Below are 115,343 nucleotides of genomic sequence, written 5' to 3'. Positions count from 1 at the left end.
TTAAACGGTAACCATGTTTTGATAAACATGGTGTAAAAATCTAATTCAGACTTTTTAATCCAATTCTCTAAATATATATTTGCCATAAGCGTTCTATAATAGTTTTTGATTATTTGCTGTTATATATGCCATTGCAATCTCCTCATTTTCTTCGATGGCTATTTCTACGGCTCGCTTGGCTATATCGAGCAACTGTTCGCTTTGTTGTTTAAGGCTAAAACTTTCTTGTACCCAAGTTGCAATTTGGGTTTGAGTTTGTGTGTCGAGTATGGGAATGATTACTTCTGCGATTTCAGAAGGCTTCCAATGTTGAATGATTGAACCACCTGCATCTCTCTCTGCTTGTAGTTGTACAAGTTTTGAGTTTAAAACCAAGGTTAAATAATCTGCATTTACTTTTGGGTTATCAACTGTTAAATGTAAAATAGCACTTGAAGTAATACTTTGCAAATCTTCTGACACTTTATAAGCAATACCAACTGAACCATCTTTTGATAGTAAAATAGTATCTTTTTTAGGCTTAATTACTTCCGAAAATTCATTCTTATCTAAATGAATTTCTGGATTTGAAATGCCATATTTTGATAAATTTGAAACTCTTATAAATGGTATTCCTTCTACTTGATATGACGAAGAACCTGGTTCTATAGACTTTTTAATAGTAACCAATTGACTAATTTGTAAATAATCTGACTTTTTTATTTTCTCAATAATTTCCTCATACTTTGGTTGATAATATTCTGCATCGAGGCGACCGCTTTGCAAAAAGCTTTCTTTAAATGTTTTTACGTTTACGGCTTCTTGGCTGGGTTCAAAATTTTGCAATCCTACAGCCTCTAATAACATTTGCTCTGCTTGTGCGTAGGTTTGTTGGGATTGGTCACGTAAATTTTCTGAACGTTTTACAATTGTTTCAATTAAAGTCTCAAAAATTTTAGACAATAATGGGACTTTCAAACTTTTTATCAACGACATATTAATGTTCGGCTGACCTGTTATGGTTTTTAATCTGTTTATTTGATTTTGACCATGTTTACTATTTAAAAATGTTGAAATGAAATAAGCATTGTTATCTTCTTTTACTACTAATTTTGCAATGGCTTGGTTTGAACTACTAACAAAATTTTTATCATAAACAGCAACCCTTCCTAAATATTCACCAGCCATTGTTACTAATACCATTCCTTTGCTGCTATGTGATTTATAGAGCATTTTATGACTTTCATCATCAACGTACTTTTGAATATTCCAGTTAATATAATTATGTCTTATATTTTCTGTCATCAAAAAAGGTACTCCAGTTTCTGTAAAATTAATATAGTTAGTCAATGAATAAGCTCCAAAATTTTGAACCGAATTTGTTAGGTTTTCAATCGAATTCGAGTTTAAGTTTATTAATATTTGTTCTGTTCTTAAGTAATCTTTTTTATAAGTATTAGCATCAATTCTAAAATCAATAATATTTTTAACCGCACTCAAATTAAGAACACTTACTTCTAGCCCTTCCAACAAAGCCTTATATTTGGCTTCGTTAAAAGGGCTACCTAAAAAAAACTTAGCTGTTCTTTTTTGGCAAATTCTATAAAGGCTTCGGCTATGCCGTCTTGTGTAAGTCCGTCATGGTTAAAAAGGTCGTGGTGTACATATTTGTGTCCGTGTTTGTCTAAGGCATCTTGTCCGTAGGCATCTTTTACATATATCTTATCGCCACTGCTGTCTTTACTAGGCGATTGCATGGTAGCAAAAAATATGGGGTAATCTTCTTTCTTCGGACACAATGCTCCGGCTTGTGGGTCATCGTTCCATTTTTGAGCCAATATAACCGAGGTTTTGGTACCGGTATGCGGTTTAAAAAAATTGCCATGAAAACCTACCACACCCAATATACGGCAACGCTCGGCTATGTACTCACGTATGGCTTTGTCACTACTATTGTTAAAGCGTCCTTGTGGCAGCACAATAGCTAATCTGCCTCCGGGTTTTAAAAAATCGAGGTTGCGTTCTATAAACAATATATCTCTGCCTACTGCTGTTTGATATTTACCGTTTGGCTTTTTGCCCAGTTCGTATTTGGTCAATATTCTACTTTCTTTTATATCACCTGCAAAAGGTGGATTAGCCATGAGTATATCAAACTCAAAATCACGATTTACGTAGCTTTGGTTTTCTTTGGTTTCGCTTTTTATTTTGCGATACCTGCGTATGTTTTTCCAACCCGTTCCATAGGTGTCTATCCAGTCTTCATCTTTGGTTTTTTCGTTCCAGCGTTCGTAGTCTAGCGTATTGAGGTGTAGTACATTGGTTTGTCCGTCACCAGCTATCAGGTTTAGGCAACGAGCCACACGTACTGCTTTTTCGTCAAAATCTATGGCAAATACATTGTTTTGCACATAGTCCAAAACCCTTGGTATGGGTGGTTTGGTGGTCATCATCTCATCATCTACAATGCCTTCTTCTTTGTGTATTTGATTTTTGACATAAAAAAAAGTATGTACCGGAAAACCGCAACTTCCTGAAGCAGTGTCTATCATACTTTCGCTCTCTTTTGGGTTTAGCATTCGTACACACATATCTATGCCATAGCGAGGTGTGAAATATTGACCTTTTTCGCCTTTACTGCTTTTGTTTATGAGGTATTCAAAGGCTTCATCTACGACATCAAGATTACTATTGAATAATTTTACTTTCTCTAAAGATGCTATGCAAATGCTTAAATGCGATGGTGAGAGTTGTATTCTGGTTTCATTAGAAAATACGCCTTGCCACTTATCATTGGCTCGATTAAATAATTTTTGGATTTTTTCTTTTAGCTCTGCTTCGGTATCGCCATTATTTCTAAACTCAAGGTAACGGTTCTTGTTGCGTCCGCTTTCCATTTCGTCAAATAATTTGGTAAAAATTAATTTAAACAATTCTTCAAAAACATCTACTCCCGCATTGGCTAACACTTCGTCCTCCATTTCTAAAATCAAATCTTTCAACGATTTTTTTTCGTTTACGAGTTTATCTTTTTTGATGAGGTCTTCTAAAGTCCAAGGTTCGTTTAAGATTTCAGAAAGCTTTTGTCCTGATCTTGGAATTGCAGGAATATCTTCAAAATAATTTGGGTCTTTGCGATGATAGTAGGAAATACTCTCACCATTGCTCCAAATACCTATCGGTGCACCTGTAGCGTTGCAATAAGAGTGCAATTGTTCTTTACCGTCTTTTAGTTTCGGTTTTTTTATCTCCACCATGATGTAAACAGCACGGCTATCTACCTTGTCGAAAACCACTATGTCTGCACGTTTTTTCTCTCTACCAAAAGTTACGGCATACTCCAGTTCCATACGCTCGTAGGCATAATCATATTCCTGATGCAGTTTCAATAAGTATAACTGACGAACGGCTTCTTCGGGTTTCAGTACAATTTCTTTTCTGCGTACAAGACAAGTAGTGTATGGTATATTGTTTCCTTTTTTGTCTTGTTTGAAGATTATTTCTCTTTCCAAAGTTTTTATCTGTTCTTCAGAAAATTGAGAAATTTTATAATTGGTTTCTTTTAGTATCTGTTGTAAAATGCTCATAATATTATCGGGTTGAGTGCAACAATTCTTTGATGTCGATTTTTAACAATTGGGCTATTTGGGTCATTGTGTCCAACGTGGGTTGCACTTCGTTGGTACACCATCTTGACACGGTTACTTCGCTTTTACCCAACTGCTCTGCCAACCATTTACTGGTTTTATCTTTTTCTGCCAATACAATTTTTAATCTATTGATTTTCATTTGATGTTATTAAATTAACATTTGGTGTTAAATATAAGCAATTATTTTGAGTGGATGAATAATTGTATATAATGAAAATGATGAGCACATATTTTCTATAACCAATTTATACAAATCAGTCCAAGCTAATCTCAATCCGTAAAAATGGTTATCAAAACCGTAATCGGTATCACAGAAAAACTTTCTATTTGCCGGAACTTGTATCAACAGAAAAGAAAGAGATGAAACATCTAAAGTATCAATAATAGCATTAATTACCGTTGCATCTGGCGCAAATATCAATGCTCAAACTACAAATAACAATCAAACAAAGTCCAAAAAATGGAAGCTATAAAAATAATAAACCGTAATAATCTTTTCGGATTGGTTTACGATGATACCATTACAGAAAATAGATATGCTGACTTAGCGTGGAGTTAGAGTTAAGAACAAAAACTTAAATTTGGCGGATGAAAGAATGTCGTAAAAAATAACTATGCATAAAATGTAGCTTAACTTTTACTCTACTTTTTGTTTGCATATCCAGTGTTAAGTGAGCCTATTAATATACTTCCCATAAAGCAAGAGAAAGAGGGTATGCCCCCCACTTCGTGTATCGCCCTGTTTACAAGCTTTTCTGTATTTTCAAATAAAATGGTAACGATTTGGTAACTAAATTACTGTCATCATTAGGCAGTTGTTGTCACATTTCTGACTTAAAACAACTCAGTCCAAATATAATAATATTATTAGATCAAAGCTACTCATTGATACCTTTCTGATCCATTCGAGCAAGAACATGCATTAAACTATGGCAGACCTAGTTTGTCAAGAGTAGGAAAATTTTCAGATGTGATAAATAAAAAGCTAAAAAAATATAAAAATGCAGCTTAACTATTTCTCCAGTTTTTGTTTGCATATCAAGACTGCACTGATTACAAATCCGCGCCACCGGAAATAACTCTAATAATCATCTATAATCTTATACGCCGCTATATATACATTTTTAGATTCCATGATTAAATGAAACTGCTCTGTTTCATTTGATTTTACAATTTTAACACTAAAATTGTCGTTGTAAATCTTAATTTTTGATTTGATTCTAATGGAATCTATGACTCCTTTATTTTCTACAATTTCCCAATGTGCTGACTTATCACTTTCAAAAAAATATGAAGCATGAAACCACGCTGACTTATCATTACAATGAAGACTGAATGTATTGACATATAAATATGGTGCGAAATTTTTCTGATTAACAGTCATTTCTTTTATTGACCATGTTCCACACAATGCTTTCGATTGATTTTGTTTACAGCCAACAAATAAGAAAACTGTTGAAACTATACCTAATCTAATACGCTTATTTTGCAATCTTTTTATCATCTATTATCTTGATTGTTTTTTTCTCCCCCGGTAGCGCGGATTTACAATCCGTGCTCACTAAATCACATATCCTTAAAAACAAAACTACAACTTTTTAGGGTTGTAGTTTTTAGTTTTAATGGCACGATGGATATGCTAACTTAGCGTGGAGTTAGCATATCCACAACGCCAGCTATATCCGCCCCAATTGGTTTTATGTTGTGTTTACCCTTCAAAATAAGAGCAGTCACAACTGACTGTTGGGGGTTCCCTTGACCTTTCAGGTTGTGTTTACCCTTCAAAATAAGAGCAGTCACAACTGAAGCAATTACAGCTAACACAGCTGCAACGTTGTGTTTACCCTTCAAAATAAGAGCAGTCACAACCTTTAAAACTCGTAAATAAATCACATGAAGGTTGTGTTTACCCTTCAAAATAAGAGCAGTCACAACAAAATGCCTCATTGCAACAGCAATTGACAGGTTGTGTTTACCCTTCAAAATAAGAGCAGTCACAACATTTTGATAGTTTTAAGATTAATAATCATTGTTGTGTTTACCCTTCAAAATAAGAGCAGTCACAACATTTTGATAGTTTTAAGATTAATAATCATTGTTGTGTTTACCCTTCAAAATAAGAGCAGTCACAACGAACCGGCTGTAAATTATCATGCGCTTTCAGTTGTGTTTACCCTTCAAAATAAGAGCAGTCACAACAAATTAATAACAACTAAAATTATCGAAGCAGTTGTGTTTACCCTTCAAAATAAGAGCAGTCACAACGATAAAGACAGACAAAGACCATGTAGAGTAGTTGTGTTTACCCTTCAAAATAAGAGCAGTCACAACCTCATATTGTAAAAGCCTTATCATTAAAGGGAAAAATACATATTTTATAAATGTAAAATTTGAATATTCAAACATTAACAGTCTTGTCAAAGAGCAATTTTTTAATCCTAACCTAATCCCTAAACATTGCTATTACACTTCGGGTGAATTCTAAAATAACACTACTAGCTGTTTTATCATTTGACACCCCCACCCCGTCTGGATAAGTATGCTTTTTTATCAAGCTATAAAAAATACCCTTCGGGAGCTGATTATGTGCAAACTTATTTCGAATTATAATCAAAAGAAATGCTTTTTGTATCGTATCTGTTTTGGTGGTTAATTCAGCTAGTGTCAATTTATCAAATTGTTTTTCGGTACAATCTAATAACCACTGAATCTCATCTTCCGGAGCTAATTTTCTTTTCCTTAAAACACCATTTACGACATAGTGCTTAAATTTAGGATTGTTTTCATACTCTAAATCTGTAGGGTGCTGTTGCCCGTCAAAATTATAGCTCTCGAGTATACTTTTTTCGAATAGCTGGATTTCTTTGAGTAGCTCTTCACGTCGTATGGTTTCGTAAGAGTCCCGTTTAATGGAAAGTTCATCTTCCAGTTCTTGTTTTGTCCAACGTCTATTGGGATCATAACTAAGAATTGTCTTTACTTTTGAATCATTTAAAAAACGTCGAAACTTACCGATGTCTTTTAACTTGATACTTTCGGCATAAACTTGTCCATCCTTAATAGAAATAGTTTTACTCCAGATAAAGTTATCCTTGATAATATTTTCGGAAGTATCATTTTTTTGACGCTCACTTTGCCTACGAGCATTAGCTTCTTTTTCCAAGCGCTCTTCTTGTGTAAGGTAAAAATCCGAAAGCGATAAGGAAGTATCGTGTTCGAATGTCTTGTTATAAATAGCTTCTGCAATTAGTTTAAGAAATAGATCTTGATTTTTTACTTTTTTAATTTTTAAATCTTGTTTTAACTGAAACAATTCTAATTGTTCTGCTTTAGACAAGTTCTTTTTATTCGTACTAAAATATTCATTGGACAATTGATTTTGCTCAAAAAGCAAGTCGCAATTTCGTTCAAGCTCATAAAAACGCTGATACGGGTGCGCTTTATAGGTATAGCGATACCAGTCGGCAAAGGCTTCTGGTTGCTCTGTAGGTTTACTATCTTTTATAAAAGTTGGTTTCTCATCAAAGATACCTCTCGGGAAAACTAGTGGTTTGGCCAACAGTCGTTCTTTTTGTTGATCAATTGGGTTAATCTGAAACAATCTTTTATTGAATACCGTCCATATGTTTTGCTGTTCAATCAGTTTTTTTAACATTTTTGTATTGGAGCTAAATGACCGGACACCTTCATACATAGCCGTTAAAGTATCTTTTCGGTTGTTAAGGTATCTTTCCAATAGCATATCAAAATGTTTACAGGAAATAAAGGCTTTTTGAATACCGCTATTCCAGTTGTAATTGGTGTCTTTGAAATCCCAAACCGATTGTAATAACGAAAAAGCTTCGCGGGTATTCTGATTAAAATATGCAAGGGATTGTTGTAGTTGACTGTGTTGGTAGCCTTTCCAATTTTCGCGGGCATCTTTAGGCATAAAACGGATCAAATCGTCTGTAAGCCATGTAGCTTCACTACCCAGTTCTTTATTGGTAAAAATAAACATCCGTTTATGATGAGGTACTCTTGTATCTTTTCTGTTTTGACTGATAGTTGCTAGTTTTTCGTCACAAATTTTTATTTCTTTTTCAATTGAACGTTGTAACTTTTCAGTGTCGATTTTCTCCGTTACGTCTGATCGTCTTAAATTTTTAGTGATTTGGGATGCCGAAAGTTTATCGGATGGGGCATATTTTTCGATTGTAGAAAAACGATCCATTAGTTTTTGAATCATTGTATTTTCAATGGCTTCTGGAGATACTTTACGAACCAGTAATTCATACAACAATGCCGGTAATTCGTTTAACGAAAGCATGGCTGTTGGAGGACCAATATATATCTTTTCGAAGGTTTGCCCTTTAATGTTGGGATCAATAAGAGTGGTCATTTGTTCTTTGGTATACTTGCTTTCAGCTCTTTGATTGCCATCCTCTTTTTCTACTTTAATCTGCTTACTTTTTATTTGTCCAAATAATTTAGCAGCACCAGGAACTTTACTTTTCTGTAGGTTTATAAATATCGGAATGTTTTCCGATACAAAATTATACGAAGGATTAGGGAAGATTTCCCAACCGGAATCGGTAGCTAATGCTTCATTTTTTTCAAAATAATCTGCTTTTAAATTACCGACTTCTGAAAGGTTACCAAATACATTTATTTTTTCTTTTACGATACGATCTGTTTCAAAACTAGTACCGGCTATATTTTTAATTCGTCTGTCATGTACATAGTTTCCTAAATGAATCTGAAAACGCAACGAGGGAAAACCGGCAAATTCATCGAGATAGCGCAATACGAAATAATTGAACTTATTTTCATAACGCTTTCGAATCACCGGATGTATCACAATAGCATCGTTTAGTCTTTCCGTTTCATTACCTTCTTTTATATATTCGTTAATGTCTTCTACAAATTGTTGTTGTTTTTCAAACGAAAGGTTGTTGTAAACTTCATCGGGAACTTTGCTCAATTCGTCTACTATCTGTATTAACAACGTTTCTTTGTCAAATGCGGTACTTATTTTTTGCCGTATCCCTTTAAAGGCTAAATACGAAAACACCCAATGGGTAGCCATAAAACGGAAGCTATTATTTTTGGCATTAGGAAATTCGGGGTGGTCTTTAACCACCTTGCCTTTAAAACCTTTTATTTGCGATCGTAAATCTTCACCTTCTTTTTTATTCAGAAACATCCCTAATAAGAAAAGGAGTCCGTTTTGAGATATGGAGATTGTATTTTCATAATGTTCCCCATCAAGCAAAGCCGATTTATAAAACGGATTTAACTGATCTTTTTGGTATAGCAGATGAAAGAAAGCATCGTTAAAAACAGCATTATTAATACTTACGGTATCCAGGCTAACTTTTTTTCCTTTCGCCTTTTTATCTTGTAAATCCTTTTTCTTTAAATTGAAAAGTATAGGGTATTCTTCTTTTAGGCTTTGTTTTAAAAATTGTCTGGTATGATCATTTTTTTTCTTCAGACGCTTTACATCTAGTATTACCTGTAAAAAGATTTCATCTACTAATGTAAACAGCTTTTTATCAAACGGTAATGATTTATGATAATAGTGAGTATAAAAATTACGCAAAGAATCAATAGTCTTGACTAACACTTTGAAATTTTCTTTGAAATATAATCTTCTAGCTAAATTTTTGTCTATTTCATTTTTAAAGAGGTCATTTGTTACGGGTAAATCTAAATAACCAACTACTGGAAAATGCAGTTTTAAAAAATCAATACGGTTTATGTAATCCGGTTCAGATAATTTTTTTATATCTAAATTATCAATTACGGAAAAATTATCCTTTTCATTTGCCTTTACACCAAAGCGTACTTTATAAGCCTCAAGTGCCTGGTCTATATTATTCTGTGCTAAATTTAGATAACCTGCGAAAAAGTGTTTGTCTTTAAGTAAAGAGTGATCGAATTCTATTTTATTATTTTTTAGTACAATTCCCTCCATGTTTTACCATTTTTAAATTACAAAAGAGGCAAATTATAAAATAAATTAATTCAATATTCACAAGTTGATAACTTTTAATAAAGTCGATTTAAGCAAAAATAAAATAGTAAAACTGAGGCTTATACTGTTGTTACAAGAAAGATCAAACCATTATTAACAAACTGAATCTTAATCAGGAAATTATTTTCTTTTAAACTAGCTTTTATATAGTAATGTATTTATCAAAAAAATGTTTTTGTACCGTAAGTTTGATTAGACTTAAAGCAATGAAAAATCGCCTTAACACATTACTTCATTAAGGCGCTTTCTTGATTTGGCAGACAAGTGTCTGACTATTAAGCGGAGAGTGAGACTCCAAAACTTTATTTTACAATGCTTTGCAAATGTATTAGTTACAACACCTTTCCCAATCAATGGTAACGATTTTGTAACGATTTAAAAGAACAATTTTTCATTAAATTGTCACCATTTGTCATTACCACGTTTACAAAAGAAAAAGCCCTGAGATTAAAAATCTAAGGGCTACATTTGCGTTTTCTTCATTATTCAGAAGATAGTTGCGGAGAAAGAGGGATTCGAACCCCCGGACCTGTTACAGTCAACAGTTTTCAAGACTGCCGCAATCGACCACTCTGCCATTTCTCCAATACATCGCAACCATTTCCTGATTGCGGTTGCAAATATAGAAAGCTTTTTTATTTCTGCAAATTTTTTATGGCAAAAAAATACGCCAATTGCTCCCTTATAAAACTTCCCTTCTTTTACCGTTTTATAACCAGGTCTATAAAAACAGCTAAAAACGTTACAGTAATCGTAAAACAGAGCATCCCTAAGATATAAGAAGCCGCTGCTTTAAAATAATTTACCGGTCTGACCGGATCAAAAAACTGCCCGATTGCCCAGGAACAGTAAACTAAAAACAACATTCCTGAAATCTGCATTAAACTGATATTCGTTAGACCTTCGGCAATGGCGAAAACAGCAAACAACAACATCCCCATCCCCATCACAAAGCACAACAGGATTAATATCTCAAAAAAATTATAGCGGTATTTGCGGAAGAACAGCTTTACCCAGGCCGCAATAAACACGCCCATGATAATATTGGAATACCCGTAATGATTCTGAATCCAGTCAAAAATAGCAACCAATGCCGAATTCTTTACCTCCTTCAGCTGCACATACCCACCTTCGATATGGAAAAAATGACTGATGATCGAATAAATCAGCGAGCTGACAATAACAAAAAGTATCGGCTTAACAAGCCGGCTTCTGTTATCCGTGATAAACTCCCTGATGTTTTGCCCGGGTCTGATTATCAGCTCCTTTATCGTAAACAATATCCCCTTTTCAAAATGCAGCACGTGTTCGATCTCATGCAGGATATAATGAGCATCTATTCGTTTGAGATTTACCGGCTGTCCGCAATCGGAACAAAAATTCCCGGTCAGCTCACTTTTACAATTTTTACAATTACTCATTTCTTACTTCTTATATCTTACCTAAAACCTATAATTATCCATTAATAATCTTGTACAAAGTACAGAAAGATATTTAATTTGTACCTTACACCTCAGTGTAGTTTTAACGTCCATGGAAAGAAATAAAAAAATACTGTTTTCCGATAAAAATCACATCTCAAGTATTGCGAAAGAAGAATCGTTTCAACTTGAGAATTACCTTGAAGTTGTCAGGTCCTTTTCCCGTTTAACGTATGAAAGTATCTACGTGATCGACTATAAAGACATGGTATTTGAATTCGTTTCGGACAATCCCCTGTTTTTATGCGGCCATACTCCGGCCGAAGTTCAGGAATCCGGTTATGATTTTTACCTGAAAAATGTTCACCCGGACGATCTTGAATTACTCACAGTGATCAACACGGAAGGATTTAACTTTTTTGATAAATTACCCAATAATGAAGACCGGAAAAGCTATACCATCACCTACGACTTCCGCCTGATCAATGAAAAAGGAAAACCGATGCTCATCAGCCATAAGCTCACCCCGGTCTTTCTGACGAATGAAGGAAAAATATGGAAAGCGATCTGTGTGGTTTCCCTTTCAAACAATCAGAAATCCGGAAACATCATCATCTCCAAACAAGGCTCCGGCAGTATCTGGAAACTGGACACCGGCAGCCGCGAGTGGCTGGTGGAACAAAAACAGAAACTATCACCAAAGGAAATCGAGATCCTGAGACTATACACCCAGGGATACAGCATCAACCAGATTGCCGAAATGACTTTTGTAACCTCCGATACCGTTAAATACCACAGGCGTAAAATCTTTGAGAACTTTGGGGTCAGCAACATTACCGAAGCCTTATTCTATGCCATCAACAACAAACTGATTTAAAAGTGTTTTTTGTATCTTTGGTCAGCACCCTGTTATGTAACCGCTATGGACCCTAAAGTTGATTTTTATTTTGATAAAGCCGACACATGGCAGAAAGAACTGGAACAATTGAGAACGATTGTACTGGAATGCGGACTTACCGAAGAATTAAAATGGGGTACTCCCTGCTATACCTTTCAGAAAAACAACATCGTTTTACTACATGTATTTAAAGAATACTGTGCCGTTTTGTTTTTCAAGGGTGCGCTGTTGCACAATACCGATGGTATCCTGATACAACAAACAAAAAAAACACAGGCTACCCGCCAGATCCGGTTTACCAATGTACAGCAAATAACGGAGCAGAAAACCATCCTGAAAGCCTATATCTATGAAGCCATAGAAGTGGAAAACGCCGGATTGGAAGTCCGCTTTAAAAAAACGGATGAATTCACCGTTCCGGACGAATTTCAGCAGAAACTAAACGAAACGCCGGCTCTGAAAACGGCATTTGAAGCCTTAACACCCGGACGACAAAGAGCCTATCTCCTTTATTTTGCCGCACCCAAACAATCCAAAACCCGGGAATCAAGAATTGAGAAATACACCTCACAAATTCTCGAAGGCAAAGGATTAAAAGATTAGTCACATCCAAAAACCAACACATACCTCATACTTCACACTTCTAACCTCATACTTCTAACCTCATACTTCTAACCTCATACCTCAAACTTAAACCATCACCTCCCGGAACAGACTCTTAATCAACTCAATCTCCTTCGCATAGGTCGTATTCTTCCGGTTGGCAAAATAAAGCGTATTTTTCAGCTGCTTATGCCCTTTCCAGACCAGCTTTACCAGTCCGTTTTCAATTTCTTTGCTGCACAGGAAATCCGGTATAACCGCCAGTCCTTTCCCGCTGCTCAGGCATCTGACGATCGAATTAAGATTCGGTACTATATAATTGGGTCTGAAATCGGGATTACTGCCAAAATTAAGCTGCCAGAAACGAAACAGATGCTCCATATCCCCTGTTGTACCGTACCATTTCTGCGCTTTCAGCCATTGCTCCGCTTCGGCATATTTTTTCTGTTTGGTCAATTGCTGAAAAGGAACAGCATCGATATCTTTCCCCGCTACCAGTACAATGGTCTCCGATGAAAATGCCTGATGTTCAATATTACCGGAAGTCCCTTTTTGCGGCGTAATAATTAAATCCAGAATACCCTTATCCAGATTGTCGAGCATTTCGTGATAATCGCCAAAACGGATAATTACATTAAACGGAAGCGTAGAAATATACTGTTCCAGTGTGATCTGGAACGTTTCAAAACACATTCCGATACTAATGGTGGGCGTATGTTTTTCCGTGCTACGCTGGAAATTCTTCTCCGCTTCTTCCAATGAAGCAAGACTTTCCGCAACAGCGTTATACAAAATCTTTCCCCTTTCGGTAGGAACCATTTTCCTGCCGGAACGTTCAAAAAGCTTATAGCCCACATAACTTTCCAGTGAACTCAAATGCAGACTGACACCCGGCTGGGAAATAAACAAAGATTCCGCAGCACCGGTGAGCGTTCCGCTTTGATAGATTGCTTTAAACGTACGATACCATTCCAGATTTACCATAGCCAACTATAATTATTATAATACAAAGGTATAAATCATATTATTTTTATGATACTTATTTACCCTTTAATTTTGTCCTGTCATTTAATAACAAAATACAATGAAAAAAATATTGATCATAAATGCAGGACAAAACTTCGGTCATTCCGGCGGAAGGTTCAACAATACTATAGCAGAAGAAACACTTACTTTTTTCGGCGGTCAGCAAAACATAGCACTACAACAGACCACTATCGCAAACGGGTATAACCCGGACGAGGAAGTAGCCAAATTTGTATGGGCCGACACCATCATCTACCATACCCCGATATGGTGGTTCCAGGTACCGAACGGCTTTAAAAAATACATTGATGAGGTATTCACTGCCGGACATCAGAAAGGCATTTACCACAGCGACGGCCGTTCGGCAGCAAACCCGAAAATCAATTACGGAACCGGCGGTATGCTTCACGGAAGATCCTATATGCTTACCACAAGCTGGAATGCTCCGGAAACCGCATTTACCCTGCCCGGAGAATTCTTTAACGAACATAGTGTCGATGAAGGTCCTCTATTCGGTTTTCACAGAATGAATGCCTTTATCGGTCTGCAACCGCTAAAAAGCTTCCATTTCCATGATGTGGAAAAAAATGCCGACATAGACCGTGACATGGCTATTTACCGGGAACATCTCGCAACCGTATTCAACACCCAATTACACGAAAAAGCCGTACTATGAAAATCCATTTAACAGCCATCATTAAAGCAAAAGCCGAATACCGGGACGACGTGCTGGCGGTATTGCAGCACATGGTCACCGAAACCCGTAAAGAAGAAGCCTGCGAATTGTACAGCCTGCATCAGGGACTGGAAGACAAAAACATTTTTTCCTTTTATGAAATATGGAAAAATAAAGAAGGACTGGAAGCCCATAACCAGCAGCCTTACATTCAGGAATTTGGCGAACTGGTAGCCGAAAAACTACAGGAACAGCCAACCATTTTACGCACAACATTACTATAATACACCACAATATGGAATACAGAAAATTAGGAAATACAGCATTGGAATTATCAGCAATTACCCATGGCGCTTTTGCCATTGGCGGTAATATGTGGGGCGGCAACGAGAAAAAAGATTCCATCGACTCCATTCACGCCTCCTTAGATCACGGAGTAACCTCCATTGATACCGCTCCTTTTTACGGATTCGGTTTAAGCGAGCAAATGATAGGCGAAGCCATTAAAGGAAAAGACCGCTCCAAAATACAGCTTTTAACCAAATTCGGATTGGTCTGGGACGGCAGCAACCAGGGAAAAGGTGAATTTTTCTTTGACGCCGAAGAAAACGGAACCAAAATCCCGGTATACAAATTTGCTTCAAAAGCCAACATTATTAAAGAAGTAGAAGAAAGCCTGAAACGTTTAGGAACAGACTATATCGACCTGTTACAATTGCACTGGCCGGACAGCACAACCTCCATCAGCGAAACGATGGAAGCGTTGGATTTACTGATCCAACAGGGAAAAATCCGCACAGCCGGTGTGAGCAATTATAGTGTAGACCAGTTAAAAGAAGCTTCCGGCACCCTGAAATTAGCAAGCAACCAGGTTTCCTACAGCATGCTTAACCGTGCCATCGAAAACGATTTAGTACCCTACTCTTTAGAAACCAATACCGGGATTATCGTATACAGCCCGATGGAAAGAGGCCTGTTAACCGGTAAATACTTTAAAGAAAGTAAACTGAAAGACAATGACCACCGCAACGGATACTTCTCCCAGTTTGATCTGGATAAAGTAAAATCCTTTTTGGAAGCCATTGAACCGATTGCGCAAAGCAAAGGCGCCACACTTTCCCAGTTGGTGTTACGCTGGACAACCCTTCAGCCGGCCATCAGCGTAGTATTGGCCGGTGCCCGAAACGCTGCACAGGCAATTGCCAACGCACAGGCGATGAACATTACCATCACGCCCGGAGAGCTGCAGCTGATTAACGATGAACTTTCAAAACTGTAATCATGAAAGCTAAAAATCTTTTATCAATCATAAGCCTGGCAGCGATAGCATTATCCGGCGGATTTTCGCTGCAAGCCCAGAACCAGGCAAACAACAGCTGGTATCCGTCGGGATATGGCGCAGCCGATGAAATCGGTGCCGCCAATCTGATCACTCCCGAAGTAGTCATGCAGGCTGTTAAACTGGTAAAAACAGGTAAAACATACCCTTTGGCAGTTCCGGTAGACAAAAACTTACCCGCCTTCCGGCACCGGAGCTTTCACCTGTATAACATCCAGCCCGGAGAACAGGGCGGACAAACATTAGGTCCGAATAAATTCAGTTTTAACGACGAACTGGTAAATGCCTGGACCGGCGTAGGAACCCAGCTTAACGGTATCAGTCATATCGGGATAGACAACATATATTACAACGGCAATAAAGCTGCCGATTTCGTTACCGTTGAAGGAGTCAAAAAACTGGGTATCGAAAAAGTGCCGCCAATCGTAACCCGAGGGGTGGTTCTGGACATGACAGCTCATTACGGAAAAGCCATTGTACCCGGCGGTACCGAGTTTAGCGTAGCCGATATTCAGGCCGTACTTAAAAAGCAGGGATTAACGATCCGTAAAGGCGATGTGGTGCTGTTCAACACCGGATGGCTGGAACTAATCGGAAAAGATAACAAACAATTCCTGGAAGTAGAACCGGGTATCGGTATGGAAGCTGCAAAATGGCTGGCCGACCAGGGCATCGTTGCTTTTGGCGGCGACACCTGGGCTTCGGAAGTATATCCCAATCCGAAAAGCAATGACGAATTTCCCGTTAATCAGTTTATGCTGGCAAAACGCGGCATCTACAATCTGGAATTAATAGACAGCCGGGCATTAGTGAAAGATAAAGTCTGGGAATTCCTGTTTGTTTTGGGACAGCCGTTATATGTAGGCTCCACCCAGGTTAATATAAACCCCGTTGCGATACATTAATTTACCGGCTAACGTTACAATACAGAAGGCTGGTGTAGCACTGCTAAAACAGGACTACACCAGCCTCCTTCTTTTTTAATCTCTTAATTACGAACAAACCAACGGGCAGCAACCATTTGGAGTTCGCCGTAATCCGGTGCCGCATCACAAGTCCAGGCAACAATCCCGTCAGGACGTACCAGTACGGCACTCAATCCCAATTGCTCCTTTGCACTGCCCGAAACATACTGGATTTGCCGGCTATATTCATTTGCTAAACTCTTTAGGGAATCATTATTATTAAAATCAAGCAGTATTCCCTTCCCGTCATGCATCAAGTCGCCAATTGTTGTACCGTCTTCCAACTCAAAATTGGGAACACTGTAACCGGTTAAAGGATGATTGCCACCGAGATGGTAATGCATATGTACACCCCATACCCGTCCTGCAATATAGGTAGCTCCATCGCGGGTGTCGATAAGATCACGGACAATTGCATACAGCGCCCGGGCATCCGGATCCGGTTTCATGATCGCTGCCTGCGCACGCGACCAATCCAAAACACGCGCACCAATCGGGTGCCTTTCGGTAAAATAACTATCCAGTAAACTTTCCGGAGCTGCCGTTTTGATAACCGCAGCAAGCTTCCAGCCCAGGTTCATCGCGTCGCCCAGCCCGAGGTTAAGTCCCTGACCGCCCAACGGTGCGTGAATATGCCCCGCATCACCGGCTAAAAATATCCGTCCGTTACGATAAGCTGTCGCCTGCCGTGCCCGGTCGGTCCAGGTAGTGGCAATATGTAGGGCAGTGATTGTAACATCAGTGTCCGAAATACGGCGCAATACCTCCTGAACATGTTCGGCCGTGACCGGCTCTCCCGAATTATGAAATGCCCCGCCATCAAAATCCTGTATAACCAGAAAACCCGGCTGCGACTGCAGGTACATCCCGGTTGGAGTCACGTTTCGGCCCGGAAGAAGTTTTTCCGGATTGGCCAGGTCAACTTTAGCAGAATAGCCGGTAAACTCCGGTTCCGTACCGGCAAACTCAAAACCGCCCGCCTTGCGAACAATACTACGGCTGCCATCACAACCCACAAGCCATTTGCCGGCAAAAGACTGCGCTCCGGATCGGACTGTCACGCCTGCTTCTGTTTGACAAAAATCTGTTACGGCAAAACCGCGTTTGATGGTTACTCCCAAAGTTACTGCCCGGCGGGTAAACACCGTTTCAAGCTCTTCCATTTCAGATAACAAATTCGTTTCCGTTGCACCGGACAGCCGGTACGGCCACTGCGTGCTGTCAATATTGCCTTGATGGAATGGAATACCGGCAAAGTGTCCTACCTGGCGGCGCGGTCCTGCTACGGCATGGGAATGCGGATTTTTAACGCGTTTGTGTATTTCCAGTTCATGGAGCAGTCCGCGGCGGTAAAGTGCTTCGATAGTCGGTGCCGAAAGTCCGCGTATCCCGAAAGGAAGCTGCTTTAAAGGCGAATGCGGCTGCGCTGCCTTTTCCAGTACCAGCACCGAACATTTTGCCAGAGCCAGTTCACAGGCAAGGAATAAGCCTACCGGTCCGGCGCCGGAAATGATAACATCATAAACCGTAGGCTGCTGTGCAAAATTGTTGCTTTCAATTGTTGTTTTCATAATGATATGATTGAAGCACAAAATTCCGGAATGTTGCTGTGTCTGGCTTGTACAAACACGACAAAATTACGGCTTACAGGCGGTTTCCCTTTTTTGCTTTGCGGGCAAATGCCGCCGGCGTCGTACCGCTGTAGCGCTTGAATTCCCGGCTGAGATGGGATTGATCCGTATAACCGAACTCGTGTGCCAAACCGGCAAGATTCGAATCCGGATAAAGCCATAAGTGGTTTCGCACCTGTTCAAAACGCATCAAACCGGACACGTCTTTAACCGTATATCCGGACGATTGTTTGAATTTCCTTTCCAGCGTACGAACCGTTGCATGAGCCGCTGCCGCTACCTCGCTAACCGGCAGCATCCCGTTGGCACTTCTCATCGCCACTCCTGCTTTGGATAGTAGATTGTTGGCAGTAACCTGCGGCCGTGCCTCCAAAAAATACTGTTTTACCCGGGTCACCGCTTCATCAATCCTGCCGGCATCGATAAACGGATGTAATTCCGACTGAAGCCGGGCGACTGGATGTTCAAACAGGTACACTGCTGTGTTACCGGACGGCAGTCCGAGTAAGTCAAACACTGTCCAGGGAAAACAACGGATACCAATGATTTCCAGGCGGTCTTTTGTGTTTAGAATAACCGGCTGATTGAGCAGCCCCATAATAAACGGTGATGGCAACGGCTGCAGGTTTCCCTCAGAAGAAATGCTGCAGGGACTTCCGAAATGAAAAATTATTTCGGCATAGCCATCGGGCATTACCTCAAAATCTGATTGCAGTCCGCCAAAGTCTATTTGGGTATACCAAAAACATTTTATGATATCCCGCAGTTCCTCCGGTGGTTCAAATTCCTGGTGCAGCATGTTGAAAGATAGCCTGTTTGGGTTATGGAATATATAAACGAAAAACTACCGTATTTCAGCGTGTCTTCCGGAACAGGCCGGAATACGTTTACAGATTCATTAAAAAATTGTTCTATCGTCTAAAAAGCCTTAGACCAACTGATTAAACAAGGAAACAATCCTATTCAAAACTAAGCAATTATTTTAAAGAATGAACAAAAGGACTAACGGGAATTGTTCCCGCCAGTCCTTTTTATGGGCAATAACCCAGCTTTAGACTAACCAGTTATTTTCAACGACTGAATAAGCCCGGCAGCTTGTTCAAAATAATACTTTAAAATTATAGGGCTGCCGGCAAATGTGCCTGAAATTTCGGCTGTCAGCACACCAAAAGTACCGCTTTCGGTATATTTAAGCGGTGTCATTACGGTTTTATAATCTTCGTTTGCTTTCGCAATCCATTGGGCAATTTCACTTCGCCCATTGTAGGTATTGCCTTCATCAATAATGACGGCCGTTTCGGTAAAACAGGCGGCATAAGCAGCCGCGTCATAATTGTCCTGTGCAGCTATTAATGCCGCTATACTATCGGGTAAATTCATCCGGTTCTCTTTTATGGTTATTAAATGGTAGGGATCGTTCCTCCGTCAATCACATACTCGGTTCCTGTTAAATAGTGTGCTCTCGGCGATACTAAAAAGCCCACTAACTCTGCAATTTCTTCCGGTTGTGCCGGTCTGCCAATCGGGATACCGCCCAAAGCATCCATAACGCTTTGCGTTGCCTGCCCGACTGTACTGTTCGAACTTTCGGCTATCCGTTCCATCATTCTTGTTGCCGCTGTGGTCATGATCCAGCCCGGGGAAACGGTCAGCACACGAACCCCTTTGGACGACACTTCATTGGACAGGCTTTTGCTGTAATTGATCAGTCCGGCTTTAGCTGCCGCATACGGTAAGGTAGCATCAAATAACGGCAGCCTTCCCTGTATCGAAGCAATATGAATGATCACGCCGCTTCCTCTGGCAATCATCTGCGGTAATATTCCCCTGTCTAAACGAACAGGCGCCAGTAAATTCGTCTGGATCGTTGCCTCCCAGTCATTATCGGTAAGTGCGGCAAAACCGCCTCCGGGTGTTTCCGAACCGCCCAGATTGTTAATCAGAATATCAAGCCGCCCAAACTGCGACAGTACCCCAGTCACTACAGCCTGCGTTCCTTCGGGCTTGCTCAGGTCGGCAGCGATAAAGTGCAGCCGTCCGTCTTCCTTTTCAGGAGCATTCCGCGCTGTGATAATAACGGTTGCCCCGGCTTTCAGTAATCGGTCGGCAATCGCTTTTCCGGCTCCTTTTGTTCCGCCGGTAACCAATGCGATCTTGCCCGACAATTCATTATTAAAATTAAATTCCTGTTCCATGGTGTTCTTTTTTATTGCAAATTTGGGGCGTATGATCAAGCTGTACAAGTACGGAAAAACGATTCCCATAGGGATAAATTAATCCCCTATTGTACATTTTGAAACATCGGGTTAAATTTGTATTATGTACGAAAGAAAAATTATTCCGAACCTGAACTGCGGCCTGGACCTGATTGGAGAAGTCCTGTACGGCCGGTGGAAAATCCGTTTGCTCTGGTTTATCAATGAAGGATACCTGCGGCCCAGCGAACTGCAACGCAAAATTCCCGATGCCTCCAGAAGGGTTTTGAATATGCAGCTTAAGGAACTGGAAGAACATGAATTGATTGTCAAGGAAATTTATCCCGTTGTACCACCCAAGGTCGAATACCGCTTAACCGCATTTGGTGCAACCTTAATCCCTGTTATTTCCGTTTTAGGGCAATGGGGCGATCAAAATGAGGAGCGCTTAAGAACCGTGATCCTGAAAAGACTTGAAGACATCCGAAATTTAAAATCCTAAAAAATGGCGCTTTCCAACTACTTTGAATCCAATTATAAAATGTTCGGCTATGTCAGAATAGATGACGCTGTGCTGCACAATATCAATGCCGGTCTGTATAAAATGTACATACAGGTATTGTATCTTCCTAAAGGTTATAAACTGACCATTGATTTTAACGACTATACCACGGAAGAGCCCACTTTGTTTTTTGTGAGCAACAACCAATACATTCAAATACTGGAAACCGGCAGCGAGGAAGCACACTTTATTTACTATAACCGTGATTTTTACTGCATACAGATCCATGATGCCGAAGTGGCCTGCGACGGAATACTGTTCAACAACATCTATAACATGCCAATGACCCGCTTATCGGAAGGAGAAGCGGCTATGATTGATCATGTCTATACGCAACTGATAGACGAGCTTACCATAAAGGAATCGTCGCAGGAAGAAATGCTCAGAACCTATCTGAAACAGCTCATCATCAGAGCCACCAGGATATGGAAAAAACAGCAGCTTGGCAGACTAAATGAGGAACCCGCCAAAGAAATCGATTTTTTCAGGGACTTTAGCCGCCTGGTGGAAATACATTTTAAAGACAAACATACCGTGGCAGATTATGCCGATCTTTTAGGCCTGGCTCCCAAAACAATCTCCGCCCGTTTTAACCGCCTGGATCTGGCAGCCCCGAATGATATTATTAAGGACCGGATCATACTGGAAGCAAAACGACTGTTGTGTTATTCTCCATATAGCGTAAAGGAAATCGCGTACAAACTGGGTTATGAAGATCCGGCATATTTTAACCGCCTGTTTTTGAACAAAACGGGTGACACACCTTCCAATTTTAAGAAAAAATACCTTTCAGGGAAAAATATACAATTATAATCAACTTTTACACATTTTTTAAGCTTTCCAACCGAAATATCTTTGCCCTGTTAATAATCTAAACATTAAAAGATATGAAAGTAGCATCCCTGTCAAAAATCAAGATCCTGACCTGCCTGTTAGTATTATCCGGTATTCTCGGAAATGTAACCACAGCCTTAGCACAATCGTCAAAAACAATTAAAAATGTAGTCCTGGTACACGGGGCATTTGTAGACGGTTCCGGCTACAGAGGTTTATACGATATCCTGACCAAAAAGGGCTATAACGTTACTGTAGTGCAAAACCCTTTAAGTTCCCTGGCAGCCGATGCAGATGCGACCACAGCAGCTTTGGACAGACAGGACGGTCCGGCAATTTTAGTGGGCCATTCATATGGCGGAAGCGTAATTACCGAAGCGGGCGATCATCCTAAAGTTGCGGCTTTGGTTTACCTTGCCGCTTTCCAGTTAGATAAAGGCGAATCGGCTTTGGATTGGGCCAAAACAGAACCCGGTTCTCCCAAAAACGGTATTTTACCAGCCGATGAAAAAGGAATACTGTATTATGACAAAGCCAAATTCCATGAAGGATTCTGTGCCGATGTTCCGAAAGAACTGGCAGACTTTATGTATGCTTCACAAGGCCGTTTTGCCGCCGCTGCATTAGCCGCAAAAGTGACCAGAGCCCCTTGGAAAACAAAACCTTCCTATGGTATCGTGGCTACTCAGGACGAAGCAATCCTGCCTTCCATTCAACGTAAAATGTATCAAAAGGCTAAGGCTAAAATAACCGAGATCAAAGGCAGTCACGCTGTGTTTATCTCACATCCGCAGGAAGTGGCCGACGTGATCATCAAAGCTTCAAAAGAAATAAAATAAGTCTTATCCTAATTATAAAAACACTCCGCAAATCCCGGAGTGTTTTTTTTGTATACCCGGAATCTGATTTATACTATCCCTATTGTTTTTACAGGATCGTACTTTGTTCCTCATATCCATTTTTTTGCGGCGGCTACCTCATCACACTAATTAGCAACATTTTAAAACCCTCAATATTCTTTAGTAATACTATGGATTGCCATTCTGAACAACGTTTTATGTTTACATATTCGTTATATTGCGTATGCAATAACTACTAATAAATGATTGTTCAACTGTCCTCTGTTTCTAAAGAGGTGCTTAAAACGCTATTGATATGCCCTGGAATCCCGAATTATACGACCAGTTTAAAGACGTCCGTTACCGTCCTTTTTATGATTTAGCCGCCTTGATTACACCTGAAGAATCGTTTCAGGCAATCGATCTAGGCTGCGGTACAGGAGAGCAGACAGCCATATTGACCCAAAAATTTCCCGGAGCCCATTTTACCGGTGTGGATGCCTCACCGGAAATGTTAGCCAAATCCAAAGCTTTTGAAAACGAACGTTTGCAGTTCCAACTGGCAACAACCGAAGCCATTACCGGTTCCGGCCAGAAATGGGATCTGATTTTCAGCAATGCCGCTTTGCAATGGTCGCCCGATCATGAAACCTTATTCCCGAAAATGCTCTCGCTGTTGCATCCCGGCGGACAATTTGCCGTGCAGATGCCGGTTCAGAAAGAGAACGTGCTGAATAAAATTTTATTTGAACTCATCGAAGAGCAGCCTTTTGCAACTTACCTCAACGGTTATAAAAGAGATTCTCCGGTATTGTCTTTAGACAGCTATGCACAGCTTTTGTTTGATAATGGTATGAAAGACATCCAGCTGTTTCAGAAAGTATACCCCATCATTGCCGCTGATCACGACACGCTGTACAACTTTATCTCCGGAACATCGCTGGTTCCTTATATGGAACGTCTGGACAAGGAACAGCAGGAATATTTTATAGAAGCTTTTAAAGAAAGGATAGCCCGGAATTTCCCTAAACTGCCTGCAATATATGCGTTTAAACGAATCCTGATGTATGGCATCAAAAGATAATCCCTGTAGACTTCCATAAAACAGGCTATTTCAAAGCATTACCAATCCATTTTGATAGTTACAACAAAGTAAAATGATACGCTCAACAAAATACAAAAGAGAATCCCGTTCTAATTTTGCAGTATCAAATCATACAAAATGGAACAAAACAATTATCAGGGAGCATTACAGAAACCTACAGGTTCTGGATTTAATGCGGCATCCACTGCACAGGATGTCATTAAAGGAATCGATCTTACCGGAAAAACAGCCATCATTACCGGCGGCCATACGGGTATCGGATTAGAAACAACCAAAACACTTGTAGCCGCTGGCGCTACGGTTATCGTGCTGGTAAGAGATGTGGAAAAGGCTAAAAAGAACCTTCAGAGCATTACGAATATCGAACTGGAAACCATCGATTTAATGGAACCCGAATCCATTGAAGCTTTTGCCCAAAAATTCCTGGCAACCGGAAGACCAATTCATTTACTGATCAACAATGCCGGTATTATGTGGGTGCCTTTACGCCGCAACAGCCTTGGCATCGAATCCCAGCTGGCTACGAATTATCTGGGTCAGTTCCACCTGACGGCCAGGTTATGGCCGCTGCTAAAAAAAGCCAACGGCGCAAGAGTACTGAATGTTTCGTCCTTTGGCCACCAAATGGCACCATTTGACTTTGAAGACCCTAATTTTGAACGTCGGGAATACCAGACCTTATCAGGCTACGGACAATCAAAAACAGCTTGTAACCTGTTTGCTTTAGAATTGGACAACAGAGGTAAAGCCTTTAATATACGGGCTTATGCACTGCATCCGGGTTCGGTATATGGTACCGATCTGGGCAGGGAAGAACCGATCGAACTATTCAAGCAACTGGGTACGCATGATGCTGAAGGCAACATCAAACCGGAAGTTGCTGCCCGGTTAAAAACCATTCCACAAGGTGCCGCTACCACCGTTTGGTGCGCTACAAGTGCAGCCCTAAACCATATTGGCGGTGTTTACTGTGAAGATTCGGATATTGCCGAACTGGATACAGGACAAATCGAGCACCGTTATGATGAGCCGTCCACCATATACGGAGTACAGCTGTATTCACTGGATGAAAACCATGCAAAACAGCTTTGGACATTAAGCGAAAAACTAACCGGTATATCGTTTAAAACCAATTAATCAGCAGTCTTTTTTTTCCTTTAACAAGGCTATAATCGAAATATTAATCCCACTGTCTTTGGCAGCTATCCGCATACCTTCCAAAGACAGTTTTTTTTAGCAAACTTTTCCGTTCCAATACAACTACGATCAAAAAACAACCCGATCCGGCGTAAAAGCACGGATATTGTTTATTTTTACAGGAATAGAACAGCTTGCTGCAGCAATACCCTATACCCGATGGAATACCAGGCAAAATACATCACTCCGGACATCAAACTCTCCTGTTATGAGGATAAGCTTTTTAAATCCGAACTGCTTTTCGATTACCACATGCTCGTCTGGTTTATTTCCGGCGAAACAAGGATCATACAGGCCGACAAGACCTATTGTTTCGGTGCCGGTGATATTTTCCTGATTCCGCGAAACTGCCTGGCTACGGTGATCAATTACCCCAAGCACGGATTACCACATAAAACAGTGGTGATGCACCTGGCTACAGAAAGGCTGCAAGAATTCTACTCCGGTATTGCCGTTAAACAGCAGAGCAGTACATCCCAAAAGATCTTTCATTTCAAAGACCATCCTTTACTGGAAAGCTGTCTGGCTTCCTTAATTCCTTATTTTGACATGGAAGGTGTTTTTCCCGAACATCTTGCCAGGCTGAAAATTACGGAGGCGCTGAGCATTTTGCGGGAAATCGATACGGATGTGGACCAGGTTCTGGCAAATTTCGGAGAACCCGGAAAAATGGATCTGATGACGTTTATGGAACGTAATTTTATGTTCAACATGTCTTTAGAAAAATTTGCCTACCTCACCGGAAGAAGCCTGGCAACCTTCAACAGGGATTTCCGGAAATTGTTTCACGCCACTCCACAGCGCTGGCTGCTACAAAAGCGGCTGGAACTGGCACATTATTACCTTGCCGAAAAGCACAAAAAAACCACCGAAATTTACCTGGAAGTGGGTTTTGAAGATATCTCGCATTTTTCCTATGCGTTTAAAAAACATTTCGGCTACACTCCCACCATGCTGCCGGCAAAAGGGTAATTTTATTTTTTAAATTAAAAAAATAGCCCTAAATTTATATTCCGCTACCCGGTACCGTTTTGCCGGATGGTTCCCATCTCCCCTTAATACATAAGGACGTTTGGTACGATACAGAAATGTAATGTTGCAAACGAATGCTTATACCCGAAATGTTGTTCAAAGGTCAGAATAAGCCTGCCCTTATAATGCGCAGTAATGCCAATAAATATTACCGAATAAAAAGCCCCCGGAGTTACAAAAAAATAGTGTTAATCTAAATGTATTCCATGCTTAAATTCTTGCTTTTCTTTTTCCTGCTTCCGACGGCCACACCGGTAACAGATTATGAGTTGGCCAAAATAATGTCCGGATTATCCAACAACCAGAAAACCATCCTTTACCAATATGGTACGTTAAAAACCTACGGTAATACTGCAACTGCTGACGCTTTCTGGATAGCACACCAAACCGGACTGGCACCATTAACCAAACAGCAGGCCGCCCTGATCGCTTCGGATTTATTAGAGAATGCGCAATTGGCCTATACCGTCAAAAAAACATCACGCCTGCAAGCCTTAACCGGATTGTTCACTGCGGCACGGCTTTTATCGGCTGCAGCCGCTTTAATAGCAACCTTTGCCCTGCTGATGCTGCTCAAACGTTTCTGGCATCACATCTATGAACGGATTCTCCAATATTTAACCCCGTTCTTCCGCTTGCTTTTTTCGCCAAAAATACTCCGGTTTGAACTGCTGCTGCTGGCTGTGGCAGCGCTATATTTCGGTCCGGAGCTAAAGGATGTTGTCCTTCGTACCGTCACAATACACCTCGGCCTGGCTGTATTCTGGGTACTGCTGACCTCGTTTGCAACCGGGAAGCCTTTCTATAAAATCACTTCCTTTTCTTTTACCTATAAAGAGCTGACTCCAAAAGAAGTACTGGTACAAATAACGCTGCCCGCAGTGATAACAATATTGGCGATGATCCGGGTAATCTACCAGACCAAAGATCCCTGGTATCCGTTTGAAATAACCGTGTCTGTCTTAATCACCTTATACCTGCTTCCTCCCGTACACAGGCTGCTGCCTAAAGCCTGGCGGTTATTATTCCCTTTTCCGGATACTTTGTCCCATTCAAAAAAGATCCCGGCTTCCTGTATTGTACTCCTAATGCCGTTATGGCTGGTGCTGCTGTTTTTGCCGGCAGCATTCACAGCGCCATTGCTGGTGCTTAGTTTGTTGCTGATCCTGCTTTTACTATATGTCTCCCTAAACGAATCCTTTTCGGATAAAAGCTATAAGAATTATATCGGAATACAGCTGTTCACCGTCGTCTACCTGTGTGCCTGCGTGATTGCAGGCGAAAAATCACATGTTGCCACACTCACCTGGTCCGGGCTTTGCGGTATCTTCTTTTATGTACTGATCAAATACTGGGAAGTTCCGGTACTGTTTGGCTGGAGCTGGAAAAACAAAAAAGCACTGGGCATTCTGGGTATGGCAATCTTAATATGGGGAATTGCCCGGCTGCTTGTGTATTTTCCAAAACTGTTTCCGGGCTTTTCAGGCAGCTTATAATATGTATTAAAATGATGTTTTTTATTAATAACATAGCACAATAATTATTAAACCAATGTTCACTTTAAATTTCGCAACCATGAAACACTTACTATACCTTTTTGTATGCCTCATTTGTATGACAGCAAAGGCGCAATTAATCGAAAATTCAGCCATCAGTGTCGGTTACCAATACCTGGGCCGTCACAGCCTTAGTCTGGGTACCGAAACCAAGATATTTGCCCAGGATGAACGCAATTCAACCGGTTTAACAGCAGGTTTGGGCATACGGTATCTGTTTAACAGATCCGGTTATCCCGATGTAATTCCGGAGGGCAGCCTTGCATACAGGCGTATGTTTTTCTACGGTAAACTACAGGTATCTCCCCAACACATCAATCCCAATATCGGACTACAAATGTTCAATGCGATTTCGTTGCACAGTGGTTATAGCTGGAATCTGGGCGACAATCACAGCGGCATAAAAGGATTTACCATCGGGCTGAATATTTCATTAGGAGGCCATAATTTTTATGACAAATTATACTATTGATAAAACAGATTCTCTATTTTTACATAGCTCCTTGCGGGTAAATATCGAAACATTATTTATAGTCAAAAAATACTTTAATGGAAAACTACAGTGTGGTTATATTCATAATGGCTATTATGATTGCGCTTACCGCTATAGCCGATAAAATTAAACTACCTTACCCGATACTGCTAATAACAGCCGGAATCGGTATTGGCTTTATTCCTTCCATGCCCAATATTGAGCTTAGCCCCAAAGTAGTATTTCTGCTTTTCTTACCGCCTTTATTGTATGATGCCGCTTTTAATATCTCCTTTAAAGACTTTAAAACCCATATCAATACCATCGGAACCTTGTCTATCGGTTTGGTTTTCCTGACTACTACCGGTATCGCGGTCACTGCACATTATTTAATAGATGGTATGAGCTGGCCGTTATCTTTTGTATTGGGTGCCATACTGTCTGCTACAGATGCCGTTGCGGCCATTGGCATTACCAAAGGACTCGGGTTGTCCCATAAATCAATTACCATATTGGAAGGAGAAAGCCTGGTAAACGATGCCTCCGCTCTGGTTGCTTACCGGTTTGCCGTGGCTGCCGTTACCGGATCGGCCTTTATCTGGTGGAAAGCGTCCCTGGAATTTTTAGTACTCATGGCCGGTGGTTTGCTGGTAGGTATCGTCCTGGGGAAAATACTCACCTATATACTCCGGCTGGTGCATCACGATATTTTAGTGACGATCAGCTTTATCATTTTAATGCCTTTTGTCACTTACCTTGTTGCCGAAGAAATTGGTGTTTCCGGTGTTATTGCGGTAGTTACCATTGGTTTGAGCATTTCCCGCATCAGCCGGAAAATATTCCCGGAAAACCTGAAACAGCAATCCCGGACCATCTGGGATATTATTGTTTTCCTGCTCAACGGACTGATCTTTATCCTGATTGGCCTGGAATTTCCGTATGTCCTGAAAAACATAGAAGAGCACCAGATCCTTCCCTACATTGGTTATGCCTTTCTGATCACGGTTGTAGCCCTGGGACTGCGAATGGCAAGAGTGTTTTTACAGAAAATAAATCTACAGCGTGCATTTCAAAGTAAAAAGCGAAAAATACCCGAAGATGCTTTACTGGACTTTTCAAACAGTTTAATTATCAGCTGGTCCGGTATGCGGGGTATCGTATCGCTTGCCATAGCAATAGGTTTGCCGGCCACTCTAAAAGACGGTACGCCTTTCCCGTTACGCCACGATATTATATTTATTGCTGTGGTAGTGGTTCTTTTTACACTGCTGGGTCAAGGGCTCACATTACCCTGGGTTGTAAAAAAATTAAAACAGTAAGCTTGCCTTTTGTAAAATCGGCATCACAATTAAAGCCGGTTTTTAAACGAAACATCTTATGTTTGTAATAAATTAGAACTGTTATGAAACTGTATACCAAAATAGTCAACCAGATCAAGGAAGATATTGCCGGCGGAAAGTATAAACCCGGCGAAAAAATTCCTGCAGAACCGGAACTGATGCAGCAATACGGCGTTGGAAGATCAACCATACGGGAAGCTATCAAAACACTGGCGATTTCCGGTATACTGAAAGTTCAGCAGGGTTCCGGCACTACCGTTAACAGCGACTACAGGGAACTAAACATGGAGCAGCGCCTTCAGCATGCCGATTTTGATGAAATTAACGCCGTCCGGAGGCTACTTGAAGAAGAGATCATAAAACTGGCAAGTGTTAACCATACTAAAGAACAGCTCGAAGCAATCGAAAAATGTTTAGAGCGGCGTAAAGCAGCCATACTTGCCGAAAATCCACAGGAATGTGCCGATGCCGATATTGATTTCCACATGGCCATTGCTTTTGCTTCCGGAAATAAGGTTTTGGCCGAACTATACTATGGTTTTACGGTAGTACTGCGCAATTTCTTTAATGCCCGTGAAACTAACGGCACCAGTAAATTTGCGATAAACCATTACCTGCACGAACAATTACTGGACGCGATAAAAAAGAAAAAAGCCAATACCGCCTTACAGGTATTAAGGAAAATACTGGAGCGCAATTACTAATATTTCCGTGTTAATTTTTTTCCAAAAAACATCAAAACATCTGATGTTTAAAAAAAAGAGCGTACGTTTGTATTGAAATTTAAAACGATGTAAAAAAAGCATACGGAATACGCGTATAAAACGATTGCATATTCCGTATGATACCGTAACCCTCAATATTGAATTTTATGACCATACTTACCTTTACCCTTATCCTGTTAGTAGGTGCTTATCTGGCGGGTTTATTAGGTTCGCTGACCGGTTTGGGCGGCGGCGTTGTTGTCATTCCGCTGCTAACCCTTGGTTTTGGCGTTGACATCCGTTATGCCATCGGTGCTGCTTTACTGGCATCAATAGCAACCTCTTCCGGTTCGGCCAGTGCCTATGTAAAAGAAGGAATCACCAATATCCGCCTGGGCATGTTCCTGGAAATAGCCACGACCATCGGAGCCGTGATTGGTGCCCTCATTGCGGTTTATACGCCTACCAATACCATTGCAATACTGTTTGGTATTGTCCTTATTTTTTCGGCAGTAATGACCTTACGGAAGAAAAACCAGGTGGCTTTAACCGAAGGCAGCAGGCTTTCCTATGCCTTAAAGCTAAACAGCACCTATCCTACCAGTCAGGGTGAAGTGGCCTATAAATTAAAAAATGTAGGTGCCGGTTTCTCTATTATGACAGTGGCCGGTGTGCTATCCGGTTTGTTGGGAATCGGTTCCGGAGCCTTAAAGGTGCTGGCAATGGATACCACCATGCGCATTCCTTTTAAGGTGAGTACCACCACCAGTAACTTTATGATCGGGGTTACCGCTGCCGCCAGTGCAGTGGTTTACCTCCAAAGAGGCTATATCGATCCGGGCATTGCTTTCCCGGTAATTATAGGTGTTTTAGGCGGTGCTTTTACCGGCTCAAAATTATTGACCCGAATGGATCCTAAAGTGCTGCGCATCATTTTCTGTATCGCCATTACTTTTGTGGCCATTGAAATGATTTACAACGGTTACCAACATCAATTCTAACGAATCGCTATTTACAACTTATGAAAAAGCTACTTTCAAAAAATTTGTGGAACGACACCGATGTAGAACAATTGGTTGGTCAGTTATTGCGCTATGGCGTGATCACCGCCTGTATTTTAGCGCTTATCGGCGGTATTGCCTATTTAACGGAACACGGCAGCAACCCGGTTCCGCAGTATGGTATTTTCACCGGTGAAGGTGCAGAATACACCACTTTTAAAGGTATTTTAAACGGTGTTTTAACCTTAAATCCAAACGAGATCATACAGTTTGGCGTACTCGCATTGATTGCCACGCCTATTTTGCGGGTGTTGTTTTCCCTGTTCGCCTTTATACTGGAAAAAGACAAACTGTACATCGGTATCACCCTTATTGTTCTGTGCATCCTGATGACCAGTATTTTTGGCGGTCTGAAAGTTTAACCGGAAATCATTCCGGAAAAACCGGAAATACAACAAAAATTTAACGTACATCCCTTCAAAAATGGATAACTTTGGTTATATACTTTATGGCGTAACTCTTACACTATAAACCATTACCAACATTCATTTTTTTAATAAAACCATATACACTATGTCCCATTCCATTAAAAATTATACCTTAAATAACGGCGTTGAAATTCCGGAAATCGGATTTGGAACCTGGCAAACGCCCGACGGAGCAACAGCTGTTCTGGCCGTTAAATCGGCATTGGAAAACGGGTATCGCCATATTGATACCGCAGCGATTTACGGAAATGAAAAAAGTATCGGACAGGCGATTGCCGAATCCGGTATTTCCCGAAAGGAATTATTCATTACCAGCAAATTATGGAATTCCGAAAGAGGTTATGACAGTACGCTAAAAGCCTTTGACAAAACCCTGAAAGACCTGCAAACCGATTACCTGGATCTATACCTGATCCACTGGCCGGCTACCGAAAAACAATTTGCAGACTGGCAGCAGAAAAATGCCGATACCTGGCGTGCTTTTGAAAAATTATACGAAGATGGAAAAATTAAGGCTATCGGGGTCAGCAACTTTTTAGTGCACCATTTGGAAGCCTTACTGGCAAATGCCAAAGTGAAACCGGTTATCAACCAGATCGAATACCATCCGGGTTACCTTCAGCCAGAAATCGTTGCCCTGTGCCAAAAAGAAAATATACTGATTGAAGCCTGGTCGCCGTTAGGAACCGGAAAAATGCTGACCAATGCTGTTTTAATGGAAATTGCTGCCCGTTATCAGGTATCCGTTGCCCAATTATGCATCAGATGGTGCCTGCAAAACGGAACTTTACCGCTGCCAAAATCCATCACTCCGGAAAGAATCCAGCAAAACCTGGATGTTTACGGATTTACGATTACCGATGCAGACATGGAAGCCATCAATGCTTTACCCTACATTGGCGGATCCGGCTTGTATCCGGACGATGTGGACTTCTAAAATAAATAACGGCATCATGCCCGTCAGAAAAGGATAATGAAGATTATCCTTTTTGTTTTTTGATCATTATTCAAAAGTCATAAGATTGATAATTATAATGGTTTTACAGGATTTCCATTCCGATTTTTGGTAACTTTAGCCTTAGCCGGAATACCTGTTTCGGCTTAACCGTTTTAGGATTGCCCGCTAACAGGACAAATCATACTTATAGCAACAACCGATTAATTCAAAATATAAAAGAAATGAATATTAAAATTGTAACAGTAGCCGGAAGCGGTGTTTTGGGAGCGCAAATTGCTTTTCAAACGGCTTTTCACGGATATACCGTAAAGGTTTATGATATTAATGACGCTATATTAGAAAAAGCAAAAACTGCTTTTCAAAAACTGGGAACGGCCTATCAGGCTGATCTGAACGCCACTCCGGAACAGGTTGAAAAAGCAATACAAAATTTAAGTTATTATACCGATCTGGCAGCAGCGGTAAAAGATGCCGATCTATTGATCGAAGCCGTTCCTGAAAATCCGGCCATCAAAACGGATTTCTATAAAAAGCTGGCTGCCGTGGCTCCGGAAAAGACCATTTTTGCGTCCAATTCTTCCACGCTCCTGCCGAGTCATTTTGCCGGCGCTACCGGAAGACCGGAAAAATTCCTGGCATTGCATTTTGCCAATGAAATATGGAAACACAACACAGCCGAAATTATGGGGCATCCGGGTACCGACGCTGCCATTTTTGACACAGTGGTTGCTTTTACCAAAACCATCGGAATGGTTGCTTTACCGCTCCACAAAGAACAGCCGGGCTATATCGTAAATTCCCTGCTGGTTCCTTTATTGGGTGCCGGTCTTGATCTACTGGTACGAGGTGTTGCCGATGTAGAAACGGTCGACAAAACCTGGATGGTTGCCACCGGAGCTCCGGTAGGTCCTTTTGGTATACTGGATGTCGTGGGTATCACCACCGCATACAACATTAATAAAATTGCGGCCACGGCTTCCAAAGATCCCGGCCAGATAAAGGTAACCGAATACCTGAAAAAACATTTTATAGATACCGGAAAACTGGGTGTTGTTTCCGGAGAAGGGTTTTATAAATATCCGAATCCGGCCTATGAGGATCCTGATTTTTTAAAATAAAAGCAAAGCCGGTTTCATTCTAAAACGAAACCGGCTTTTTTTATACCAATCCTATATTTAGCTTAAAACCTGTATCATCGTTTCAACCAGACCTTTGGTTGCCTGATTGATCTGCTGAACATATTGTGCCATCGTTGCACCGCCAACAACGGTCCACAATGGTCGCTCCCCTGCCGGAAGCTCCAGTAAACCGGCTACAGCATCGGCCACTTCCTGCGGATCGGAACTGTCGGTTGTAGGGGTAAAAAAGTGATCGAGTCCCGCTTTTAACCGGTGAACATCCTGTCCGTATGCAGACGCTGCTCCCGGATTTCCCGGTTGTAATGCCTTAGCTGTAATATCTGTGGTCTGATAAGCTCCCGGCTGAATAACCGCAACATCAATACCCGCCGATTTAAGTTCGTAGTGATACCCTACCGATAAGGCATCCAAAGCCGCTTTTGTGCTGTTGTAAGTCGCTAACAGCGGCCCTACATTTCTCGCCTGTACACTGGTCAGGTTAATGATTAATCCTGACTTTTGCTGGTGCATCAGCGGCAATACCGCCTTGATCATTCTGTCCGGTCCAATAACATTTACCTGGAACAGCTGTTCCGTTTGCTGTATGGTTAAGGTTTCGGCAATACCAATATAAGAAATACCGGCATTATTGATCAGTACGTCAATGTGACCTCCTGATTTTTCCGTTATTTCCGAGATAGCTTTCGCTACCGATGCATCACTGGTAACATCCAGCTCCACAATTTCAATAATACCGTTATGCGCTTTCGCCCATTCTTTTAGCGCTTTTGCCGGTTCTGCATTCGCTCCGTTAATGTTACGCATTGTTGCATACACCGTATGTCCTTGTTTTACCAATGTTTTTGCCGTTAATAGTCCGAAACCGCTGGCACTTCCTGTTAAAATAATCTTTTTCATTGCTTTTTTATATAATAGTTTAATTTTTCTGATGATCGGTACTCACGGATAAGGTTTCCCATTCCGTTACTTCTTTTGCTATAGTGCTCATTTTGGCTCGCAGGGCACTTACCGCATCTTTACCAACCGGTAAATGTAACGGCGGATGTTCCGCGTTGGCCAGCTCCAGAATTACCTGAGCCAGTTTTGCAGGATCGCCGGGCTGATTGCCGTGAAGTCCCGCAACAGCCTGCCGCACCTGACCGACCGTTCCCTGGTATTCCTCCAGTAGTAGCTGTGAGCTTTTATAAGAATCACCGGAAGCAAAATCGGTACGGAACAATCCCGGGGCAACGGCTGTTACGTGAATACCAAACGGTTTTACTTCCAGCTGCAATCCTTCCGTGATGCCTTCTACTGCAAATTTTGTAGCTCCGTAAAGCCCGAAACCGGGAACCGTAGCCGCATATCCGAAAAGAGAAGAGATATTGATGATATGCCCTTTTTGACGGCTGCGCATATACGGTAAAACCGCTCTTGTTACATTCAGCAATCCGAAGACATTGGTATCAAACTGGCTTCTCACCTCCTGATCCGTTATTTCTTCCGTAGCTCCCAATAATCCGTAACCGGCATTGTTAACCAGTACATCTATTCCGCCAAATGTGGCAATTGCCTTTTCTACTCCGGCTATAACCTGTTTTTCCTGTGTGACGTCCAGAACCACCACGCTTAGATTTTGCTGTTCCGGAAACTGCTGTTCAAACTGTTCCGGGTTGCTTCTCACGGTAGCCACTACTTTATCGCCGGCTTTCAGCGCAGCTTTGGCGATTTCCAATCCGAATCCTCTTGACGCTCCGGTGATCAGCCATACTTTTTGTTTTTTCATGTTTTTATAGTTTTGATAAGTATTCATATATTTCAAAAATGACCTATCGGTCATTTTTTAGGTAAAAAAATTTAGCCTAACAGTTCAATTTCTTTTTTTAAGATCGCAACGATCAATGGCATCGTTTTGCTGTTTTCTTCCATTCTGGACATCATAATGCCGCCTTCCAACAGGGCAAACATTTTGGTTGCAAATTCTTCGGCATTAAACGGCTGCCGGAATTCGCCGGAAGCGATTCCTTCTTTTAAAATATTGGTTAAGGTAGCCACAGCAAGTGTTATGTTTTTGTTCACTTTCTTTTTGATAACCGGGTTGGTATCGTCTGCCTCCATACCAAAATTCAGCATCGGGCATCCGCCGGGAATGGGCGGCTGTTTGGTATTGCTCAGAAAGTCAACATAGGCAAATAATTTCCCTTTGGCAGTTTTTTGACGGTCCAGCTGCTGTTTTACTTTTTCAGATAAACAATGCATCGTATAATCTACCACAGCATTGCAAAGTTCTTCTTTATTTTCAAAATGTACATACAGACTGCCTTTGGCTAAACCGGTGGCTTCCATAATGTCACTCATTGCTGTTGCCGCAATTCCTTTTGTATTGAAAATGGGTGCTGCCTGTTCAATGATGAGCTGTTTGGTACGTGCTGCTTTTGTCATTTCGTTCTGAATTAGAGCACAAATTTAAATGACCTTTCGGTCACTTTTTACATTTGCTGCAAATTTTAACAGAAATTTATTGTTTGTGCCGTATCCTGTGCATTTGTCCATACGCGTCTTAATTTTCCGCTGCTAAAACACGTTAAATGCAAAAATGATGCGAACAACACATAATCTCTTCGTAAAAACATTGCTGTTTTATCAGAAAAATAGACTATTTTTATAGTACCAATCCGGAAACCAAATAATACTAAAACTGCTATAAATGATTTGATTACAAAAATATTCAGTAACTATTAAACACAATAATCATGAATAACAAATTAATTTACTTTTTACTTGGTCTTCTTTTTATTGCCGTAGGAATATGGGTTTTTAAAACTCCGGTGGAATCCTATATTGCGCTTTCTACATTATTCAGCCTGACTTTTTTGATTAACGGTATATTGGAAGTTATTTTCTATGGCTATCAGCGTAAAAGAATGAATGGCTATGGCTGGGGAATAGCCGCCGGTATTTTAGATATTATCTTAGGTTCTTGGCTGTTATCCAGTCCGTTATTATCCATGGAAATAATGCCGTTCTTTATCGGCTTCATGCTTTTATTCCGATCTTCAACCATTATTGCCCTGGCCATTGATGTGGCTGCGCTAAAACGAAAAAACTGGGGCTGGTATCTGGTGTTTGGAATTTTGGGACTTATTTTTTCTTTCTTATTGATCTGGAATCCGTTATTCGCACAGATGACCATAATTGTATGGACTGCCCTGGCTTTTATCACCATCGGACTTTCCAAAATATTCTATGTTTTTCAGTCACCGGACAATATCCAGCAGATTCTGTAAGATTCATCTAACGATAACAATATAAAAGCAGGAAACGCGTGCGACAAACGGGTTTCCTGCTTTTGCAATTATAGTCTTAGCCTATTTATTAATGTGCCGGTGTACAGATTTCAACCAGGAAACCGTCTGTATCCCGTATATAAGCGACAATCTGTCCCCATGGTTTTTGTTTGGGCTCCATGACAACAACCGCTCCGGCCTTTTTAGCCTGCTCGGTTACTTCCGCTACCTGATCTGTAACAAAACCCAATTCTATCGCAAAAGGTTTGTTCTCCGGGCTGCTTTCAATAAAACCGTCCGGCAGGTTCGTAGCCGCTAATCCTTTTGAAGCAAAAGAAATTGTGGTGGCACCGGTATTTAATTCGCCATAATCGTTTTCCGGTGTTATAAATTTTCGTTCAAAACCAAAAGCGTTTTCATAAAAGCTGATGGCTTTGGTGACGTCAGCGACGTATAGAATTGTATATCCGAATTTTACCATTGTTTTCTTTTTTTGAATGTATGATTGCTTACTGTTGTGTTTTATGTTCCAGTGCGCCGAACATTTTGTTGAATGCCGGCGTTTTCAGTCCGTATCTTTCTCCTTCCCGAACAACATAACCGGTGAGTGACTGCAGTTCGTTATGTGCCTTTTTATTCAGAAAATCAGAATGCATGGACGATGTTGCTTCCGCTGGCATGGCATGCAATATTTTTAATGTTCTGTCGGTTATATCCTGAACAATGGCAATTTGTTTTGCCAGAGCAACCTGTTTTACTTCATTGACTAAATCGGTAAAAGCCTGTACCTTTTCAGGATCGGACACTATAGCTCCGATATTGCAGTCAAAATAGGTTGTGGCCGTGGCAATAGCGGCAATAAAAATAAATTTCTCCCAGATAACCGTAGCAATATTAACCGATAATTTGGCTTCTATACCCGCCTGTATAAAAAGGCTTTCCAATTGCCGTAATTGTTCGTTTTCGAAATGATCCAATCCGAAAAACAGTTTTTCAATATTCCCCAGGTTCTCTACTTTTCCGGCTTCTGTTAAGCGGGAAACAATATAGGCACAGCCATCCAAAACCATATTTTCCGGAAAAACACTTTTAATACGCTCCCGGCTGTCTACACCGTTAAGAAAAGGTACGATAACGGTTTTACTGTCAATACAGGGTTTTAACTGGGCAACGGCCTGCTCCAAATCATAGCTTTTAGTGGTAACGATAACAAAATCTGCGATACCGATCTCGGAAGCATCATCTGTTGCCAATGCCGGCATTCCTACAAACTGATCCGCTCCTTTTACGACTTTCAGGCCATCCTTCTTTATCGCTTTTAAATGTTCGCCACGAGCTAAAAAACAAACCGATACGGCATCATCCTTATCAAAATGTTTTGCTAAAAGTCCACCGAAATATCCGCCAACGCCTCCGATTCCGGCAACTACTATTCTGGTTTTATTCATATTTAGTATTTATAAAAAATTGTAAATCAATATCATAAACCCTCTCATACCGGGATATACAACACATCATTGTGAATTCCGAAGTTATGAAAATTATTTATTCCGTACAGTCAATTCCTTTTCTTAAACCGCATTTCGTTTTAAAATACAGGCTATATTTACACTATTAGAATCTGTTTATAAAATAGTACCCCTGATTTTGCGAAACATGTGTTTTGCAGAAATTACTGTTCTTCACGAAGAGGAGCATGATTTTTCCATGTCTAATTTTATAAACAATGATTATGAAACCAATCAAAATAGCCGTACTTGGCGGAACCGGTAAAGCCGGAAAATTTCTTGTAACCACCTTACTAAACAGCGGTTTTGAGACCAAACTGCTGATCCGGAATCCGGAACACCTGCCTTTCAAGAATCCATTAATGGACGTGATTACCGGCAATGCCAATTCCTATCAGGATATCAAATCGTTATTGACGGGCTGTGATGCCATCATCAGTACGCTCGGTTTAGGAATACCCAATAGTGAAACGTCCATATTCAGTACCGCCACAACAAATATATTAGCAGCCATGCAAGAGTTAGAAATCAACCGGTATATCGTTATTACCGGTTTAAATGTAGCTACACCTCAGGATACCAAAAATCCGGCGGTGCAGGCAGCTACCGACTGGATGAAAACGCATTACCCGGAAACGACTGCCGATAAACAGCAAGAGTATGCCATATTATCGCAAAGCGAGGCCGACTGGACTTTGGTAAGGCTTCCGTTAATTGAACTGACCGATGAGATTACCGAAATCAGGGTCAGTACACAGGATTGTTCCGGGAATACGATCGGTGCAAAAAACCTGGCACTTTTTCTTATTGCCCAATTAACCGATACCCAATATCATAGGAAAGCACCTTTTATTGCAAACGTCTGATCGAAGCAGCGGGTTTTTAAGCCCGCTGTTTTTTTTATATTAACGGACAAATTGCCGTAAAGCGATCCGGTTTCCTTCACTGTCTTCAAATTCGGCTACAAAGCCCCATTCTCCGTTGGAGGTTTTCGGAAAAAGGATTTTCCCGCCGTTTTGCACTGCAAGTGCTAATGTTTCGGTTATGTCTGCTGTTCGGAAATACAGCAAGCAACCGTCTGTCGTAGGTTTATAGATTTCTCCTTTTGCCAGTCCGCCCGAAATGCCGGAACCGTTTTCTTTTATCGGGAAAAAAGCCATTTCATTGCCGTCAATTATATCCTTTTCAAATTCAAAAGCAAAAACGGCCTGGTAAAATGTTATGGCCCGGTCTACATCCGTTACCGGAATTTCAAAATAGACCACCGGGTTGTGGGGGGTGTTCATGAGGTTAGATATTAGAAGTTTGATATAGGATATTAGAGGTTAGAGGTTTGATTTTTGAGGTTTGATTGTGTGAATGTGTCCGTAACTCAATTTGTCCTATTCAAATATACTAAAAACAATGCTGTTGTTCCGGTTATTGGTATGAGGTATCCCACAAAAAAAAAGCGAACCCTTTATAATGGTTCGCTATTGAAATAGTTTGTGTTCAAATTCCGGTTGGTTACTATTTCATTCTTTTTTTCGTATCGTCCTCTTCCTTGTTTATTTTTCGGGCGGCATTGCTCTGGTCACCGAAATTATACGTAAATGAAACGTTTACAATACGGCTGTCGAGATTGATATTCTCTTTCATGTCGATATTGTTAAACTGCATGGTTCTGTAGAAACGTCGGCTTTTAAAGATATCGTTTACCGCTACTTTCACTGTTGCCTTGTTGTCCAGTATCTTTTTTTGCAATCCTGTGGATACCACAAAAAAGTCTTTTCGTTCGAAAGTGCTGTAAATGGATCTGGAGTTGTACTGGAAACTGAATTCGGCCGATAATCCCTGTTTAAATTTCATACTGTGCTGGGAATTGACGGTATAGCTCCAGATGCCCGTGGCTACAGCCGTTTCGTTTTGCTCACCGCTGAATTCATTTTTATAGACATTCACAAAGGTGTTCGCATCCCACCAACGGCTTATTTTTACAGCAGACGTAAGGCTGAATCCGTAATTCTTTCTTTTGCTCAGGTTTTCCGAACGCAGTATGGTGGTATTGCTATTGTCTATCTGCGTAATCGCATCGACGATCACATCATCGGTACTGCTGTAGAAAAAGTTAATCATGTGCTTGCTCAAAAAGGAATAACCACCTTCCACAGAATGGGTCAGCTCCGGCTGCAGGTATGGATTTCCTTCATAGAAAATAAACGCATCCCTGAAAAAACGGAACGGGTTCAGGTCGTAATAATCCGGACGGTCAATCCTTCTGCTGTATGACAGTTGTACGGCATGACGCTCGCCGATGTTTTTCTTTAGGAACAGGCTCGGGAACAGCTGTACATAATCTCTTTTAACAACGGAGTTCAGCGTTACCTGGTTTCCTTCCGCATGTGTATATTCCGCTCTCAGCCCTGCCTGAACTTCCATAAAGCGGAAACTTTGCTTGTAATTGACATAACCGGCATGGATCTGCTCTTTATAAATAAAATGGTTGGTCGTTCCTTTGTCAATCGTCCAGTTACCGGCCGCAATTGTATCGTATTGCACATCGTTGTCCGATTTTACAAAACTGCTCTTCCATCCGCCTTCAAAGCTTAATTTTTCTTTGATGCGATAAATATAATCGGCTTTGGCTACAAAAATAGTAGTCGACGAAGGGGTCATTCCCCTACGGGTCGACAGATAAGCATTCTGGCTGGCTGTAGGATTGAATTGGGTTTCCAGAAGCGCATTGTCCCGGAAACGGGAATGGGTATAATCCAGATCGGCACTGATTTCCTGCTTGCCCTGGTTGAATTTATGTAAAAAACTTCCGTTATAACTCAGGCTGTTCCATTTGGAATGGTTGTGATTGTTTGTCAGCGCATCGGAAAGCAACTCGCTGGCTGCTAATCGTACTTTATTTTCGGACATACTGTTGCTGGTATAGCTTCCCACATCGCCCGTAAGGCTAAAACCAATAAAGGTATTTTCGGAAAGATCATACTCTACTCCTGCTTTAAAGTTGTTGGTTTTTAAAGGTTCGTCGGTTACACTGTACTGATTCGAGATTTTGTCGAGCTGCTGACGGTTCCCGTCAGTATAAAATTTTCGTTCGAAAGTGAATGTTTCGCTTTCCCCGCGGTAATACTGGTCGTAGCTACCGTAAAAATTGTATTTATTAGCTTTATAATTCAGGTTTAATCCGCTGCCAAACCGGTTTTTACGTCCCCTGCCGTAATTGCCGTTTACCGATCCGTTAAATCCGGATTTGTTGTTTTTCTTTAGTTTGATATTAATGACTCCGGCATTCCCGGCCGCATCATATTTGGCAGAAGGATTGGTAATCACCTCAATCGTTCCTACCGAAGAAGAAGCCGTTCCTTTTAGCAGATTGGTCAGCTGCTGCTGGGATAAATATGTTTTCTTATCATTAATCATGATCGTCACTCCCTGCTTTCCTCTCAGGCTGATGTTCCCGTCATTATCCACTATAACTCCCGGTGCTTTTTCAAGTAGTTCCAAAGCCGTATTCCCTTCTGATAAGGCACTGTTTTCAATGTTCATCACAATCTTATCCGATTGCAGCTGTATCAAAGGTTTCTTTACCGTGGCTTCTACCACGACTTCATTGAGCAGTGTTTTATCTTCCTTTAACACTATGGCAGCTATTGTTTTATTCCGGTCGCCGGAATGGATTGTGATGCGTTCCGATCCGGAAGTGCTGTAACCGATAAAGCTTGCCGTTACGATATAATCGCCGGGTGCCACTGCCGCAAAAGTATAGTTACCGTTTGTATCGGTAATCGTACTGCTAATTATTTTCCGGGTATCACTATCCAGTAGTGCTACCGTGACAAATTCAAGGGGAAGGTTATTGTTAAGGACATTTCCGTTTAGTTCGGTATTGGAAGTATTCTGGGCGGTAACCTGATACTGGATGAGCAATATCAGCAGAAGGGTAAAAATTTGTTTCACGATATAGGCTTTATATAATCGGGAGCAAAAATACACCTATTTAGACTAAATAAAAATAATACCAGCGTTAAAGTTTCGGTTAAACCTTTTAAAGCATTGGCAGTCTTATGTACTATAAAGCGATAGTTTTAGATTTCTTAACAGCCACTATTTTCTATAAGCTATATAAGGATCTGATTTTTAATCCCAAATCAACGCTCGTTATGACAAAAAAAATTATTTCTCTATTTTTTCTTGTCATTTTAATCCTGATATCCGGATTTCACAATGACAAAGGTATCTGAAATTATTCCGGGAATGCTATAGCTGCTAATTGCAGTCATGTACCGTTTAATTTCAACAGGAAGTATTGTTTTACAACACTTTAATTACTAATTGATCCATAAAAAAACACGTTGCCGGATAAAATCCGGCAACGTGTTTTTTTTAATTCAAAATGTCTTTTTAATTCATATTCTGGCGAATTGCCAAGGTATTATTATCAGGATCCGAAAAGAAAGCGAAGCGGTCAATATAACCTTTGTCGGAAGTATTTTCAACAATATCACTAACGGTCACCCCTTCCGAAAGCAAATATTGGCGAACCGAATCGATGTCTTTTACCATAAAAGTAGGTGCGGTTCCGGTATCTTCCGGCTGCAGCGGTTCGTCAATATCCTTATACAATCCCAAAGCAACTTTGTGCTCCATTCCTTCGTTTGTAAGCTGTATATAGGAATCTTTTTCATAGGTACCGCCTTTGTTGATGGTGTAGTCCGGTACCACTTTAAAACCTAATTTTTCGGTATAAAACTTTTGCGCTACCGGTACGTTACTTACCGATAATTTAATGACCACCTGGTTGGTCTGAATCATGTCTGTAAAATCCATAATGGTAAATTTAACTGGTTATTGGTATTTGTTCCATAATTGCCGGTTCCGTTTTACCGGGGGCCTGTTCTCCGAAAATTGCTTTCAGAATAATCGGGCACACTTCTGTTGCGTTTATTTTTTGGGCAGTATCCAGCGGACTTATCAGCAATGGTTTATCGGTATCTTCAACAGCTATTCTTCCGTGTGATCCTTTTACAAGACCGGCATCCAGTGGAATAACATCCATCAGGGTGCGGAAACCTAATTTTTTACGCAGCAGTTTCAGGACAATTCTGGGCAGCATCATTTTTTTATGCGGATCCAGAAACATTTCCACGGGATCATAGCCCGGTTTTTTATGAATATCGACTGTCCGGGCAAAATCCGGAGCCCTGTTATCATCTTTCCAGTAATAATAGGTAAACCAGCTGTTTTTATCGGCTATACAGATCAATTCTCCGGCGCGTTCGTGGTTAATGTTATACTCTTTTTTGCCGGCTTCGTCCAGAACAAGTTCGATACCGGGAACCTGTTCCAGTATGGTTTTGACGACATTAATCTTTTCGGGATTGCGCACATACACATGGGCGATCTGGTGATCGGCAAGGGCAAATGCCAATGACTGACCGGCATCCAGCAGCTCCAGTCCTCTTTCTTCCCGTATGGTAATATAGCCGCTGTCGCGTAATATCCTGTTAATATGGACCGGGTGGTTTACCGGTGTGATCCCGTATTCCGAAACCACTATCGGGGTTACTCCCCTGGCTTCAAAGAAACCGATTAGGTCTTCACAAACGGCATCAATTTCTTTTAAATCCTTTTGTATTTCCTGTGAACCGGGCGCAAACTTCTGACAGCAGTAATCCAGATGCGGCAGGTAAACAAGCATAAGGGTCGGATTTTGCCATTGGTGTACCAGTTTAGAAGCATCGGCGATCCACTTACTGGATTTTATGGTTGTTTTTGGTCCCCAGAAATCAAATAAGGGAAATGTTCCCAGTTCCTGCTGTAACTGATCCCTGAGATAGGCCGGCTGACTGTAGCAATCGGGTTTCTTCTGCCCGTCAGCCCAATACTGCGGCCGCGGTGTAACCGAAAAGTCCGCTCCGGAATACATATTGTACCACCAGAACATGTTCGCACAGGTAAACTCCGGATTCAGGGCTTTTGCCATGTCCCAGATTTTAGGAGCCTGTACCAGTTTGTTGGACTGTTTCCATAATTTCACTTCGGCTTCATCCCTAAAGTACCAGCCGTTCCCCACGATACCGTGTCCGGCAGGGTGTTTACCGGTCAGATACGTTGCCTGAGCCGTACAAGTGAGCGCCGGAAAAACGGGCTCAATCGTGCTGAGCTGTCCTTTTTTGCTTAGCCATTTACTCAGAAAAAGGTCCTTATCCTTTAATAACCCGGAAGTGAGTCCTACTATGTTTATGACTGCTGTTTGCTGCATATTTAATTCCTTTAACGGGTGGTTTTTGGTTTTCTTTTTTGTGTTCAATACAGTGCAGAACCCACGCTAATTCACGTTGAATAGCGTCTGTTAGATCCATCTGAAGCTGTGAGGGCAAAACATCCCAGGTATAGGTTTCTACTTCCAGATGTGTGGTATACGGCTGTTTCGTCCATATTTCCAGAGCGGTAACAATATCTTCCTGGGTGGAATACAGTCCCTGATAATCCGGCAGGAATATGGGTACGTGAAAATGAGTACGCAATTCTTCCGGATCATGCTGCTGCATCGCCTCGATTCCCTGTTGTAAATCGGGGTATTTTAACAACGCGCCCGATTTTGTTCTGAGTACCGCCTGATGCAGGTAAACCGGCTCGTTGAACTGGTTTAAACGCCGGCACAATTCTGCTGTTGTCACCTCATCCGTAACCGGACAGCGCAAGGCAGCACTGATTTGCAGCTTGCCGATTTTTATCCGGCTGTCCGCCATTTTCTGAATCACCATTTCCGGTTTTTCAAAAGCTACCGCAAAATGGCAGACATCATAACAAAGCTGCAGGTGTTCCCGGATGTAATGCCGGGCTTCCGCTCCGGTACATTTCAGTTGCCTGATCAGGGCAATCACACCATCTTTTAAAAGATAATTCTGGAAAAAATCAATAAAATCATCGGTATTTTCCAGCAATCCGTCCGGTTCCGGTTCTATATCGAGGTGCATTTTCTTTCCGGTCCACTTGTTTAGCTGCACCAGGTGAAGTACTACCGCAACCAGATGCTCACAGCTTTTCTTTTTGGCAAGGTCACGGTCTTCTTCAATGGCATACCAGTATTTATAGGATAACGGCGAGGTGGAAATACCGCCTTCCATACCTTTGGGCAGCAATTGTGCCAGCAAGTCAAACAGCATGCAGGTATAGTTCACTCTTTCATGGCTTAGCCAGTCCGGAGCATGAACCTGGTCTTTTACCTGCTGTCCGTGGAAATTACCATACGGAAAGCCGTTAATGGTAAAAACATAGGTTTTATTTTCGTCCAGCCAGTTTTTAAAGGCGCTGCAATTTTCTGCCTGCGACAAAGTCACCGCACTTTCGTAGGAAAGTCGTAATCCGATACCAAAATCGGTTTCGGGAGCCATTTTTTCCTTTACCGCCAGCGTGTATTGTTTTAAGCTGGCAAACACTTCTTCCCAGGATTCTCCCGGGTGAATGTTAGTGCAATAGCTCAAATGAGCTTCATTCCTGATTTTCATTCCTATTCCTGAATTAAAACATTCGATTTTGCTAAATACTGAACAGCCTCCGAAAGAATATTTTTGTTCAGGTGGTGTACTTCCTCCCCTGTCCCGATATTTCTTAACAGCATGACTGTGAGTTCTCCTCCCAGATGTTCTCTGAATTCTTCCAGTCCTTTTACTAATGCCGGATTGATTTCCATAGTGGTTTCCTGCAATAGCAGCGGATGAAAAATCTCAAATCCCAATGTGGTTAAAACGTTTAAAATGCGCTGCAAATCGGTACCGTCCAGACGTCCTGACAGTCGGGAATATACCGCGTCCAGCGCTACTCCTACCGCTACCGCTTCTCCGTGCAGTACCTGGTAACCGGAAAGGTATTCCAGTTTGTGAGCTGCCCAGTGCCCGAAATCAAGCGGACGTGAGGATCCTTTTTCGAATGGGTCACCGGCCGTTCCGATATGTTCCAGGTGCAATTGGGCACAACGGAAAATCAGCTGCTCCATTATTTCCATATTGCGGTCATTCAGTGCCCTACTGTTTTCGGTTATCCAGTTAAAAAAAACAGCATCTTTTATCAGGGCAACTTTTATGGCTTCGGCTATACCGGAACGCCAGTTTCTTTCATCGAGCGTTTCCAGAAAAACGGAATCATTGATTACCGCATAGGGTGGAGAAAAAGTGCCTAAAAAGTTTTTCTTTCCAAAGTAGTTCACGCTGGTTTTTACTCCAACGCCCGAATCGTTCTGTGACAGAACCGTTGTGGGAATACGGATTAAACGGATGCCGCGATGGGCAATTGCAGCAGCATAGCCGGCAGCATCAAGTACCGCACCGCCGCCAACAACAATTAAATAGGAATGGCGATCCACCTGGTTGTTGTGGATCAGCTGTAATATTTCTTCGGTGGCACGGGTATCGTTTTTAATACTTTCGCCGCCTTTCACGATCAAAATACTGCTTTCCACAGTATCCATCTGAAAGTATCCGGCAATATCGTTAATGATTCCCGGATGGTAAACGGCGATATCTCTTTCGATAACCACCACTATTTTGGCGTTATCGTTGTTGATGATATTTTTTAGTGCTGTGTTCGTTTCGTTAAAAACATTTCGGGTAAAAACAACCTTATAGCTATAATCAACCTGAAAGTGCTGTTGAATGGTTTGGGCTTTATACATGGGTTATAATGTTTGGGTTAAAAATCAGGTTACGGCAAATTTCTTCGCTAAAACAACCGAAAAAGGCAATAAAATCAATACCGGAACGGCGTAGTTCCAATTGGCAAAGCCGGCGATATAGCACGCATTTAAAAGTATGAGCGAAAGCACTCCCGTTTTTACGGCTCTTTTAATCCAATCCGGCTCGTTATAGCGGTAAGCTTTGTATTTTGCTAAAAAGTTCACCCCATACCAAAGGATTAAAAACGGTGCGGTTACCGCCAGGTTAAGGTCGCTGTAACGACTGATCCCTATAAACAGCAGGACTACAACAGCATCCAGCAGCATGGCCATCAGTATCGCTGTTTTGTTGTTTCCGCTAACTTCTTTCTGGGCTGTCAGGGTTATGGCTGCAATGAATATAATCGGTATGATAATGATATACCAATCCCGGAACATCGTCCCGGGAAGTATGCTCATTCCCAGCAGCAGGTTAGCCCCGCGGCAAAGCCCCATATTCAGGGGACCGAAAAACTGGTAGTGTTTGGCTATTTTATTATAGGTGAGTGCCAATAGTGCTATGATCAGGGCCAGCAGTCCGCTTAAAAGGGAAACCATTATAGCCGCAGCGATACCGATTGTGAAAAGCAGCACGCCAAATTGTATGGCTTCTTCATAGGCTACTTTTCCGCTGGGCAATATGCGTTCCGGGCGTTTTTTGCAGTCCTCTTTCAAATCAAAAATATCATTAAAAACGATTCCGCCTCCGTAAAGCCCTATAGTGGACAACGTCAGCAGACCAATATTTCCCAGTGCTGCCGCGTTCCAATCGGTACTTACAAAAAAACCGGAAATCGCCACACCACCCAGTATATCCGAAATGGCAGTAACAATATTAGCCGGACGCATCAGTGTTAAATAGTACTGTATTTTCATCTTGTATCGGGTATTGGCACAGGTGATTAATTGTCAATAATATTGGAATAGGAGATCACTTTGGCTTCCTGTCCGCGCAATATTCCGCTTCCGTCAAAAAGGGCTGCCTGTTCCACAGTCATTTCTTTTTTCCAGTCTTCTTCTTTCATCTGCCCGCTTTGCGAATAGGCCGTTAAAGCATTTTTATAGCAGGTAAGGTGTACATCTTCTTTGGCAATCCCGCGTTCAAGCATTAAAGCGGCCGTTTTCGGAACCGATAGCGGATCACTCACGCCCCAGTCTGCCGAGCTGTCCACAATGATTCTTTCCGAGCCATATTGTTTTACGATTTCCACCATTCTTTCATTTCCCATTTTTGTGTTGGGATAAATGGTAAAAGCGGTCCAGTATCCTCTGTCCAGTACATGTTTTACCGTTTCTTCGTTGTTGTGGTCAATAACGACCATGTGTGGCGGTATTCCGTGTTCTTCCAGTACATCCATACTGCGGATGGTTCCGTTTATTTTATCCCGGTGCGGCGTGTGTACCATGACCGGTAAATTGAATTGTAAGGCAATTTCAATCTGCTGTCTGAAATATTTATCTTCTGCCGGAGTCTGATCGTCATAACCAATTTCGCCTATGGCTACTACACCTTCTTTTCCGGCAAACAGTGGCAGCAATTCCATAACCTGCTCTGCCAGCGCTTCATTATTGGCTTCTTTGGAATTCAGTCCCATCGTGCAATAATGTTTGATACCAAACTGGGAAGCACGGAATCGTTCCCATCCGATAAGGGTACTGAAATAATCTTTAAAAGAGCCTGCTTCGGTTCTGGGTTGTCCCAGCCAGAAAGCCGGTTCAATAACAGCTACTATACCAGCTGCGCGCATGGCCTGGTAATCGTCCGTTGTGCGGGATACCATGTGAATATGTGGGTCTATAAAATACATCGTTGTTTGTTTTAGTTATTAATAATTGTGTTTAGGCCTGTGTTGTCTGGATCAGGTAGGCCGCTCCGATCTCGTTCCAGGATTTGCAGGATCCTTTTAAGGCTTTTATAGCCGCTTCCTGTTCTAAAAATGTTCCGGTTTCGATCATTTTGTTCAGATCGGCAGCTATTTCGTCATTGACAAAGCCGGTGATTCCTCTCCATATTTCCGGTGAAACGGTTCTTCCTGCCGACCAGCGTTCCTGGATATAACCGTGCAGTATCAGTGCTAATCTTTCATTGGCACGCTGATCCAGTCCGTATATTTTGAACAGGGGTCTTCCGGTAAAAACAGCCTTTAGTACCAGCTGGTTCCAGGCATCTTCCGACAAATACAGATAGGCATACGGATTGTGCAGGGCAATGGCTTCAAAGACATCCGTCATATTGGTCCGGATTCCTTCCTGCATCCGCAAAACAAAATCGTCTGCGTTTTCCAGGAAGTACAAACCTTTATACAGGATAACCAGTTCTTTGATGTCTGCGGTTTCAAATAGTTTTTTTAAGATCGTTTCATTCTGATCTGGCGGAAGTTTCAGCATCAACACGATTCGGCATAGCTGCTGTATGTTCCATCCGGATTGTGAAAATCCGGGATATAATTTTTCCAGTCCACCCACTGTTTCCGGGCTGAATTGGGGTGTTCCTGCTGTAATGAATCTGGGAATCAAACTAAATAAAGGAATGAACTGGTGTGCCAGTTCATTCCCGTTCTTTGCAATTATATTTGTAGTAAACCAGTTCCATTCGGCTTCAGGCAGGTTAGCCATTAAGGTTTCCTGCAACAGTTGCTGCGCGGTAATTTCTGCTGTTTTATACATTTTATGTATGGGTCATTTGGTTAAACATTTACACGGTTTCCATCAGCTTGGCCTTTTCGGTAAGGCTCAGGCTGTCGTCGGTAACATATTCATAGCTTGGTCCGGCTACAAATCCCGGGTTATTCGGATCCGGTGTCTGTAACAGTTTTAATGCATACAGTCGTAAGGAATACATTAATCCCATAGCAGCATCAATCTTGCCCGGTTCCCCGTTAAAGGTAATGTGCAGGCTGTTTAGCAGGTTTGTATAGGTATAGTTAAAGAACTTACTGTTTCTATAGGCCACGGTATTTACCGGATAATCACTCATTTTCGGATTTATGGTCATGTTCGGAATTAACGCGGTATTGTAAGGTATCGGTGCCCCGGAATACGAATATTTTGGCTCGCCCGCCGGGTCCGGATTCTGAACCAGTCTTTTACCTTTATAAATCTCTTCAAAACGATAGTAGTGTGCCGGTTCTTCCGGTTCGCCGGTACCAAGATCACTTTCTTTAACAAAAGGATCGGTACTGGTTCCTTCTCCCTGGTCTACTATCAGGTCAATACCTCTGAATGCCGATTCTTTGTCGGTAATCGGGAATAATTCCTGAGCCGGGAACCATTTGTTATTGGTCATCTGATAGGACGGATCACCGGTGAAGATGGTCTTCCCTACAGCGTTAGCCGCTGTTTCCAGGATATCAATCTGGCCTTTTATTTTTTCATAGAACTTCCCGATCGTAATTTTCTCGGCATCAACTCGCATTAATTCGATAGGGATAATCGTTTCCGGTTCCTCGATCATCATAAAAACCTTTTTAATAAGTTTTTTGGAAAATTTAGCGATTGGAACTATCAGCCCGGTTTCCACACCTCCCGGAAGCGGTCCCGGATAGGTCGGGATAAAACCCGGTTTATTGATAACCGGGTTTCCGCCTATAGCATTCAAGACATTACAGGCGATAGACATGTGCAGCATTTCTTCTTTGACCACAGATCCGATCAGGTTACTGATCTCATCATTACCGGTATTATACAGCGTAAACATTGCTGTTAAATACGGTGGAATGGTCGCATGTTCCAGTTCGATTGCCGTTTGCAGTGCCCCTCTAAGGTCCTGTATGGTTTCCAGTTTTATATTTTTAAGATAAATCATTTGTTTTTGTTTTTGTAGGTTGGTATGGTTTAGTTGTTTTCCGCAATAGTTGCCATGGCTTCCGGTGCTCCTGCTTTGTTTTTCGATAGTATTCCGTCTAGGTAGTTCAATATCATTTTTTGTTTGTCTCTGGAAAGGTCACGGGTAACCGGCATGTGGTTCGGATCTTCTTTCGGCAAGGCAAACACAAAGCGTAATATCTGAGCATTGTTGTCGACCACTTCTTTGTTCGCCAGGTTAAAGACTCCTTTTGACATTAGCGGATATAAGTTGGCATACTGCTGCATAACCGGCTGTACGTCTTTATCCCAATCCGGATTTTTAATTACTTCCGGAGGCAGGCTGTCAAAAACCAGGATGCTGATAAAATTAGTCGGATCAATTCCGGATAAGGTTAACGGCAGTACAACAGGATTTCCGCTGGCATCCACTGTAAAACTGAAATCGGCTGTTGGCTGTCTGTTCAGATAATACCATAAGGCATATACCTGTCCGTCAATAAATCCTCTCGGGTTTTTAGGATCTGAAGCTTTTACATTCAGAACGGCTTTACCTGAGTAATCGGTTACAACATTGGATTCAAATTGCAGGATATTAGGTGTTGCCGTTGCCGGTGTTCCGTCTCCCTGTCCCATGATATTGATCAAGCTTTCCTGGAACTGGCAAATCACGGCCTGATCGGCTAAAGGTTTCCCCAGATAGGTTGCATAGAAATCGATGTCTCTATCCTCATCGGCATTCATACGGAAAACAAACTGGTCGGCACGGACATAATGAGTGGTTTCATTGATTAACGGCTGCAGGCTTCCGTCCGGTAGCAGGTTTGCTATTGTTAACGGGAATTCCTGGGCTAAATGTATCTGTTCTTCGTTCAGTCTTAACGTTACCAGTCCTCCTCTTTTCTCATACCAGTTTTTTGCTTTATATTTAAGGGGACCCAGCAGTACATAATCCTGATCGCCTCTGTTTACTGCCAACACCAGGTTACGGTCTTCGGAAATCATCCCGTTTGCTCCGGATGTTTTTAAACAGTTTCCTAAATCCAGTATGATCTGTTGTGTCGCTTCCTGAACCAAAGCAGTAGCCACATATAGTCCTACTGTATTTGACGGCAGGTAGCTTCCTCCCATACAAACCATGTCCGGAATGAACTGACGCCCCATGACAAAATGTTTCGGTTCTGATACTTTAGACGGCCCGATACTTCCGACAATTCTTCCGATAGTAAATTGTGCGGAACATTTTTGCTGGTCAAACATGTCTACGGTAAATTTCATGGACAACTGCTCCGGACTTACCGCTCTTAATTCGTTCAGATAACGGGATTTGATCGTATTATCCGACCAGTTCAGATTATTGATAACCGACTGGTATGCCGCCGATGCCCCTCCGGAACCTTTTTGCGTAGTCGATCTGATCCACCAGATGTCGTTAAATCCAACCGGTTCAAAGTCTCCTTTAACAAAGTTGGTTTCCCCCTGTCCGATTCTGACAATCATTCCCCAGATCTGGGAAACGGACTGCTGCTGCGGATCCAGATCCACAATCTTACCGGCCACACGGCTGTTTGCATCAATAATGCTCATTCCTATAACAGGATCGATATTCGGATCATGCGTAGTGGTTCCGTCCTGATAGGTCACACTGGTAATGATACAGTCTATCAAACGCCAGTTACCGGTTCCATCCGGGTTCCACCAGCCATTTGTCCCGCTGGGTCCATACTGCTGGTAACTCGGTTGAAAAGTTTCGTTGTTGTAATGATTTACATCATTGTTAACGGTGGAAGGATCTGCCTGAAACTTCCCCGCAAAAGTTAATCTTGGTGAATTTAAATAAGCCATTTTATGATAGGTTAAGTTATTGCTATTCCAAAATATCGAGCCCAAAAAACAAATCGCCCTAACCTTAAAATTGACTATTCTTCAATATTAGAATGTGTTATTTATAATTATTCTAAATAAAATCAATAAATCCGTTAAAAATCTGCTTTATTACAATATTTCAATCGTTTAAAGTTCAGCAATTGAATCGCGTATTATCCAAGTATAAATACCCCTTTTACAAACACCGTAATTCTACCTGACCGGTACTTCAAACCAAAAAAGCTCAGTATCAAAAAGTTACAGATCATAATGCCGTAAGCCTTCAAAACAGTAGTAATAACAGGTAGTCAAGTGTGAGACCCTATTTTTTTTTTCACGTTATCCTCCCCAATCGTTTCCGTTTCGGATACAGGTTTACAGCCTTTTTTTATTGAAAGTCAATCTATTAATACTAAAAAATAATCGCAAAATGAACCATTTTAATTCTGCAATTGTTTATTTTTACCTAAAGAAATATCACATTTTGTATGTTTTACTACTATTCACCCAAATCTTAACATCATGATAAAAAAATTACTTCCTGCATTAGTCGTGGTCGCCACAGCCTTTTTATCCGGCTGCCAGCATGATGACGGTAACGAAAATTATTCTCACGATTCCATGTTTTTTATTGATTACCGGCACTTAGGCGGCGGAAAAGACGGAATGGCTGTAATTGAGCTTGATCCGGAATCGGCTGACTTCGGGCATATCAGCAGTAAACTGGAATTGGGCGAAGGCGTATTACCGCATCATATCTATTATGATTATTTTGAGCAACGGCTTTATACAACGGCTTTGGGCGGCAGTTATCTTTACCAGATCAAAACCGTTGAAGATGCCAACGGGCTTCCGACGCTGGTGAGTGCCAATCCTATAGATACCAAAGGAAATACAGTGGGTGAAGATATTTTCTTTACCAGTGACGGGCGGTATTTTGTGACCTTTATGGGTGGCGACGGAACGCCCAAAGGCGGCAGCGTTGGTGTTTTTAATGCCTATACCAATAAACATATCCGGACAATATCCGGTTCTATAAATGACAATCCCAACAAGTTTATTATGTATCCGCACGGTATTTCCGTTAGTGAGGAAAAAGGGTTGATGATGGTTACCTCAACGATCCATCCGGATTTAACAACCGGCGTAGGGAATACCTGTACGCTGATCGATCTGAATACCTACCAGATGATCGAAACCTATACGGTAGCCGACAGTCCTTCCGATTTATCAAGTCCGGTAGAAGTGCTGCTGCTGCGTGGCCAGTTTCCGAAATTTGCTTTGGCAACAACCATGCTGGGCGGTGACATCTGGATGGCACCTTATAATCCCGTTACCCGAAAATATGATGCGTTTACGAAGGCTTTCGATGGTTCTTCGCAGGGTTTGGGATGGGCTTTGGAAATGTATATGGATAATAACAAACACTTGTATGTGAGTTTCGGACAACCCGGAAAAGTACTGGTATTCGATATCAGCAATTTACCACAGTTAACGCTTTTAAAAACGCTTAATGCCGATAAAGGTGCGCATCACATGGCTTTCTTTAAAACGAAATCCGGAAAAGAGGTTGTGGCCATACAAAACAATTTACTGAATCTTCCGAACCTGAATTCCGGTACAATCACTGTTGTTGACATTCAAACCGGACAGACTTTAGGAACAGTCGATTTACCTGCACGTTACGGCATACTGCCGGAATCTATTGAAGGTACCGGCGGACCGAGTAATTATTTACATCATTAAAAGAAAACCTGTCATGATTAATGACAGGTTTTTTCTCTTTTGCACTTGTGGTATTTATTCTCCCAATTCCAATTGGTTCTTCACTAAATTAAAATATCCTGCCCTGTTGCTCACCAGGTCCTGATGGATTCCCTGTTCTACGATCTGTCCTTCTTTAAGGACGATAATATTATCGGCATTCTTTACCGTACTTAAACGGTGTGCAATGATCACGACTGTTTTTCCTTTAAAGAATTCCTGCAGGTTGTCGTGGATCTTTTTCTCGTTATCGGCATCCAAAGCACTGGTTGCTTCATCAAAGAAAATATAATGAGGGTTCTTGTACACCGCTCTGGCGATCAGGATTCGCTGTTTTTGCCCGCCGCTTAATTCTATTCCGGCATTTCCTATTTTGGTATTAAAACCCATTGGCAGCTCTTCAATAAATTCCAAAATACAGGCAATTCCGGCTGCATTGATAAGCTTTTCTTCAACTATCGTTTCTTCTGCCAGGGCAATATTTTCAGCAATAGTTCCGCTAAAAATAGTTCCGTCCTGTAAAACAATCCCGCATTTTTTACGCCATTCATTCGAATAAACATTATTGATGTTCAGTTCGTCCAGCGTTATCATTCCGTCTGAAACCGGGTAATAGGACAGTAATAGTTTCAGCAATGTGGTCTTACCGCTGCCACTTGCCCCAACAATAGCCGTTACCGAGTTGTTGGGAATTTGCAAAGAGATATTGTCCAGGACAAACCTGTTAAAATTACCGGGATATTTAAACGATACATTTTCTAAACTTATTTCCTGAAATATCTGGTGTTCAATATGTTCCTTATTCTGGTTATCCTCATCACTGTTATTGTAGATCTCTCCTATTCGTTTATTGGCAATATTGGCATCCTGGGCATCCCGTACAAAACTGACCAAACTCTGGACCGGATTGATCAACTGCCCGATAACATAGGTTATACTAAGCAGTGTTCCGAGTGTCATCTGGTTGTTAATAATAAAGATAGCACAGATGGCTATGGCTATTATTTCTTTCAGTTTGGACAGGAAGTTAACGCCTACTAACTGGTAGGTATTCAGAAACAGGGACCGCAATTCCAATCGGTTTATTTTTTGCTGTATGGTCAGTATTTTGGTGATAATCTTATTTTGGGCATCATTAATTTTTATTTCCGGCATATTCATGATGAATTCATAAATATTGTTGCTGTTTTCGGACTGTCCTAAAAACAGTGCATATTCCAGTACGGCTCTTTTCTTTAAAAAGAACAGTACCCAGATTACCGACAAAATGGAAAGTGAAAAATACATGCTGAAAATCCAAAAATTGAAATAGCATAATATGGCGCCAAACACAAGAATGTTCATCACGTTTAAAGCCAGCTCAATTCCTTTCCAGGTAATAAAATTCTGAATTTTATTCTGGTCATTGAGTCGTTGCAAGGTTTCCGTATTTAAACGGGTATCAAAAAAATGTATCGGTAACCGCATTAATTTACTAAGCAGGTCTTTTTTCAGACTGATACTCAGCTGGAAGTTGATTTTGGTCAGTATTAAATGACTTATAAAATCAGCTATAAAGCCCGAAACAAACAGTACCAGTTGTGCCAACAGTAAATAGTATACAACCGCTATTACCTTTGGGGTAATACCAGTGTCTATTATCCGCTGGAATATAAAGGGAATACAAAAGTTCGTTGCGAGACTGATCAGGATAAACAGTATTGATCCGATATACTTCGCTTTATTTTTAGCCAAAAAGGCCAATGCCGTTTTAAAAAACGGGGAAGCGGTAATGGATTTTTTTGTTTCTTTGGGAAAGCTGAAGGCTAAGAAATCATCTGAAGGTTCCAAAACGATACCGACTCCTTTTTCGTTATTGCCGCACCATTCCTTGATAAATGATTCGCTATCCAGTATGATCCTTCCATAAGCAGGGTCAGCCAGATGGTAATAGCGTTCCCCCTTGCGAATCTCAATTTTTTCCAAAACAATAAAGTGTTCCTGTCGCCAGTACAGAATAGAAGGCAATGGAATTTGTTCCAGTTCTGCCTGGGTTAGCTTTAAAGGTACCGATATCAGTCCGATTTTTTCAGAAGTTCTTATAATATCCTGAATGGAAACGCCAACCCGTGTAAATTCAAAGAGTCCTTTTATCTGTGATAATGTAACTTTCTTATCATAATAGCTCATAATCATGCACAGGCAGGCAGCACCGCAATCGGTACTTTCCAGCTGGTGGCTGAACTCTACTTTAGGCTTCCTGAAGATTTTCCCTAACAATGTCTTGTATTTTGGTGTTTACTACTTTGTTTTTCTCATTTTCATCGCCATAATATATACAGTAATCGTTTCCTTCTTCTCCGTGCTCCATAGCATGCTGCGAGCATCCTCCGTTACATAGCGGCATAATTTTACAGCTCAGACAAGGTTTATTCCTGAATTTGGCACTCATTCGCCTTTCAAGATAGTCATTTTCCCAGACCAATCCTCCTTCTTCATCAATATAACCGGCTCTGTTTACTGTTTCGAAGTCCCTGGCAGTACATTTAAAAATATCACCGTTATAATTAATTACCACGCTATTCCGCTTGTCTGCATAACAGGAATCGTACACATTGTTCGGAGAATATGTCCCTTTAGCATTAAAACCGTCATCCCGGATAGCTGCAAGATTCTTATCCAGCATCAGGTTCAGGTCATCCAGCTGGTCATTTTGCCACACCCTGTGAAAATCAAATATTAAATATTTTTCTTTAATATCATCTGCCACATCAGCGAAGTCCAGTGGTATTTTATTTGTATCTTCAAGATTATCATCGGTATAATTGATCCGGAGTGTCACAAAAAAGTGGTTCTGAATCAGCAGTTTCACATTTTTAATGATTTCGAAATACGAGCCTTTTGTTTTACTGACATACCGTACTTTGTCATGTTCTTCCCGATAACCGTCCAATGTTATCTGTAAGCTGCATTTGATATCTTTAGAGTCAAAATAATCGATAAATTCCTGATTGATCAGATACCCGTTAGTTGTAAAGGCTATATTGCCTGCTTTATTGTTTATTTTACAGCTGATTAAAAAATGATCAATAACCGGGATTACATTTCTATTGAAGTACAGCAACGGTTCTCCACCAAAAAAAGAAAGCGTAAATTCTTCCAGTTCTTTTTTTGAAGCAGTATTGTCGATAAACTTCTGTATGCGCTGGATTTCTCCAACCTCCATTCTTGATTTTTTTATATGCGTTTCATAGCAATAATAGCATTTGAAATTACAGTTCATCGTTGGGTTTATTGTCAACGTATAAAACCGTAAGCTTTCATCAACTCCAGTCGATATCTTTTTGACCGCTTCAACCTCATTAAGGCTTTCTTCGACTAAAAATTTATTGTCAATTAAATGTTCATAAAAAGCCGGGTATATTTCCTGCAGATTATCTATTCCTTCTGAAATTCCGGCTTCCAGCAGTTCTTTTAATACCGGATCCAAAAAGATCACGTTATTATTAAAGGAGTTATAAAGACTATACTTATCGCCTTCATAAGGAAGCAAGCTGTTAAATTGACTGTATTTCATGATCTTGACTTTTTACGAACAGTTTGTATTGTTTTGAAAAGGTTCCTGACTGTTGCATGCTGCCTTTATGGCAATAAGCAAAGAACAACTAAGGCACCATACAGTACCTTAGTTGTCTATAGCTAAAGGATTACCCCATGCTGATACCGGAAGCAACAGTAGTCGTTGTTGTAGGTGTAGTAGGTGTTGTAGTTCCTCCACATCCTTTCACGCAGTTACCGCTGTTTGTAACAGTACATTTGTAACCATTAAATGAATTAGCACTGATACCACCGGCATTAGAAGTACTTAATGCATTTGAGAATCCTCCTTTTAGAACTTCTCCTTTTGTTTGAAGCACCTCGAATTGAGTAGCATCAAATTTTTTAAGTTGGTTTGATTTCATGTTAAAAAATTTAGTTGTTATAATTTATAGTTTCCTGTCTATTATTTCTCCGAACAGTCGGATAACTTGCAAGTAATTATTATGATTGTTTTTGTTTCCGTATAATCGTTATCAGTTTGTTCTGTTTTTTTCTTCTTCATTACTAACCTGGCGTTCCGCAACATTTACTTTTGAGCTTCCCCATTTGTATAGTAAACTGACTCTGCAGTACCGGGTATCGTAATATCCTTTATAATAAGCTTCTATACCGTTGCGGTTACTCTTATTATTAAAATCATAGGCTTTCAGCAGATTGTTCCCCACTATTGTCAGTTGCAGTTTTTTATCTAAAAAGGAGAAACGTGCCGATACATTAAGCTGCGTAATCCCGTAATTATAGACCAAGTCGCCGGATCTGTTCGGAAACTGGTACTGCAAATCGAATCCGGCCCGGATTGTTTTATCTTTATTTAAGATGAAATTATTGGAAGTCCCGATACTTCCTCCCAAACCTTCATTACTTCTTGGAGTAACCGGATAAATTTTTGAATCGGAATGCTGAAAATATCCGACCACCATATTCTGGCTTTCCAGCCAATGGAATTTTTTAAAGATGTAAACCTGCTGAAATCCGAAACTATAGCTATCGAAATAATTCAGTCTGGTTACCCTTTGTGTATAATCACTTTCGTTTAATAAAACCACCTGTCCCGAATTATCGGTATCTCTGGAAAAAAACAGGGTTGTTTGCAGCAGATCCCTGTAGCCGTAATTTGCCTCAATATTGTGGGAGAAAGAAGGCTGTAAATACGGATTTCCTTCCGAATAAGCATACGGACTGGAGTACCATTTAAACGGGTTCAGGGCATTAAATCCGGGTCTGTTTATCCTTTTGCTGTAGTTCAATGAGAAAGAATGCTGCTCATTCGGGGTATAGGTTATATAAGCCGTTGGAAAAAACTGTGTATATTCTTTTTTAACTTTCTCATTGAGTACGATCGAATAGCCTTCTGTCCGGGTGTTTTCCATTCGTAATCCCAACTGGGTTTCCCATTTATTATTGCCAAATTTTTTATTCCCGGAAGCATACAGTGCCTGAGTATTTTCTTTGTATTCGAACTGGTCACTTTGTGAGGTATCAAAAAGAGGGATGCTACCAGTTATATCAAAATAGGCGACATCGTTCCTTGTTTTGGAAAAAGACAGTTTTGTTCCGTAGCTCAGGTTCATCCATTGCAAAGGATGTTCTACATTAACCTGCCCGGAATAGTTATTAATCTTCTGATGAATCAGGTTATTGGCGGCTACCCTACCGTTTGGAACTTCGGCCTGTGCCGAATTATAAGTATCGGAATGAAATACGGCATCGTTATCGGCAATATAATTCAGATAGTCAAAATCGGCACTGATTTTTCTGCCCAAAGTATCCAGGTCAACATTGGTATGCCAATTCAGTGTATTCAGGTTCCGCTTTCTTAAATTCTTTCCTTTTGTTGTTATAACGCCATTTGGAATTCCGGGATTAGCATCGATGATATTTGTTTCGTTATCATCTTCAATATCCGGTTTGTTAAAGCTTCCGATATACTGTACCCCCATATTCCATTTTTTGGTAAACTGGTAGTCTACTCCCGCCCTGCCGTTCCACAAGTCACTTTCATATTTTGCTATGCCTTTGCTTTCCCATAATTTTGCCGGATAATATATGCTGCTTTCTTCTTTTCCGCGGTAACTGCCCTTTGTGTAATTCGTGCTTAAAACGAATGCCATTTTATCCTTGTTATAGTTAAAATTTCCGCCGGTACTTCCGGTACCGTAAGCCGCTTGTTTATAGGCACCAAAAACAGTGGCATTCCAGCTGTTATCCGGTGTTTTTTTTAGCTTGATATTAATCAGTCCGCTGTTGCCTTCTGCATCATATTTTGCCGGCGGAGTCGTTATCACCTCTACATTTTTGATGTTATCGGCCGGAATGGTTTTCAGAAAGTTTATCAGGTCGTCGCCCGACAACTGCATTATCCGGTCATTGATCATTACCGCCAAAGTACTTTTGCCAATTATACTGATCTGATCGTTCTGGACATTAATATTTGGGGTGACTTTCAAAACATCGATGGCATCCCCGCCGGCAGCCGACTGGGAATTTTCGACATTAAAGACCAGCCTGTCCACTTTTCTTTCGATCAGTTTGGTCTTACCCTGTACGATTATTTCCTGTAATTGCTGCATGCTTTCAATGTTTATAACTCCTAAATCGGTATCTTTATTTAAAACCAATTCCCTACTGTATATTATTTTTCCGAATTGTCTTATAGCCAGTGCATAATCCCCTTCCTGTACTTTAATATTGAATTTCCCGTTTACATCCGAAAATTCCACCGCAACTGCAACGGAATCATTTTTATACAATACGATTTCTGCCAATTCATACGGCTTACCGGTTTTATCAGCAAGCATCCCTGATACATTTAGTATCTGGGCAGATAAGATCATGGGTAGTAATAAGGCGATTATCAATATTATTTTATGGCACTTCATCTGTAACGTTCTATTTTACCTCCGTTGAAAACTTCACCGGAAACCGTCAATAAAAAACAATAAATACAAGAAAACAATTCAAACAAAAGACACAAAACCATATTTTAAACCTGATTTTTAACAAATAAAGTGTCAATTATTTAAATCTAAAATAATAAGTCCGCAGCAATAACGAAACATTCGTCTGCTACCTTTAACAAAGGAGGAAGTTTTTAAACCGGAAATGTTAAAATTGAGCCGGTTAAATGAATTTCTGGGAGTAGGCTTCTTTAATCAAACTGCCGTCTTCGGCAACATCAAAGGCCTTTTTCATCTGGATAATACGCTTCTGAATGGCACTGGTGGACAGGCAGATTACATTTTCCAGTTCTTTTATTTTAAAGCCTCTGGATAAGTACAGCAGGATCTGCCGGTTATAATCGTCTGCCAACAGGTCTTTTTTCCATAGTTCGCCAATACATTTCTTTACGGTCGGGCTCTGGTAATGGTTGTCATGGATTACTTCGTTAAGAATAACCGGAAGATTTTCCGGTGTGATATCATTTTTGATAACCAGGCCTTCCGGTCTGACCTTTTTGACAATATCATAGACAACAATAACCTCTGTATGAGCGGTGATCATGATAATCTTACAGTGTGGCAAATGGGTACGGATATACAATGCCAGTTCACTTCCGGAATAAATTGACTGTTCTTCATAAGCCGGTAAACTTTTATCAATAATGGCAATATCTACAGGATTATGCTTCGCGTTCTTTATAAGGTGGAACGCTTCCTCGCAGGTATAGGCTTTACTGATATTGAGCGTAAGGGACTGCGACAAACAAAAATTTTGAAGGGAGTAGATATAGCCATTTACGGTCATCGGGTGATCGTCCACAATAAGAATATTCATCACTTAATTATATTTAACATTTATGGTAGTTTTTAAACAACAATAAGAGCGATCTCTTTTTTAGCTTGCTTATTCATTCAAGCCGCTTATTATGTGTTTTTCCTATATCATTATCGACGACGACAACCGCTATACTGCCGAAATACAGGAAAATTTCAACTATTTTCCGAATTATATCTGTGCCGGTATATTCAATGACAGCCAAACAACATTACAGCATATTATTACGATTAAACCCCATTTGGTTTTTATTGAAATTCCAGAAAATCCTGACCAAAACAAAGCCCTGTTCGCTAGCATATCCGAATCTTTCCAATTCCTGGCAACGATGCCTTACTTTGTTGCCCTTTCCGGGACTTCTGCACATACATTAGCCGCTATTCAGTCCGGATTTTCCGATTATCTGTTACAGCCATTCCCCCTACAGGAGTTTGGCAAAATGCTCTTTAAGTTCGAAAAAAGAACTCCGGATCAGCTTTTCTCCAACATCTGTATAAAATCATACAGCGATTACCAGTTTGTTGATCTGAAAGATATTGTCTACTTAAAAGCCGATAACAATACCACAGACATCCAGATGTGCAATGGTAAAATCGTCAATGCCTATAAAACATTAAAGCATTTTGAAAGCAGTTTGCCTTTTTTCTTCCTGAGGATTCATAAAAGTTATATCGTCAATATTTTCCATGTTTCCAGAATCAATTTCGGCAAATCCAAATGCTTTTTAAACTATAACGAAACAATACCTTTTTCACTACATTACAAATACAACGTTGAAATTATTGTAAATAAAATGAATTTATAATAAACATACTATTAATAAATAAAAAATTACACCACGCAAATCAAATGCTTTCCTCACAAAATCCCCTGTTTCACTATATAGCGTCAAAACTCCGAGGATAACTCCTTGTTAACGCTTTAATTTGTTTTAGTGAAATCGATTAATCACACCTGCTATAGTAAATGGGGAAACCTTACCGTATACCGGTAACAGCATTCACTATAGCCCGGAACAGCACTATCCCTGCTTTTTCTACACAACGCTCATGGCTGCTCAACAGTATTAATGAGTATAAAACAATTGCATCCGGCTGGTTACTCAAAAACATGCCTGCCGGTTAACCTTTAAAACAAAACAAACATGAAAAAGCTATTACTACTCACCGGTTGTGTTATCACCGTTATCTGTTTTTCTTCCTGCTCAGACGATGGTCTGGAAGCTTTTGAAAAAAACACCGGTACCGATTCGAAAACGAATACTTCCCTTTTTTCTAAGGATGAAGGCAATACCACCCAGGCAAATTCATCGGCTACCGATAACGGAAATAAGGACAAAGACAAAGCGCAAGGCTGATTTTTTTAAGTTATAAAACCTGCAGATTATTACAATTTGTAGGTTTTATAGCTTATTTTTGAGTTACTAAAGCAGGCGTTTTGAGAAAAAAAATACACTTTATTCTATTTTTATCGTCATTATTGGTAATCGGCTGTACCCGTAAAAAAGAGGCTATTTCCAATAGTGCCAAAGTGATTGCCTTATTGAATACGGACGGCAGCAACTCTTTAAAGAACAAACAATATAATGCCCTGCTGACCTATCTGTCAAACCATGAAAACGACTCAGTGAACCGCAACCTGCAGTTTAATCTGGCTTCCAGATTTTACGCTATAGACGAACTGGAGTCTTTTTTAAAACTGTCCTTCCAGCTAAAAAAACTTGCAGCACAGCAATACGATTCCACACACCTCGCAAAATCACTTTATTATATAGGCGACTATTATGACGAAAAGTCCCAGCTGGACAGTGCCTATTACTATTATTCCAAATCGGAAAAAATATATGCCCGGATCAGAGATACTTTAAACTCCGGCAGAACGTCCCTTTATAAAGCAGGAATTCTCTATGATGCCGGAAATTTTACGGAAAGTGAAATTGAGATCGTCAATGCCCTGCGGTTGCTCTCCAAAACCAATAATATCCGGCTGAAATATGAAAGTTACAACCTGATGGCCCTGTCGCTAGAAGGATTAACCGACTATACAAAGGCTCTGGATTACTTTGGCCTGGCCATGGAAACGCTCAATAAACTGGAGCTAAAAGGTTACCCGAAAAACAGGCTTATTAAATCCCGGATAGCCCTTTATAACAATATGGCCGGTGTTTATGAAAAAACCGGCGAAACGGAAAAAGCAATTGACCTGTATGATATCGGTTTAAAAACCAAAGCCTTAAAAGAAGAATACCCTAAACTATATGCTATGCTGCTCAATAATTCCGCACATGCCAAAATGAAAAGCAACGGGTATAAAAATGTAAAGGAAGAACTGTTTGAATCGCTGAAAATAAGAGAAGATCTGGATATTAAACCCGGAATAGTGGCTTCAAAGATTACAATAGGAGAATATTTTTTAGCGCAGGAAGACACCCTGAAAGCCTTGCAGTACTTAAAAGAAAGTTATAAGCTTGCCACCGCTATACAAAGCAATTATGACGTGTTGACCACTTTAAAATTACTGATCAAAAACGACACTAAAAACAATGCTTACTATTCCAATAGATTTATAAAATTCAATGACAGTATTAAAAAATCGGAAAGGGAGATCAAAAACACCTTTGCCCGGATTGCTTATGAAACCAAACAGGTGGAAGAGGAAAACAGAATACTGTCCGACAAGAACACCAAGATTATCATTGGATCATGTGTGCTTTTTTTCTTCCTGGGTTCCTTATTGGTGATATACCGTTTAAAAATGAAAAATAAGGAATTGAATTATTTTCAGGAACAGCAAACGGCCAATGAAAAAATCTACCGGTTGTTCTTTGCGCAGCAGGCCGAAACGGAAAAAGCCCGTAAAGAAGAGCGGAACCGTATCGCTATGGAACTACATGACGGGATCATTAACAGCGTATTCACAACACGTTTTAACCTGATACAGTTACAAGCCGAGCCGGAAAGTAAAAAAACGGAGCTCATCCGGGAGCTGGAAAAAACGGAAACCGAAATCCGGAAAATATCCCACAATTTAATGGATGACCCGCTTATTGACGACCGGAATCTTCCCGAAATCCTTACCCGCTTGGTTAACGGGCAACAGAATAATTTCAATACAAAATTTGACACTATTATAGATAAATACATTGATTGGTCTTCCATTACCATCGAATGCAAGATTAATATTTACAGGATTGTACAGGAGGCGATACAAAATGTCAATAAATATGCCCGGGCAGAAAAATGTTTTGTCTCTGTACTGAAAACCGGCGACTATACCACTATACGAATATGGGACAACGGACAGGGATTTAACCCGCTGAAAATAAAGCTGGGGCTGGGCTTAAAAAATATAACCGAAAGAGTGAAAGCCATAAACGGAACCATCAATATTGTTTCAAAAATAAAAGAAGGAACAACTATTGAAATCCGGTTTTAACAACCGTTTTATTTCTGATACAGCAGGTAATTGGCATAAAACTCCGGAATATCACTGGCCATAATGCCTTCGGCAGTTTCTTCTACCGGATAGGCTAATTTGACCAGTTCTGCCGTTGTGGTCTGCTCGTCAATGTGCAGCAGCAAATAAGTTGCCTGTGATTCGCCTTCTTTGGAACGTCCCACAGAACCGCAATTCAGCACCAGCTTTTCCGGTTGTCCGTTTTCCAGCTGAATCTTGCGGATATAGGATAAATGGGTATGTCCCATGATTAGCACTGCTGCTTTTTCCTGCTGCATCATTTCATACAGGTCCGCTTCGCTGTGGTTTTCATAAATGTATTCTTCGTTGCTTCTGGTACTGCCATGTACCAGCAGTATGTCTTTTTCGACTCCTTGCTGAGTATAGGTGAGTCTTATTTTACGGGGCAGTTTCCCTAAAAACAGTTTGTTTTCCGGTGTAATCGTTTTGCGGGTATAATCAATAGCCTGAATTCTTGCCATGGTTTCCGCTTCACTGTGTTTACTGAGCGGGATAACATCATAATTAAAGGCAATGCGCTCGTCGTGATTTCCCATAATACAGGGAATGTGCGAATTTCTCAACAGCGCAATCACTTCATTTGTCCATGGTGCAAAATCAACCAGATCACCCAGGCAATATACCTGGTCCGGTTTCCGGCTTTCAATATCATTCATTACCGTTCGAAGTGCCGGCAGATTGCCGTGAACATCGCTAAAAACAGCTATCAGACTCATAGGATTCGGGGTATAATTCTATATACACAAATTTAAGCAATTACTATTGTTTGTCATGCGCCTTATCTTTTATTAATAGTAACACTGTTAATCTTCCCTTTTTTTAACAGCTAAAAAACGATACCGCAATTTTTTACATTAAAGGTGCTGCCAATCGTACCAGCCGCTCTTTAAACTTTTCCATTTTGGAGCGCCTGCGCCATTGGTAAGGATCGATTTTCTCGGCATCTTCCAGATCCTTTAAAAACTGTTCCCGCAGTACTCCAGAGAGTTCCGGATCGTAAATAATGGCATTGGCTTCAAAATTCAGATCAAAGCTTCTGAAATCCATATTGGCAGAGCCCACCATACTCAGCTGACTGTCGCAAACCATCGTTTTGGCATGTACAAATCCTTTTTGATAGCGGTACACTTCCACACCCGATTCCAGCAGTTCTTTATAGTAGGAACTGGAAGCCGCATTGACAATACGGGAGTCGGAAATTCCGGGAACCAGTACTTTGACATCCACACCGCTAAGGCTGGCAACTTTTATCGCATTCAGTATCGTTTCATCCGGAATAAAATAGGGCGAGGTTAAAAACACTTCTTTCCTGGAAATGGCGATACACTGCGCCATCGACAACATGATGGATGGTATTTTAGAATCGGCTCCGCTCACAACGGTCTGAACAATCTTATCCCCGAAATTTTCCCGGTTTAAACCCGCCGGAAAAAACGCTTCTTCCGGTTGTAAGGATTGTCCCGAAGCAAAATTCCAGTCGCTCAGGAAAGTATATTGCAGGTTGTAAACACCCGTTCCTTCAATCCGGATGCTCATATCCCGCCAGTAAAGATCATTTTCAAGACGTCTTTCGTTGCTGTATTTATCACTGATATTGATACCACCCACATAACCGATCCGGCCGTCAATAACCACAATTTTCCGGTGGTTCCGGTTATTGACCCGATTGGCCAGCAGTGAAAAAATGATCTTATAAAACGGATATACCTCTACACCGTTTGCCCGCAGGCGCCCGGCTAATTTTTTAATTCCGGAACTTCCGAAAGCATCATATACAAAACGGACATTTACACCTTCGGCCGCCTTTTGGATTAAAATGGCCGCAATCTCATTTCCGATAATATCATCTTCATAAATGTAATATTCCAGGTGGATGTTGTGTTTTGCCTGCTGCAAATCTTCTTTCAGCCGTGGAAATTTCTGTTCTCCGTTAATCAGCAGGTCAATCTTGTTATTGTCGGATACCAGGCTGTTTTCATTTTTCAGGATCATCCTGGCAACCCTGTCGAAATTGCCGAAAACCGTACTATTCTCATTCAGAATCTTTATGGAATTATCATTAATCGCCCGGATAACCTGATGAAGCAGGTTGTCATCCCTGATTATTTTTTTGGAATAGATCTCGCGTTTGCGGTAGTTAAATCCGAAAGAGAAATACACAAAAATTCCGGCTACCGGTAAAAAGGTCACCAATAACAGGTAGGCCGATGCTTTTGCCGGCGACTTGGTATTATAGATCACGATACAGCAAACGGCAAATACTATTAAATAGTAAATTGCCAGCAGCAGGCTACTCCAATGTGTCGTCCAGAAATCGATACTCATTTGAGATTCTCTAAAATTCACTATTAAATGTAGTTCCTTTTATTTAGAGCCACAAATTTTAACAGGAAAAACAGAATTGTTTATATTTGACAGGAGCTTTTCTTTCCTGATTAAAAAGAAGCCCTAAGCCGCTAGAATCCAATATAATGTCGTCCGTAAAAGTGTTTTGAAAGATCAATTAATTGAAAACGGCTACCGGATAATAACATTCGCCAGACTTTAAATTCCTGCTGTTATGAAAAAGGGATTCCATCTTAAAAAATTGCTGTTCCGCTTACTCAGTACGCTGCTGCTACTCGGAATCATAGGCTATACCGCTTATAAAGTCAGTCCCTGGCCGACAGCTTTGGTACTCCGTTATGCTTTTGATGCCGGAGCCGAAAAAAAGTCCGGAAACCTCGAAAAATATGTCCCTGCCGGTATTACCGCTTTATACAACCGGCAATATGATGCTGCGGACAGTGATGCCCGGCTGGATGTTTACTATCCGGCGGCAGCTTCGTCATCGGCCACCATTGTCTGGACACATGGCGGCGGATGGTTATCCGGGAATAAGGAACAGCTTGCCAATTACTGTAAGATTCTGGCTTCAAAAGGGTTTACGGTCGTTGCGATCGATTATGCCTTAGCTCCGGCTGCTCATTATCCCACACCGGTAAAACAGCTCAATACTGCTTTAGGCTACCTGCTTCAAAACAGCCGGCAGCTGCACATTACTCCCAACCGAATGGTACTCGCCGGTGATTCTGCCGGTGCACATATCACTGCCCAGCTGGCGGCAATCTGTACCTCACCGGCATATGCTGCGGGTATGGGAATAAAACCGGCTATCGCCCAAAAAGCTTTAACCGGCGTATTGTTGTATTGTGGTCCTTATGATCTTGGTAAAATTGATATAGAAACCGGGTTTAACGGACTGGCAAAATCGATTTTATGGGCCTACTGCGGTACTAAAGATTTTACTACCCATCCCGATTTTGCACTGGCCTCCGTGAACCGTTATGTAACCAAAGATTTCCCGGCGACATTTATTTCTGCCGGAAACGGCGACAGTCTGCTATTGCAGTCGCAGGTACTCGCCCAGCATCTTGGCCGGCTTGGCGTAACGGTAGACAGTCTGTTCTTTCCAAAAACTTACACACCGAAGCTGCCGCACGAATACCAGTTTGATCTGGACACGGAAGCCGGTAAGCTGGCATTGGAACGTACGGCGGCGTTTATTAACGAACAGCCCTGATCAGGCTTCCATCAGCCAGAAAGGGTTTTCTTTAAAAGCTTCATAATCCTGCAGCAAAGTGCGCTCCAGCTGTAATACAGCATCCGTTTTTAAAGTTATATCCATCTCTTTTATATAGTGCAGCAGGTTATAGCAGGTGGTGAACTGCCCGGTAGCAATAATACATTCTTTTCGTTTTTCTGCCTGATGTTTTTTATCAAACCATAAGGTAGTGCTCATGGTACGGGCTTTTTCGGCTACCGCTATCATTTTTGGAGAGGGATGCAGCGAATCACTGGATTTGGCTTCCGGTGGAAATTTGGCACTGCTCAGATCATAAATTGTATTCTGAATTACTTTGCTTCTGTATTTTTTATTGGAAAAAAGTCCTTCATAGTACATTCTCCGGATCTGTTTCAGGTAGACATCATTCGCCAGGATGAATACTGATTTTGCCCGTGACAATACCATTTGTTTCAGGATATCAAACCGCAGCCGGAAAAAGACACTTTTATATTTTCTAAAAACGGTGTTCCAGGAGCCGGAGCTTTCTTTTTCATCGGAAACGGCTTTTACCAGAAAGGAGAAGCCATATCCCAATACCACCACACTAAAAATTCCGGTTAAGGTTCCCACCACATAGTGCCAGGGCTTCCAGTCATCCAGAAACAGCAGCATGAGCGGTAAAACGGAACCAATCCCTAAAACCCAATACCCCAGTTTTTGCAGCGTGAAATCGTTATACCATCGGCGGGTATACACCGGTAAGGTATAGGCGTCCATTAAATAGCTGCTGACGTCGCAACTGATAAACAGGTCAAATTTTTTCTCTTTACTTCTCCGCTGGTCGGCTTTTAAAAAGGATCCGATTCCCTGGTTATCGGTAATACCGCCATCCATAATGCCAAACTGCTTTTTTTCAAAATTTTTATTCTTAAAAAAGTCGGCACTATTGTAGTCGTCAAGGGTATATTCGTTTTCTTTATAGGTGATGGCATCTTCCAGACTTGCTGTATCAATGCCGGCATAGGTAAAATCGTTCGGAAAAATCATCGGTTCAAATCCGGAAGGGAAACAGGACGAACAGGCTAATATATCGGCAAGCTTCATTTTATAAGCCACTTCCCTGCTCTTTGGTTTAAAATAAATATAGCGGTTCCCGATCTTCCCGTTCGAAAAACCTTCGGTCCGGTTTTGCGACTGAAAGCGAAACGGCAAACCGTTTGAAAATTCCGTTGCATTGATACAGATCTCTTCCAGATGTGTGGCCGGATCGGGATGCGAAAACAAGCCAAAAGTTCTTCCTTCCAGCAATTGATCATATACGAGGCTGAAAGCATTGATCAGGTTAACGCTTTTTTGCGGCCGGTCTTTCCATTGCGACCGGTCGCCCAAGGTTTTGACAGCTTCCCCCAAAAGGATATCCCCATCCAATTTTTCGGAAAGGAATTTGTAAAAGGCCTCAAACGGTTTTTTCTCAAACAGAAAAGCGCTGTACAGTAAATTTGTAATACTGCCGCCGGAAGTCGAAGAAATATAAGTCACATTGTGCAATAAGGGTTTTCCGTCAAACGGTACACGGTTCAGGTACGACAGACACCCTAAACTATAGGCTGCCGCTCTAAAGCCGCCACCTGAAAAAGCAAGCGCAATGTTTTTCATATTTTTATTTTAGCCTGCTAAAGTTACTCTTTAGCATAAAACGAACAAACTTTTTTTAGGGTTCCGAAAGAATAATAACTAAAAGGTTTCGCTTTTAAAATAAAAACACAAATTCTGATATCTGACAAACTATTTTAGCGTATTAAAACGTAATGCTGATTCTGTTATTATGCTTTTTAATTGTTGCCCAACGTCCATTTTATCGCTTTTTCTTTTGTTGCCCTGAAAATTGTTTTGTGTGTTTCTGTTGGTTCGTCTGCATAGTTCCATTTTATACCGGCAGGATTTTCACTTTTTAAAATATCCGACAATTCCTTTGTATAAGGGGCAATATCCGCGGCATCCGAACCGGCAAACCAAAATCTTTTTGCCGTTGGCGGGAACTTAGCCAAATGTTCTTTTGAAGTCCTTACCAAAGCATGATTGTTCCACCACAATGACGGGTCAAAGGCGATATAATAGTCAAACATTTCGGGTTTCAGGAAAAATGTCTCCACTACAAAAAGTCCTGATGCCGATTCTCCAAGTATTCCTTTTTTACCGGAAGTCCGATAGCGTTTGTCTATTTCCGGAAACAATTCATCATTTATAAAGGCTCTGAATTTTTCTGAACCGCCTACAACCGGGGCTATTTCTTTATCTTTTGCTACTTCGGTTGGCCCGGTCAGATCTCTTGCCCGCTGCGTATTTTCAATCCCTACCAGAATTACCGGCGGAATAGCCTTAGCTGCTACGAGTGCCGCAATGGTATTGGCTATATGCGGAAAATCTTCCTTTAAACCACCATCTGCCATATACATAACCGGCAATGAAATCGTATCGGTCTTATAGGTTGCCGGCGTCCAGACATTAATCGTTCTTGTTTCGCCAACTTGTTTAGAAGGCATCGTAAAACTATCGTGAGCCGGAACAGGATCCTGTTGTGAAACATTGCCACAACCTGTCAGTACAGTGCATATCAGCAAAATGCCATATAAATTTTTCATATTCATATTTTTATTGTTTATCGCGGTTTTTAATTTTACTATGCCTAAAAAAACTAATTGCCTGTGGCTTTTTCTTTCTCAGGTATTTTTTCCTTTCATAACAGAAAAAAAATATATTCGCTATTATTCCTGCAATACTAAGAAAAATCGCATAATATTCTTTTTTTTCATACTCCTTTTTTGAGAGCAGTACTTGTTTGTTTTTTAGGATGCTGCCTTTAAACCGGCTATAAAACAAATCTAAAGAAAAGCACTGAATATATCCTTTTGATTCCTGACTTGTTTTTACAAAATACAATTCAAACCGTTATTCTATTTTAAATTTTTTGTTTTTACAGTCTAAAATCAGTTTGTGGTTTATAAAAAGTTTATTCCCGGTCATTCCCTGCATTCCGGATCTTTTCATTAAAAAGTTCTGCATTGCCGATGTTCCTTCTATATAGGTCACTTCGGAAAGCTTCAGCTCCCGGTTCCCTATTTTTATTTTGAGAGCTGCTGGAGCGGATCTAACGGTTAGTATATTCCCCCAGGAATTGCCTTTTTCTGTCTTTATTTTTCCATTCGGCGTTTTATAGCTTTCCCATTCCTTTTTATTCGTAATCAGCTCATAGCCGCTGGTTCCCGAATCGTAAAGCAATTTCAGGCTTTCATTTCCGATTGTCGCCGGAAATATAATCCTGCGTTTTTTAAATTCCAGTCCGGTAAATTCACCATCCCGGATGTCTGTTGTGAAGGAACATAAACTGTTTTTAAAATCCAGTACAATTGTCCGTTTTTCCAACAAATCGGTTCCGATGGTTCCGATGATATTATCGGCATCCGGATGTTCAATATCAATCTTATTACCATAATCCAATACTGTAAAACGATCCGAAGCCACCTGCATGTTCCCAATGTTAAAACCTGTTGAAATTTCGTTCGGGTTCTTATGTCCTTGAAGCTGATTCCGGAATTTTGCCGGTAAAGATGCCAATGCTTTTTTATAAAACACCGTCGTTGGGGAACCCGAATCCAATTGCATATAAAATGTCTGGTCCATCCCGGCGAGCTGAACGGGTAACAGCACGGCGGCATAAGGATTCCCGTCGGCAGCAACCCACCGTATTGTCACGTTTTTTGTAAACCCGGAAACACTCAGGTAATTTTCAGGCGGTGCAAACTTTTTTTCAAAATAAAGATACCCTCCTGATAGGGATAATACGATAATGATAACGATAGCCAATGCTATTTTTCTGAATGTTTTCATGCTGCTATTTTTTTGCAAGATTCAGCATTACCATTCAGTTTTACGGTAAAAACATTACGACATCTTTATGACATCTTTATGACATCTTTATGACATCTTTTATAAAAAACTGTTTTTCAACCGGATACACAAATCACTTTTTTGATTCAGACTGATGCCGTTTTTGATGACTACCCATAGTTTCAGACAAAGAAATGCAATTAAAAAGAGGATAAACAACGGGAATTTTAGTCCTAATGCTTTTTGAACAAACGGACTTACGATCATCAGGACAGATGTAATCAGGCTCAGCAGGATCTGAATACTGACGATATTTTTTCCCAGTTCTTTATTTTTTGCGTCCTTTGTTTTGTAAGTTAAAATCAAAGGCAATATCACCCCGCCAAATGGCAGTACAAGACCCGATAAAGCCGAAAGGTTAATTAATTTTGCCCTGTCAATTCCAGTATTTTCATCGCTACCGGCAAGCAGCTTTTCGGGTTCGGTTTCCAATGATCGGGCAATCGCTTTTAAGGTAAACCCTTTGAGAGCATTCCCGGCTTCAATCCGCTGGATGGTTCGCAGGGAAAGCCCTGACTTTTCGGCAAGTTCATTTTGAGTCATATTTCTCTCTTCTCTCAAAATTTTAATCCTATTCTTCATTTTTTATAGAGATCGGTTTTTATAAACTTTCCGCTACTTGTAGTGTTGCTTAGCAAAACTAAATAAAATATTGAAAATCCACAGGTTTGTTAGTATGATTGAATTATGGTTTCCCGTAATTACACAGCGATTTATTTGCTTTTATTTGGCATTGCGTAATAATATTAATAGTACATAAAAACAAGTATCATGGAAACAATCCAAGCAATTAAACCCGGACCAAAAAGAAAAACAGAGGAAGGAAAGGATGATAAAAGACAGCGTGTTACACCGGACAACAAGCCAAAGCATCCTACTTTAAAACCTCATAAACATAAACCTAAAGATTAAAAGGTTTAAGTAGTCTGCTACGCAAAGTCGTGAAAACTTTGCGTAATTGCAATTAATTTTCTGATACTGCAGCAGTAACCCCACCGGTTTTATCCATTTCAAAACCCAGTATACCGGCCGATCTTAGAAATTCTTTATGCGGACGGGCGGTAAGCACCACTTCTTTAGTTGTAACGGGATGTGTAAAAACCAGTTTTTGAGCATGCAACAGCATCGTATTCATCTCAAATTTTTCAAGCCATATCTTGTTTTGCTTGTTACAGCCGTGAGGACGGTCGCCGATAATCGGGTGTAAAACATGCGCCAGGTGTTTGCGGATCTGGTGCATTCTTCCGGTTAACGGGGAAGCCTCTATAAAGGAATACCGGGAAGTATCGTGTTTTCCGGACGGAATGGGCAATACTGTTTGTGCCAGCGTTTTGATGGTAGTCTGTGCTTCCTGTAGCACACCGTTGTCTTTATATAACGGATAGTCGATGTGCAATTCCTCCGGAGTAAACCCTCTCACGATGGCCCAGTATTTTTTTTCAACGGTTTTTAAGGTTAACTGTTCCGTTAGACTTTTATTTACTTCCTTATCCAGTGCAAAAAGCAATATCCCGGATGTTTTACGGTCAATCCTGTGAACAGGATATACTTTTTTGCCGATCTGATCCCGCAGCAGCTGAATCGCAAATTCGGAAGCATCCCTTGCAATAGGAGACTGGTGCACCAAAAGCCCGTGCGGTTTGTTGATTGCTACTAAATAATCGTCCTGATAAATAATCTCTAACATAATCGTATAAAAAACCGTTCAAAAGTAAGCGTTTTTTTCAGAATGCCTCCCAAAAGCCATGATGAATTAAAATACAGCTAACCGTTCCATAATAGCTGTCCCACCCAATTATATGCCCGAATAACTCTAAAAAAATAAATTCTGATTTTTGTCGAATTCCGTAATTATACGTAACAATTTGTTAATTTTTATATTTAGATTTACCATTATAATTTTTAAAAAACAGCACAATGATTACAGGTACAGTAAAATTTTTCAATGAAGAAAAAGGGTATGGTTTCATCAAACACGATGATGAGAATAAAGAATGCTTTGTACACTCTACAGGGTTAATTGACCGTATTAAAGAAGATGACAAAGTATCCTTCACAGTCGAAACCGGTAAAAAAGGACCAACGGCAACTAATGTAAAACTAATTAACTAGATTTATAAAGGACACCAGTACAAAAAAAAACCTCATACAAGCGATGAGGTTTTTTTATTAGTATTGTCCCGTCCTGAAATAAGTTGACACAAAATCGACTTATTATGAAAGACACAACAACAACGCGAGTTAAGCGTACTCAAAAGGATTATAATATGGCTTTTAAATTAGCTGTAGTTTCCCGAGTTGAACAAGGCGAAATGACCTATAAACAGGCTCAAACTGTTTACGGTATCCAAGGCAGAAGTACTGTTTTGGTTTGGCTGCGAAAATATGGTAACTTAGACTGGAGTAAACCAAATCTGTTATTTATGTCTAAATCTAAAGAAACCCCGGCTCAGATTATTAAACGATTAGAGAAAGAACTGGCAGGTGAGAAACTTCGAAATAAGATTCTCAATACGATGATCGACATTTCTGATAGTCAGTACGGAACCCAGATCCGAAAAAAGTTTTCTCCCAAACCATCTTCCGACTCCGGGAAGGAGCAGGAATAAGTTTGTCCAAAAGTTGCCGATTGTTTGGGATAAGTAGGCAAGCTATATATCAGGAACAAAAAAGAATCCTCGATCGGGAATCTGAGTTACTCAAAGTAAAGCATCTGGTTCTTTCTTTGCGATTGGAAATGCCACGTATAGGGACACGTAAACTATATTACCTACTTTCGAAGCAATTTGATCAACAGGGTGTAAAGATAGGTCGTGATGCCTTATTTGGTTATCTAAGAAGGGAGAAGTTACTTGTTAAACCAATGAAGAGTTACACTAAAACTACCTATTCTAAACATTGGCTACACAAGTACGAAAATCTTTTGAAAGAGTGTGAGATTAAACGTCCTGAACAGGTATATGTAAGCGACATCACTTATGTCAAATCATCCCGGAAAACCCATTATCTGTCTTTAGTTACTGATGCTTATAGCAGAAAAATAATGGGGTATAAGCTGAGTGATGATATGAGTTCTGAAAATGTGGTACAGGCATTAAAAATGGCTATACAGAATAGGAAATCAACATTACCCCTGATACATCACTCCGATAGAGGATTACAATATTGTTCTAAAATTTATCAGGAAGTATTAGCTAAAAACGGTATTACACCCTCTATGACTGACGGATATGATTGTTATCAAAATGCTTTAGCTGAAAGAATAAACGGAATTTTAAAAAACGAATTCTTGTTTTATAAATGCAAAGATGGTCAGACTTTAGGAAAGCTTATAAAAACAGCGATAGAAACGTATAATGCTAAAAGACCTCATTTGAGTTTAATGATGAAAACGCCTAATTTTATACATGAAAAAACCAGCCAGGTAAACCTGACTGGTTAATATATTTTTATTCTAAAATCTGTCAACCTATTTTAGGACGACTCATATATAGCTCCGGCTTGCCCTTTGCCCCTTGCTTTTTGCCCTTTGCCTTTTACCCCTTGCCTTTTGCTTTTTGCCCCTTGCTTATATTACCGGTCATCCGGAAGCCTGCATCGCTTTGCAGCATTATTTCCGCAATGAAAAAAACTGGGATACCAAACACCTGAAGACAAAACCTTTCTGGAAATAATCCGCCGGACAGCGTTTATGAATACTACCGGTTTTTTTGAGTCCCCGGTAATTTTATACTACCTTCGTCAAATCATACCAATCAGTATCTTATGTCGAAAGCTGCAAATACCCGAATGACCATTCTTCAGAAATCGTTTGATCTGATTTACCGGCAAGGTTATCAGGCAACCAGTATTGATGAGATACTGGCTACAACACAGGTCACCAAAGGGGCTTTTTATTATCATTTTAAAAGCAAAGAAGAAATGGCACTGGCACTGATCCGGGAACACATGCGTCCGGAAATGCATACCATTATGATCAGGCCGCTCATTGAAGCAGAACATCCAATGGACGAGATCTATTTAATGATGACAAATCTGCTTCAGGATACTACTTTTTTTGATGTGAAATACGGCTGTCCTGCCATTAACCTGATTGAAGAAATTGCCCCGTTAAGCGAGACATTCAACAAAGCGCTTTCCCTTTTAATGTTCGACTGGAAAGCGGCTATCGTAACCAGCATTGATAAAGCAAAAAGCAGGCAGCTTATTAAACCGGAAACCAATGCCGAACAGGTTGCCGTTTTTATCATTTCGGGCTATGGCGGTATCCGCAACCTGGGAAAAATAGGCGGAAGAAGTTATTACAACAGCTACCTCGACCAGTTAAAAGCTTATTTAGACAGTCTGAAACCAGCCATTCAAAACTAATTATCGTCCTTTGAGCGGATAGTCTTTTAGCTGCGCAAAAGAATAGCCTTGTTTTTTGAGTTCCGGTACGATTACTTTCAGCGCTTCATACGTATTCCACTTCGGGCGGTTAAAATGCATGATGATAATGGCACCCGGTTTTACGGTAGTCAGGACATTATTGACAATTGTTTTTACCGGCGAAAAAGGGATCGCATCACCGGAAAGCACATCAAAACTGATGATGGTCGTATGAAGGCAACGGGCAATTTTCGCACAGGATTCGTCGGTATAGGCTGTAGCCGAACGGTAAAAAACAGGACGTCTTCCGGTAATTGCTTTTATTTTTCGGGCATTTGCTTCTATTTCATCAAAAGCATCCGGAACATCGGGTGTGCCCTTTATTCCATATTCACTTTCCCCGTCAACCGAACAGGGACGGTGATTCAGTCCGTGGTTTTCAATTTCAAAAAGCGGATTTTTGCTTAGCTGTTTCAGGGTTTCCAGATTGGCATCGATCCATTTTCCGGAAACAAATAAGGTTGCCGGAATTTTTTCCCGTTCTAAAAAGGCAATGAGTTCTTTATCAAAATCATCGCCATGCGGTCCGCCGCAGGCATCAAAGGTTAAAGCCAGTACTTTTTGCCGGGTAACCAGGTCTTCGTCTACGCCTTTTACAAATTCTCCCCAATGACCGGGTAAAGCATTACGGAAAACAGTACTGATACTGTCTTTTTCCCTCAGGTAAGACTTGTCCTGATACAATTGACGGAGAAAAACGGTATTGGTATAAATGCCGGATTGTGCCAGGCAGGCGGCTACCGGAATGAACAACAAAAAGGCAATGATTATATTTTTCTTCATATTTCAAATTTATTCAGCGGTCTGTATGTCTATCAGATACGGTTTTAAGCGAATACCGTCAACCGTTCTGAAACGGCTGGTTGCATAGGATTGATAGTGTTTCCCGGGTTTTAGATCGGCTTCAAAGGTAAATGACTTTCCATCCTCCGAAAATCCGATAACATTGGCCACCCGCAAAACATGTTCTTCTCCCAACGGGCCGAAATCGAATCCCCTGAAATTTTTATGCATGACCTCCGAAAAGTGAAGGGTAATGCGAACCGGTCCGGGGCTTACATTTTTACTTCCGTCTGAAAACGGGGTGACGCTGACAACCTGCGGCCGTGCGTTGTCATAATCCGTTTCCATCTGCGCTAAAGTGCGGGAAAAGAATTTTGTTTTATCCACAAAAGCAGCTACTTCTTTCTCATGGGTATAATCCAGTTCTATCATTTCCTTAAGCGCCTGTTTTTTGTCTGCCGCCATTTCATAATAGCGCTCGCATATCGCGTAGCCGATATAATAACCCAGATCCCTTTCTTTTAAGTCGTTTTGGTTTATGCCCCAAATCCAGTTATAGGTGTTGTCCATTACCTGCATCTCCTTTTCAAACTGTTCCCGGACCGCTTTTTCATGCTTTTTTCCAAAAGCGATGGCTGGTGTGGCAGCAGGCTTTCCGGTTACTTTTGTCGAAACAAATTCCGCTACACCTTCATACAGGCAATAGTATAATAAGCTGCCCGTTAGTGTTTTTTGCTGGGTATGCACATACTCATGCGTACACAACAGACCTATTTCTTTAATCGGAGTAAACGTTTTATAAAAATAATGCAGGTTTTCCGGCAGCTCACTAATCACGGTAGCTTTATCTGCCAGGGCCATTTCACTGCCAATCAATACCGTATTGTCCAAAATGGTACCATTGGTCCGGAAAGCTCCTATTGTAAAATAGACCGGAACCGGGCGCAAAGCCGGATAAGCTGCTTTTAGCCTGGCGATGTCATGCTCAATCTCCGAAGCCAGCTTTTTTGTTTTAAGGGTGTTTTTCCGGATCGATTTCCAAAACTCAGGATAATTGTTTATTGCCTTTATATAGTCTTTAGCAGTATAACTCCTTGCCTGCATTATGTTTTTCAGGCCTTCGGTTCCTTTATCAAAATACATTTTTTGCAGTATATCATACTGCTTAACGCTGTCTGTTGTTGCCGTTATTTTATCGTAGGCATTCCAGAAGTTGGTAACATCCGTGGCGATAATTGTTGTTTTATTATCCTGTGCAGCCATTACTGCCCATAAAAAGAAAAAAAATACTGCTAATTTCTGTTTTGCCATACTGTTGCTGATTGCTGTTTAAAAGGTTCCTAAATATAACAGGAATTATACTAAGCACAAACAAATTGCGCTGAATTCCATTATTTTAAAATGAATCTTTTTTAAAAACATACTAATTAGTATGTTTTTTTATTTACATTTGTCACCATATAAAAACAACGGTGATGTATACTTTATTACTACAATTTCATTCCCTGTTCCGATGGCTGGTTTTGTTCGCCTTATTACTCGCCCTTTTCAGATCGTTTACAGGTTATTACAAACAAACGGTGTTCACCAAAACCGACAATGCGATCCGGCACTGGACCGCAACACTTTCCCATATCCAGTTGGTAATCGGGATGCTGCTGTATACCCAAAGCCCGTTTGTGACCTATTTTTATGATACCTACAAAACGGATAAGCTGACCATCGAAGCACTGTTTTTTGGTGCTATTCATATTGTCCTGATGTTTTTCGCCATCGTTTTTATCTCCATCGGTTCTGCCAAAGCAAAAAGAGTAACAGCAGACCGGGACAAATTCAAAACGATGCTCGTTTGGTTTTTCATAGCCCTTGTGATTATCTTCATTGCTATTCCATGGCCTTTTTCACCTTTAGCCAACCGACCACTTTTAAGACCTTTTTAAATCATGCTGCACTATTTCAAATCCGCTATCGGCCGTTTACGGATCATTGCTTTTCTGGAGGGCATTAGTCTTTTGGCATTAGTTTTTATCGCCGTTCCTTTTAAATATTTTCTAAACCATCCGGAACTGTCAAAAACCTTAGGTCCGATTCACGGGGCTTTATTTCTTCTTTTTGTGTTCAATGTCTTAAGCGTTGGCGTCCAGCAAAAATGGACCTTCCGGGAAACCACCTGGAAAGTTTTACTCGCCTGTGTTATTCCGTTTGGCACATTTTATATTGACCATACCCTGCTTCGTAAAATAAAAGATACCGATTAAGCCATGAAAAATGCCAAATGGGTTGTCGTGTTATTGCTGCTTTTTAGTGTTACCGTTACCTACTTTAGTGTACAGGGCTCCCGCCCCATTCAAAACAGCTATGCCTTCCCGAAAAAACTGTCGGCTTTACGGCTGTTTGCCGGTCCGATGTCGCTTTTAACCCCGGCTGAAGGTTTGGAAGTACTGGAACTTTCGGCTACCTTGTTTACCGATCATGCCGAAAAACAACGGCTTATACGGCTCCCAAAAGGAACAAAACTAGTTGTTAAAGACAACGGACTTCCTCTATTTCCGGAAGGGACATTGCTTGCCAAAACATTTTATTACCCGTTGGCCAACAACAAAAGACAGCTGATCGAAACCCGTGTTTTGCTGCTTAAAAATTCCAAATGGAATGCGGTTACCTACCAATGGAACCGCGAACAAACGGAAGCATTCCTGATTACACAAGGTGCTACCGTAACCGTAAACCTGACCGACAATACAGTGATTAACTACCAGATTCCGTCGGCCACAGCCTGTACTTCCTGCCATCGTGCTGGCGATGTTTTACTGCCAATCGGTCCGAAAATGCGCAACCTCAACCGGATGGTAATACTGGATGGAAAACAGCACAACCAACTGGATGTACTGCAGGCCAAAGGTTTGCTAAACAATACCACTGCTTCCCCAAAAATTACCGCATTACCCAATTATAACGATACCGGCATTCCGTTGGAACAACGTGCCCGGGCGTATATGGACCTCAATTGTGCCCACTGCCACAATCCGGGTGGAATGGCCGGTAATCAGACACTAAAACTGGACTATGCCGTTCCTTTCGGGAAAAGCGGTATTGCCATAAACAAACTCAATATTATTTACCGTATGGAAACCAAAGGGGATTTCCACATGCCTAAATTAGGAACCACCGTTACCGATACCGCAGGGCTGACACTCGTGAAAAACTACATTAAAAGCCTAAACAATTAAAAACAGGTTTTGATTTGATTTGATTGATGATTGAAAACTCTTATTGTTAATTTGCCCTGTTTTTTTCGTCAAACTTAATGTTGCTTGTAGCGCCTTTTACTTTGTTGTTACCAAAATTATAGGTTGCGCTCAGCGTAAGTGTCCGCCCGTCATAATAGTTATCGTATGTTGTGCTGATGGTTGTATAGGTGGTATTTCCTCTGCCTCTGTCGGAACGGAATACATCGTTTATAACGGCATTAACCTGTAACTTTTTATCCAATAGCGCCATTTTTAAACTGGGAGAAAACTCATAGGAACCCTTTATATAGGAATTTCCATAGGTGTACGGTAATGCCTGCCAGAAATTAAGCAACAGGAACATGGTTTTATCCTTATTTAACGTTATCGTATTATTGGTCGTATAGTAAAAGGAAAACGACTGCTGCCCCACAATGTCAGCATATAGCCCTTTCGTTTGGGTGTGATAGGTATTCAGATTTACGGAACTTTCCCAGAGGCTGAAAAACGTATCAACATAATTCACCGTTAACCCGGTTTTGCTTTCGCGGAAATAATTCTGGTAGCCTACAATTTTATAGCCGTCATTAAAGTTTACTACCTGTCCGTAATTATCGTCACTGAATTGCTGGTAAAGCGTAAACGATAGTTTATTTTTAAACGAATAGCCCAATTCTATATTGTCGTTATAGGACGGCTGCAACAACGGATTTCCTTCTGCATAAGTATAGGTATTGGAATACCAGCGGTATGGGTTCAATGCTCTGAAAAACGGCCTGTTGATCCGTCTGGAATAATTAACAGAAAGTGCGTGATTATTAGTGGGTTTGTAAACCACATATAGCGACGGAAACCATTTCCCGTAATGCTTTGTTGTCTTCTCTCCTGTTGCCGGCGTCAAGCCTTCAATAATGGAATATTCATAACGCAGCCCCGCTTTTGCCGACCACTGCTCACTGAAGTTTTTATGCATACTGAGATAGCCTGCCAGATTTTGCTCATTGTAACGAAACAGGTTGCTGTTGTTCGGATCCAGTACATATTCATGCTGTAAAAAGTTGAAATACTGAATATCGGAAGCATTCCGGAATAGTGTATATTTTGTTCCGGTTTCCAGATTGACCCAGTCGTATGGCAATACCAGATCGGCCTGACCGGACCAGATGGCATAATCAATGACGCTGTAATTGCGAACAGTTGTGCTTTGCTCCGTTTGTGTATTCAGTGTCCGGAAGTTTATTTTGTTATCCGGAATGTTGGAAAAATAATTCCCGGTAATGTTTAGCTTTTTGCCTAAAGTATCCAGTTTTTGTTCATAAAATACACTCAGCGTATGTGACGGAACATTATAGCGGTGTTGCGAATTGGTTGTCAGCAGTGAATCTGTCTCGCTTCCGGTTTTATAAATGGACGCATTATGAATATCCATATTGAGTTTCCCCATATTAAAATCATAAATAGCGCCTATTTTAGATTTTTCAGACAGCGCATAATCCAGACTCAGGTTCCCGCCTATTCCCTTATTCATATCTTCCCGGACATCCGTACTGTAAACCGAATTATCGCCCTGAACACTGGTTCGTTCTACCGATTTCTTTTTACGGTCGTAATGCCGCAGCTTTAACGAAGTACTAAACCGCTCCGACTGGTAATTCAAGGCTGCAATGTTTATATAACCGTTGAATGTTTTGCGCACATAGGTGGACGATACATTTCCGCTCCATCCCAAAACCGGATTCTTTTTAAGGATAATATTAATGATACCGCTATTTCCCTGGGCTTCATATTTTGCCGGAGGCGTTGTGATCACTTCTATTTTGGCAATATTGTCTGAACGGAGTGCTTGCAGGTAATTGACCAGTTCACTTCCCGAAAGGTTTAGCATCCGGTCGTTGACCATAACCGAAACACCACTTTTCCCAACAATCGAAATCCCGTTATTCGCATCTACTTTTACCATCGGGGTATTGCTCAAAGCCTGTGTGGCATCCATTCCCTGGGAAGCAACGCTGTTTTCGACATTAAAAACCAGCCGGTCCACTTTCCGTTCGATGAGTTTTTTCTTCTTTTCGATGACCACCTCCTGTAATACTTCTGTATTTCCAATTTTCAGGTCGCCTAAATCGATATTCTTGTCCAGCTGCAGTGGGCTGTGGTAAACCGTTTTGCCAAGCCGGTTAATTTTAAGCGTATAATTGCCTTCAGCTGCTATTATTTTAAAATTGCCTTTTTCATCGGAGAATTCTTTTTTTACGATCAGGCTGTCGTTTGTTTGCAGCAGAATTTCCGCCAGATCGACTGAACCGGCAATTCTTCCGGAAACCGTATATTGGGCTTGTGCCCTACTCCAAACAGCAACAAGGGCTATTACAATAAAAAGTAGACGCATATTTTGTTTTGATTTTTTGAGGTTACGGCTGTTCCGCTTCGAAACAGTCTTTTAGTTGTTTTACGGCAATAGTCTTCCTGTCCTGTTCTTTATCAAAAGAGGGTACATGGTGTAGTCCTGTTGTTTCGGCACCGGCAATAGTTTCCCGCATCCGGAACGGATGTTCTTAAAAAACAGGAAACTATCAGGGTTAACGACGAAGGGTTGGCCTGTTTAAGGCTGTCGTAATTTCCGCTTACATTTTCATGATTTTTACGTTGCCGTAAGTAGATTTAATCGTCATCGTGTTGGCACCGCTTTTCTTGTAAAATCCGGTATAGGTAGTCGTATTTTTAACCGTTGTTTTGTTGGCATCCAGACCGGAATTGTCCGTTAAATCGGCATACGTGAGCTCAAAATTATAATTAAAAGGATAGTTATCGGCATGACCGATTGTAATTCCGGTATATCTGGAAATTATGCTCACATTATTCGCTTTTGCTTCTATCCCATTAATCGTTATCTGCCCGTAATCGGACGTAAGCGCGATATCTTTTGAAAGCTGTCCGAAAACCATTGTTGTGTAATCGCCATTCCCTTTAACCAGGTCGGCACTGCCAATAGTAAGCCCGCCGTACTTTGATTTAAAATCCAGTACATTGACCTCTTTGATTTTTGCCTGTGTATAGTTGTTCACCAGGTTTAATTTATCGGATTTATTCAGTGTAAAATCCGAATAATTGGCTGTCAGCACACCTTCTTTCAGGTAACCGATAGTTGAAGCACTGGAATAGCTTATCTCGATAGTATTGCGGCTGCCAAGCAGTTCACTAGCCGTAAGCTTACCGTAACGGCAGTTGATATTTGCTTCTGCCAGCAGTTTATCGACCGTTATATTGCCAAATTTGTTTGCCAGTTTTACGCTTCCGTTTTTGGGAATTTTAATCGTATAATTGATTTCGATACTCAAATTGGATTTGCTTTCACCCATTTTATCCAGAACCGTTGTGGCCGTTATCCTGTTTTTCAAAGCTTCCAGATCAATACGGATTGCCTCTATTCTTTTGTTAACAGCCGCTTCGTTGTTGCCGCTAACCTTAATGAATACTTCAATGGCCGTTTTAGCCTCATTCCAGGTCGTCACATAAATGTTTCCAAAGCTGTTGCTGACTTCCAGATGGGCATCCGGGTTTACTAAATATGTTTTTTCAATCTTTTTTTCTTTGCTGTATTTACCCGGATTGCCATTACCTGCAATAAGGAAAGACGGTACTATTAAAAGAAACAGCATTATTTTAGAGCATATTGTTTTCATGTGATTTCTTATTTAGTTTGTTATTATTGTCTATTTGATGCAATACATCTTCCAAAAAGGATATTCTTGTTTTCAGATTGGTGAGCATTGCAAAAATCAGCTGCTTGTTTTCACCATTATGAAGAAGCTCGAGCTTAATTTTTTCATAATCGCTATCCAGTTTTTGCATCTGTATAATCGCATCTGCTATGATTTTTTTGTTTTCGGGTGTATCGCGTTCCGTTACTTTTTCCAATTCATTGTCAATGATCGCTGTAAAATAGAAATGTATTTCCTGTACTTTCGGAGAAGTATCTGCCCATTCTTTTGCTGCCGGAGTCTGGTGCTGGTAATACATAAAATATGACCCTATACACAGGATAACGGAAGCCGCTACAGTTACCGGCATCCAATATCTGGTTTTCTTTTTCTGTTGTATCTTATCAAAAAAACGCTCCTGGTGTCCTGATTCCGGTTCTTCAAAATCCCAGTCTTTTTCCAACCGGTTAAACAGCGTTGTTAAGTTGTCTTTTTCCTCTTTCATCTTACGGCTTCATTTAGTTTTATTCGTAATTTATCTTTTGCCCTGCTAATCATTGTCCGGCAGTTCATTTCTGTTATTCCCATGATCTGGCTGATTTCTTCCTGATCATATCCTTCTATCAGAAACAGCGTTAAAGCGATCCTGTAATTGTCCTGCAGTGACTGAATCGTTTTCATAACCTGTTGTGCTTTCAGGTTGCTGTAATCCATTTGCGTGTTATCGTCCGGAATGTCTTCTACTTTATTCAACACCGGATGCAATGCTTCCGTTGCCATTTTATGCCTCTTTTTGTAATTGTCGATACTCTTGTTCACGACGATCTTTTTAAGCCAGGCTCCAAAAGAAACTTCCTTTTTATATGCGTCCATATTCAGGAAGGCACTCAGAAACGATTCCTGCATAATGTCTTCCGCCCAATGCTCATCCTTCACAATACGATAGGCCGTATTGTACATCGCTTTATAAAACCGATTGTAAATTTCAAATTGGGCACCCCGGCTTCCGTTCTGGCAGCGTATAATTAAATTGTCGATATCGTTTGGTTTCGTTTCCAATGAAAGCATCAGGTTTTTATATAAAGACAGTACTTTTTTTGAAATGTTACACTTTTCAGAAAATAATATGCAAAATAGTATCAATATTAAAAAGATACCACTATCTCCTCAAATTATAGCGCATAAAAAAAGCCGGCACTAAGCCGGCTTTCATCATATCGTGATAACAATACTTATTTTTTAGACCATTCCAGGATAGAATCCTTGTTCATCTTAACATAGTCACCATTGTTTTCTTTTTCAGCACCTGCCAACGATAATTTTGCTGTATCAATAGCGCCTTTTTTATCGCCCAGTTTCGCCTGAACCAATGATTTCAAACGCAAATACCAGAAAGGTGGTTCTTTTTTCATTTCAATAGCTTTGTTAACCCATCCTAAAGCTTTGTTCATATCGCCATTGGATTGGTAATAGTACTGAGCTGCTGAGAAATAATCATTCTCTGTTGGACCTGCTAAAACATTTTCGATGCTCTTAGCAGCTATTTTTTGTGTAGGTACTTCAAACTTAACGGCTACCAATGTTTTTTCCCATGAAATTTCAAGGTTAGCATAGTCGTTATCCAGGTTGTTTACCGCAATAGTAAAGGTTTCTACTTTTCTGCCTAACGTTTCCGGTTTTACCGTTGTACGCAACGCTACTTTAGACTCATCCCATTTTTCAGGATTCCCCCAGTTATCTGTTGAAGTGTAAAAAATCACATCCCATGAATCTGCTTTTGGCAGTGTATAAAGGGCATATTTTCCTTTTTTCAACGTTTTACCGTCAATTACAACATCATCACTAAAAGAGATCGTCGTATTCGCGTTTGCTCCGGTTCTCCATATCTTTCCGTAAGGAACCAATTCTCCGAATACTGCTCTCCCTTTTGAACTTGGACGGGAATAATCCAACTCCACCTGGGTCAAACCAACTACTTGTTCCAATTCTGCTTTTGGACTCGCTTGTGGTGCTTTTACCTGCGCTTCAATGGCTAAAGTTGCCATAAAAAATGCTGCAGTTATAAAAATTTTTCTCATAACTATTGTCTGTTTATTAGCGAACGAATTTACTAAAAATTAACACTTAAAATGTTAATTTTAATTTAAAAGAAAAAAATGCTGTTTAACGATTTCATAAAAAAATTAAACAGTTGTACTTTTACCAAAAAAGTATGAGACTTTATACCTTACATACCAAACAAAAGCTTCCCATTACAGTGGATGAAGCCTGGGATTTCTTTTCAGATCCGGGCAATCTGAATGTGATTACACCGGATAACATGAAATTCCGGACCCTATCCGGTGATAAGCAAAAAATGTTTGCCGGACAGATCATCCATTACCGGATTTCTCCTTTTCCCTTAATAACGATGCAATGGGTTACCGAAATCACACATGTTCAGGAAAAAAGCTTCTTTGTGGACGAACAGCGGTTTGGTCCTTATAAGTTTTGGCACCACAAACATTTTTTCAAAGCCATTGAAGGCGGCGTTGAAATGGAAGACGTAGTACATTATCAGGTTCCTTTTGGTGTTTTAGGCGAATCGTTTCATCCGCTTATCGTAAAACCCAGGCTGAAAGCTATTTTCGATTACCGGAAAGCTGCATTAATCAAGCGCTTCGGGGAATACAATCCGAATATTAAAACATCAAGGTTATAACAAATTATATATGACTATTTTTTGGTTCAGAAGAGATTTACGACTGGAAGACAATATCGGTTTGTTCCACGCACTAAACAGCGGGGAACAGGTACTCCCTGTTTTTATTTTTGATCCTGATATCCTCACCCAGCTGCCGGAAGACGATGCCCGCGTAACTTTTATACACACCCTTTTGTCTAAAATCCAGGAACAGCTCTTAAAGAAAGGAAAATCCCTGGCCGTATTTCACGGAAAGCCGCAGGCGGTTTTTCAAACACTTATTGCCAGTCATAACATCAGCACCGTCTATACCAATCATGATTATGAGCCGCTGGCACGAAAAAGGGATATGGAAATCTATAGCCTGCTAAAAGAACACCATATTGGTTTTAAAACCAGTAAAGACCAGGTTATTTTTGAAAAAAATGAGGTGGTTAAAGACGACGGAACGCCTTATGTAGTGTACACTCCCTATTCCAAAAAATGGAAAGAAAAATTCCGCGGCATTCAATTGTCCCGGTATCCTTCTGAAGACTATCTGGACAACATTAGCACCCACGCTTATCCGTTTTTAAGCCTGGAGGCCATTGGATTTAAAAAATCGGCTATTACGGTAAGTCCTTTTGATATTTCCGAAAAATTGATTGACCATTACGAAGCCACCCGCAACTTTCCTGCTGTTTCAGGAACGTCAATGCTGGGAACCTATCTACGTTTTGGAGCGGTAAGCATCCGGAACATGGTTCAAAAAGCGTCCGAAAGCCGTTATGAAACTTTTTTAAACGAGCTGATCTGGCGTGAATTTTTCATGCAGATCTTGTGGCATTTTCCACATACGGTAAACCGCAGTTTCCGGGAAAAATACGATACTGTTGTTTGGGAAAACAATGAAGTTCTGTTTCAAAAATGGTGTGAGGGAAAAACCGGTTATCCTTTTGTTGATGCCGGAATGCGGGAACTGAATGCCACCGGCCACATGCACAACCGCGTACGCATGATTGTTGCCAGCTTTTTATGCAAACACCTGCTGATAGACTGGAAATGGGGCGAAACCTATTTTGCACAGCATTTACTGGACTACGAACAATCCAGCAATGTCGGCAACTGGCAATGGGCAGCGGGCTCCGGTGTTGATGCCGCACCGTATTTCAGGATCTTCAATCCCACCGAACAGATCAAAAAATTTGATCCGGATTTGAAATACATAAAAAAATGGATCCCGGAGCTGGAAACCTCCCTTTATCCCAAACCGATAGTCGATCATAAAGAGGCAAGGGAAAAATGCCTTAGCGTCTATAAAAAAGCCGTGGGATAATTTTACATTAGTCCACGGCTCAATACCTGTTATTCTATAAAACGATTCTGTTTTTTATCCCTTTCACCGTTTCAAAATTGATCTCATCAAAATGGTTGATTTCAAAATCGGCTTCTGTTAAATCCTGAAGTTTGGAATTGGCACTGTTATAGGCCAGACAGAAAATATCTGCCGCTTTGGAAGCTCTCACCCCATTGGTACTGTCTTCAATAACAATACAGTTTTCTTTTGGCGCCACCGATAACGAAGCTGCATGCAGAAAAATGGCCGGATGCGGTTTCGATTTCGGAAAATCCTCTCCGCTCACCGTATGTGTAAAATACGGATGCAGTTCAAAACGGTTAAAAACCCTTTCAATAGTACCTTTGGAAGCAGAAGATGCCAAAATCAGCTGCATCCCGTTTCCATGAAGATCCACGATTAATTTACGCACTCCTTCAATCAGTTCTAAATCTTCTTTAGTATCGAAAGCATCGTTGAATAAAAAACGTTTCCGAAGGATCAGTTCTTCCACATCGTGCGGCAAACCGAAAGCATCTTTTAATTTCTGGAAAACATTACGGGTGGAATTCCCGGTAAAAGTGGCATACATTTCTTCTGAGACTGCGATTCCCAATTCTGAAAAATGTTTGTAGTAAGCATATTTATGAACCGGTTCCGTATCTACGATTACGCCGTCCATATCAAAAATCACTGTTTTAATCATTGTGTTGTCGTTGTTTGTGCAAAAGTACGGCTTATTGTTTTATTTTTCCAAAGCGGAAGCGAACAATCCGTTTTTATAACGGTTCTATCCGGCTGAATAATAACACTTCCAAACGATTTTCGGCTGAAAATGAATTTTTAATTAAACTTTTTCCTTTACCTTTAGTCTAATTCACAAACAGCATGGCTTTTGCAGGACGAAAAAACATTTATCAGCGAATTATTGAATCCGAAAACGCAGAATGAAGCGTTTCGAAAGCTGCTATCCGAATACCAGCGTCCGCTATACAATCATATCCGGAACATCGTTATCAATCACGACGATACCGATGATGTTTTACAAAACACTTTTATCAAAGTATTTAATAATCTGAATGGTTTTAAAGGCGAAAGCAAATTGTTTTCCTGGATTTACCGTATTGCTACGAATGAAGCCATTACATTTATCCATCAGAGAGCCCGGAAAGCCGGTGTTTCCAGCGAAGAGCTGCAATCGAAAGCCGTGAATAACCTGGAAGCCGATGTGGATTATGACGGTGATGTCATCCAGCTGAAATTACAGAAAGCTGTGGCTACCTTACCGGAAAAACAACAGCTGGTTTTTAAAATGAAATATTTTGAAGAACTGAAATATGAAGATATGTCGGAAATTTTAGGAACCTCCGTAGGCGCCTTAAAAGCGTCGTATCATCATGCTGTTAAAAAAATTGAAGAATATTTAAATTCCGATTAAACCTTTTTTTCGGAACCTTGTCAAATAGATAACATGAATATGAAATAGCGGTGTTTTACTATATAAATACCGTTTATGAAGCACGAAAACTGAGAATAATGAAAAAGTTTGATTTACATAACGATCCGAAAATAACCTCCGGTTTTAAAACTCCGGATGCTTATTTTGAAAAATCCGCTGCGGAGATAATGGCGAAATTACCGGTACCAGAAAGTGGTAAGGTCATCGCATTGCCCCAGCGAAAAGTAGTCTGGATGTCGGGCATAGCCGCTTCCCTGCTATTGGTATCCGGATTGTCTGTTTATTATTTTGCCGGCACACCGTCTACCGGAAATTTAGACGATGCCGTGGTGGAATCCTACCTGCAGGCCAATGTGAATTCTTTCGACATTATCCAGCATCTTGATGAAAAAGATATTAAAGAACTTGAAAAATCCATCGTTTTAAGCGACGATGCCGTAGAGTCCTATCTATCCGATAACAACAATTTAGACCTTTATTTAAACGAATAATACCATGATTGCAAAACGAATCTTACCGTTTATACTTTTACTGATTTCCATCACCGGTTTCGGACAGGATTTCAAAGAAAAAAGAGAGCAGATAAAACAGCTTAAAGTTGCTTTTATCACGACAGAAGTAGGACTAACAACCGAAGAAGCCACTAAATTCTGGCCTATTTACAATACTTTTGACGAAAGGCAGTTTGAACTGAGACATAAAAAAATGCGCGGTTTCCAGAACAATATGAAGGATGATGCCATTGATAAAATGACCGAAAAAGAAGCACTTGCTTTTCTAAACCAGATTGAAAATACAGAAGAGGAACTGTTTAACCTGAGGCTGAAACTGATAGCCGATTTAAAAACGGTTTTAAGTCCTACCAAGATCTTAAAATTCAAAAAAGCAGAAGACGATTTTAACCGAAAGCTGTTGCGACAGATGAGGGACCGAAAATAAAAAAAGGAGCATTTAGCTCCTTTTTTTATTGAAATCGAAATCGTATTATCTTATTATTCCCGGCAGCTACAGCCGTTTTGGAGTCCATAAAACGCAGGGTAAACAAATCTTTGTAGTCTGCAATTTTACGCCAGCTCGTTCCCTGATCAGCTGAGTAGAAAACTCCCGAAGCTCCCACTGTCAGCAATTCCTGTCCTTTACTGTCCGGAAAAAACTGTACACAGGAACCATAACCGAATCCTTCATGCTCCGCGATGCGTTTCCATGTTTTACCGCCATCGGCAGTACTGATTTTGTTACCAAAATTCTGTTCCGGTTTTTCATAGTTACCGCCCACTGCAAATCCGGTCATTTCATCATAAAAAGCAGCCGAAAATATTCCGGTCATCGCTTCGCCCTGAACTATTGGCGTTGCATACGTTTTCCAGGTCATTCCTTTGTCTGGTGAATAAAAAACGTTTGATTTTTTCCCACCGGAAACAATCCAGGTATGTGTGTCTTTTATAATAATATTGGTATTACTGGCTGCAAAAAAAGCTTCTCCGGCAGCGATTTCCGGTAAAGCACCGCACTTTATTTTGGTCCAGCTTTCTCCGCCATCCCGGGTTATGATCAGGGAAAAACAATTTTCGACCGGATCGCCCACAGCAATTCCTTCTTTATCATTCCAAAACTGCATGCTGTCGTAAAAAACTTTTTCTCCTTTTTCGGCATACACTAAAGCCGTATGTTTCCCGTCTTTTGAAATCCGGTACAGCAAACCGGGGTTACCGATACTCAGTATAAAAACATGCTCTTTTGTCTGGGCAATACTTCTGAATTCTAACTTTAAATCGTCTTTGGCCACATGACCGGTAAACGTTTTGCTTTTATCCAGCGTAACATAACCATACTTCCCGTTGTTTCCGGCATACCAGATCCGGTTGCTGTCTGCAGCAATTGCCCGGATACTGATTTTCTCCGTCAGTAAGGTGTCCGCAATAACTTTTGTAAAGCCGGACCTGGGTGTGGTGGTGGTGGTTTCCGGATTATCGGATTTTGTTTTCAGTTTACACGAAAAGCAAATACAGATAATGGCAAGCAAAAAGCCTTTTTTCATTTATAAAATTTTAAAAGGCTAATTTACAAAAACAATGCTGCGATTACAGTCTTTTATTTTTACCGTCCAAAAGGTGCATCCACAACATTCGGGACAGCCTGAAATTGAACGTGCTCAGCAATACCGACGTGATGGCAATTAAAACCACGATCGTGACAAAACTGTGTACGAAAAACTGAATGATCAGGAAGAAAATAACCATTTCCGCTACGGCTACTGCATAGCTCACAAACATGGAACCAAAGAAGTAACCCGGTTCTTTTTCAAACTGATGGTCGCAATGCGAACAGCGTTTGTTCATCTTCGGCATTTGAAAAAGCAGTATGTTACCCTTTTTCTCAAAAACTTTTCCCTCTCCGCATTTAGGGCATTTCTCGGTAATAATATTCTTTAAAACTGACATATTCTTTTTTTATACAAATTTCACAAGAATTCCCGTTTTAGCTATAGACTAATTACACTATATTTTGTACTTTTCGGACACAAAAGCAACCCTCCCTTACCCCATGCAAACGGCTATTCTTGATATCAGGCAATTCGATGCCACCGGAAACCGGAAAGAGTTTTACGTGAATACTATTGAAAATCACATCATTACCAACCACCGAAACATTCACAAACCCCATAAACACAATTTCTATCTTGCTGTACTATTCACGCAGGGAGCAGGAATTCACGAGATCGATTTCACGACTTATGCGGTAAAGAGAGGCAGTTTGTTTTTTCTGAATCCCGGACAAACCCATCATTGGGAACTTTCCGAAGACATTAGCGGTTATATTTTCTTTCACACCCAGGCTTTTTACGATTTGCACTTTACCCGCAACAGAGTTACTCATTTTCCTTTTTTCTATAGTGTTCAAAACTCGCCTTATCTGGAATTGGATGAAAAAAACTGCTCCGGTTTTACAGCGTTGTTCCGGGATATTTATACCGAAAACCACGCAGATCACTTTTTAAAAAACCAAATAATCCTTAACAGCATCGACCGGCTTTACATTGAAAGTACGCGGCTTTATATTGAAAAAAACACTCCTAAAATAATAACCCAGAATGCGTATGCCATCCGTTTCCAGGAACTGGAACAATTAATTGAAAAGCATTATAAAACCGAAAAATCGCCTTCGCAATATGCCGACTGGCTAAATGTGAGTCCCAAACACCTTAACCGTATTACCCAGTCCATGGTTGGCAAAACCACTTCCGATGTGATACTGGACCGTGTTTTTCTGGAAGCCAAAAGGGAACTGATCCGTTTCAAGAATAATTTTGCCGAAGTTGCCCTCCAATTGGGCTATGACGACTATGCCTATTTCTCTAAACTTTTCAAGAAAAAATGCGGGGAAACACCTTCGGCGTTTATTAACAAATACAGATAGGCAATCAAGACAATAATTTGCTTATCTTTGCAAGCTGATTTTTACACAGATGAGATTACACAGAAACTTAGTTTTTACCGTTATAGATTCCATTATGGCAATCTTCAACGAGGGAGAATATGCCGATAAGGTTGTTGCGAGAGCATTAAAAAAAGATAAAAGATGGGGAAGCAGCGATAGAAAATTCGTCGCGGAAACCATTTATGAAATAGTACGCTGGAAACGTTTATACTGCGAAATTGCAGAGGTAAAAGAACCTTATGACAGGGATAATGTTTGGAGGATTTTTGCAGTTTGGGCAGTTTTGCGCGGTTATACGCTTCCGGACTGGAAGTATTTTGAAAGTACACCGGTTCGAAAAATCAAAGGCCGTTTCGACGAGTTGTCAAAAATCAGAAAATACAAAGAATCCATTCCGGACTGGATGGATGAATTGGGTGTTCAGGAATTAGGAGAAGCACTTTGGTCAAAGGAACTGGCTTCACAAAATGAGCAGGCTAAAGTTATTTTGCGTGTGAACACTTTAAAAACAACGAAAGAAAAACTTCGTGCCATTTTAATGGACCTGAACATCGAAACGGAATTCGTAGAAGGATATCCGGATGCTTTGGTACTTAAAGAGCGTGCTAATGTTTTCCTGACACAGGCTTTTAAAGACGGCTTTTTCGAAGTTCAGGACGCTTCGTCACAATTAGTAGCCCGTTTTCTGGATGTAAAACCGGGTATGCGCGTTGTGGATACCTGTGCCGGAGCCGGCGGAAAAACACTTCACATGGCATCGCTAATGGAAAATAAAGGACAGCTTATCGCGATGGACCTTTATGAAAGCAAACTAAAACAATTAAAACTTCGCGCCAAAAGAAACGGGGCATTCAACATTGAATACCGTATTATTGATACAACCAAAGTTATTAAAAAGCTTCATAAAAAAGCCGACAGGGTTTTAATTGACGCACCTTGCAGTGGTTTAGGAGTACTGAAAAGAAATCCTGACAGTAAATGGAAACTACAGCCGGAATTTATCGATAACATCCGAAAAGTTCAGGCTGAAGTATTGGAAAGCTATTCTAAAATTGTAAAACCCGGAGGAAAACTGGTATATGCTACCTGTTCTATTCTTCCATCGGAAAATCAGGAACAAGTCAAAAAATTCCTTGCTACAGAATCGGGTAAAAACTTCGAATTTGTAAAAGATGTAAAAGTATTGGCATCCGAATCAGGGTTTGACGGATTTTACATGGCTTTATTTGATCGGAAGATATAATAAACAAAACTTACATGAAAAAACTCTACTCTTTAGCGTTATCAATCACTTCACTGATTGGTTACGCTCAAGCTGGCGCGCCGGCGTCTCCTTATTACAACGGGTTTAACTGGACTGTAACCGGGAGTACGTTAAAAAGTGCGTTAGCTACCAAAATTACGAATACGCATACCAAAACGCTGAGCTATGACAACGTTTGGGATGCCGACAAGATCATTGACCTGGACCCGAATGATGCTTCCAATGCCAATGTTTTATTGCTTTACGGATTTAGCAGCACGATGTGTCCGGCTTCCACTTCTGACGACAACAATCACAGAAGAAGAAATAAAAACAGTAACGGCGGCGGTACCACCTGCGAATGGAACAGGGAACATACTTTTGCAAAATCACTGGGAACTCCGGATTTAGGAACTTCGGGCCCTGGTGCAGATGCACACCATTTAAGAGCTTCAGACGTACAGCGCAACGGTGCCAGAGGAAGTTTAAAATTTGCTCCGGGTTCCGGTAATTCAGGACCTGTTTCCGGCGGATGGTATCCGGGTGACGAGTGGAAAGGCGATGTAGCCCGTATGATCATGTATATGTACCTGCGCTATCCAACCCGATGCCTGCCTAAAAATGTAGGTACCGGTTCGACCGTTTCTTCCGATGCCAATATGATTGCGCTATTCCTGCAATGGAATGCCGAAGACCCGGTTTCGGAATTTGAAGACAGAAGAAATACCTATTTGGGAAATGCCGGTAATACTTACGGTCAGGGAAACAGAAATCCATTTATTGACAACCCGTATTTAGCAACTGTTATCTGGGGCGGTCCGGTAGCCGAAAATCGCTGGCCATCCATCCTGGCTACAGACAGCTTCGATGCTCTGGCAAGTGTTCTGGTCTATCCAAACCCGTCTAACGACCAGAGAATCAATATTTATTCTGAAAAAGAACTGGATGAAATCCAGTTAATCAATATTAACGGTCAGATTATTCAACAATTGAAAAAACCGGCACACTATCAGCAGACTTACACGATAGAAAACCTGCCACAAGGTTTTTACCTGGTTCGAATTTCGTCTGAAAACCTGACCACTACCAAAAAAATTATTGTCAATTAAAGGAGTTCCTTTAACTATAAAAAGCCTGTCTTCAATAACAGGCTTTTTTTATGCCTTTTTATAATTATTTCAAAAAGTTACAAATAAAACATTTTTAACCTCATTTACCCTGTAACGTCGCAAAAAGTCATAATCCACTAACATCTAAATAGTTAAAATTCTTTTTTTATAACAGCAAACACTATAATTTTACATCCTAATTATTCATCCACTATGAAAAAACTTTACACTACCGTCTTGTTGATGTCGGTTTTTATGGGTTTTGCCCAAATTCCTGTGGGCTATTATAACAGTGCTACCGGCACCGGTTATACATTAAAAACCCAATTGTATAATATTATCAAAGGTCACTCGGATCTGGGGTATAATGGTCTTTGGACCACTTACAGTACAGCCGACAGGGATCACTACTATGAGAATGACAATACTATTTTAGACATCTATTCGGAGAAACCGGCAGGACCGGACGCTTACAGCTATACTTACAGTACGGACCAATGTGGAAATTACACCGGCGAAGGCAGCTGTTACAACAGAGAACATACCATTCCTCAATCGGTATTTGGTTCTCAGGTTCCGATGTATTCTGATGCGCATCATATTCCACCAACAGATGGTTATGTAAACAACAGAAGAGACAATTATCCGCATGGTATGGTAGGAACAGCAACGTGGACCTCAACAAACGGATCCAAACTGGGAGCGGCTTCAAACTCCGGTTATGCAGCCGGATATACCGGAACTGTTTTTGAACCAATTGACGAGTTTAAAGGCGATATTGCCAGAATGTACCTTTATTTTGCGACACGTTACGAAAATGTTGTAAGCGGTTATACATACCCTATGTTTAACGGAACCAGCAATCAGGTTTTCACCAATACTTTCCTTAAAATATTAGTAAACTGGCACAATTTAGACCCGGTTAGCCAACGTGAAATCGATCGTAATAATGCCATCTACAACCGTCAGCACAACCGTAACCCGTATATTGACCACCCGGAATATGTACAGTCCGTATGGGGAGCAGCTTTGGCAACCGAATCTTTCGATGCTTTAGCCAATGTATCCGTATATCCTAATCCATCTAACGATCAGAGAATCAATATTTATTCTGAAAAAGAGCTGGATGAAATTCAGTTAATCAACATTAGCGGTCAGATCGTACAACAAATCAAAAAACCGGTTCACAACCAGGAAACCTATACTATAGATAACCTGCCTCACGGTTTCTATTTATTGAAATTGTCTGCAGAAAACCAAACGACAACTAAAAAGATAATCGTTAACTAATACGATAATGCGATACTAAAAAAGGAGTGCTGAATCAGCACTCCTTTTTTTATGGTTATCTCACAAATGAATTACATATTTCTTCGGTACTGACCGCCTACTTCAAACAAAGCAGCCGTGATTTGACCTAAAGAGCAATATTTAGCAGCATCCATTAATTTCTCAAAGATATTCTGGTTCTGAATTGCAGCTTCCTGGATAATGTCCAGTTGTTGCGCCACTTCATCCGCATTTGCTTTGTGAAGGTTTTCCAAGGTCAGGATCTGGAATTGTTTTTCCTCTTCCGTAGCACGGATAACCTCAGCCGGAACCACCGTAGGGGAACCTTTTGAGCTCAGGAAGGTATTTACACCGATGATCGGGAATTCTCCGGTATGTTTCAGTGTTTCATAATACAAACTTTCTTCCTGGATTTTCGAACGCTGGTACATGGTTTCCATAGCGCCCAATACACCACCTCTTTCCGTAATTCTGTCAAATTCGGTTAAAACGGCTTCCTCCACTAAATCCGTAAGTTCTTCAATAATGAATGATCCCTGGATCGGGTTTTCGTTTTTAGCCAATCCTAATTCTTTATTGATGATTAACTGGATAGCCATTGCTCTACGTACTGATTCTTCCGTAGGTGTTGTGATCGCCTCATCATAAGCATTGGTGTGCAGTGAATTACAGTTATCATAAATTGCATACAATGCCTGTAATGTAGTACGGATGTCGTTAAAGTCGATTTCCTGTGCGTGAAGCGAACGCCCGGATGTTTGAATATGGTATTTCAACATCTGTGCTCTTTCATTGGCACCGTATTTATTTTTTAAGGCTTTTGCCCAGATCTTACGGGCCACACGTCCGATTACCGCATATTCCGGATCGATTCCGTTTGAGAAGAAAAACGACAGGTTCGGACCGAAATCGTTAATGTTCATTCCTCTGCTCAGATAATACTCTACATAAGTAAATCCGTTTGCAAGCGTGAAAGCCAGCTGTGTAATCGGGTTCGCTCCTGCTTCTGCAATATGGTATCCGGAAATGGAAACCGAATAGAAGTTACGCACATTTTGTTTAATGAAGTATTCCTGAACGTCACCCATTAAACGCAGTGCAAATTCCGTAGAGAAAATACAGGTATTCTGCGCCTGATCTTCTTTTAAGATATCTGCCTGAACAGTACCCCTCACCTGTGCCAGGGTTTTTATTTTAATATCGTTATATACGTCGGCAGGTAAAACCTGATCTCCGGTTACTCCTAACAACATTAATCCAAGTCCGTCATTACCCTGTGGCAATTCGCCATTGTAACGAGGACGTTCCACTCCTTTTTTCTTATAGATAGCGTTGATCTTAGCATCAACTTCTTTTTCTAAACCGTTTTCTTTAATGTATAGCTCACATTGCTGATCGATTGCCGCATTCATAAAGAATCCTAACAACATTGGCGCCGGACCATTAATTGTCATACTCACCGAGGTCATCGGGTGTGCTAAATTGAATCCGGAATATAGTTTTTTAGCATCGTCCAGACAGCAGATCGATACTCCCGCATTTCCAATTTTACCGTAAATATCGGGACGGTGTCCGGGATCATTACCATATAAGGTTACACTATCAAAAGCTGTTGAAAGACGCTTTGCCGGCATTCCCAAACTCACATAGTGGAAACGGCGGTTTGTACGCTCCGGTCCGCCTTCTCCGGCAAACATACGCGTAGGGTCCTCACCTTCTCTTTTAAACGGATATAATCCGGATGCAAAAGGGAATTCTCCCGGTACGTTTTCCTGCAGCGACCAACGCAATATGTCACCCCAGGCTTTGTATTTCGGTAAGGCAACTTTTGGTATCTGGGAATGCGATAAACTTTCCGTATGTGTCGCAATTTTAATTTCTTTATCACGAACCTTAAACGAGTAAACCGGATTTTTGTATTTGTTTACTTTTTCATCCCACGTTAAAATGATTTCCCAGTTGTACGGGTCTAAATTCATTTTTACCCTGTCGAATTCTTTGGTCAGCAACGACAGGAACGGTTCTTTCTCTTTATCGGTTACTGCGATGGAATATTCATCAATTCCGGCTTTATTGATTACCGGTACTTTACCGGAAACCGTTTCGATGGTTTTGAATATTCCGTATAATTTCTGTGCTACTTCCTGCTGGCTTAAGGCCTGCTCGTCGTATTTTCTGTTGTTTTCTGAAATTTCCGACAAGTAACGGGTTCTGTGTGGCGGAATTACAAATATTTTCTCGCTCATTTCGCGAGTGATCTCAAAAGTAGATTGTAAATCGGCTCCGGTTCTTTCTGCTACTTTATCCATAATGGATTTGTAAAGCGTGTTCATTCCCGGATCGTTAAACTGTGAGGCTATTGTTCCGAAAACCGGCATTTGATCCGGATTTACGTCCCAAAGATTATGATTTCGCTGGTATTGTTTTTTTACATCGCGAATGGCATCCAAAGCCCCTCTTTTGTCAAATTTGTTAATCGCTACCAGGTCGGCAAAATCCAACATGTCGATTTTTTCCAACTGAGTAGCCGCACCAAATTCCGGTGTCATCACATATAATGACACATCTGAGTGTTCTAAGATTTCCGTATCCGATTGTCCGATACCGGAAGTTTCCAATACGATCAAATCATATTTAGCGGCTTTCAATACTTCGATGGCTTCCGCTACATATTTTGACAATGCCAAATTGGACTGACGCGTAGCCAGGGAACGCATGTATACTCTCGGGTTATTAATGGCGTTCATTCGGATTCTGTCGCCTAACAAAGCACCGCCCGTTTTTCTTTTGGAAGGGTCAACCGAAATTAATCCGATTGTTTTTTCCGGGAAATCAATCAGGAAACGGCGTACTAATTCGTCTACTAAAGAGGATTTTCCGGCACCACCCGTTCCGGTAATACCCAAAACAGGAATGTTTGATTCTTTATTTTTCTGATGAATGGCATCCAGCGTTGCTTTCGCTACTTCCGGATAGTTTTCTGCCGATGAAATAACACGGGCAATTGCCGTTGGGTTCTTTTCTTCCAGATGGTTGATTTCTCCGTTTAAGGTATCGCCAACCGGATAATCCGAGCGCTGTACCAAATCGTTAATCATCCCCTGTAATCCCAGTTCACGTCCGTCATCCGGAGAATAAATTCTTGTGATTCCGTATTCATGTAATTCTTTTATCTCTTCCGGAAGGATTACTCCTCCACCGCCTCCAAAAATCTTAATATGTCCGGCGCCTTTTTCTTTTAAAAGGTCGTACATATATTTAAAATATTCATTGTGTCCTCCCTGATAGGAAGTCATCGCAATTGCATTGGCATCTTCCTGAATAGCGGTGTTTACCACTTCTTCCACACTTCTATCATGTCCTAAGTGAATTACCTCAACACCGGTTGCCTGAATAATTCTTCGCATGATGTTGATGGCCGCATCGTGACCGTCAAATAAAGACGCTGCTGTTACAATCCGGACTTTATTGATAGGTTGGTAAGGTTGTGCTTGTTCCATTTTTGTTACTGAATTTGAGGTCGCAATGTAGTGAATAATTAAAAATTAAAAAAGCGATATACTGTTAATAGAATGCTTTTCAGGAAGTATTTCAGGCATTTTTATAACAAAAAAGGCCCACCAAAGTGGGCCGATCTTTATTTAAAAACGATATTCGCGATATCGTATGTCCTGAAGCTGTTTGTCCGGCAGCCTTATGCTTTGTGAATACTATCCATATCCACTTCAACACCCAGTCCCTGTGCAATTCCCATTCCGAGTTTTGCATCGGCCCGGAACCAGTGGCAAAGCTGGCGGTTAATGATTTCCAGTCTTTTTGGTCCGCCTATTCCTTTCATCGCGCCTACAATATTGTTGATCGTATTCTGCTGTGCCTCTGGTGTCATCAACCGGAACAGGTTTCCGGGCTGCGTAAAATGATCGTTTTCTCCTTCGGCGTTTCTGTCATACCAATCGGCCAGACCGGTTCCTAAATCCCATGCCGGTTCTTTATAAGCCTGATCGACTTCTATAGCATCGAAACTGTTTGGAAAATAGTTCGGATTGCTTCCTCCGTTACCGTCCACACGCATTTTACCGTCTCTTTGGTAATTGTTTACCGCAAACGGGCATCTGTTTACCGGAATCTGCTCGAAGTTGCTTCCCAAACGGTAGCGGTGTGCATCCGGATAGGACAACAAACGTCCCTGTAACATTTTATCGGGCGAATAACCGATTCCGTCAATAACGTGTGCCGGTGCAAAAGCCGCCTGTTCCACATCCTGGAAGTAGTTATCCGGATTCTGGTTCAGTTCCAGCACACCCACATCAATTAACGGGTAATCGCCATGCGGCCATACTTTTGTCAGGTCGAAAGGGTTGATATGATAGGTTTTGGATTCCGCTTCGGTCATTACCTGGATTTTCAGGTTCCATTTCGGATAGTGTCCGTCTTCAATGGCTTTAAAAAGATCACGTTGTGCATAATCCATATCCTGTGCCCGCATCTGATCGGCTTCCGGCCCGGTAAAGTTTTTTATTCCCTGCGCCGATTTGAAGTGGAATTTCACATAAAAACGCTCATTATTAGCATTAATCATCGAAAAGGTATGGCTTCCGAATCCGTGCATAAACCGGTAACCGTTTGGCGTCCCTCTATCGGACATTAAGATCAGTACCTGGTGCAGACTTTCCGGGTTTAACGACCAGAAATCCCACATCATCGTTGGTGATTTCAAATTGGTTTGCGGATCTCTTTTCTGAGTGTGGATAAAATCCCCGAATTTTTTGGGGTCTTTAATAAAAAAGATGGGTGTATTGTTTCCAACCAGGTCCCAGTTTCCGTCTTCCGTGTAGAATTTTACCGCAAAACCTCTCGGGTCACGTTCCGAATCAGCCGATCCTTTTTCGCCGCCAACGGTTGAGAAACGCAGGAATACTTTTGTTTCTTTCCCTATAGTATTAAATACTTTTGCTTTTGTATATTTTGTAATATCATGGGTTACCGTAAATGTTCCGTATGCTCCGGAGCCTTTGGCGTGTACCACTCTTTCCGGAATACGTTCCCTGTTAAAACTTGCCATTTTTTCGTGCAGGATAAAATCCTGAAGCAAAATGGGACCGCGCGCTCCGACTGTTTGCGAGTTTTCATTCTCAACATAAGGCTTTCCTGAGGCAGTAGTAAGTTTGTTGTGAGTTTTCATTTGTATTGCTGTTTTTAGTTAATAAATACTGGAATCACATTTAAAGTCCTGAACATCATTTTCTATTGCACTTTAAATTTACTCAAATTTATCCAATGTAACCGCATCAAAACTATAAATCAAATCGATTGTTTTTATTTTTCAATAGCAAAAAACTATACTTAAAATTGGTATGAACTTTGATTACCTTTGCCTATCAAATTCTCCCTATATGAAAAAAATTATTTTCTTATTTGCTTTTTTACCGTTTTTCGGATGTGCAGAAGCACAGCAAATTTTCAATCAGTTACCGAATAAGGCTAAAACCTCCGGTATTTTAAATCAGACGGATATTGCTGCCGGACTAAAAGAGGCCTTAAACAATGGTGTGGAAAAACAGGTTGTAAAGCTAACGCAGGTTGATGGTTTTTATAAAAATGAAATGGTCAAAATCCTGATGCCGGAAGAATTGCAGAAAGTAGACAAAACATTGCGCAGTATCGGGATGGGAAGTCTTGCCGATGAAGGTATAAAAATGATGAACAGAGCTGCTGAGGACGCTGTAAAAGAAGCGACACCGATATTTGTGAATGCGGTAAAGAGTATGACCATTACCGATGCCAAGAACATCCTGATGGGAAGTGACAATTCGGCAACGACCTATTTACAGACTTCTACAACAACAGCTTTGTACGGTAAATTTAACCCGGTAATTAAAAGTTCTTTTGATAAAGTAGGGGCAGATAAGATATGGAGTACCATTATTACAAAATACAACAGTATCCCGCTGGTTAAAAAAGTAAACCCGGATTTAACGGATTATGTAACCAATGAAGCGATGGAAGGTGTTTTTAAAATGATCTCTGTAGAAGAGAAAAACATCCGAACCAATCTGAATTCGAGAACCTCCGGACTGCTTAAAAAAGTATTCGCTTTACAGGATAAAAAATAGTCCTGAAATTGCTGAAAATGGAAAAATATACGGATCGGAAAGAAAAATCTTTAAATATTCTTAGAAATCTAAATTTTTAATTATCAATAACATACAAATAACATTCTGTTAACACTTGGGCTAAAAAAAATGTCGGACATTTGCAGAGTAATAAATGATTTCTCATTTGGTTAGGGTTAGTTAAAAAAAGAAATGCCGGTGCTTCTCATCACCGGCTTTTTTATTTTATCTATATCTTATAATGAATTCAAAAAGGCTAAAAGAGAAGCTCTTTCTGATGTGGTGAGCTGTTTGAACCTTTCTTTAGGCTGCTGGGCTTCACCACCGTGCCACAATATGGCTTCCGTTATATTTCGCGCTCTTCCGTCATGAAGGAAATTGGTATGCCCGTTTACCAGCTCCGTTAATCCGATTCCCCATAAAGGACGTGTTTTCCATTCTTTTCCATTTGCCAGGAAATCCGGCCGGTTATCTGCTAAATCATCGCCCATATCGTGCAGTAATAAATCGGAATACGGGAAAATTGTCTGGTTGGACAAGGCCGCAATGGTATGATATCCGGTAACCTGTTTCGGCGTGTGGCATTTTGCACAGCCAATACGGTCAAAAATCTTAGCTCCTTCTCTTACCGGTTTGTTGTTTATATTACGCGGTGCCGGAACGGCTAACGTTCTGCAGTAAAGCGCCACCTGGTTTAAAACATCATTATTGATTTCCGGATCGTCGTTCAGACCGTCCTGCCCGTTGGACTGATTGTAACCGGTTTCGTTAGGAAAGACCGGATTCGTAATCCCCATATCTTCCACATAAGCCGCCGCACATTGTACCAGTATGGTTCCGGTATTGGCTTTCCAGCCAAATCTTCCCAATACGGTTTGCTGCAGTTTCGGATCCCAGACAAAGTTTGCTTTCCCGGAAATCCCGTCACCATCGGCATCATTAACATCCTGTAAAGCGAGGATATTGGCTTCCGGTATGGCTTCCAGTAATCCCAATCCGAAAACCGGAGTTCCGATTCTTGGGGACAGCATCATGTTTGCCGGTAAAGGAATATAAGGATTCACCAGGGTTATTGTCGGTTTTCGTAAGGTTATAACGGTACCGTCTGCCAGTGTTTCCGTTTTTTCCGTAAACACAACCTGATAGGCTGCTTCCGGTGTGTAACCAAACAAGGCCTGGTTTTGAATCTGCAAGCCGAAGCCCGGTGCCGAAAGCGGTCCGCCGTGACTGTCCATTCCCGGAATACTGGCTCTGACCAGCAATCCGCTTCGGTTGTTAATCATCACCGGAAAGGCCGAACGTCCGTCTCTGGGATGACAGGCAATACAGGAAGAGTTATTAAAAATAGGTCCTAAACCGGGATTCACATTTGCCGGAGCTGTTACAAAAACAGCTTCAAACTGTACATCACCAGCCAAATGTATTCCTAAACTTTCGGCATCAAGATTGGGCGCCGGAGTACTAAACGCATTACTTGTCGCTAAAAATACGGTCGTACCGCCACCTGCCAGTAACCGATCGTTTAAATCGGGAATATCTTCATAAACATCATTGTCACTATTATCGCAGGAAAGGAAAGCGACACTCAAAAAACTTAATACTAGGTATTTTTTTATCATTATTGGTATAAATTAGAAAATACCCCACTTAATAAATAAGTGAGGTATTAAAAAGACATCATAATAATAGTCGCAGGTATTCCTCAATCCCTGAGCCTATATTATAACAGTCTTATTTATAGTTACTATGGCAATACTATTCGTTAATTATTAATTAGCGGTAATAACTGAGTCTGTAATAAATTGAATAATTCATTTACTTTTTCCTGAGCATTTTCCACTGCCGGTCTGTTGTTATAGATCGCATCTGTAAACGATACCGGGATGGCTTCAATTGCTGTAATTGCCTCACTGATCTTCGCTTTGATAGTAGCATCCAATTGTGGGTTTCTAGCCGCAACCACATCGGTAAGTCCTTTACCGTCTATAGCATTATAATCTCCTAAATAAACATTCTGAACGCTACGGATGTTGTCTGCAAAATCCAATAATGAATTTTTACTGAAACGTGATTCTTCAGCCTGTGGCGAAACTCCTTCTCCGTTAGGACCGTTTAAAGGCTCCTGGATTTTAGTATTGGCAACCTCATCGGCAATTGTGATGATTCCATGTACAAATTCTTCTAACGCCGCTTTCTGTGACGGGTATTTCACATTATTAGCATTTCCGGCTGTTAAGAAGTAAGCTACATAATTTCCGGCAGAACTGCTCCATCCGTTAATTAATGTTTGTGTATTGTTCTGTAAATCTTCAGCAGCAGCTTTAAGGTATTCAAATTCTCTTGCTGTAATCTGAGCAACGGTTTTAGTTCCGTTTTCTCCCCATAATAAAAACTCTATAAGGTGAAATCCTCTTGCTTCCGGGTTAGATGCAATAACGTTAGCAGTGATTGGCTGGCCACTGGACAGGATGTTGTTCATCGCTTCCACATCTACCGGCCAGGTATCCATGGCAGGATCCAAACCTCCGTTACCAAGTGCATCATCTGCTACCGGTCCGTATAAAAATCCTTCCGATTGTTCCCATGGTTTTCTGGTTGCGCTCCATGCTAATCTTGCAGCAGCAAGATTATCCTGAGTTGGTGCAGCTGCTAAAGTGTTAATAGCTGTTCTTAACGCCGTTGCTCTTTGGTTTAGTGTTTTATATGTTTCCACTACAACGTTAGAGGCAACATTACTAATTACATTTGAATATAATGACGCATTCGGGTCTACATAATTTGTGTCGTCGTTATTACTGCAATTTACTAATGCTAATGCCATTGCAATAAATCCTAAACTTAAAACTCTTCTTTTCATTTATAAAATATTTGTGTTAGTAATCTGTTTTTAGAAGGAGAAACCAATACCGGCAGAAAATGTATTTTCCTGTTGTTTCTCTCCTGTATTCAATGCGGTTACCGGATCAAACTGATACGAACCTAAATTTCTGTTCTGATAATGTGCTTTTAACACGATCTGCGGGTGTACAAACCAGTTGAATCCTCCGGTTATAGCACTTCTTTCCCATCTTGGTTTTTTAACAACGTTTCCTTCCACTCCATGCATCGTATCGTAGTAATCGTATCGCATAAACGGATAGAATTTTTGTTTGGTCGTTTTGTTGAAGAAATGCAGGATCTCGTATCCGGCTTCTGCCGAAAATCCTAAAACACTTTTTCCTACCGGTGTTCTTTTCACCCCTAAGTTGTTTGATAAACTGGCGTTCTTTCTGGAAACGATATTCGAGTTTTCAAGATTTCCGTATAAGATAATGGAATTGAAACGCAGGTAATCTTCGTCATAAGTGATATGTCCTTCAAAAATGGTTACATAAGCCGTTTCTTTCATGTCGTTTTTCGGTCTGTTTGCAGCCGCATCGTTAATATAGGCTGACGCTCCGAAATAGGTATTTTTATGGGTTCCGAATTTGTAGTCCAATCGGGCTGTAAATGCCCAGCTTTCGCCCACAGACATTTCAAAACGCTGCTGGTATCCTTCTTTGATCCAGCCTCTTGAGCTAAATCCTGAAGCGTCTAAACCATTGGTAACGGACACTTCATATTTGAATCTTTTTTTCCAGAAGGTTCCGTGGAACTGTACCCCATTTTCATACCATCCCAAAGGAAGGATTTCGTTTTCCATTTCCTGACGGTGTGTGGTAAAATAGGAGATCGGACGGTCTAAATCCTGAGCAAGTCCAAAGTGGATCTTCATTCTTCCCACCCGCACATTGAAGTAAGGACGAACGGCCAGGTTGATGTGGATCTGCTCGATCTTCACTTCTCCTCCGGCTTCCACTTCTTTTTCATATTCTCCGGCTTCTTCCTGGGTATCCAGCTCTACTGTGGAACCGGTTCCGCCGTGTTCAAATTCTATTTCCGATTTAAAACTGATCCAATCATTGAAATTGTATCCCAGGTATAAATTAAGGCGTTCCGCATCAAATTTATCTTTCATTCCCAAATCGGTATCGTAACGTCTGTAGTTGTAATAGTTAACAACTCCGTATCCGCTTAAAGTAAACTTACTCCAGTCAAAAAGGGTTTTATTTTCTTTAATAAAATCGGCTTTAACCTGTTGTTTCAGTTCTTCTCTCAACTCTTTTTTTATCTCCTCCTTAAGCTTCTTAACGCTTACAGAGTCAACGCTTTGCGCGTATCCGTTAAAAGTAAAAATGGCTAGTAATAAAAGTAATATTCGGTTCATGTAATTTTGAAATTTTCGGCAAAGCTATATATTTATTTTTAATAAGTCTAAATAAGTTCATTATTTTTTTAACTTTGCCCTAACTTTTATTTAAGCTTTTTTTATGTTAAAAGAGTCCGAATCCGCTAACAATACGCTTCTCAGCATTTTCATTTCTTTAAAAAAATACCTGGAAAACCGTTATCAAAAATGCCGTTCTGCCTTATTCACCCCGATTGATAATTCGCAGTTAATTCTATTCCGGATAGTTTTCGGAATACTGATTTCATGGCATTGCATCCAGTGCATTATGAACGAATGGGTAAGACGCAATTTTATACTGCCCACCTATACTTTTTCCCATATCGGGATGGAATGGCTGCAACCGCTGCCGGGAGAAGGCATGCATTACTATTTCTATTTTATGGCACTTTTGGGTGTTTTTATTTCCATTGGTTTATTTTACCGCTGGAGCCTCGGCCTGTTTACCCTTTTATGGGCAGGTGCTTATTTTATGCAGAAAACAGCCTATAACAATCATTACTATTTGTTATTGCTGGTTTGCATTATCATGCTGTTTCTCCCTGCCAATGCTTCCCATTCTGTAGATGCCAGACGAAATCCGGACATCCGCAGCAATACGGTTCCTTCCTGGTGCATCTGGGTTATGATCCTGCAAATCGCCATTGTCTATTTTTTTGCTACAGTCGCTAAACTCTATTCCGGTTGGCTGGATGGCAGTTTTACCAAAGGGATGCTGCACAAAAATGTCATTCCGCTTTTAGAAAATTTATACAACCAGCAGTGGTTTTATCTGTTTATTGCCTATGCCGGAATTTTATTCGACTTATTGATTGTGCCGGCATTGCTATGGCACAAAACCCGGAAATATGCCTTTATGGCTTCGCTGTTTTTCCATTTGTTCAACAAATTGCATCTGGGCATTGGTATTTTCCCGTTTATGGCATTGTCCTTTTCGATCTTTTTCTTTCCGCCGGAAACCATCCGAAAACTGTTTTTCCGGAATAGAACTGCTGTTGAAAAGACACCACTGAAACCCGATTACGGAAGAAAAATAGTGCTGTATTTCTTTATTCCGTTTTTTATCTTCCAGGTTTTATGCCCTTTGCGGCACTGGGTAATTAAAGGCGACGTACTCTGGACCGAAGAAGGACACCGCCTGAGCTGGCGGATGATGCTGCGCAACCGCAGCGGCTATACCAAATTTTTAGTGGTCAATAACGAAACCGGAAAGCAGCATTATTTCAAGCTGAAAAAACTGCTTACCAAAAAACAGATCCGCGGGATGCAGACCAAACCGGATATGATCTGGCAGACAGCCCAAAAAATCAAGGAACACTATCAGCTAAAAGGAAAAAAAGTGAGTATTTATATCGATTCAAAAGTGGCTATTAATAAAAAGCAGCTCCGAAGGCTTATTGATCCCAATGTCGATTTTGCCAAGGCAGAATGGAATTACTTTTCTCATAATGAATGGATTCTATTATACGATTAATAGCAACAAAACACTCTAAAATCCGAAAAACCTTGAACTATTCTTAAAAAAAGTAAAAAAACTTGGAACAAATACTAAATAAAATTAGTAGTATTGCACTCTCTATTTAGATTTAGTATAAATAAAAATAACTTACTCATGAATACAACTTTACGCGCCATTTTCTTTTTAACATTCTCCCTGTTGGGTCAAAATAGTATCCTGCAGGCGCAGACAATTACCATTGGAAATGAAACGAGCAATAATATTACCAACGACGCTCCACTAAACGCCGTTTATGAAAAATCTGCCAGCGAAAGTGTTTACCTATCCAGTGAAATCAATACTTCCGGGACTATAACCGCACTATCGTGGCAGCACAGTTCGACTTTTAATGCCGCTGCGACGAACAATCTGAAAGTTTATTTAAAGTTATCCAGCCTCAACAGTTTACCTACCGGTGCTGTGGGAACTACCGATTTTACAGGCTATACCGAAGTCTATTCCGGCAGCCTTCCGGCAATCGCTACTGCGGGCTGGAATACAATAACGCTTAACACACCGTTTGCATATAATAAAAGTGCGGGTAACCTGTCGGTATTGGTTGTCAGAGATGCCGCTACCAAAGACGATAACAACTATCCGCGTTTCAGAGCAACAACAACCAACCCGAATTATTTGTCCCGTAAATACAGCAATGGAGTCAACTTTTTTAACCCTACTGCCCAGCCGTGGACCAGTACGACGAGCATGGATCGTTTTTTCTACCGTCCGAATCTTCGTTTAACGATGGCCACAACGGTAAGCTACTGCCCTATCGGGAACAACAACAGCTGCCTGTATGGCGGAACGTTAACGAACGTTACCTTTGCCGGAATTAACAATACCACCGAATGCAGCCAGGACAACTATTCGTATATCGACTATACGCAGGCGGTTAATGGCGCCCAGGTTACCAAAGGGACTGCCTATACTTTAAGCGTAACCGTTGACAATCCGGGAAATAGCGGCGGCGTGGGTGCCTGGATCGATTTTAATAAAAATGGTATTTTTGAAAGCTCGGAGTTTTTTAGTTTAGGAACGCAAAACAGCAGCAACAGTACTGTTTTCAGCAGTGCAGCGATACAGATTCCGGCAACGGCACAAACCGGAACCACCCGGATGCGAATCCGTTCGAAAAGATTAACCGGTGTTACTGCTGCAGAATCTTGTGAATTCATTGGCAGTGCCCGCGGAGAAGTAGAAGATTATACGGTAAACATCGCCGAACAGCCTATGGGAGTATCGGATTTTGATAAAACTGCCGTAAAAATTTACCCGAATCCCACTGCAAATGTTGTGACCATTGCATCGTCAGAAACAATAAAAACCATTTCCGTATACACACCACTGGGTCAGCAGATCATATCGGGCAAAGAAAATCAAATCGATTTATCGGCTTACACCCAGGGAATCTATCCGGTTAAAATTGAATTTGAAAACGGACAGATCCAGTTTAAAAAGATTATTAAAAAATAGTTTATTACCATGAAAATTACCTGCCTGCTATTGCTGTTGAGTACGTTTAGTTATGCACAGCACTGGGAAACAAATTTTGAAGAAAGTAAAAAAAGTGCTGCTGCAGAAAACAAGAATATTATCCTGGTTTTCTCCGGTTCCGACTGGTGTGCGCCCTGCATCAAATTAGACAAGACCATCTGGAGTTCGGAAGCTTTTCAAACAGAAGCAAAAACCAACTGGGTACTGGTAAAAGCCGATTTTCCGAAGAAGAAAACCGCGGCACTTTCCGAAACCCTTAAATCCCAGAATGCCTCTCTGGCAGAACAATATAATAAAGAAGGCCATTTTCCGCTGGTTGTGGTTTTGGATAAAAACGGAAAAGTACTGGGAAAAACCGGTTACAAAAACGTTAATCCGGAAGAATACATCAAATTATTACACACTTTAGAAAAGAAAATATGAAACGGTTAATTCTTCTTTTTTGTCTTTTCAGCCTCACCACCCTTTCTGCCCAGATTGCCCAGAAAAGAGTTGTAAAACTAATGGGAAGCCGGTTTGACATTACCATAGTTGCCAAAGATGCTCCAACGGCAGATGCCTACATCGATACCGCTGTTGCTGAAATTACGCGAATTGAAAATCTTATTTCCGAGTGGATGCCGCATACGCAGGTTTCCCAAATCAACCAGAATGCCGGAATCAAACCCGTAGTGGTAGACAAAGAGCTGTTTGATCTGACCGAAAGGGCCATTGGTTTTTCAAAACTAACGGACGGTGCTTTCGACATCAGCTTTGCCGCTGCCGATAAGATCTGGAAATACGACGGCAGCATGACCGAATTGCCTTCGCCGGAAGCCGTTAAAGAATCGGTAAAAAAGATCGGCTATCAAAACATTATCCTGGACAGGGAAAAGAGTACCATATTCTTAAAACTTCCGGGTATGAAAATCGGTTTCGGTTCTATCGGAAAAGGCTATGCAGCCGATAAAACCAAGGATTTCATGATGGCTAAAGGTGTTGTCGCCGGTATTATTAACGCTTCGGGCGATATGAATACCTGGGGAAAACAGCCGGATGGCAAAGAATGGACCGTTGGCATTACCAATCCAATGAATAAAGACCGTGTTTTTGCTGTTTTTCCTTTAACAAACAGTGCCGTGGTAACTTCCGGCAATTATGAAAAATATGTCATGCTCAACAACAAACGCTATTCCCACATTATCGATCCCAGAACCGGTTACCCGGCTACCGGAATTGCCAGTGTGACGGTATTTGCCAAAAGTGCCGAAATGGCTAACGGTCTTTCAACTTCCGTAGTGGTACTGGGCCGCGAAACCGGAATGAACCTGATCGACCAGATTCCGCAGGTAAGTGCCGTAATTGTTGACGATGCCGGAAAGGTTTATTATTCCAGGAATGCCCATATTAAGAAATTAAAAAAATTACGTAAATGAAATTAACAATACTCTGCTTGTTGTGTCTTGTTTGTTATTCCTGCAATACCGTTAAGGAATATGAAAAGCAAAACATCAATGATCCCGATATGAAACTTTCTGCCCGTTCGTCCGAACGATATGAAACTAATTTTCAAATTTATCGCGAAGGCGCTTCCGGTGCCAATGGCGGAAAAACAGGAGGAGGCTGTGGCTGCAATTAAACCATGAAAAAAATTCTATTTATTACAAGCCTTTTTTATCTTACCTCAGCAAATTCACAGGAAAAAGACAGCACTGCTGTTTATAAAAAAAGAGTTTTAGAAACAGCCGAAATCGAGTTTTTAGGAAGTTATTACCAGCAGGACGGAAAACATTCCCCTGTGGGTGGCGGTATTGGTAGTGAAGAACTAAAAGATTACACTTCTAATATTGTATTGTCCATTCCGGTGAGTGATGATGGTGTTTTAACCATCGATGCCGGTTTTTCGGCCTATACTTCTGCTTCTTCCAGCAACATCAATCCTTTTGTTAGTGACGGTTCTTTTACAACCACGACCAATAACAACAATACGGGCGCTTCACGAAGTATGAATTCCAACACGCCGTATACGAATAAAGACGATGATTACTACAATACAACAACAACTGTTCCGGCACCATACGGAAGTCCGTGGATAGAATCGACCGGTGCTTCGCGCAAGGATGTTTTAAAAACACTTTCGGCGAGCTACAGTCACAGTTCCGACAACCGTAATACAATCTGGAATGCGAATGCCAGCGTTTCTAAAGAATATGACTACCAGTCCTTTGGCGTTGGCGCAGGCCTTGCGAAGCTTTTTAACGATAAAAACTCGGAGATCAGTCTGAAAGCCAGTGCCTATTTTGACAAATGGTATGCTATTTATCCAACAGAGCTGCACGAGTATTCTTTATACGGGATGCATTTCCAGAATAGCGGCTACTTTAAAGGAGTAAACATCCTGGACGAATACGGTATGGCCACAACGAATTACCTGCCGAAATCCTTCCATCCTTTTTCAAACGAGAAAAGAAATTCCTATTCGATGTCTTTAGGGTTCTCGCAAGTACTGACCAAGAACCTGCAGGCGTCCGTATTCATGGATCTTCTTTATCAGGATGGTTTACTTTCTACACCTTACCACCGTATTTATTTTGCCGATAAGGCGAATTACTATATCGGACAACCGCGTTATATCCCTATTTATGATAGTCCGGGGAATGTTGGTGTTTTCAGATTGGCGGATGATGTGGAGCGACTGCCGAAAACCCGTTTTAAGGTTCCTGTGGGCGCCCGTTTGAATTATTATATCAACGAGAAGTTTGTCGTGAGAAGTTACTATCGTTACTATGCTGACGATTGGGGACTTGAGGCTCATACTGCCAGTATTGAAATTCCGTACCGCATTTCTGAATATTTCACCATACTGCCGATGTACCGTTTTTATACGCAAAAAGGGGTTCGCTATTTCGCTCCGTTTGAAAAGCATTATTCGTTCCAGAAGTATTATACATCCGACTATGACCTGTCGTCATTTGACAGCCATCAGTACGGAATCGGGTTAAGCTATTCGGATATCCTGACCCGTGCCCGGGTCCTGAAATTCGGATTAAAGAATATTGATTTCCGCTACAACCGGTATGAAAGAAGCGATGCTTTAAAAGCCGATATCTTTTCACTGGGGATCAAATTTGTACAATAAATACTAACCAAATAATTTATCAATTAATTTAAATGTTATCTCTTATGAAGAAAAAACTATTTTTAATGTTAACCATTATTACGGCTATTACTTTTTTTAGCTGTAACAAAGATGAAGATACTGTTGCGTTGCAAAGCAATCCGATTATCGGGACCTGGAAGCTTGTTGAGGAATACAGCAACAATCAGTTAGTTGTTTTAAACAACTGTAACCTGCAGGAAACCTATATTTTCGGAGAACAACAATTCACACACGAAGCGTATTCCAATACCGGAAAAATGAAATTTGACGATTCATTGGCTCAAAAAGGCGGAGACGATGATGATGACGATGATCACGGCGGCAGCGGTGGAGACGACGATGATGACGATGACGATCACGGACCGGTTAATCCAAATCCAGGTAACGGAGGCGGTGACGACGACGATGATGACGATCACGGCGGTAACGGAAGCGGAACTTGTGTACTGGCTGAAACAGTTATCGGTTACTGGGCAAATGTAGAAAACGCTTACCACCTGACCAGTACCAACATCACAGACACTAAAAATATTATCTTTACCGATAACGGGAATAAGTTTTACTATGAAAAAACTACTACTGTTAACGGTGTGACCGTAACTAAAAAATATGTTTTCAAAAGACAATAATCATAATTGCCTGTAAAAAAAAAGCTGTTTGAAATTCAAACAGCTTTTTTTTATGCTATCCTGCCGTGCAGTTGTTTGAAATATTCGAAGGCTTTAACGAGGCGGCTTCCATACCACGAAAACATTTCACCGTCTACAAAAACGGTTTTGGCATGATGGGTAAACCTGCCGATCTCAAAAGCGTGCTCGTCCTTAAACGGATACGGCTCCGACGAAAGAAAAACCAGATCCGGATCGCCTTCCAGACGAATCTTTTTCAGTTCGACTTCCGGATAACGTCCTTTACTTTCATAAATATTATGGAAGTTATTCAGCTTTAATAATTCATTGATAAAATTATCGGAACCGGCCGCCATATACGGATCTCTCCAAATAAAATAGGCCGCTTTTTTGACGGGTTTGTCTGCTATGAACCGTTTGAAATCTTCGTAGGCATAATTGGTTTTATCGATCCATTTCCGGGCATCGGTACGTTTATTGAACAATTGTCCGAAGTCGGAAATCATTTTTAAATTGTCTTCAATCGTAATAATATTGGTCACCCAAACCGGGCAGATTTTAGACAGCTCCTCCACTATTTCCTGGGTATTTTCTTCTTTATTGGCAATAATGATATCCGGTTCGAGTAACCGGATCTTTTCGGCATGTACTTTTTTAG

General features: G+C 40.9%; 109 protein-coding genes, 1 tRNA gene and 1 CRISPR repeat array (2 of these 111 running past the window's edge). Of the genes, 52 read left to right on the top strand and 58 right to left on the bottom strand.

What is annotated here, in order from left to right:
- The 8 genes from HW120_RS09285 to HW120_RS09250 form a co-directional block, all read right to left on the bottom strand.
- Positions 1 to 86 carry the 5' end (the start) of a hypothetical protein gene (locus tag HW120_RS09285; protein WP_177733453.1) on the bottom strand. The gene continues 754 nt to the left of window position 1, outside the view, so only the first 86 of its 840 coding nucleotides appear in the window; it begins with the start codon at positions 84 to 86; its stop codon lies beyond the left edge, outside the window.
- A 7-nt stretch (positions 87 to 93) separates the two neighbouring features.
- Complete coding sequence (locus tag HW120_RS09280) at positions 94 to 1,509, bottom strand: restriction endonuclease subunit S (RefSeq protein ID WP_177733450.1); 1,416 nt, start codon at positions 1,507 to 1,509, stop codon at positions 94 to 96.
- Between the two features lie 35 nt (positions 1,510 to 1,544).
- A complete protein-coding gene (locus tag HW120_RS09275; protein WP_177733448.1) occupies positions 1,545 to 3,566 on the bottom strand; it encodes an N-6 DNA methylase in 2,022 nt (673 codons plus the stop codon).
- Between the two features lie 4 nt (positions 3,567 to 3,570).
- The gene (locus HW120_RS09270; RefSeq protein ID WP_139999533.1) at positions 3,571 to 3,768 is read right to left on the bottom strand and encodes a helix-turn-helix transcriptional regulator; all 198 of its coding nucleotides are present in this window, start codon (positions 3,766 to 3,768) and stop codon (positions 3,571 to 3,573) included.
- Between the two features lie 942 nt (positions 3,769 to 4,710).
- Positions 4,711 to 5,133 carry a hypothetical protein gene (locus tag HW120_RS09265; RefSeq protein WP_177733446.1) on the bottom strand — a complete coding sequence of 141 codons (423 nt, stop codon included), beginning with the start codon at positions 5,131 to 5,133 and terminating at the stop codon, positions 4,711 to 4,713.
- A 197-nt stretch (positions 5,134 to 5,330) separates the two neighbouring features.
- Positions 5,331 to 5,960: a CRISPR direct-repeat array (repeat unit 36 nt; unit sequence GTTGTGTTTACCCTTCAAAATAAGAGCAGTCACAAC).
- 112 nt (positions 5,961 to 6,072) lie between these two features.
- Positions 6,073 to 9,588 carry a type VI-B CRISPR-associated RNA-guided ribonuclease Cas13b gene (gene cas13b, locus HW120_RS09260; RefSeq protein WP_177733445.1) on the bottom strand — a complete coding sequence of 1,172 codons (3,516 nt, stop codon included), beginning with the start codon at positions 9,586 to 9,588 and terminating at the stop codon, positions 6,073 to 6,075.
- Between the two features lie 560 nt (positions 9,589 to 10,148).
- Positions 10,149 to 10,233: transfer RNA gene (locus tag HW120_RS09255), tRNA-Ser, on the bottom strand.
- A 116-nt stretch (positions 10,234 to 10,349) separates the two neighbouring features.
- Complete coding sequence (locus tag HW120_RS09250; protein ID WP_177733443.1) at positions 10,350 to 11,069, bottom strand: DUF3667 domain-containing protein; 720 nt, start codon at positions 11,067 to 11,069, stop codon at positions 10,350 to 10,352.
- A 112-nt stretch (positions 11,070 to 11,181) separates the two neighbouring features.
- Between HW120_RS09250 and HW120_RS09245 the strand changes: the two genes are divergently transcribed.
- Both HW120_RS09245 and HW120_RS09240 read left to right on the top strand, forming a co-directional pair.
- On the top strand, positions 11,182 to 11,946 hold the full coding sequence (locus HW120_RS09245; protein WP_177733441.1) for a LuxR C-terminal-related transcriptional regulator: 765 nt from the start codon (positions 11,182 to 11,184) through the stop codon (positions 11,944 to 11,946).
- A 45-nt stretch (positions 11,947 to 11,991) separates the two neighbouring features.
- On the top strand, positions 11,992 to 12,570 hold the full coding sequence (locus HW120_RS09240) for a YdeI/OmpD-associated family protein (RefSeq protein WP_177736276.1): 579 nt from the start codon (positions 11,992 to 11,994) through the stop codon (positions 12,568 to 12,570).
- 87 nt (positions 12,571 to 12,657) lie between these two features.
- Here HW120_RS09240 and HW120_RS09235 read toward each other — a convergent pair whose 3' ends face one another.
- Positions 12,658 to 13,554 carry a LysR family transcriptional regulator gene (locus tag HW120_RS09235; RefSeq protein ID WP_177733439.1) on the bottom strand — a complete coding sequence of 299 codons (897 nt, stop codon included), beginning with the start codon at positions 13,552 to 13,554 and terminating at the stop codon, positions 12,658 to 12,660.
- Between the two features lie 100 nt (positions 13,555 to 13,654).
- Here HW120_RS09235 and HW120_RS09230 point away from each other — a divergent pair, with 100 nt between their 5' ends.
- Genes HW120_RS09230 through HW120_RS09215 form a run of 4 tightly spaced genes read left to right on the top strand, consistent with a single transcriptional unit; the run spans position 13,655 to position 16,516 of the window.
- A complete protein-coding gene (locus HW120_RS09230) occupies positions 13,655 to 14,272 on the top strand; it encodes an NAD(P)H-dependent oxidoreductase (RefSeq protein WP_177733437.1) in 618 nt (205 codons plus the stop codon).
- The gene (locus tag HW120_RS09225) at positions 14,269 to 14,556 is read left to right on the top strand and encodes a putative quinol monooxygenase (RefSeq protein WP_177733435.1); all 288 of its coding nucleotides are present in this window, start codon (positions 14,269 to 14,271) and stop codon (positions 14,554 to 14,556) included. Before HW120_RS09230 ends, HW120_RS09225 begins: the two co-directional genes overlap by 4 nt.
- Before the next feature lie 11 nt (positions 14,557 to 14,567).
- Positions 14,568 to 15,551: an aldo/keto reductase gene (locus tag HW120_RS09220; RefSeq protein WP_177733434.1), complete on the top strand. Its 984-nt coding sequence runs from the start codon at positions 14,568 to 14,570 to the stop codon at positions 15,549 to 15,551.
- A 2-nt stretch (positions 15,552 to 15,553) separates the two neighbouring features.
- Positions 15,554 to 16,516, top strand: a complete 963-nt coding sequence (locus tag HW120_RS09215; RefSeq protein WP_177733432.1) for a cyclase family protein — start codon at positions 15,554 to 15,556, stop codon at positions 16,514 to 16,516.
- A gap of 83 nt (positions 16,517 to 16,599) precedes the next feature.
- Here HW120_RS09215 and HW120_RS09210 read toward each other — a convergent pair whose 3' ends face one another.
- The 4 genes from HW120_RS09210 to HW120_RS09195 form a co-directional block, all read right to left on the bottom strand.
- Positions 16,600 to 18,147 carry an FAD-dependent monooxygenase gene (locus tag HW120_RS09210; RefSeq protein ID WP_177733430.1) on the bottom strand — a complete coding sequence of 516 codons (1,548 nt, stop codon included), beginning with the start codon at positions 18,145 to 18,147 and terminating at the stop codon, positions 16,600 to 16,602.
- Positions 18,148 to 18,220: 73 nt separating this feature from the next.
- On the bottom strand, positions 18,221 to 19,006 hold the full coding sequence (locus HW120_RS09205; protein WP_218618711.1) for a DUF6597 domain-containing transcriptional factor: 786 nt from the start codon (positions 19,004 to 19,006) through the stop codon (positions 18,221 to 18,223).
- Positions 19,007 to 19,263: 257 nt separating this feature from the next.
- On the bottom strand, positions 19,264 to 19,587 hold the full coding sequence (locus HW120_RS09200; RefSeq protein WP_177733428.1) for a nuclear transport factor 2 family protein: 324 nt from the start codon (positions 19,585 to 19,587) through the stop codon (positions 19,264 to 19,266).
- A 20-nt stretch (positions 19,588 to 19,607) separates the two neighbouring features.
- On the bottom strand, positions 19,608 to 20,402 hold the full coding sequence (locus tag HW120_RS09195; protein WP_177733426.1) for an SDR family oxidoreductase: 795 nt from the start codon (positions 20,400 to 20,402) through the stop codon (positions 19,608 to 19,610).
- Positions 20,403 to 20,526: 124 nt separating this feature from the next.
- On the opposite strand from HW120_RS09195, the gene HW120_RS09190 reads away from it, so the two are divergent.
- From HW120_RS09190 to HW120_RS09125, 14 genes are all read left to right on the top strand, one after another.
- The gene (locus HW120_RS09190) at positions 20,527 to 20,904 is read left to right on the top strand and encodes a winged helix-turn-helix transcriptional regulator (RefSeq protein WP_177733424.1); all 378 of its coding nucleotides are present in this window, start codon (positions 20,527 to 20,529) and stop codon (positions 20,902 to 20,904) included.
- A 3-nt stretch (positions 20,905 to 20,907) separates the two neighbouring features.
- Entirely contained in the window at positions 20,908 to 21,777 is an 870-nt protein-coding gene (locus HW120_RS09185; RefSeq protein ID WP_177733422.1) for a helix-turn-helix domain-containing protein, read from the top strand.
- Positions 21,778 to 21,851: 74 nt separating this feature from the next.
- Entirely contained in the window at positions 21,852 to 22,637 is a 786-nt protein-coding gene (locus HW120_RS09180; protein WP_177733420.1) for an alpha/beta hydrolase, read from the top strand.
- A gap of 316 nt (positions 22,638 to 22,953) precedes the next feature.
- Positions 22,954 to 23,721 carry a methyltransferase domain-containing protein gene (locus HW120_RS09175; RefSeq protein ID WP_177733418.1) on the top strand — a complete coding sequence of 256 codons (768 nt, stop codon included), beginning with the start codon at positions 22,954 to 22,956 and terminating at the stop codon, positions 23,719 to 23,721.
- Positions 23,722 to 23,859: 138 nt separating this feature from the next.
- Positions 23,860 to 24,879, top strand: a complete 1,020-nt coding sequence (locus HW120_RS09170) for an SDR family NAD(P)-dependent oxidoreductase (RefSeq protein ID WP_177733416.1) — start codon at positions 23,860 to 23,862, stop codon at positions 24,877 to 24,879.
- Positions 24,880 to 25,098: 219 nt separating this feature from the next.
- The gene (locus HW120_RS09165) at positions 25,099 to 25,911 is read left to right on the top strand and encodes a helix-turn-helix domain-containing protein (RefSeq protein WP_177733414.1); all 813 of its coding nucleotides are present in this window, start codon (positions 25,099 to 25,101) and stop codon (positions 25,909 to 25,911) included.
- Positions 25,912 to 26,177: 266 nt separating this feature from the next.
- Entirely contained in the window at positions 26,178 to 27,467 is a 1,290-nt protein-coding gene (locus HW120_RS09160) for a hypothetical protein (RefSeq protein ID WP_177733412.1), read from the top strand.
- Between the two features lie 79 nt (positions 27,468 to 27,546).
- A complete protein-coding gene (locus HW120_RS09155; protein WP_177733410.1) occupies positions 27,547 to 27,999 on the top strand; it encodes a hypothetical protein in 453 nt (150 codons plus the stop codon).
- 77 nt (positions 28,000 to 28,076) lie between these two features.
- Positions 28,077 to 29,318: a Na+/H+ antiporter gene (locus HW120_RS09150; protein WP_177733408.1), complete on the top strand. Its 1,242-nt coding sequence runs from the start codon at positions 28,077 to 28,079 to the stop codon at positions 29,316 to 29,318.
- A gap of 83 nt (positions 29,319 to 29,401) precedes the next feature.
- Entirely contained in the window at positions 29,402 to 30,043 is a 642-nt protein-coding gene (locus HW120_RS09145; protein ID WP_177733406.1) for a FadR/GntR family transcriptional regulator, read from the top strand.
- A gap of 167 nt (positions 30,044 to 30,210) precedes the next feature.
- Positions 30,211 to 31,044 (top strand): sulfite exporter TauE/SafE family protein, encoded by an 834-nt coding sequence (locus HW120_RS09140; RefSeq protein WP_177733404.1) that lies wholly within the window; start codon positions 30,211 to 30,213, stop codon positions 31,042 to 31,044.
- A gap of 20 nt (positions 31,045 to 31,064) precedes the next feature.
- Positions 31,065 to 31,466, top strand: a complete 402-nt coding sequence (locus HW120_RS09135; protein ID WP_177733402.1) for a DUF1634 domain-containing protein — start codon at positions 31,065 to 31,067, stop codon at positions 31,464 to 31,466.
- 151 nt (positions 31,467 to 31,617) lie between these two features.
- A complete protein-coding gene (locus HW120_RS09130; protein ID WP_177733400.1) occupies positions 31,618 to 32,469 on the top strand; it encodes an aldo/keto reductase in 852 nt (283 codons plus the stop codon).
- Between the two features lie 242 nt (positions 32,470 to 32,711).
- Positions 32,712 to 33,608: a 3-hydroxyacyl-CoA dehydrogenase gene (locus HW120_RS09125; RefSeq protein WP_177733398.1), complete on the top strand. Its 897-nt coding sequence runs from the start codon at positions 32,712 to 32,714 to the stop codon at positions 33,606 to 33,608.
- 57 nt (positions 33,609 to 33,665) lie between these two features.
- Here HW120_RS09125 and HW120_RS09120 read toward each other — a convergent pair whose 3' ends face one another.
- From HW120_RS09120 to HW120_RS09110, 3 genes are all read right to left on the bottom strand, one after another.
- Positions 33,666 to 34,526: an SDR family oxidoreductase gene (locus tag HW120_RS09120; protein WP_177733396.1), complete on the bottom strand. Its 861-nt coding sequence runs from the start codon at positions 34,524 to 34,526 to the stop codon at positions 33,666 to 33,668.
- A 19-nt stretch (positions 34,527 to 34,545) separates the two neighbouring features.
- Complete coding sequence (locus HW120_RS09115) at positions 34,546 to 35,394, bottom strand: oxidoreductase (protein WP_177733394.1); 849 nt, start codon at positions 35,392 to 35,394, stop codon at positions 34,546 to 34,548.
- Positions 35,395 to 35,465: 71 nt separating this feature from the next.
- Positions 35,466 to 36,050: a TetR/AcrR family transcriptional regulator gene (locus HW120_RS09110; RefSeq protein ID WP_177733393.1), complete on the bottom strand. Its 585-nt coding sequence runs from the start codon at positions 36,048 to 36,050 to the stop codon at positions 35,466 to 35,468.
- Positions 36,051 to 36,361: 311 nt separating this feature from the next.
- Between HW120_RS09110 and HW120_RS09105 the strand changes: the two genes are divergently transcribed.
- Positions 36,362 to 36,895: an HdeD family acid-resistance protein gene (locus HW120_RS09105; RefSeq protein WP_177733391.1), complete on the top strand. Its 534-nt coding sequence runs from the start codon at positions 36,362 to 36,364 to the stop codon at positions 36,893 to 36,895.
- A gap of 88 nt (positions 36,896 to 36,983) precedes the next feature.
- Here the strand turns inward: HW120_RS09105 and HW120_RS09100 are convergent, their stop codons facing one another.
- Both HW120_RS09100 and HW120_RS09095 read right to left on the bottom strand, forming a co-directional pair.
- A complete protein-coding gene (locus tag HW120_RS09100) occupies positions 36,984 to 37,376 on the bottom strand; it encodes a VOC family protein (protein WP_177733389.1) in 393 nt (130 codons plus the stop codon).
- Between the two features lie 28 nt (positions 37,377 to 37,404).
- The gene (locus HW120_RS09095) at positions 37,405 to 38,343 is read right to left on the bottom strand and encodes a ketopantoate reductase family protein (protein ID WP_177733387.1); all 939 of its coding nucleotides are present in this window, start codon (positions 38,341 to 38,343) and stop codon (positions 37,405 to 37,407) included.
- 284 nt (positions 38,344 to 38,627) lie between these two features.
- Here HW120_RS09095 and HW120_RS09090 point away from each other — a divergent pair, with 284 nt between their 5' ends.
- Complete coding sequence (locus HW120_RS09090) at positions 38,628 to 39,269, top strand: NAD(P)-dependent oxidoreductase (protein ID WP_177733385.1); 642 nt, start codon at positions 38,628 to 38,630, stop codon at positions 39,267 to 39,269.
- Positions 39,270 to 39,308: 39 nt separating this feature from the next.
- Here the strand turns inward: HW120_RS09090 and HW120_RS09085 are convergent, their stop codons facing one another.
- From HW120_RS09085 to HW120_RS09035, 11 genes are all read right to left on the bottom strand, one after another.
- Complete coding sequence (locus tag HW120_RS09085) at positions 39,309 to 39,689, bottom strand: VOC family protein (protein WP_177733383.1); 381 nt, start codon at positions 39,687 to 39,689, stop codon at positions 39,309 to 39,311.
- 223 nt (positions 39,690 to 39,912) lie between these two features.
- A complete protein-coding gene (locus HW120_RS09080) occupies positions 39,913 to 42,351 on the bottom strand; it encodes an outer membrane beta-barrel family protein (RefSeq protein ID WP_177733381.1) in 2,439 nt (812 codons plus the stop codon).
- A 444-nt stretch (positions 42,352 to 42,795) separates the two neighbouring features.
- Entirely contained in the window at positions 42,796 to 43,221 is a 426-nt protein-coding gene (locus tag HW120_RS09075) for a VOC family protein (protein WP_177733379.1), read from the bottom strand.
- Between the two features lie 10 nt (positions 43,222 to 43,231).
- Complete coding sequence (locus tag HW120_RS09070) at positions 43,232 to 44,656, bottom strand: alkaline phosphatase family protein (RefSeq protein ID WP_177733376.1); 1,425 nt, start codon at positions 44,654 to 44,656, stop codon at positions 43,232 to 43,234.
- On the bottom strand, positions 44,598 to 45,905 hold the full coding sequence (gene eboE / locus HW120_RS09065) for a metabolite traffic protein EboE (protein WP_177733374.1): 1,308 nt from the start codon (positions 45,903 to 45,905) through the stop codon (positions 44,598 to 44,600). The genes HW120_RS09070 and eboE overlap by 59 nt, the downstream gene beginning before the upstream one ends.
- A gap of 2 nt (positions 45,906 to 45,907) precedes the next feature.
- On the bottom strand, positions 45,908 to 47,068 hold the full coding sequence (locus HW120_RS09060) for a 3-dehydroquinate synthase (RefSeq protein ID WP_177733373.1): 1,161 nt from the start codon (positions 47,066 to 47,068) through the stop codon (positions 45,908 to 45,910).
- 24 nt (positions 47,069 to 47,092) lie between these two features.
- Complete coding sequence (eboC, locus tag HW120_RS09055; protein WP_177733371.1) at positions 47,093 to 47,983, bottom strand: UbiA-like protein EboC; 891 nt, start codon at positions 47,981 to 47,983, stop codon at positions 47,093 to 47,095.
- A 26-nt stretch (positions 47,984 to 48,009) separates the two neighbouring features.
- Positions 48,010 to 48,915 carry a TatD family hydrolase gene (locus HW120_RS09050; protein WP_177733369.1) on the bottom strand — a complete coding sequence of 302 codons (906 nt, stop codon included), beginning with the start codon at positions 48,913 to 48,915 and terminating at the stop codon, positions 48,010 to 48,012.
- 31 nt (positions 48,916 to 48,946) lie between these two features.
- A complete protein-coding gene (locus HW120_RS09045) occupies positions 48,947 to 49,774 on the bottom strand; it encodes an EboA domain-containing protein (RefSeq protein WP_177733366.1) in 828 nt (275 codons plus the stop codon).
- Between the two features lie 28 nt (positions 49,775 to 49,802).
- On the bottom strand, positions 49,803 to 50,912 hold the full coding sequence (locus tag HW120_RS09040) for a ferritin-like domain-containing protein (protein WP_177733364.1): 1,110 nt from the start codon (positions 50,910 to 50,912) through the stop codon (positions 49,803 to 49,805).
- A 29-nt stretch (positions 50,913 to 50,941) separates the two neighbouring features.
- On the bottom strand, positions 50,942 to 52,756 hold the full coding sequence (locus HW120_RS09035) for a hypothetical protein (RefSeq protein WP_177733362.1): 1,815 nt from the start codon (positions 52,754 to 52,756) through the stop codon (positions 50,942 to 50,944).
- 543 nt (positions 52,757 to 53,299) lie between these two features.
- Here HW120_RS09035 and HW120_RS09030 point away from each other — a divergent pair.
- Positions 53,300 to 54,523, top strand: coding sequence for a hypothetical protein (locus HW120_RS09030; protein WP_177733361.1), 1,224 nt, complete (start codon positions 53,300 to 53,302; stop codon positions 54,521 to 54,523).
- A gap of 54 nt (positions 54,524 to 54,577) precedes the next feature.
- Here the strand turns inward: HW120_RS09030 and HW120_RS09025 are convergent, their stop codons facing one another.
- The 5 genes from HW120_RS09025 to HW120_RS09005 all read right to left on the bottom strand — a co-directional run bounded on the left by HW120_RS09025 (position 54,578) and on the right by HW120_RS09005 (position 61,894).
- Positions 54,578 to 56,800, bottom strand: a complete 2,223-nt coding sequence (locus HW120_RS09025) for a peptidase domain-containing ABC transporter (protein WP_177733359.1) — start codon at positions 56,798 to 56,800, stop codon at positions 54,578 to 54,580.
- The gene (locus HW120_RS09020; protein WP_177733357.1) at positions 56,772 to 58,097 is read right to left on the bottom strand and encodes a radical SAM/SPASM domain-containing protein; all 1,326 of its coding nucleotides are present in this window, start codon (positions 58,095 to 58,097) and stop codon (positions 56,772 to 56,774) included. Before HW120_RS09020 ends, HW120_RS09025 begins: the two co-directional genes overlap by 29 nt.
- 130 nt (positions 58,098 to 58,227) lie before the next feature.
- A complete protein-coding gene (locus tag HW120_RS09015; protein ID WP_177733355.1) occupies positions 58,228 to 58,482 on the bottom strand; it encodes a hypothetical protein in 255 nt (84 codons plus the stop codon).
- Between the two features lie 111 nt (positions 58,483 to 58,593).
- Positions 58,594 to 60,918 (bottom strand): outer membrane beta-barrel family protein, encoded by a 2,325-nt coding sequence (locus HW120_RS09010; protein WP_177733353.1) that lies wholly within the window; start codon positions 60,916 to 60,918, stop codon positions 58,594 to 58,596.
- Positions 60,919 to 61,240: 322 nt separating this feature from the next.
- Positions 61,241 to 61,894, bottom strand: a complete 654-nt coding sequence (locus tag HW120_RS09005; protein WP_177733351.1) for a response regulator — start codon at positions 61,892 to 61,894, stop codon at positions 61,241 to 61,243.
- Positions 61,895 to 61,985: 91 nt separating this feature from the next.
- Between HW120_RS09005 and HW120_RS09000 the strand changes: the two genes are divergently transcribed.
- The 4 genes from HW120_RS09000 (at position 61,986) to HW120_RS08985 (ending at position 65,329) form a co-directional block, all read left to right on the top strand.
- Complete coding sequence (locus HW120_RS09000) at positions 61,986 to 62,699, top strand: LytR/AlgR family response regulator transcription factor (RefSeq protein WP_177733348.1); 714 nt, start codon at positions 61,986 to 61,988, stop codon at positions 62,697 to 62,699.
- Between the two features lie 161 nt (positions 62,700 to 62,860).
- On the top strand, positions 62,861 to 63,019 hold the full coding sequence (locus tag HW120_RS08995) for a hypothetical protein (RefSeq protein WP_177733346.1): 159 nt from the start codon (positions 62,861 to 62,863) through the stop codon (positions 63,017 to 63,019).
- A 19-nt stretch (positions 63,020 to 63,038) separates the two neighbouring features.
- Positions 63,039 to 63,251, top strand: a complete 213-nt coding sequence (locus tag HW120_RS08990) for a hypothetical protein (RefSeq protein WP_177733344.1) — start codon at positions 63,039 to 63,041, stop codon at positions 63,249 to 63,251.
- An 80-nt stretch (positions 63,252 to 63,331) separates the two neighbouring features.
- A complete protein-coding gene (locus HW120_RS08985) occupies positions 63,332 to 65,329 on the top strand; it encodes a tetratricopeptide repeat-containing sensor histidine kinase (protein ID WP_177733342.1) in 1,998 nt (665 codons plus the stop codon).
- An 8-nt stretch (positions 65,330 to 65,337) separates the two neighbouring features.
- Here the strand turns inward: HW120_RS08985 and HW120_RS08980 are convergent, their stop codons facing one another.
- Both HW120_RS08980 and cls read right to left on the bottom strand, forming a co-directional pair.
- Entirely contained in the window at positions 65,338 to 66,087 is a 750-nt protein-coding gene (locus HW120_RS08980; RefSeq protein ID WP_177733341.1) for a metallophosphoesterase family protein, read from the bottom strand.
- Between the two features lie 133 nt (positions 66,088 to 66,220).
- Positions 66,221 to 67,717 (bottom strand): cardiolipin synthase, encoded by a 1,497-nt coding sequence (cls, locus tag HW120_RS08975; RefSeq protein WP_246296968.1) that lies wholly within the window; start codon positions 67,715 to 67,717, stop codon positions 66,221 to 66,223.
- A gap of 214 nt (positions 67,718 to 67,931) precedes the next feature.
- Here cls and HW120_RS08970 point away from each other — a divergent pair, with 214 nt between their 5' ends.
- Positions 67,932 to 68,933, top strand: coding sequence for an alpha/beta hydrolase (locus HW120_RS08970; RefSeq protein WP_177733339.1), 1,002 nt, complete (start codon positions 67,932 to 67,934; stop codon positions 68,931 to 68,933).
- Here HW120_RS08970 and HW120_RS08965 read toward each other — a convergent pair whose 3' ends face one another.
- The 4 genes from HW120_RS08965 to HW120_RS08950 all read right to left on the bottom strand — a co-directional run bounded on the left by HW120_RS08965 (position 68,934) and on the right by HW120_RS08950 (position 73,448).
- Positions 68,934 to 70,574, bottom strand: a complete 1,641-nt coding sequence (locus HW120_RS08965; RefSeq protein ID WP_177733337.1) for a patatin-like phospholipase family protein — start codon at positions 70,572 to 70,574, stop codon at positions 68,934 to 68,936. It abuts the gene before it with no gap.
- 176 nt (positions 70,575 to 70,750) lie between these two features.
- Positions 70,751 to 71,566 (bottom strand): alpha/beta hydrolase, encoded by an 816-nt coding sequence (locus HW120_RS08960; protein WP_394353017.1) that lies wholly within the window; start codon positions 71,564 to 71,566, stop codon positions 70,751 to 70,753.
- A gap of 301 nt (positions 71,567 to 71,867) precedes the next feature.
- A complete protein-coding gene (locus tag HW120_RS08955) occupies positions 71,868 to 72,806 on the bottom strand; it encodes a hypothetical protein (RefSeq protein ID WP_177733333.1) in 939 nt (312 codons plus the stop codon).
- Between the two features lie 99 nt (positions 72,807 to 72,905).
- On the bottom strand, positions 72,906 to 73,448 hold the full coding sequence (locus HW120_RS08950) for a helix-turn-helix domain-containing protein (protein WP_177733331.1): 543 nt from the start codon (positions 73,446 to 73,448) through the stop codon (positions 72,906 to 72,908).
- A gap of 189 nt (positions 73,449 to 73,637) precedes the next feature.
- On the opposite strand from HW120_RS08950, the gene HW120_RS08945 reads away from it, so the two are divergent.
- Entirely contained in the window at positions 73,638 to 73,778 is a 141-nt protein-coding gene (locus tag HW120_RS08945) for a hypothetical protein (protein ID WP_177733329.1), read from the top strand.
- Positions 73,779 to 73,830: 52 nt separating this feature from the next.
- On the opposite strand, the gene HW120_RS08940 is transcribed toward HW120_RS08945, so the two are convergent.
- Complete coding sequence (locus HW120_RS08940) at positions 73,831 to 74,553, bottom strand: pseudouridine synthase (RefSeq protein ID WP_177733328.1); 723 nt, start codon at positions 74,551 to 74,553, stop codon at positions 73,831 to 73,833.
- A gap of 230 nt (positions 74,554 to 74,783) precedes the next feature.
- On the opposite strand from HW120_RS08940, the gene HW120_RS08935 reads away from it, so the two are divergent.
- The 3 genes from HW120_RS08935 (at position 74,784) to HW120_RS08925 (ending at position 77,234) form a co-directional block, all read left to right on the top strand.
- A complete protein-coding gene (locus HW120_RS08935) occupies positions 74,784 to 74,978 on the top strand; it encodes a cold-shock protein (protein ID WP_177733326.1) in 195 nt (64 codons plus the stop codon).
- A 104-nt stretch (positions 74,979 to 75,082) separates the two neighbouring features.
- Positions 75,083 to 76,308, top strand: a protein-coding gene (locus HW120_RS08930; RefSeq protein WP_394353016.1) for an IS3 family transposase whose coding sequence is annotated in 2 segments (ribosomal slippage) — positions 75,083 to 75,431 and positions 75,431 to 76,308 — 1,227 coding nt in all. Because the reading frame shifts where the segments join, the coding sequence is not laid out codon by codon here.
- Positions 76,309 to 76,631: 323 nt separating this feature from the next.
- On the top strand, positions 76,632 to 77,234 hold the full coding sequence (locus HW120_RS08925; RefSeq protein ID WP_177733324.1) for a TetR/AcrR family transcriptional regulator: 603 nt from the start codon (positions 76,632 to 76,634) through the stop codon (positions 77,232 to 77,234).
- On the opposite strand, the gene HW120_RS08920 is transcribed toward HW120_RS08925, so the two are convergent.
- On the bottom strand, positions 77,235 to 78,077 hold the full coding sequence (locus HW120_RS08920; protein WP_177733322.1) for a polysaccharide deacetylase family protein: 843 nt from the start codon (positions 78,075 to 78,077) through the stop codon (positions 77,235 to 77,237).
- Between the two features lie 9 nt (positions 78,078 to 78,086).
- Positions 78,087 to 79,388, bottom strand: a complete 1,302-nt coding sequence (locus tag HW120_RS08915) for an Ig-like domain-containing protein (RefSeq protein ID WP_177733320.1) — start codon at positions 79,386 to 79,388, stop codon at positions 78,087 to 78,089.
- 164 nt (positions 79,389 to 79,552) lie between these two features.
- Here HW120_RS08915 and HW120_RS08910 point away from each other — a divergent pair, with 164 nt between their 5' ends.
- The 3 genes from HW120_RS08910 to HW120_RS08900 are packed head-to-tail and all read left to right on the top strand — an operon-like array spanning position 79,553 to position 81,307.
- The gene (locus HW120_RS08910) at positions 79,553 to 80,017 is read left to right on the top strand and encodes a hypothetical protein (RefSeq protein ID WP_177733318.1); all 465 of its coding nucleotides are present in this window, start codon (positions 79,553 to 79,555) and stop codon (positions 80,015 to 80,017) included.
- Between the two features lie 3 nt (positions 80,018 to 80,020).
- Positions 80,021 to 80,335: a DUF3817 domain-containing protein gene (locus tag HW120_RS08905; protein WP_177733316.1), complete on the top strand. Its 315-nt coding sequence runs from the start codon at positions 80,021 to 80,023 to the stop codon at positions 80,333 to 80,335.
- 3 nt (positions 80,336 to 80,338) lie between these two features.
- On the top strand, positions 80,339 to 81,307 hold the full coding sequence (locus HW120_RS08900; protein ID WP_177733314.1) for a hypothetical protein: 969 nt from the start codon (positions 80,339 to 80,341) through the stop codon (positions 81,305 to 81,307).
- Between the two features lie 46 nt (positions 81,308 to 81,353).
- On the opposite strand, the gene HW120_RS08895 is transcribed toward HW120_RS08900, so the two are convergent.
- From HW120_RS08895 to HW120_RS08875, 6 genes are all read right to left on the bottom strand, one after another.
- The gene (locus HW120_RS08895) at positions 81,354 to 83,696 is read right to left on the bottom strand and encodes an outer membrane beta-barrel family protein (RefSeq protein WP_177733312.1); all 2,343 of its coding nucleotides are present in this window, start codon (positions 83,694 to 83,696) and stop codon (positions 81,354 to 81,356) included.
- Positions 83,697 to 83,718: 22 nt separating this feature from the next.
- Positions 83,719 to 83,847: a hypothetical protein gene (locus HW120_RS17785; protein WP_262888399.1), complete on the bottom strand. Its 129-nt coding sequence runs from the start codon at positions 83,845 to 83,847 to the stop codon at positions 83,719 to 83,721.
- Positions 83,848 to 83,931: 84 nt separating this feature from the next.
- Positions 83,932 to 84,990 (bottom strand): hypothetical protein, encoded by a 1,059-nt coding sequence (locus tag HW120_RS08890; protein ID WP_177733310.1) that lies wholly within the window; start codon positions 84,988 to 84,990, stop codon positions 83,932 to 83,934.
- On the bottom strand, positions 84,971 to 85,513 hold the full coding sequence (locus HW120_RS08885; protein ID WP_177733308.1) for an anti-sigma factor: 543 nt from the start codon (positions 85,511 to 85,513) through the stop codon (positions 84,971 to 84,973). Before HW120_RS08885 ends, HW120_RS08890 begins: the two co-directional genes overlap by 20 nt.
- Positions 85,510 to 86,076 (bottom strand): RNA polymerase sigma factor, encoded by a 567-nt coding sequence (locus HW120_RS08880; protein ID WP_177733306.1) that lies wholly within the window; start codon positions 86,074 to 86,076, stop codon positions 85,510 to 85,512. Before HW120_RS08880 ends, HW120_RS08885 begins: the two co-directional genes overlap by 4 nt.
- A gap of 164 nt (positions 86,077 to 86,240) precedes the next feature.
- The gene (locus HW120_RS08875) at positions 86,241 to 87,086 is read right to left on the bottom strand and encodes a DUF2911 domain-containing protein (RefSeq protein WP_177733304.1); all 846 of its coding nucleotides are present in this window, start codon (positions 87,084 to 87,086) and stop codon (positions 86,241 to 86,243) included.
- Positions 87,087 to 87,220: 134 nt separating this feature from the next.
- Here HW120_RS08875 and HW120_RS08870 point away from each other — a divergent pair, with 134 nt between their 5' ends.
- Both HW120_RS08870 and HW120_RS08865 read left to right on the top strand, forming a co-directional pair.
- Positions 87,221 to 87,709, top strand: a complete 489-nt coding sequence (locus HW120_RS08870) for an SRPBCC family protein (RefSeq protein WP_177733302.1) — start codon at positions 87,221 to 87,223, stop codon at positions 87,707 to 87,709.
- A gap of 10 nt (positions 87,710 to 87,719) precedes the next feature.
- Positions 87,720 to 89,006 (top strand): cryptochrome/photolyase family protein, encoded by a 1,287-nt coding sequence (locus HW120_RS08865; protein ID WP_177733301.1) that lies wholly within the window; start codon positions 87,720 to 87,722, stop codon positions 89,004 to 89,006.
- 34 nt (positions 89,007 to 89,040) lie between these two features.
- On the opposite strand, the gene HW120_RS08860 is transcribed toward HW120_RS08865, so the two are convergent.
- Positions 89,041 to 89,712 (bottom strand): HAD family hydrolase, encoded by a 672-nt coding sequence (locus tag HW120_RS08860; protein WP_177733299.1) that lies wholly within the window; start codon positions 89,710 to 89,712, stop codon positions 89,041 to 89,043.
- A gap of 189 nt (positions 89,713 to 89,901) precedes the next feature.
- Here HW120_RS08860 and HW120_RS08855 point away from each other — a divergent pair, with 189 nt between their 5' ends.
- From HW120_RS08855 to HW120_RS08845, 3 genes are all read left to right on the top strand, one after another.
- A complete protein-coding gene (locus HW120_RS08855; protein WP_177733297.1) occupies positions 89,902 to 90,444 on the top strand; it encodes an RNA polymerase sigma factor in 543 nt (180 codons plus the stop codon).
- Between the two features lie 98 nt (positions 90,445 to 90,542).
- A complete protein-coding gene (locus tag HW120_RS08850) occupies positions 90,543 to 90,956 on the top strand; it encodes a hypothetical protein (RefSeq protein WP_177733295.1) in 414 nt (137 codons plus the stop codon).
- A 4-nt stretch (positions 90,957 to 90,960) separates the two neighbouring features.
- Positions 90,961 to 91,404 (top strand): sensor of ECF-type sigma factor, encoded by a 444-nt coding sequence (locus tag HW120_RS08845; RefSeq protein WP_177733293.1) that lies wholly within the window; start codon positions 90,961 to 90,963, stop codon positions 91,402 to 91,404.
- 25 nt (positions 91,405 to 91,429) lie between these two features.
- Here HW120_RS08845 and HW120_RS08840 read toward each other — a convergent pair whose 3' ends face one another.
- On the bottom strand, positions 91,430 to 92,503 hold the full coding sequence (locus tag HW120_RS08840) for a WD40/YVTN/BNR-like repeat-containing protein (RefSeq protein ID WP_177733291.1): 1,074 nt from the start codon (positions 92,501 to 92,503) through the stop codon (positions 91,430 to 91,432).
- Between the two features lie 43 nt (positions 92,504 to 92,546).
- On the bottom strand, positions 92,547 to 92,906 hold the full coding sequence (locus HW120_RS08835; protein ID WP_177733289.1) for a DUF983 domain-containing protein: 360 nt from the start codon (positions 92,904 to 92,906) through the stop codon (positions 92,547 to 92,549).
- A 103-nt stretch (positions 92,907 to 93,009) separates the two neighbouring features.
- Between HW120_RS08835 and HW120_RS08830 the strand changes: the two genes are divergently transcribed.
- The 4 genes from HW120_RS08830 to HW120_RS08815 all read left to right on the top strand — a co-directional run bounded on the left by HW120_RS08830 (position 93,010) and on the right by HW120_RS08815 (position 97,545).
- Positions 93,010 to 93,882, top strand: a complete 873-nt coding sequence (locus HW120_RS08830; RefSeq protein WP_177733287.1) for a helix-turn-helix domain-containing protein — start codon at positions 93,010 to 93,012, stop codon at positions 93,880 to 93,882.
- A 49-nt stretch (positions 93,883 to 93,931) separates the two neighbouring features.
- Complete coding sequence (locus HW120_RS08825) at positions 93,932 to 95,146, top strand: RsmB/NOP family class I SAM-dependent RNA methyltransferase (protein WP_177733285.1); 1,215 nt, start codon at positions 93,932 to 93,934, stop codon at positions 95,144 to 95,146.
- A 14-nt stretch (positions 95,147 to 95,160) separates the two neighbouring features.
- Positions 95,161 to 96,255, top strand: coding sequence for an endonuclease (locus HW120_RS08820; protein ID WP_177733283.1), 1,095 nt, complete (start codon positions 95,161 to 95,163; stop codon positions 96,253 to 96,255).
- 213 nt (positions 96,256 to 96,468) lie between these two features.
- Positions 96,469 to 97,545 (top strand): endonuclease, encoded by a 1,077-nt coding sequence (locus tag HW120_RS08815; protein ID WP_177733281.1) that lies wholly within the window; start codon positions 96,469 to 96,471, stop codon positions 97,543 to 97,545.
- A gap of 71 nt (positions 97,546 to 97,616) precedes the next feature.
- Here the strand turns inward: HW120_RS08815 and HW120_RS08810 are convergent, their stop codons facing one another.
- Together HW120_RS08810 and HW120_RS08805 are read right to left on the bottom strand one after the other, a co-directional pair.
- Positions 97,617 to 101,045: a methylmalonyl-CoA mutase family protein gene (locus HW120_RS08810; RefSeq protein ID WP_177733279.1), complete on the bottom strand. Its 3,429-nt coding sequence runs from the start codon at positions 101,043 to 101,045 to the stop codon at positions 97,617 to 97,619.
- 194 nt (positions 101,046 to 101,239) lie between these two features.
- Positions 101,240 to 102,727 carry a catalase gene (locus tag HW120_RS08805; protein WP_177733277.1) on the bottom strand — a complete coding sequence of 496 codons (1,488 nt, stop codon included), beginning with the start codon at positions 102,725 to 102,727 and terminating at the stop codon, positions 101,240 to 101,242.
- 211 nt (positions 102,728 to 102,938) lie between these two features.
- On the opposite strand from HW120_RS08805, the gene HW120_RS08800 reads away from it, so the two are divergent.
- Positions 102,939 to 103,658, top strand: coding sequence for a DUF4197 domain-containing protein (locus tag HW120_RS08800; RefSeq protein ID WP_177733275.1), 720 nt, complete (start codon positions 102,939 to 102,941; stop codon positions 103,656 to 103,658).
- Positions 103,659 to 103,894: 236 nt separating this feature from the next.
- On the opposite strand, the gene HW120_RS08795 is transcribed toward HW120_RS08800, so the two are convergent.
- The 3 genes from HW120_RS08795 to HW120_RS08785 form a co-directional block, all read right to left on the bottom strand.
- Entirely contained in the window at positions 103,895 to 105,277 is a 1,383-nt protein-coding gene (locus HW120_RS08795) for a di-heme oxidoreductase family protein (RefSeq protein ID WP_177733273.1), read from the bottom strand.
- A 143-nt stretch (positions 105,278 to 105,420) separates the two neighbouring features.
- Positions 105,421 to 106,515: an imelysin family protein gene (locus tag HW120_RS08790; protein ID WP_177733271.1), complete on the bottom strand. Its 1,095-nt coding sequence runs from the start codon at positions 106,513 to 106,515 to the stop codon at positions 105,421 to 105,423.
- Positions 106,516 to 106,545: 30 nt separating this feature from the next.
- Positions 106,546 to 107,904: an autotransporter outer membrane beta-barrel domain-containing protein gene (locus tag HW120_RS08785; RefSeq protein WP_177733269.1), complete on the bottom strand. Its 1,359-nt coding sequence runs from the start codon at positions 107,902 to 107,904 to the stop codon at positions 106,546 to 106,548.
- A 103-nt stretch (positions 107,905 to 108,007) separates the two neighbouring features.
- On the opposite strand from HW120_RS08785, the gene HW120_RS08780 reads away from it, so the two are divergent.
- The 7 genes from HW120_RS08780 to HW120_RS08750 all read left to right on the top strand — a co-directional run bounded on the left by HW120_RS08780 (position 108,008) and on the right by HW120_RS08750 (position 114,685).
- On the top strand, positions 108,008 to 109,399 hold the full coding sequence (locus HW120_RS08780) for an HTTM domain-containing protein (protein WP_177733267.1): 1,392 nt from the start codon (positions 108,008 to 108,010) through the stop codon (positions 109,397 to 109,399).
- Between the two features lie 138 nt (positions 109,400 to 109,537).
- Positions 109,538 to 110,896 (top strand): GEVED domain-containing protein, encoded by a 1,359-nt coding sequence (locus HW120_RS08775; protein ID WP_177733266.1) that lies wholly within the window; start codon positions 109,538 to 109,540, stop codon positions 110,894 to 110,896.
- 9 nt (positions 110,897 to 110,905) lie between these two features.
- Positions 110,906 to 111,340, top strand: a complete 435-nt coding sequence (locus HW120_RS08770; RefSeq protein WP_177733264.1) for a thioredoxin family protein — start codon at positions 110,906 to 110,908, stop codon at positions 111,338 to 111,340.
- A complete protein-coding gene (locus HW120_RS08765; protein ID WP_177733262.1) occupies positions 111,337 to 112,332 on the top strand; it encodes an FAD:protein FMN transferase in 996 nt (331 codons plus the stop codon). Before HW120_RS08770 ends, HW120_RS08765 begins: the two co-directional genes overlap by 4 nt.
- Positions 112,329 to 112,535 carry a DUF4266 domain-containing protein gene (locus HW120_RS08760; protein WP_177733260.1) on the top strand — a complete coding sequence of 69 codons (207 nt, stop codon included), beginning with the start codon at positions 112,329 to 112,331 and terminating at the stop codon, positions 112,533 to 112,535. The genes HW120_RS08765 and HW120_RS08760 overlap by 4 nt, the downstream gene beginning before the upstream one ends.
- A 3-nt stretch (positions 112,536 to 112,538) precedes the next feature.
- Positions 112,539 to 114,035, top strand: a complete 1,497-nt coding sequence (locus tag HW120_RS08755; RefSeq protein WP_177733258.1) for a DUF3570 domain-containing protein — start codon at positions 112,539 to 112,541, stop codon at positions 114,033 to 114,035.
- A gap of 44 nt (positions 114,036 to 114,079) precedes the next feature.
- Positions 114,080 to 114,685: a hypothetical protein gene (locus HW120_RS08750; RefSeq protein ID WP_177733256.1), complete on the top strand. Its 606-nt coding sequence runs from the start codon at positions 114,080 to 114,082 to the stop codon at positions 114,683 to 114,685.
- Positions 114,686 to 114,735: 50 nt separating this feature from the next.
- On the opposite strand, the gene HW120_RS08745 is transcribed toward HW120_RS08750, so the two are convergent.
- Positions 114,736 to 115,343 carry the 3' portion of an ABC transporter substrate-binding protein gene (locus HW120_RS08745; protein WP_177733254.1) on the bottom strand. It continues 190 nt past the right edge of the window, so 608 of the gene's 798 nt are visible here — the last part of the coding sequence; the start codon falls outside the window, past its right edge; the stop codon is at positions 114,736 to 114,738.

Origin of the sequence: Flavobacterium inviolabile (genome assembly GCF_013389455.1) — a bacterium.
Taxonomy (GTDB): domain Bacteria; phylum Bacteroidota; class Bacteroidia; order Flavobacteriales; family Flavobacteriaceae; genus Flavobacterium; species Flavobacterium inviolabile.
Note: the sequence above shows the minus strand (reverse complement) of the source record. Positions and strands in the feature narration are given on the sequence as shown.

Excerpts from the sequence above, each read along its gene's own strand:
- HW120_RS09275 (WP_177733448.1), bottom strand. The coding sequence starts at position 3,566 with ATGAGCATTTTACAACAGATACTAAAAGAAACCAATTATAAAATTTCT.
- HW120_RS09270 (WP_139999533.1), bottom strand. The coding sequence starts at position 3,768 with ATGAAAATCAATAGATTAAAAATTGTATTGGCAGAAAAAGATAAAACC.
- HW120_RS09265 (WP_177733446.1), bottom strand. The coding sequence starts at position 5,133 with ATGATAAAAAGATTGCAAAATAAGCGTATTAGATTAGGTATAGTTTCA.
- cas13b (WP_177733445.1), bottom strand. The coding sequence starts at position 9,588 with ATGGAGGGAATTGTACTAAAAAATAATAAAATAGAATTCGATCACTCT.
- HW120_RS09250 (WP_177733443.1), bottom strand. The coding sequence starts at position 11,069 with ATGAGTAATTGTAAAAATTGTAAAAGTGAGCTGACCGGGAATTTTTGT.
- HW120_RS09245 (WP_177733441.1), top strand. The coding sequence starts at position 11,182 with ATGGAAAGAAATAAAAAAATACTGTTTTCCGATAAAAATCACATCTCA.
- HW120_RS09240 (WP_177736276.1), top strand. The coding sequence starts at position 11,992 with ATGGACCCTAAAGTTGATTTTTATTTTGATAAAGCCGACACATGGCAG.
- HW120_RS09235 (WP_177733439.1), bottom strand. The coding sequence starts at position 13,554 with ATGGTAAATCTGGAATGGTATCGTACGTTTAAAGCAATCTATCAAAGC.
- HW120_RS09230 (WP_177733437.1), top strand. The coding sequence starts at position 13,655 with ATGAAAAAAATATTGATCATAAATGCAGGACAAAACTTCGGTCATTCC.
- HW120_RS09225 (WP_177733435.1), top strand. The coding sequence starts at position 14,269 with ATGAAAATCCATTTAACAGCCATCATTAAAGCAAAAGCCGAATACCGG.
- HW120_RS09220 (WP_177733434.1), top strand. The coding sequence starts at position 14,568 with ATGGAATACAGAAAATTAGGAAATACAGCATTGGAATTATCAGCAATT.
- HW120_RS09215 (WP_177733432.1), top strand. The coding sequence starts at position 15,554 with ATGAAAGCTAAAAATCTTTTATCAATCATAAGCCTGGCAGCGATAGCA.
- HW120_RS09210 (WP_177733430.1), bottom strand. The coding sequence starts at position 18,147 with ATGAAAACAACAATTGAAAGCAACAATTTTGCACAGCAGCCTACGGTT.
- HW120_RS09205 (WP_218618711.1), bottom strand. The coding sequence starts at position 19,006 with ATGCTGCACCAGGAATTTGAACCACCGGAGGAACTGCGGGATATCATA.
- HW120_RS09200 (WP_177733428.1), bottom strand. The coding sequence starts at position 19,587 with ATGAATTTACCCGATAGTATAGCGGCATTAATAGCTGCACAGGACAAT.
- HW120_RS09195 (WP_177733426.1), bottom strand. The coding sequence starts at position 20,402 with ATGGAACAGGAATTTAATTTTAATAATGAATTGTCGGGCAAGATCGCA.
- HW120_RS09190 (WP_177733424.1), top strand. The coding sequence starts at position 20,527 with ATGTACGAAAGAAAAATTATTCCGAACCTGAACTGCGGCCTGGACCTG.
- HW120_RS09185 (WP_177733422.1), top strand. The coding sequence starts at position 20,908 with ATGGCGCTTTCCAACTACTTTGAATCCAATTATAAAATGTTCGGCTAT.
- HW120_RS09180 (WP_177733420.1), top strand. The coding sequence starts at position 21,852 with ATGAAAGTAGCATCCCTGTCAAAAATCAAGATCCTGACCTGCCTGTTA.
- HW120_RS09175 (WP_177733418.1), top strand. The coding sequence starts at position 22,954 with ATGCCCTGGAATCCCGAATTATACGACCAGTTTAAAGACGTCCGTTAC.
- HW120_RS09170 (WP_177733416.1), top strand. The coding sequence starts at position 23,860 with ATGGAACAAAACAATTATCAGGGAGCATTACAGAAACCTACAGGTTCT.
- HW120_RS09165 (WP_177733414.1), top strand. The coding sequence starts at position 25,099 with ATGGAATACCAGGCAAAATACATCACTCCGGACATCAAACTCTCCTGT.
- HW120_RS09160 (WP_177733412.1), top strand. The coding sequence starts at position 26,178 with ATGCTTAAATTCTTGCTTTTCTTTTTCCTGCTTCCGACGGCCACACCG.
- HW120_RS09155 (WP_177733410.1), top strand. The coding sequence starts at position 27,547 with ATGAAACACTTACTATACCTTTTTGTATGCCTCATTTGTATGACAGCA.
- HW120_RS09150 (WP_177733408.1), top strand. The coding sequence starts at position 28,077 with ATGGAAAACTACAGTGTGGTTATATTCATAATGGCTATTATGATTGCG.
- HW120_RS09145 (WP_177733406.1), top strand. The coding sequence starts at position 29,402 with ATGAAACTGTATACCAAAATAGTCAACCAGATCAAGGAAGATATTGCC.
- HW120_RS09140 (WP_177733404.1), top strand. The coding sequence starts at position 30,211 with ATGACCATACTTACCTTTACCCTTATCCTGTTAGTAGGTGCTTATCTG.
- HW120_RS09135 (WP_177733402.1), top strand. The coding sequence starts at position 31,065 with ATGAAAAAGCTACTTTCAAAAAATTTGTGGAACGACACCGATGTAGAA.
- HW120_RS09130 (WP_177733400.1), top strand. The coding sequence starts at position 31,618 with ATGTCCCATTCCATTAAAAATTATACCTTAAATAACGGCGTTGAAATT.
- HW120_RS09125 (WP_177733398.1), top strand. The coding sequence starts at position 32,712 with ATGAATATTAAAATTGTAACAGTAGCCGGAAGCGGTGTTTTGGGAGCG.
- HW120_RS09120 (WP_177733396.1), bottom strand. The coding sequence starts at position 34,526 with ATGAAAAAGATTATTTTAACAGGAAGTGCCAGCGGTTTCGGACTATTA.
- HW120_RS09115 (WP_177733394.1), bottom strand. The coding sequence starts at position 35,394 with ATGAAAAAACAAAAAGTATGGCTGATCACCGGAGCGTCAAGAGGATTC.
- HW120_RS09110 (WP_177733393.1), bottom strand. The coding sequence starts at position 36,050 with ATGACAAAAGCAGCACGTACCAAACAGCTCATCATTGAACAGGCAGCA.
- HW120_RS09105 (WP_177733391.1), top strand. The coding sequence starts at position 36,362 with ATGAATAACAAATTAATTTACTTTTTACTTGGTCTTCTTTTTATTGCC.
- HW120_RS09100 (WP_177733389.1), bottom strand. The coding sequence starts at position 37,376 with ATGGTAAAATTCGGATATACAATTCTATACGTCGCTGACGTCACCAAA.
- HW120_RS09095 (WP_177733387.1), bottom strand. The coding sequence starts at position 38,343 with ATGAATAAAACCAGAATAGTAGTTGCCGGAATCGGAGGCGTTGGCGGA.
- HW120_RS09090 (WP_177733385.1), top strand. The coding sequence starts at position 38,628 with ATGAAACCAATCAAAATAGCCGTACTTGGCGGAACCGGTAAAGCCGGA.
- HW120_RS09085 (WP_177733383.1), bottom strand. The coding sequence starts at position 39,689 with ATGAACACCCCCCACAACCCGGTGGTCTATTTTGAAATTCCGGTAACG.
- HW120_RS09075 (WP_177733379.1), bottom strand. The coding sequence starts at position 43,221 with ATGGATTTTACAGACATGATTCAGACCAACCAGGTGGTCATTAAATTA.
- HW120_RS09070 (WP_177733376.1), bottom strand. The coding sequence starts at position 44,656 with ATGCAGCAAACAGCAGTCATAAACATAGTAGGACTCACTTCCGGGTTA.
- eboE (WP_177733374.1), bottom strand. The coding sequence starts at position 45,905 with ATGAAAATCAGGAATGAAGCTCATTTGAGCTATTGCACTAACATTCAC.
- HW120_RS09060 (WP_177733373.1), bottom strand. The coding sequence starts at position 47,068 with ATGTATAAAGCCCAAACCATTCAACAGCACTTTCAGGTTGATTATAGC.
- eboC (WP_177733371.1), bottom strand. The coding sequence starts at position 47,983 with ATGAAAATACAGTACTATTTAACACTGATGCGTCCGGCTAATATTGTT.
- HW120_RS09050 (WP_177733369.1), bottom strand. The coding sequence starts at position 48,915 with ATGTATTTTATAGACCCACATATTCACATGGTATCCCGCACAACGGAC.
- HW120_RS09045 (WP_177733366.1), bottom strand. The coding sequence starts at position 49,774 with ATGTATAAAACAGCAGAAATTACCGCGCAGCAACTGTTGCAGGAAACC.
- HW120_RS09040 (WP_177733364.1), bottom strand. The coding sequence starts at position 50,912 with ATGATTTATCTTAAAAATATAAAACTGGAAACCATACAGGACCTTAGA.
- HW120_RS09035 (WP_177733362.1), bottom strand. The coding sequence starts at position 52,756 with ATGGCTTATTTAAATTCACCAAGATTAACTTTTGCGGGGAAGTTTCAG.
- HW120_RS09030 (WP_177733361.1), top strand. The coding sequence starts at position 53,300 with ATGATAAAAAAATTACTTCCTGCATTAGTCGTGGTCGCCACAGCCTTT.
- HW120_RS09020 (WP_177733357.1), bottom strand. The coding sequence starts at position 58,097 with ATGAAATACAGTCAATTTAACAGCTTGCTTCCTTATGAAGGCGATAAG.
- HW120_RS09015 (WP_177733355.1), bottom strand. The coding sequence starts at position 58,482 with ATGAAATCAAACCAACTTAAAAAATTTGATGCTACTCAATTCGAGGTG.
- HW120_RS09010 (WP_177733353.1), bottom strand. The coding sequence starts at position 60,918 with ATGCTTGCTGATAAAACCGGTAAGCCGTATGAATTGGCAGAAATCGTA.
- HW120_RS09005 (WP_177733351.1), bottom strand. The coding sequence starts at position 61,894 with ATGAATATTCTTATTGTGGACGATCACCCGATGACCGTAAATGGCTAT.
- HW120_RS09000 (WP_177733348.1), top strand. The coding sequence starts at position 61,986 with ATGTGTTTTTCCTATATCATTATCGACGACGACAACCGCTATACTGCC.
- HW120_RS08995 (WP_177733346.1), top strand. The coding sequence starts at position 62,861 with ATGGGGAAACCTTACCGTATACCGGTAACAGCATTCACTATAGCCCGG.
- HW120_RS08990 (WP_177733344.1), top strand. The coding sequence starts at position 63,039 with ATGAAAAAGCTATTACTACTCACCGGTTGTGTTATCACCGTTATCTGT.
- HW120_RS08980 (WP_177733341.1), bottom strand. The coding sequence starts at position 66,087 with ATGAGTCTGATAGCTGTTTTTAGCGATGTTCACGGCAATCTGCCGGCA.
- HW120_RS08970 (WP_177733339.1), top strand. The coding sequence starts at position 67,932 with ATGAAAAAGGGATTCCATCTTAAAAAATTGCTGTTCCGCTTACTCAGT.
- HW120_RS08965 (WP_177733337.1), bottom strand. The coding sequence starts at position 70,574 with ATGAAAAACATTGCGCTTGCTTTTTCAGGTGGCGGCTTTAGAGCGGCA.
- HW120_RS08960 (WP_394353017.1), bottom strand. The coding sequence starts at position 71,566 with ATGAATATGAAAAATTTATATGGCATTTTGCTGATATGCACTGTACTG.
- HW120_RS08955 (WP_177733333.1), bottom strand. The coding sequence starts at position 72,806 with ATGAAAACATTCAGAAAAATAGCATTGGCTATCGTTATCATTATCGTA.
- HW120_RS08950 (WP_177733331.1), bottom strand. The coding sequence starts at position 73,448 with ATGAAGAATAGGATTAAAATTTTGAGAGAAGAGAGAAATATGACTCAA.
- HW120_RS08945 (WP_177733329.1), top strand. The coding sequence starts at position 73,638 with ATGGAAACAATCCAAGCAATTAAACCCGGACCAAAAAGAAAAACAGAG.
- HW120_RS08940 (WP_177733328.1), bottom strand. The coding sequence starts at position 74,553 with ATGTTAGAGATTATTTATCAGGACGATTATTTAGTAGCAATCAACAAA.
- HW120_RS08935 (WP_177733326.1), top strand. The coding sequence starts at position 74,784 with ATGATTACAGGTACAGTAAAATTTTTCAATGAAGAAAAAGGGTATGGT.
- HW120_RS08925 (WP_177733324.1), top strand. The coding sequence starts at position 76,632 with ATGTCGAAAGCTGCAAATACCCGAATGACCATTCTTCAGAAATCGTTT.
- HW120_RS08920 (WP_177733322.1), bottom strand. The coding sequence starts at position 78,077 with ATGAAGAAAAATATAATCATTGCCTTTTTGTTGTTCATTCCGGTAGCC.
- HW120_RS08915 (WP_177733320.1), bottom strand. The coding sequence starts at position 79,388 with ATGGCAAAACAGAAATTAGCAGTATTTTTTTTCTTTTTATGGGCAGTA.
- HW120_RS08910 (WP_177733318.1), top strand. The coding sequence starts at position 79,553 with ATGTATACTTTATTACTACAATTTCATTCCCTGTTCCGATGGCTGGTT.
- HW120_RS08905 (WP_177733316.1), top strand. The coding sequence starts at position 80,021 with ATGCTGCACTATTTCAAATCCGCTATCGGCCGTTTACGGATCATTGCT.
- HW120_RS08900 (WP_177733314.1), top strand. The coding sequence starts at position 80,339 with ATGAAAAATGCCAAATGGGTTGTCGTGTTATTGCTGCTTTTTAGTGTT.
- HW120_RS08895 (WP_177733312.1), bottom strand. The coding sequence starts at position 83,696 with ATGCGTCTACTTTTTATTGTAATAGCCCTTGTTGCTGTTTGGAGTAGG.
- HW120_RS17785 (WP_262888399.1), bottom strand. The coding sequence starts at position 83,847 with ATGCGGGAAACTATTGCCGGTGCCGAAACAACAGGACTACACCATGTA.
- HW120_RS08890 (WP_177733310.1), bottom strand. The coding sequence starts at position 84,990 with ATGAAAACAATATGCTCTAAAATAATGCTGTTTCTTTTAATAGTACCG.
- HW120_RS08885 (WP_177733308.1), bottom strand. The coding sequence starts at position 85,513 with ATGAAAGAGGAAAAAGACAACTTAACAACGCTGTTTAACCGGTTGGAA.
- HW120_RS08880 (WP_177733306.1), bottom strand. The coding sequence starts at position 86,076 with ATGCTTTCATTGGAAACGAAACCAAACGATATCGACAATTTAATTATA.
- HW120_RS08875 (WP_177733304.1), bottom strand. The coding sequence starts at position 87,086 with ATGAGAAAAATTTTTATAACTGCAGCATTTTTTATGGCAACTTTAGCC.
- HW120_RS08870 (WP_177733302.1), top strand. The coding sequence starts at position 87,221 with ATGAGACTTTATACCTTACATACCAAACAAAAGCTTCCCATTACAGTG.
- HW120_RS08865 (WP_177733301.1), top strand. The coding sequence starts at position 87,720 with ATGACTATTTTTTGGTTCAGAAGAGATTTACGACTGGAAGACAATATC.
- HW120_RS08860 (WP_177733299.1), bottom strand. The coding sequence starts at position 89,712 with ATGATTAAAACAGTGATTTTTGATATGGACGGCGTAATCGTAGATACG.
- HW120_RS08850 (WP_177733295.1), top strand. The coding sequence starts at position 90,543 with ATGAAAAAGTTTGATTTACATAACGATCCGAAAATAACCTCCGGTTTT.
- HW120_RS08845 (WP_177733293.1), top strand. The coding sequence starts at position 90,961 with ATGATTGCAAAACGAATCTTACCGTTTATACTTTTACTGATTTCCATC.
- HW120_RS08840 (WP_177733291.1), bottom strand. The coding sequence starts at position 92,503 with ATGAAAAAAGGCTTTTTGCTTGCCATTATCTGTATTTGCTTTTCGTGT.
- HW120_RS08835 (WP_177733289.1), bottom strand. The coding sequence starts at position 92,906 with ATGTCAGTTTTAAAGAATATTATTACCGAGAAATGCCCTAAATGCGGA.
- HW120_RS08830 (WP_177733287.1), top strand. The coding sequence starts at position 93,010 with ATGCAAACGGCTATTCTTGATATCAGGCAATTCGATGCCACCGGAAAC.
- HW120_RS08825 (WP_177733285.1), top strand. The coding sequence starts at position 93,932 with ATGAGATTACACAGAAACTTAGTTTTTACCGTTATAGATTCCATTATG.
- HW120_RS08820 (WP_177733283.1), top strand. The coding sequence starts at position 95,161 with ATGAAAAAACTCTACTCTTTAGCGTTATCAATCACTTCACTGATTGGT.
- HW120_RS08815 (WP_177733281.1), top strand. The coding sequence starts at position 96,469 with ATGAAAAAACTTTACACTACCGTCTTGTTGATGTCGGTTTTTATGGGT.
- HW120_RS08810 (WP_177733279.1), bottom strand. The coding sequence starts at position 101,045 with ATGGAACAAGCACAACCTTACCAACCTATCAATAAAGTCCGGATTGTA.
- HW120_RS08805 (WP_177733277.1), bottom strand. The coding sequence starts at position 102,727 with ATGAAAACTCACAACAAACTTACTACTGCCTCAGGAAAGCCTTATGTT.
- HW120_RS08800 (WP_177733275.1), top strand. The coding sequence starts at position 102,939 with ATGAAAAAAATTATTTTCTTATTTGCTTTTTTACCGTTTTTCGGATGT.
- HW120_RS08795 (WP_177733273.1), bottom strand. The coding sequence starts at position 105,277 with ATGATAAAAAAATACCTAGTATTAAGTTTTTTGAGTGTCGCTTTCCTT.
- HW120_RS08790 (WP_177733271.1), bottom strand. The coding sequence starts at position 106,515 with ATGAAAAGAAGAGTTTTAAGTTTAGGATTTATTGCAATGGCATTAGCA.
- HW120_RS08785 (WP_177733269.1), bottom strand. The coding sequence starts at position 107,904 with ATGAACCGAATATTACTTTTATTACTAGCCATTTTTACTTTTAACGGA.
- HW120_RS08780 (WP_177733267.1), top strand. The coding sequence starts at position 108,008 with ATGTTAAAAGAGTCCGAATCCGCTAACAATACGCTTCTCAGCATTTTC.
- HW120_RS08775 (WP_177733266.1), top strand. The coding sequence starts at position 109,538 with ATGAATACAACTTTACGCGCCATTTTCTTTTTAACATTCTCCCTGTTG.
- HW120_RS08770 (WP_177733264.1), top strand. The coding sequence starts at position 110,906 with ATGAAAATTACCTGCCTGCTATTGCTGTTGAGTACGTTTAGTTATGCA.
- HW120_RS08765 (WP_177733262.1), top strand. The coding sequence starts at position 111,337 with ATGAAACGGTTAATTCTTCTTTTTTGTCTTTTCAGCCTCACCACCCTT.
- HW120_RS08760 (WP_177733260.1), top strand. The coding sequence starts at position 112,329 with ATGAAATTAACAATACTCTGCTTGTTGTGTCTTGTTTGTTATTCCTGC.
- HW120_RS08755 (WP_177733258.1), top strand. The coding sequence starts at position 112,539 with ATGAAAAAAATTCTATTTATTACAAGCCTTTTTTATCTTACCTCAGCA.
- HW120_RS08750 (WP_177733256.1), top strand. The coding sequence starts at position 114,080 with ATGAAGAAAAAACTATTTTTAATGTTAACCATTATTACGGCTATTACT.